Consider the following 86,148-nt stretch of genomic DNA (forward strand, 5'->3'; position numbering starts at 1 on the left):
GCCCGGCCGGCACCGGACCCGACCGTCTTCGTGACCGTCGCCGACGACCCCGCCGTCCGGCCGGCCGGGCACGAGTCCTGGTTCGTACTGGTGAACGCGGCACGGCAGGGCCGTTCGCTCACGTCGGTCGACTGGCGGCGGCCCGGACTCGCCCAGGCGTACGCCGACCGGATTCTGGACGTACTCGCCGCGCGGGGGGTGGACGTACGGGACCGCCTGCTCTTCCAGGAGGTCCGTACCCCGGCCGATCTCGCCACCGCCACCGGCACCCCGGGCGGGGCGATCTACGGCACCGCCGGAGGCATGCTGCGTCCGGCGAACCGGGGCCCGGTGCCCGGTCTCTTCCTGGTCGGCGGCTCCACCCATCCCGGCGGCGGGTTGCCGATGGTCACCCTCTCGGCCCAGATCGTCGCGGCCCGGATCGGCGCTGCCTGACCTTTGCCAAGATCAGACCTGACCGTCGCCGGGATCAGAGCAGTGCCCGGCGTACGGCACCGAGGAGTTGGACCAGTCCGAAGCCGGCGAGCAGCACCCAGATCGCGGCGACCACGGTGATGGTCCCCGCTCCCAGGTCGAACTGGATCAACCGGGCCGCCCCCGTCACCAGCAGACCGATGAACGCGACCATGACCCGGCTGGGGCGCTCGCCGACGGTCACCGCTCCGATCTCCCGCATCCCGGCGGAGACCGACCGGGCCCGGACATACTCGTGCAGCCAGGAGAGCGCCCCGGCCGCCACGACGAGCGGCCCGGGGGCGCCGAGCAGCCAGAACGCGATCAGCCAGGCGGCCTCGCCGACCCGGTCGGCGACCGAGTCGTAGACGTACCCGAGTCGGCTGGTCCGGCTGGTGACCACGGCGACCGCGCCGTCGACGCTGTCCGCGACGGCGGCGAGCAGGACGAAACCGGCCGCGATGAACGGCCCGCCCGGCTCCCGGAGCACGGTGATCGGCACCACGACGCAGAAGAGGGTGCCGACGACGGTCACCGCCGTCGGCGGCACCCGCAGTCGACCGAGCAGGTGCCCGATCTGGTACGCGAACCGCAGCCAGCCCTGGACCGCGGGCGCGGCGCGACGCGGGTCGAAGTCACCGTGCAACCGCGCCCAGGCGGTCGCGTACTCGTCCCAATCCAGTCGGGTGCCCGCCACAGGTCAATTGTCGGCGTAACCGTGGGCCGACGCGGCGGGCTTGCTCACACCTCGACGCCGACCTGGAGGTTCTGCCAGATCTCCCGGGTCGCGGTGGAGCGGTTGAAGGTGATGAAGTGGATGCCGGGCGCGCCCTCGGCGAGCAGCCGCTGGCACATCTCGCTGGTCTGCTGGATGCCGAGTTCGCGGACCGCCTCGGGGTCGTCGGCGACCCGAGCGAAACGTGCGGCCAACTCGGGCGGGAAGGGTGCCCCGGAGAGCTGCTCGGAACGCTCGATCGTGGTGATCTTCGTTACCGGCATCACCCCCGGCAGAATGGGGGTGTCACAACCGGCCGCCGCCACCCGGTCCCGCAGCCGCAGATAGTCGTCGGCGTCGAAGAACATCTGGGTGATGGCGAAGTCCGCGCCGGCCCGGCACTTGCGGATGAAGTATTCGGTGTCGGTGGCGATGTCCGGCGACCGGGGATGTTTGTACGGGAACGCGGCCACCCCGACGCTGAAGTCGCCGGACTCCCGCACCAACCGGACCAGTTCCTCGGCGTAGAGCACGCCCTCGGGGTGCTGGACCCACTCGCCGCTCGGATCACCCGGCGGGTCACCCCGGACCACCAACAGGTTCCGTACGCCCACCCCGGCGAGCCGGCCGACGATGTGGCGCAGCTCGGCGACGGAGTGGTTGACCGCGGTCAGGTGCGCCATCGGCAGCAGGGTGGTGTCGGTGGCGATCCGCTCGGTCACCGCGACGGTGGTGTCCCGGGTCGATCCGCCGGCACCGTAGGTGATCGAGACGAAGGAGGGCTGGAGCGACTCCAGCTCGCGGATCGCCTGCCAGAGCAGTCGCTCGCCCTCGGCCGTCTTCGCCGGCCCGAACTCGAACGAGAACGATGGCCGGGGTCCACGGACGAGGTCCCCAATCGCCGGTTGCGGATTGGGGAGAACAGAGGGGAGTCCGAGCGCCACCCTACGACCTTACCGGCCGGGTGAGCCGAATATCCGCACCTTCCCATTCACCGGCCGGTCGCACCGCCCCCGCCCCGGGCGCACCGCCTCTGTCCCCCGGTCCGCGCGCTGCTCACCTCCGGCCGAGAGCGGCCGGGACCGGTCGGCGGGTCCGTGCCCCGGCGGCGGGAAGGACGGGCCCCGGCGGCGGGCAGGACGGGCCCCGGCGGCGGACTTTCCACGGAGCGGATAGCGTCAAGGCGTGACCGATGCCGCCCCCGTCCCGCCCATGGACCGCGCCAGCCTCCGGCTCCGGACCGACCAGGCGTTGGCCAACTTCCTCGCCGGGCAGCGTGCCTGGCTCGCCGCCGCCGACGCCGCCCTGCTCCCGGTGGCGGAGGCCCTGGAGGCGTTCGTGCTGCGTGGCGGCAAGCGGTTGCGCCCCGCCTTCGCGTACTGGGGTTACCGGGGGGCCGGAGGGGTGGACTCCGATCCGATCGTGGCGGCGCTCGCCGCACTGGAGTTCGTCCAGGCGAGTGCGCTCATCCACGACGACCTGATGGACCGCTCCGACACCCGCCGGGGCGAACCGGCAGTGCACCGCCGGTTCGCCGCCCACCACCGTGGGGCGGGCTGGCCGGGCAACGCGGACGGGTTCGGCGACTCGGCCGCCATTCTCCTCGGCGACCTCTGCCTGGTCTGGTCCGACCAACTGCTGCACGGGGCCGGGCTCGACCCGTACCAGGTGCAGCGGGCCCGGCCGGTCTTCGACGAGATGCGTACGGAGGTGACCATCGGGCAGTATCTGGACGTGCTCGCCCAGGCGTCCGGGGACACCTCGATCGAGCGGGCCGGCAAGATCGCGCGCTACAAGTCGGCGAAGTACACCGTCGAACGCCCGCTGCTGCTCGGCGCCGCCCTCGCCGACGCTCCCGCGCCGCTGCTGGCCTCGTACTCCGGGTACGGGCTGCCGCTGGGCGAGGCATTCCAGTTGCGCGACGACGTGCTCGGGGTGTTCGGCGACCCCCGCCAGACCGGCAAGCCGGCCGGTGACGACCTGCGCGAGGGGAAACGCACCTTCCTGGTGGCGGCAGCGCTGGAGACCACCGACGCGACCGGCCGGGCGCTGCTGAGCAAGCGGCTCGGTGACCCCGGACTCGACCCGGACGGAATCGACCAGCTCCGTGAGGTGATCGCCGGCAGCGGGGCGTTGGCCCGGACCGAGGAGCGGATCACCACGTTGACGGACACCGCGCTGGCGTCCCTGGATCGGGCCGAGATGACGGCCGAGGCCCGTGACATGCTGGTCGAGCTCGCCATCGCGGCCACCCGCCGCTCCATCTGACCTTCCCACCCGCCCCGACCTGCCCCGGCCACCGCCCGAGCGGAGCCACCGCCCGAGCTGAGCCACCACGGCCGGGATCTGATCTCCCCGGCCGACACCCCCTCGGCGGTGACAACGGCGGCGTACCGGCCGGACATCCCCAGCCCACCCCGACGTCACCCGCTCGATAGAACAGCGTCAACGTCCCATGCGATCTTCGAGGCGTGCCTGGCCCGGATCGACCGGTTTCACCACACCCCACCCGGCTACGGCTGACCGGCCTCGCCGGAACCACGCTGATGGCTCTCGGCGGGTACGGCTCCGGCGCCCTGCCCGGGGTCGCGTCGGGTCACCGGGGGGATCCCGCACCCTGGCCCTACTGGCTGGGCCTGGCGGCCTGGTTCGCCGGCCTGGTCGTGCTGGCCGTCGCGTGGTGGCGACTGGGCGCGTCCGCGTCCCGACCGGATCCGCGCCCCGTCCCGTTGCGGTGGCTGCTGGTGACCGGCGCGCTCTGGGCCGTACCGCTGCTGTTCGCGCCGCCCGTGGGCAGCCGGGATGTGTACGCGTACGCGTGTCAGGGAGCACTCTGGCTGGACGGGGTCGACCCGTACGCGATCGGGGTGGCGGACGGCGGCTGCCCGTGGACGGCTGCGGTGCCGTCGCTGTGGTGGGACACCACCACCCCGTACGGGCCGCTGGCGATCGTGCTCGCCGGCGGCGTGGTGGCGCTGGCCCGGCTGGTGGCCACGACCACGGCGGAACAGTTGCTCGCCGCGACGTTCCTGTTCCGGGCGCTCGCGCTGCTCGGCGCGGTGCTGCTGGCCTGTTACCTGCCCCGGTTGGCGCGGGCCTGCGGAGCCTCCCCCGCGACGGCGACCTGGCTGGCCCTGCTCTCGCCGTTGGCGGCGGTGCACGTGGTGGGCGGGGCGCACAACGACGCGGTGATGGTGGGGCTGGTCGTGGCGGCGTTGGCGGTGGCTTGTGGTTCGGGTCCGGGGTGGGCCTGGGGCTCGGTGCCCCGCTCCGCCCGGTCGGGGTTGCCGCTGACGGGACGGGCCGCCGAGGCTCATGTGGGCTGTCGCCCGCACGCCCGGGGGCGTGGCGCCGCGTGGGCGAGGTTGCTCGTGGCCGGAATGGTGGTGGGGTTGGCGGTGGCGGTCAAGGCGACGGCGGTGGTGGCGGTGCCGTTCGTCGCCCTGCTCGCCGTCGTCGGGCTGACCGGCGAGCGGCCGATCGGCGACCCTCTGGCCGGCGAGCGGCCGGCCGACTTCGGGAACGGGGTCCCGGGCGGACGGAAGCCGACGAGCGTCATTGCTGCCTGGCGGTCGACGAGCCGCGGAGGCCGGATGCTGGTCGCGTCCGTGGCGTTGGCCGGCGCCGTCACCGCCGGGGCGGCGACCTTCGCCGCCGTGACCGTCGCCGCCGGCCTGGACACCGGCTGGCTCGACGCGCTGCCGGCGACCGGCCGGATGGTGCAGTGGACCTCGTTGCCGACGGGGTTGGGGATGGCCGCCGGCTACCTGTTACGGGCACTCGGCTGGCCCGAGGCGTTCGACCCGGCGGTGGCGACGGCCCGGACGCTGGGCGTCGCCGTGCTGGTCGCGGCGTCGGTGGCGCTGGTGGTCCGGGCCTGGCGGGCGGGCGGCGGGCCACCGGTGGGCGCCCGCCGGGCGATGGTGACATCGTGCGGCCTGACGTTCGGCGCGGTGACCCTGCTCTCCCCCGTCTTCTACCCCTGGTACGCGCTGGCCACGGTGGGTGTGCTCGCCGCGACGCTCGACGGACGGTGGCGGCGCCCACTGGCCGGGGCGGTGCTGGCGATGAGTTTCCTGGTGTTGCCGGACGGGCTGGGGCTTGCGAGCCGGACCAAGCTGCCGGGAGCGCTCTGCGACGTTGCGCTGGTGGTGGCGCTGACGGTGCTCGCCGTACGCCACAGGCGGCGGAGTCGACCGGGTCGGAGTCGGCGGGCGGCGGACTCGGCCGCGGCCGGGCCTGATCCGACGCCGACACGGCCTGGACGGATCGGACGGGTCAGCGTTCGCGGCGGCGGGGCCACCGGCCGCCGGTACCGGCGGTCGGGCCTGGCTGCACGCCCCGGCGCCCCAGCCAGACCCAGGTCGAGAGGGTGAGCAGGACCAGGGCGAAGCCAAAGAACAGGTCTTCCACCGGGGCGTAGACCAGCCGCAGTCCGATGATCGCGTCCGGGTCGTACCGAACCACCTGGCGGCCAGTCAGGATGCCGTTGGAGGCCAGTTGGAAGAAGACGATGATGGGATAGGTGGCCCAGAACACCCGTCGGCACACCAACCGGGTACGCAGCACGTACAGGTCGACCAGTACGGCACCGGCCACCCCGAGCAGCGCGGCCACGGTGTAGCTCACCGGGACGGCCGGCTCACTGCTCGTCCCCGGCCGGCCACTGTCGTACCGCCCGTACCGCCTCGAACCCGAGCACGGCACAGAGCGGTACGACAAGGAAGAAGAACACCTCGTCCAGGGGCAGGCCCCCCGGGAGCAGTACGCCGGTGATCTGCTCCGGGTCGAAGGTCCAGTGTCCGGCGGCGATGGCGGCGAGGTCCCAGAGGACGAAGAGCGCCGCCACCGGGGCGATGGTGAGCAGCAGCCGGCGCCAGCGGCGGAGCACGTTCACCCGGAGGATCGGCTCCAGCCAGAGCGCCCCGGCCAGGCAACCGGCGAGTACCGCGAGATAGGTGAGATGCCCCATGGCCGGCGCGTTCGGCTAGAAGCCCAGCGCCTGCGCCCGGCGCTTGACCTCACGGGCCAGGTCACCGCCGAGCGCCTTGGCCGGCGTACCGGGGAGGGTGTCGTCGACCTCGTAGAGCCAGCGCATCGCCTCCTCGTCGTCGTAGCCGGCGTCCTTGAGCAGGTTCAACACGCCCGGCAGGTGCTTGCGTACGGTGTCGTTCGCCACGAGATCGACGGGGATCCGCCGGATCCCGTCCCGGCGTACCGCGAGCAGCTCGCGGTCGCGGATCATCTGGTGCACCTTGCTGATCGTCACGTCGAGCCGCAGGGCGACGTCCGGCAGGGTCAGCCAGCCGGTTTCGTCGGCCGGGCCGGCGAGTGGGGATTCGGTCACCCGATCACAGTGCCACGACCTCCCCGCACTTTCGCCAGCACCCCCGGGGAGGTAGCTTCCGGGCCACACAGGGTACTTTCCAGGCGGTACGTGGCCAATCAGGCACACTGGGTGATCTTATCCCGTGGGTACGATTTCCTCACAGCGCTGCCTGTGGCATCCTGTTCTGCCGTCACCCTCTGGAGACATAGACTGCCTGCCGATGGACATTCAGGTCGCCGACACGTTACTGGGCTCGCTCATCGACGGGCGTTACCGCATACGCGGCCGCGTCGCCCGTGGCGGAATGGCGACCGTGTACACCGCCACGGACGAACGCCTTGAGCGAACCGTCGCCCTCAAGATCATCCACCCGAACCAGGCGCAGGGCGCCCAGGACCGGATGGCCGGATTCCTGGCCCGGTTCACCGACGAGGCGAAGACGATCGCCCGGCTCACCCACCCGAACGTGGTCGCCGTCTACGACCAGGGCACCCACGGCGGACTGCCGTACCTGGTGATGGAGTACGTGCGGGGTCGCACCCTGCGCGAGATCCTGGCCGAACGGCGCCGGCTCAACCCCGGTGAGGCGCTGGCGATCCTGGAGCAGATGCTGGCGGCGATCGCCGCCGCACACCGGGCCGGCCTGGTCCACCGGGACGTGAAACCGGAGAACGTGCTGGTCGCCGAGGCGCCCAGTGGCGGTTCCGGCAACCTGGTCGACAGCGTGGTGAAGGTGGCCGACTTCGGCCTGGCCCGCGCGGTCGAGGCGAGCGCCGACGACGACTCCGGCAGCCAGTTGATGGCGACCGTGGCGTACGTGGCGCCGGAGTTGGTCACCGACGGCCGCGCCGACCCGCGTACCGACGTCTACTCGGCCGGGATCGTGCTGTTCGAGATGCTCACCGGACGGGTCCCGTACGACGGCGACCGCCCGGTCGACGTCGCCTGGCAGCACGTGGACCGTGACGTACCGGCCCCCTCGACGCTGGTCCCGGGCCTGCCACCGGTCCTCGACGACCTGGTGATCCGAGCGACCCGACGCGATCCGGGCGCCCGCCCCACCGACGCGGGCGCGTTGCAGGCCGACGTGCAGGTGGTCCGGGACGACCTCGGCAACGCCAACGCCAACACGGCGCTGCTGCGGCAGGTGGCCCAGCCGACCATGGTGGTCGCCTCGGTCCGACCGACCGACCGACCGTCGTGGGCTCGGCTGCCCGACCAACCGGAGCCCCGCGCCGCCGGCGCCCGCCCGCACCGTCGTCGGGCGGCACCGCCCCCGTCTGGCCCGCTCGGCCGGTTCCAGGCCCTCCGCGACCAGGTGATGGCCGATCCACGCGGCCGGCGCGCGTTTGCCGCCGCCGTGGTGGTGCTCGGGCTGGTCGCCGCGATCGGCGGCTGGTGGTTCGGGGTCGGCCGCTACACCGACGCCCCCCAACTCGTCAGCATGCCTCGGGCGGAGGCGGAGGCGATCGCCGCGCAGAACGGCTTCACCCTGGCCTTCGGCACGCCCCGCTATGACGAGAAGGCCGCCAAGGACCAGGTCGTCGGGCAGGAACCGGCCGCCGCCACCCGGATGGTGAAGGGCGGCACGATCACCCTGATCCTCTCCTTGGGTCCGGAGCGTTACGAGGTTCCGGACGTGGTCGGCAAGACGTTCGACCTGGCCAAGGCGGATCTGGAGCGGGTCAATCTCCAGGTGGACAAGGGGCCGGACCGGTACGACGAGAGCCTGCCCGCCGGCACCGTGGTGGCGGCCGATCCCAAGGTCGGCACCCAGGTCAAGCCCGGCGACAAGATCACGCTGCTGGTCAGCAAGGGCCGGGCCCCGCTCTCCGTACCCAACCTGGTCGGCAAGAACATCAACGATGCCCGAAGCGAGCTGCAACGGCTCGGTCTCAACGCGGTCGAGCAGTACCAGGATTCGGACAAGCCCAAGGACCAGGTGATCGAGCAGGATCCGGCGAACGACACCGGTGTCGAGAAGGGCGCCGAAATCAAGCTCAAGGTGAGCAAGGGGCCCCCTGCGGTGCTCGTACCGCAGGTCATGGGCCTGCCCTGCGTGGAGGCGCAGCAGCGCCTCCAGGCGGCGCAGCTCGCCCCGGTGGTGCAGCTCAATCCGAACGGGACGGTCGGGTTCCAGAACCCGCCCGAGGGCGCCCAGGTTCCCCCCGGCAGCCAGGTCACCATCGCCTGCTTCTGACCGGACCAGCACAGGTGCTGCCCGGACCGACGGTCCGGGCAGCCAGATCGAAGCAGTGGGTGAGTCGATGAGTACGCGCAACAGCCGACCGGTCGGCTCACACACGCCCACCTCGGGCGGGATGGCCAAGGCGGCTCTGCCCTATCTGGATGCGGCGGAGTCCGAGGTCGCCCAGATCTACGTCTCCAACTCCCGGGGCTGGGCCCTGCCACCCGGGGACCCGGCCCAGGACGCCGCCTTCCGCGAGGGCTGCGAGCAGCGCGGCGTGCCGATCTACATCCACGCGTCGCTGCTGGTCAACCTCGGTTCACCAACCCCGGCGACGGTGGAGAAGTCGGCCGCGACGCTGGCCCACGCGCTGAACCGAGGGGCGGCCATCGGCGCCGCAGGGGTGGTCTTCCACGCCGGCAGCGCGGTCGATGCCGACTACGCCGAGACCGCGATGGCCCAGGTACGCACCGCGCTGCTACCGCTGTTGGACAGCGCCGCCGCCAGTGGCGGGCCGAAGCTGCTGGTGGAGCCGACCGCCGGCGGTGGGCGCTCGCTCGCCTCGCGGGTCGAGCAGTTGGGCCCGTACCTGGAGAACGTCGACCGGCACCCGTGGTTGGGAGTCTGCTTCGACACCTGCCACGCCTGGGCCGCCGGACACGACCTGGCCCGGCCCGGCGGGATGACCCAGACCCTGGACGAACTGGTCACCACGATCGGATCGGACCGGCTGTGGCTGGTGCACGCGAACGACTCGCGCGACGCCTGCGGCTCCACCCGGGATCGGCACGAGACCATCGGCAAGGGCAGCATCGGGGAGGCGGCCTTCGCCGAGTTGATGACCCACCCGGCCACCGCCGGAGTGCCCGTGGTCGCCGAGACGCCCACCGAGGGGTACGTCGGTCACGCCCACGACATCGCCGCCCTCAAGCGCTTCCGCCCCTGACGACGACCTAACGCCGGAAGATGTCCACCAGCACGTCGATCGCCCGTTCCACCCCGGCGTCGTCCAGGTCGAGGTGGGTGACCAGCCGCGCGGTCCGTGGACCGAGCACCGAGACGAGCACCCCCTCGGCCCGCGCGGCGGCGGCCAACGCGGGGGCGTCCAGCGGGAACTTGGTCAGGTCCAGCGGCACCAGGTTGGTCCGGACCGGGCCGGCCAGCACCCCGAAGGGCGCCAGCGCCTCGGCCAGCCGGGCCGCCCGTACGTGATCCTCGGCCAGCCGGTCGACGTGCGTGGCGAGCGCGTGCCGGCCGGCGGCGGCGAGGATGCCGGCCTGCCGCATGCCGCCGCCCATCCGCTTGCGGATCAGCCGGGCCCGTTCGATCTTCTCCGCACTGCCCACGACCAGCGAACCGGCCGGGGCACCGAGCCCCTTGGAGAGGCAGACCGACAGGGTGTCGAAGAGCTCCCCGTAGCCGGCCAGCGGCACCCCGTCGGCGACGTGGGCATGCCAGATCCGGGCCCCGTCACAGTGCAGCCCGAGCCCGGAGTCGTCGGCCACCTGTCGCAACTGGCGCAGGGTGCCCAGCGGGATGACCCCGCCACCACCCCGGTTGTGGGTCTGCTCGACCGCGATCGCCCTGGTCGCCACGGCCATGAAGCCGTCCGGTCGAACCATCGCCGCGACCAGGTCGGGGTCGATCTCCGCGCCGACCGCGGGCCAGGTCCGGGTGGAGATGCCACCGTACGCGGCGGCAGCGGCCATCTCGTACGTCACCACGTGCGCGTCGGCGTCGCAGAGCAGTTCACCGGCCGGCGGCACCAGCACCTGCAGGGCGATCTGGTTCGCCATCGTCCCGGTCGGGGCGAAGAGCGCCGCCTCGTGTCCGAAGAGCGCGGCGACCTCCGCCTCAAGCGCGTTGACGTTCGGGTCCTCGCCGTACACGTCGTCGCCGACCTCGGCCTCGGCCATCGCCGTACGCATCGCGGCGGTCGGCCGGGTGACCGTGTCGGAACGCAGGTCGACCGGGCGCGGGTCAGCCACGGAGCATCTCCGCCACCAGGAAGGCCAGCTCCAGCGACTGCTGCGTGTTGAGCCGAGGGTCACAGGCGGTTTCGTACCGATCGGGCAGGTCCACGTCCTCGATCGCCTGGGCGCCGCCGAGGCACTCGGTGACGTCCTCGCCGGTCAACTCGATGTGTATGCCGCCCGGGTGGGTCTCCAGGCCGCGGTGCACCTCGAAGTAGCCGAGCACCTCGTCGACGATCCGGTCGAAGTGCCGGGTCTTGTAGCCGTTGGACGACTCGTGGGTGTTGCCGTGCATCGGGTCGCACTGCCAGACGACCTTGGCGCCGGATGCGGTGACCTTCGCCACGATCGGCGGCAGGGCGTCCCGGACCTTGTGGTTGCCCATGCGGCTGACCAGGGTGAGCCGGCCCGGCACGTTCTCCGGGTTGAGCTTCTCGCAGAGTTCGATCGCCTGGTCCGGCGTGGTGCCCGGACCGATCTTGACGCCGATCGGGTTGGCGATGCGGGAGATGTAGTCGATGTGCGCGCCGTCGATCTGCCGGGTCCGCTCGCCGATCCAGAGGAAGTGACCGGAGAGGCCGTACGCCCGGCCGTCGGAGACCCGGGTCAGTGCCCGGTCGTACTCCAGCGCGAGCGCCTCGTGGGAGCAGTACAGGGTGACCGTGCGCAGCGCCTCATCGTTGGTCATGCCACAGGCCCGCATGAAGGCGAGCGCCCGGTCGATCTCACGGGCAATGGCGTCGTAACGCTCACCGGCCGGCGAGTTGCGCACGAACCCCTTGTTCCAGTCGTGCACCGCGTGCAGGTCGGCGAGGCCACCGGCGAGGTACGCCCGGAGCATGTTCATCGCCGAGGAGGAGTTGGCGTACGCCCGGATCATTCGCTGCGGGTCGGCGACCCGCGCCTCCGGCACCGGCTCCAGGGAGTTGATCATGTCGCCGCGGTACGCCGGGAGGCCGCGCGCGTCCGTCGGCAACGACCGGGGCTTGGTGTACTGCCCGGCCACCCGGGCCACCTTGACCACCGGCAGCGACGCTCCGTACGTCAGCACGACCGCCATCTGGAGCAGCGTGCGCGCGTTGGCGAGCAGGTGACTCTCGGTGTTGTCCGTGAAGGTCTCGGCGCAGTCACCCCCCTGCAACAGGAAGGCCTTACCCTCGGCGACCTGCGCCAACTGGCTCCTCAGGTGATCGACCTCATACGGTGCGACCACCGACGGCACGGTGGAGAGGACCTGGGAGACCTCGTCAACGGCCTTCTGGTCGGGCCAGGGCGGGGTCTGGGCGCGGGGAAGGTCCCGCCACCGGTCCAGCCCAAGGGCCTCGTCCTCGACCGAACCGTCGGTGGGACGGCTGGTCTGCGGGCCCAGGGTGCCCACCGTCGGGTAGCTCAGCTGATGCCACTCATGGCGCATGAGGAAAAGCGTACGGCGACGACCGGGGTCGGCCGCCAGTCAGGGTGACCAACGTCCGAGGTATGGGAGGTGCGACGGTCGCCGTCGCTTCCGACCGGCGGGTATCCTGCCGCCCCGCGCCGCTCACCGCCACGCGACTGCCGGGGGGCCGGCTGCCGGGCTGCCGGACGGACTCGGCACGGTCGCCGGGCTGCCGGACGAACCCGGCACGGTCGCCGGGCTGCCGGACGAACCCGGCACGGTCGCTCCGCCCACCGTCTCGTTGGCGATACACCAGTCGGCCTCGCCCTGCACCAGGGTGAAGAAGATCCGGACGAGTCTCGTCGTACCGCCCACCGCGACCGTGATCGAGGTGCTGACCTCGATCTGCCCAGCGATGGCGCGCACGTCGTCGATCGACGACCGGGAGACCGTGAAGTGGTCGGCGAAGTCGCCGTTACGCCCGGTGGCCGCTCGGTCGAAGGCGGCGCGCATGGGCGTACAGAGTTGGGCACGTCCAGCCTCGACGTCCTTGGAGCCCATCGCGTCGAGGTACGCCCGCACCCGGGCGCGGGCCTTCTCCGGGCCGTCGTCCGGGGCAGTACCGGCGGCGGTGGCGGCGGCGGTGGCGGCCGGGGTACCGGTGGGGGTCAAGCCGCCGACGCCACCCCCGTGACCGCAGGCGGTCAGGCCGAGGGGCAGCAGCACCAGCGGCCCGACCGGACTGGCCAGGCGTCGCCATCGAGGTCCCATCGCGCTCCCCTACCGATTCCAGACATCTTCGCAATCCGCCCATTCGGCGAGCCTGAGCGGCGATGCACCAGGTTCCAGGGGGACTACCGGACGGTCCGATACAACGACGAAGGGGCCCGGTGGTGGCGGTGGACACCACCTCCGGCCCCTTGCGCGCCGCGACCGCCGGGACGGCGCGAACACCTGGCGTACGCCGGGGTGGCGGCGCTGTGGCGAATTACTACCCCTATAGGGGTAGTGAAACGTCACAGCCCGACAGGGCTTCGGCCGGCCCGTGGGCGCGGGTCGGCCGAAGCACTGCACTACTACTACCGCTGGTGGTACGTGTTACCGAGGTGTTGCGTCAGCCATCGGCTCAGCCGAGGCCGTTCTTGACCGCCGTGATCAGTTCACCGTTGCTGGTGTCGCCGGAGAGTTCCCAGAAGAAGGAGCCACCCAGTCCCTGGTTGTTCGCGTACGACATCTTGCCGTTGATGGTGCTCGGGGTGTCGTAGCTCCACCAGTTGCTGCCGCACTTGGCGTACGCGGTGCCGGCGACCGTACCGGTGACGGGGCAGGTGTTCTTCAGGACCTTGTAGTCCTCGATGCCCGCCTCGTAGGTGCCCGGCGCCGCCCCGGTGGCCGTACCGCCCGGCGCGGCCTGGGTCACCCCGGTCCAGCCCCGGCCGTAGAAGCCGACACCGAGCAGGAGCTTGTTGGCGGGGATGCCCTTGCTCTTGAGCTTCTGGATCGCGGCGTCGGAGTTGAAGCCCGCCTGCGGGATACCGGTGTACGAGGTCAGCGGCGAGTGCGGGGCGGTCGGGCCCTGCGCGGCGAACGCGCCGAAGTAGTCGTAGGTCATCGGCATCAGCCAGTTGAGGTTGTTGATCGCACCGGCGTAGTCGGTGGCGTCGATCTTGCCACCGTTGCTGCCGTCCGCGGTGATCGCCGCGGTGACCAGGGCGCTGGAGCCGAACCGGGTACGCAACGCGGAGACCACGTTCTTGAAGGCGTTCGGGCCACTGGCGTCACAGGTCAGGCCACAGGCGTTGGGGTACTCCCAGTCGATGTCGATGCCGTCGAAGACGTCGGCCCAGCGCGGGTCCTCGACCAGGTTGTAGCAGGAGTTGGCGAAGGCGGTCGGGTTCTGCGCCGCCTGGGTGAAGCCGCCGGACCAGGTCCAGCCGCCGAACGACCAGATCACCTTGATGTTCGGGTACGCCGCCTTGAGCTTGCGGAGCTGGTTGAAGCTGCCCCGCAGCGGCTGGTCCCAGGTGTCGGCGACGCCGTTCACGCTCTCCGCCGCCGTGTACGCCTTCTCGTAGTCGGCGTAGCTGTCGCCGATGGTGCACTGGCCGTTGGTGGTGTTACCGAAGGCGTACATGATGTGGGTCAGCTTGGCCGCGGACCCGCTGGTGACGATGTTCTTCACGTGGTAGTTGCGGGCGTAGACGCCCCACTGCGCGAAGTAGCCGACCACCTTCTTGCCGCCCGGCGGCGGGTTGGTCGGCGGCGTGGTGGGCGGGGTCGTCGGCGGCCGGGTCGTCGGCGGCGTGGTCGGTGGCGTTGTCGGCGGGGTCGTCGGCGGCCGGGTGGTCGGCGGCGTGGTCGGCGTGGTGCCGCCGCCGCAGGAGGCACCGTTGATGGTGCAGTTCAGCGGTGCCTTGTACGGGCCGGTGCCGTTGTAGCCCCAGGAGAACGAGGCACCGGGCGCGAGGGCGCCGGCCCAGCTCTTCTTGACCGCCACGTAGTGGTTGTTGGTCCGGGTGACGTCGGCGTCCCAGAAGCTGCCGATGGTGGTGCCGGCGGGCAGGTCGAATTCGAGCCGCCAGGTGGCCAGGGACGCGTCGGTGCCGTTGGTGATCGTGACCCGGGTCTCGTGGCCGGTCCCCCAGTCGGAGGCGGCCGCGAAGGTGGTGGTGACGTTGCCGGCGCCGAAGGCCGAGGTCATCGGGACGGCGGCAACCGTCACGGCGACCACGGCGCCAGCCCACAACGCCCGACGGAGGGAAATCTTCATGGCGTCTCCCCAAAACAGTTAGGAAACTTTCCAGATAGCTAATGAAACGCTACTCACGGGTTCACCACTACGTCAAGATGTGCATGTTTCGATTTCTTGTTACCGGCGGACGACCAGGTCAACGGGTAATCTCGGGCCATGACGATCTTCGACATCGAACTGGCCGCGCTCGGCGGCGGCCCGGCCCACCTCGACCAACATCGCGGCAAGGCCGTACTGGTGGTCAACGTGGCCTCGAAGTGCGGAAACACCCCGCAGTACGCCGGCCTCCAGGCCCTCCAGGAGAGCTACGGCGAACGTGGGTTGGTGGTGCTCGGCGTACCGAGCAACCAGTTCGCCGGCCAGGAACCCGGCACGGACGCCGAGATCGCGGAGTTCTGCCAGGTCAACTACGGGGTCACCTTCCCGCTGACGGAGAAGATCGAGGTGAACGGTCCGGGCCGGCACCCGCTCTACGCGGAGCTGGTCGACGCCGCCGACGCGGAGGGCTACACCGGCGACGTCCGCTGGAACTTCGAGAAGTTCCTGGTCGCGCCGGACGGCACGGTCGCCGCCCGGTTCAATCCGAAGGCCGCGCCGGATTCGACCGAACTGACCGCCGCGATCGAGAAGGTCCTGCCCCGCTAACACCGGTTGCCCCGGCGACGTACGGAGATGAGCGACGGTCCGGCCCGCCCGGCTCCGGCAGGCGATTCGGTCATTCCGCTGGTGGGAGAATCGGGCTGGTCGGGCCGGTCCGGCGTGCGACGATCATGACATGAGCGTGGTGGCGGAGACACACGGATCCGGGCTGCCGATGTTGTGCCTTCCGGGTTTCAGCCTGGCCCGCTCGGCGATGGTCGCCGCACTGGAACCAGCCCTCGCGGCCGGCCCCGGGGTGCGCCGGATCTACCTCGACCTGCCCGGCACCGGCCAGTCCCCGGGCGGTCCCCCGAACTCGGACGGCGTGCTCGACTGGATCGGTGAGGTCGTCGACCGGGAGATCGGTTCCGAACCGTTCCTGGTCGCCGGCTGGTCGTACGGCGGCTACCTGGCGGCGGCGCTGGCCCGGCGGCGACCAGAACAGGTCGGCGGCCTGTTGTTGATCTGCCACGGCACCAAGATCCTCCGGGCGGACCGGGACGTGCCCGTCGCCCCGGTGGTGTCCGAGGAGGCCGATTGGCTGGTGGAAGTGCCTCCCGACCTGCGCGCCCATCTCGCCGTGGCGCTCGGGAACCGGACCCGGGAGACGGCCGGGCGGGTGGCGGGCGTACTGGTCGCCTCCGGACCGGGCGACGAGGAATACCTGGAACGGTTGCGCGCCGGCTACCAGCTCGCCGACGAGGACTCCACCCTAGTCTTCAGCGGACCGACCAGTATCGTCACCGGCCGCCAGGACTACATCGCCGGGTACGCCGACCAGTTCCGTGCCCTCGCCCGCTACCCGTCGGCGAGCTACGCGGTACTCGCCGACGCCGGGCACTACCTGCCGTTCGAGCAGCCGGAGGCGTTCCGCGGCCTGATCCTGGACTGGCTCGCCCGCTGCGGGGTCCCGCTCGGCGGCCCGCCGTTCCCTCCCTCCTCGGACTGACGGCCGTTCCCTCCCTCCTCGGGCTGACGGCCGTTCTCTCCCTCCTCGGGCTGACGTCAGCCGCGCGACGTCCAGGCCGGGTGCGGGACGACCCCGACCCGGTCGAGGAAGTCCCGCAGCACCCGGTGCCAACGCGAGGGAACTTCGAGGTGCAGGTCGTGGCCGGCATCCGACAGTTCCACCAGCTCACTGCCGGGCAGCCGGTCCAGCATCCGCCGGGCCTGCTCGACCGGAACCACGCCCTGCCCAGCGCGTACCACCAGGGTCGGGCAGCGGACCGCCCGCCAGTCGGCCCAGAACGGCGCACTCGACGACTCGCGCAGTGACTCGACCATCAACTCCGGCACGAACCGGGGCCACCAGCCGTCCTCCTCCTCGACCAACCCGTCCGCCCAGGCCCGGCCCCGGCGACCGCCGCCGAAGAAGCGCACCGCGTCCGCGTACGACGGGAACGGGACCGGCCACCGGGCCAGCCAGTCGGCGGTTCGGCGCGGAGCCGCCGGGTCCCCACCCGGCCAGGCGTCCACAATCACCAGAGCCTGGACGAGTCTCGGGTAACGCGCCGCGGTGAGCATCGCGGTGTGCCCGCCGAGCGCGTGTCCGACCAGCACCACGGGGGCGGCCCGCAGCGCACCGAGCACGGCGGCGACGTCCGCCACGTACGCGGAGCGGGTCAGTTGCGCGGGGCGGCGCTCGCTGCGTCCGTGGCCCCGCTGGTCGAGCGCGAGCACCCGGTGGGTGCCGCCGAGCGCGGCGGCGCTCGCGTCCCACTCGCCCGAGTGGCCGGCCAGGCCGTGCAGGAAGAGGACCGTCGGTTCCGGACCCGGTCGGTCCAGACAGGCTAGTCGTACGCCGTCCCGACTCAGGTTCTGCCAGTTGCCGGCCACCACCATGGGCACCCCCTCGCCGGTGGGACCCCACCCACCCCGCCGAACCGAATTCTCGGCCGCCTCCGCCCCGACCAGGCAATGTACTCAAGTAACGATTTGATTACTTGCCGTGCTGCACTTGCCTCAAAGTCTCACCAACGGGACTCTTTTGTGCGGACCGCTCCCCCCGGCCCCGCCGCATCCAGGAGGCAGCATGCAGATCCCCCGGCCGTTCGCCCGCACGCTCCGACAGCTTCTGGCACTCAGCTCGGCCACCCTGCTCGCGGTCGGCCTGGGCACGGTCACGGCAGCACCGGCGGGCGCCGCCGGAGTCGGCTACGTCCGGCTCGCGCACCTCTCCCCGGACACCCCGGCGGTCGACGTCTACCTGGGCGCGGCGACCGGATCCGCCGAACCCCGCGTCTTCCCCGCGGTCGGCTACGGGGTGGTTTCGGGTTACCTACCCCTGCCCGTGGGGCGGTACGCGGTCGCCATGCGCCAGGCCGGCGCCCCGGCCAGCGCACAGCCGGTCCTCACCACCGAGGTCGCGGTCACCGCCGGGAACGCGTACACGGTCGCCGGGGTGGGCCGCTACGCCGACCTGGGGCTGCGGGTGCTCGACGACGACCTGAGCGCACCAGCCAGCGGCTGGTCGAAGGTACGGGTGGTGCAGGCGTCCGTACGCGCACCCGTGATCGACATCGCCGCCGCGTCCGGTCCGACCATCGCCAACGGGGTCCAGTTCGCGACCACCACGCCCTACACGCAGGTCCGGCCCGGCTCGTGGAAGCTGAGCCTGAACACCACCGGAGGTTCACCGACCACGGCCGACGTCAGACTCGCCGCAGGTACGGTCTACTCGCTCCTGGTGCTCGACGGGAAGCAGGGCGGACTCACCACCGAACTGCGGGTGGACGCCAAGGGCGGATCGGTGGTCCCCGCCGGTGGTGTGGACGCCGGCGCCGGCGGCGCCCGCGAGGCGGTCGCCGCTGCGGACCCGGGTCACCAGGTCGACGCGATGAACACGACCGGGCCGAGCGATCGGGCGTACCCGTTCATCGCGGCCACCGCGGTCGCTGGGGTGCTGCTGTCGATGCTCGCCGCGGCCGTGGTGCTGCTGGCCCGGCGCCGCGCGCGGCCCACCTGGTGAACACCGCACCGTCCACCCGCGCCGCCACGATCGTGCGGCACCGTGGACGGTGGCGCCCACGGTCCGGGTCACTCGGGGGTCTCCCCCGAGCGGTGCGGCCATCATCCGGGGGTCGCCGGCGGACCACCCGACTGCTCCTGTTCGGGGTGAGTCTGCTGCTCGTCGGCGCGGTCAGCGGCACCGGCGGCGGACCGGACCCGCACGACACCGGACAAGCCAGCCCGGCCGCCAGCGCACTCGCCGGGCCGGACGGTGAGTGGCGTGCCGGCTGCGTCTCCGGCTGCCCGCCGTCGGGCCCCGGCACCACCACCGGCGGCGCGGATCCGCTGCCCGGCCCCGAACCGGCCAACTCGTCCGCCGGCCCACCCACCCGGGTACGGATTCCCCGCATCGGCGTGGACTCGTCCCTGGCCGTACTGGGACTGGACCGGTCCGGGCGGCTGGAAACCCCGGCCGACTACGCCCAGGCCGGCTGGTACGGTGCCGGGCCAGCCCCCGGCGACACCGGACCGGCCGTGATCGCCGGACATGTCGACTCGACCACCGGCCCCGCGGTCTTCTACCGGCTGCACGAGTTGCGTGCCGGCGACCGTGTCGAGGTACGGCGAGGAACGACCTGGGTGCCGTTCCACGTCGTGGCGACCAGCCGGCACGCCAAGGACGACTTTCCCACCGCCGAGGTCTACGACCCCACCCCCGGGCCGGAGCTACGCCTGATCACGTGCACCGGCAGCTTCGACCGCGCCACCCGCAACTACCGCGACAACCTCGTCATCTTCGCCGTCGCGGGGTAAGGAAGGGCCCCCTGTTATCGCTTTTTGTATAGGAAGGGGCCCTTCCTAACCGAAGCGACGTGAAGCGCAAGCGAAGTGGGGTGGGGTGGAATGGGGTACACGCGGGGTGGGAGGGGGGAGGGAGGTAGGTCAGACCGGGCGGCGGCCGGGGAAACCACACTCGACCCGGTGGTACCAGCGCACCTCGTCGTCCCCCTCCAGCCAGCACCAGAGCACCTGCCGGCCCTCCCGCTCACCGGCGAAGTCGAGCAGCACCGGGGCAAAGCCCTTGACCTGGATGTCGTGCTCGTTGAACTCGTCGAGGATGCCGTGCAAGCGGGCTTCCAGGGCCTTGAGCTCCGGCATCCCACCCAACGGACTGAGCCCGCCGCCGCTGAGGTCGGCCCGCAGTTCGGCCAGATCGGCCCGGATCGAGATCAGCTCGTCGATCCGCGGACGCAGGGTGGCGACCAGATATCTGGCCTGGGCGAGGGTGAACACAACGGACAGTATGGGGCACCGGCCGCCGTACCGGGGGAAGCCCGCTCCAGGTTCTCAGTCGCTCTGCGCCGCGATCTCCCGGGCCCGGTCGCGGGCCGCTTCCAAGGCGGCGAGCAGGGCCGCACGTACGCCGTGCTTCTCCAACTCCCGGACCGCCGAGATGGTGGTGCCGGCGGGTGAGGTCACCGCCTCACGCAGCTTCACCGGATGTTCACCGGAGTCGCGCAGCATCGTCGCCGAGCCGATCGCGGTCTGCACGATCAGCTCGTGGGCGACCTGTCGGGGCAGCCCGAGTAGGATGCCGGCGTCGATCATCGCCTCGACCAGCAGGTAGAAGTAGGCCGGTCCGGAGCCGGAGAGCGCGGTGACCGCGTCCTGCTGCGACTCGGGCACCCGGATGGTCGCGCCGAGCGGGGTGAACATCTCCTCGGCCAGGCTCAGGTGCGCGCCGGTCGCGTACGGGCCGGCGGAGATCGCGGTCATCGCCTGGTCGACCAGGGCCGGGGTGTTCGTCATGACCCGGATCATCGGGGTGCCGTCGGGCAGCCGTTTGCCGAAGAAGCTGGTCGGCAACCCGGCGCAGAGCGAGATCACCAGCTTGTCGGCCGGAACCTTCGGGCCGATCTCCTCCAGCAGCGCGGCGGCGTCCTGCGGCTTCACCGAGATGGCGAGCACGTCCGCCTCGGCGACGGCGGTGAGGTTGTCGACCACGCGGACGCCGTACCGGGTGGCCAGTTCCTCGGCCCGGGCCAGGCGACGCGTCGTGGCCAACAGTCTGCTCGCCGGCCAACCCGCCCGGAGGAGCCCGGAGAGCATCAGCTCGCCGATCTTCCCGGTACCGATCACGGCCACGGTGTGCCCACCCGGCGCCATCCGCTCTCCCCCATCTCGTCGCACCGGCCCGTACGGCACCGGCTCGTCACCCTAACCCTGGCCCGGGACGCCCGTACCGGCCGCCGTACCGGTTCGGGGCGGACCCCGCCGGTCTGGGACCAGCTTCCCGGAGTCCACCCCGAACCGGTGACGACACGCGCCGGACTAGCTGCCGAAGAAGACCTCGGCCTCTTCGTAACGCTCCAGTGGCACGGTCTTCAGCTCACGGGTCGCCTCGGCCAGCGGCACCCGCACGATGTCGGTGCCCTGCATGGCGACCATCTTGCCCCAGTCGCCGTCGTTCACGGCGTCGATCGCGTGCAGGCCCAGCCGGGTGGCGAGGACCCGGTCGAACGCGGTCGGCGTGCCGCCGCGCTGGATGTGCCCGAGGACGACCGTACGGGCTTCCTTGCCGGTCTTCGCCTCGATCTCGCCGGCCAGCCACTGGCCGATGCCGCCGAGCCGGACGTGACCGAAGGAGTCGAGTTCCTGGTTGTGCAGCACCATCTGCCCGTCCAGCGGTTGCGCGCCCTCGGCCACCACGACGATCGGGGCGTACTGCTTCTGGAACCGCTTCTCGACGTACGTGGCCACCTGCTCCACGTCGAACTGCCGCTCGGGCAGGAGGATGACGTTGGCGCCGCCGGCCAGGCCGGCGTGCAGCGCGATCCAGCCGGCGTGCCGGCCCATCACCTCGACGACCAGGGTGCGGTGGTGGCTCTCGGCGGTGGTGTGCAGCCGGTCGATCGCCTCCATCGCGATGTTGACCGCGGTGTCGAAGCCGAAGGTGTAGTCGGTGGCGCCGAGGTCGTTGTCGATCGTCTTCGGTACGCCGATGACGTGGACGCCGAGCTCGGTCAGCTTGGTCGCGACGCCGAGGGTGTCCTCGCCGCCGATCGCGACCAGCGCGTCGACACCCTGCTCGGCCAGATTGTCCTTGATCCGCCCAACGCCGTTATCGATCTTGAACGGGTTGGTCCGGGACGAGCCGAGGATGGTCCCGCCCCGAGGCAGGATGCCCCGCACCTCGTCGATGCCGAGCGGCTTGGTCAGCCCTTCGAGCGGACCGCGCCAGCCGTCGCGGAAGCCCACAAATTCATGACCGTAAGTAGCGACACCCTTACGAACGACCGCTCGGATCACCGCGTTCAGACCCGGGCAGTCACCGCCGCCGGTGAGCACGCCGATACGCATGATCTGCTCATCCTCCAGGAGCTGCAGGTTAAGCCCAATTCAGCCCCAGGAACGAAGTCACATCAGACTATCGGCGTCATTGCCGGCCCGGGGCGGGCCGTCAATGCGCACTGTAGTCGCCACAAGGGAGCCAAGCCAGCATGCTCACAGCCGTTGACCCAACCGTCGCCGAATATCAACAAAGGCTTCTCCGAACCTGATGATCAATCTCTGCCCGGGCCCGCGACCGGTCTGACCGGTGCGGATCAACCCCCCATGGCGCGCCAACGGGCCAGGTTGTGCCGGGCATCCACCAGCGCGTCGTGCCGGGCCGACGCCGCGACCGGCAGCGACGGGCGCCCCTGGTCGTCCCAACGCTGCCGCAGGTCCTTGGTGAACCTCGGGATCTCCTGGGGCAGCGCCGGCATCGCTCCCCAGAGCTGCGCCAGCGCCACATGGTCGTACGCCGCGTACCAGGCCCAGAGTTCGATCTGCTCGTCCTGGCGACCTCGCACCGGCTCGACCAGGAACTCGTAGAGATCGTCCCGGATCCGCTCCCGGGAACGCCAGGCCCGGTCGGCCGGGGACGGGAGCTTGTCCAGCACGTTGCGGCGCACCCAGGGCACCGCGCGGGAGTCGTCGAACTGGGTGGAGACGGCGTAGAACTCGCGGCCGTACTCGTCGACGACACCGATCGACACCAGGTCGACGATCCGGCCGTCCTCGATGAACTCGCAGTCGTAGAAATAGCGGTAAACCATTCCCGCCATCCTCGCCCACCGGCCCGGCCGCCCCTGCGCCGGGGGCATGCCCGCCACCAGCGGCGATCATCCGGCTGCCGCGGACCGGGTCGTCCCCGGATCGTGGGAACGCGTCGTGCGGCTCTCGCCGAACGGGTGCTCCGGCTACCACCGGAGGCACCCGCACCGCTCTCACACGACCGCCCGCACCGCTCTCCCGCGACCGGCCGCACCGCTCTCACACGACCGCCCGCACCGCTCTCCCGCGACCCCAACCCGCCACGCCCCCGTACGGCCCCCACCCAGCGGCGGATCTGGTGACCAGAATGCCGGCCGCCAGGACGCAGGACTGTCACAGAAGCGATTCGAGGGGTGTACAGCACGCGACAGGACCGTCATGATCTGATGTGTACCGCTACCGGACAGGTCATCCGGTGTCAGATCATCTGGCTCTCGGGGGCGGGAGCCGTGACCGAGTGCAGACTGTGAGGGGTTGAGCCTTGGAGGTTCGCCTGCCGGAGCCGGGTGACGCGCTCACGGGTGTGCAAATGTTCGCCGGCCTTGAGCCGGAGGTCCGGCAGCGGGTGATCGCCGCCGCGGTGCCGCGTACCTATCGCAAGGGTCAGTTGCTCTTCGTCGAGAACGACCCTGGGGAGTCACTCATCGTGCTGCGGCGCGGCGCGGTGGTCGTCTTCCGTACGGCACCCACCGGCGAGCGCGCCGTGCTGTCGGTGATCCGTCCGCCGGACGTTCTCGGCGAGGTCTCCCTCTTGGACGCCTCGACCCGATCCCTCTCCGCCGAGGCGATCGAGGACTGCACCGCGCTGGCGCTCTCCCGGGGCGCGTTCATGGAACTGGTCCACTCCAATCCGCGCATCCTCGACGCCGTGATGCGGTCGCTGGGCGGCCTGATCCGCCGGCTCACCGAGCAGAACGCCGACCACGTCTTCCTCGACCTGCCCGGCCGGGTGGCGAAGACCCTGGTCCGGCTCGCCGGGGAGAGCCAGGCCCCGATGATCACCATCGAGCTCAACCAGAGTCAGCTCGCGGAGATGGCCGGCGGCTCGCGGCAGAGCGTCAACCAGGCGATCGGTTCCTTCGCCAGCCGGGGCTGGCTGCGGACCGAGGGACGCCGGATCGTGGTGACCGATGTGGGGGCGCTGCGGCGCCGGGCCGGGATGTCAGACCGCTGAGCGCCGGAATGGCAGGCGGCTGAGCCGGGATGGCGCACCGCTGAGCGCCGGAATGGCGGGCCGCCTGGGCACCGGGGGATGCCGGCGGCTGATGCGGCCCTTCGAGGCACTCAAGACGCAGAATGTGGGGCTCCCGGTTCGCCGTCGGCGAACCGGGAGCCCCACATTGCTGTCTGCTCAGGGGTAGACCGGCAGATCAGGGGTTGGTGCTGGTCGGGCCGACCCATTCCTTGTGGTCGCCACCGCCGCCGCTACCGCCGCCCTCCTCGCCCACGATCCCCTCGGCCTGCAGCCGAGCCAGGGTCGCGGCGTCCACATCGACCATCTCACCCGCAGCGTGGTTGACGCCCTCTTCGTCAGTCCACCCCTGTACCAGCTGGACGTACACCATCGACGTATCTCCCTAACATCGCTCGATCACTTGGCTGCCCGACTGTAGCCGGCAGTCGCTTGTGTCAGCCGGCCGAACGAGTGTCTGCTAGCCAACAGCCCGGTTCCCGACACTGGCGTGGACCGGCGATACTCGGCGTTGGCGACCAACAGGCCAGCACCGGCGCAACACGGCCAGCCTGGCGTAACCCGGCCAGCACACCGCAAGCCGGGCAGCGCCAACGACCGGTTCGCCCCCGTGTTCCGGCTGGCACGCTGGCCGGTGACAGCAGCCCGACCATCCCGACTGCGGTAGGAGGACACGATCTCCGCTCCGTGCGCGACGTGTGGCCGGATCGCCGCAGCCGAAGACCGCTTCTGCGGCGGCTGCGGCAACGAACTCGTACCCGCGTGTCCACACTGCGACCGGCCGCTCGCCGCCAACGCGGCGTTCTGCACCTCCTGCGGCAAACCCCGGCCGGGTGGGAGCGTGACTCGACCGGCGACGGCCGCACAGGAGGACCGGCGTCGGGTCAGTGTCCTCTTTGTCGACCTGATCGACTTCACCCCGTACGTCGAGCGGGCCGACCCGGAACTGGTCCGCGGCATGCAGACGAGCTTCTTCTCGGCGGCCCGCCGCGTGGTCGGCCAGTACGGCGGGGTGGTGGAGAAGTACATCGGGGACGCGGTGATGGCGTTGTTCGGGGCGCCGGTGGCGACCGAGACCGACGCGTTGCGGTGTGTCCGAGCTGGACTGGAGTTGCAGCGGGTGCTGGCCCGCTTCGCGCCGGCGGACGCCGGTGGGCTCCGGTTCCGGGTCGGGGTGGCGACCGGTGAGGCACTGGTCGACGTCGCGGCGGCCCGCGACGGTGGTCAGGCGATCGTCGCCGGTGACGTGGTCAACACCTCGTCCCGGATGCAGTCGGTGGCGCCACCGGGTGGTGTGCTGGTCTGCGGCAACACGTACATGCTGACCAAGGACTCGATCCGGTACGAGGAGCAGCCGCCGGTGACGCTGCGCGGGCGCTCCTCGCCGACCGAGGTGTGGCTGGCCCTCGCCCCGGTACGGCGACAGCACCCGGACCGGGAACTCGACTCGACCCCGCTGATCGACCGCGAACACGAACTGGGCCTGTTGGTCAACGCGCTGCACCGGTCGGCACGGGAGCGGGTCCCGCAGGTGGTCACGGTCTTCGGCCGGGCCGGGATCGGCAAGAGCCGGCTGGTCCGGGAGCTGTTCCGGCACGCGGACCGGTTGATCGACGAACCGGTGACCTGGCGGACCGGGCGCTGTCCCCCGTTCGGCGAGAACGTCACGTTCGCCGCGCTGGCCGACATCGTCAAGTCCGAGGCCGGCATCCTCGACACCGATCCGGCGACCGTGGCGGCCCAACGCCTGGAGGCGGCGGTCGGCGAACTGTTGCCGAACGAGGGTGGGAGCGCCCGGCTGGTAGACGCGCTCCGCCCACTCGTGGGGCTCCCGGGGCCGGCGCTGCCGGTGGAGGAGACCGAGTCGGCCTGGCGTCGGATGCTGGTCGCGCTCGCCGCCCGCCGGCCGACGGTGCTGGTCTTCGAGGATCTGCACTGGGCCGACGAGGCGATGCTGCGCTTCGTCGAACTGCTCGGTGCCTCGGCTCGGGACGTACCGCTGCTGCTGCTCTGCACCGCCCGACCGGAGTTGGTGGACCGGGAGCCGAGTTGGGCGGCGAGCATCACCTCGTCGTTGACGATCAACCTGCCTCCGCTGCGCAACACCGGGATCGCCTCCCTCTACGCGCACATGTTCGGCCAGGCCGCGTTCTCCGCGGACATGCTCAGCCCGCTGGTCGAGGTGGCCGACGGCAACCCGCTCTACGCCTACGAGTACGTCCGGATGCTGATCGAGCAGGGGGCGCTGCGCCAGTCCGGGCGGGGGTGGTCGCTGGAGAAGCAGCACGACCTGCCGATGCCGGACAGCGTGCACGCGGTGATCGCGAACCGGGTCGACCTGCTCGACGTGATCGACCGGACCGTGCTGCTGGCGGCGTCGGTGGTCGGAATGCAGTTCTGGCCGGGTGCGGTCGCCTCCGCGCTGGGCCAGCCCGTCGAGTCGGTCGAGCGGGCGTTACGCCGCCTGGAGCAGCGGGACTTCGTCCACGAGCAGGCCGGGTCCATCATGGCTGGCCAGCCGGAGTTCCGGTTCCGACACGTACTGGTCCGGGACGTCTGTTACCAGCGGCTGCCGCGTACCGAGCGGGTGGCCCGGCACGAGCGGACCGCGGACTGGCTCGACGCGTTGTCCCGCAGCCGGGACACCGACCTGGCCGAGGTGCTGGCGCACCACCGCTGGGCCGCGCACGAGATCGCCGGCACGCTCGGGGTGGACACCGAGCGGTACGCCCCGGCCGCCCGGGACGCGCTGCACCGGGCCGCCCGGCGGGCGTACGCCCTGCACGCCCTCGACGCGGCGGCGAACCACGCGGGCCGGGCGCTGCTGCTCGCCGGTCTCGACGACAAGCTCGACCGGTTGCAGTTGGAGTTGCTCAGCACCGAGATCTCGTTCTTCCGGGACGGTCGCGCGTTCCTCTCCGGCGGCGGCACCGAGCAGTTGACCGCGCTCGCCGACCGGCTGTATTCGATCAACGACCAGGGTTCGGCCGCCCGTGCCTGGACCCTGCTCGGGCACGCGGCGTGGCTGCGGGCCGACCGGGCGGCGGCGCTGGACTGCCTCGACCGGGCGGTGGAGTTGTTCGACGCGCTGCCGGACAGCGAGCAGAAGGCGGAGGCGTACGCCGAACTCGGCCGGCTGCACATGCTCAACCTGGAGCGCGACCCGGCGCTCGCCGCCGCCGGGGCAGCGGCCGAGATCGCCGAACGGCTCGGTCTGGTCGAGGCGCAGGTCAACGCCCGGATCACGGTGGCGATGACGCGCTACCAGGCCGGTGACCGGACGGGTCTGGACGAGTTGCACGCCGCCGTGCAGTTCTGCCGTGCGAACAAGTTGCAGGCGCTGCCCCGGGCGATGCAGAACCTGGCCTACGCGATGTTGGAGGAGGGCGACTGGGTCCAGTCCAACGCCCTGCTCACCGCGGCGACCTCGGATGAGGCGGACGGGCAGCCGCTGACCACCGGCTACTCCGGCGAGGCGATGCGGGCGTACTTCAACGGCGAGTTCGGCAAGTTGCTCGCCGCCGCCGACGCCTTCGTCGACACCGAGGACGGCCGGTGGGACATGCAGGTCCGGGGGTTGCGCGCCTGCCTGCGGGTGCTGCGTGGCGAGCCGGTCCCGGGCACCCAGGACGGCGCCCAGGGCATCACCAACCGGTCGGCTCCGCTGGGCGACGACATCGCCGAGGCGCTGGAGACCGCTCGCCGCAGCGGCTTCCACCGGTTGCACTGGACGGTGTTGGGGCCGGCCGCGCTCTGCCGCGCCCTGCAGGGACGCAGTGGGGACGCGGCGGCGCTGATCGACGAACTGGCAGAAGCCTGGTCCACCGTACCGGCGCTGACCAGCGGCGAGTGGATCACGGCAGCCGCGTACGCCGCCGCGTTGACCGGCCGGGACCAGGCGGTCCGGGTTCGGGGCATGCTCGACCGGGTGACCCACCGGACGCCGTGGGCGGAGGCGGCGCTGCGGGTGGTCACCGCCGCGGTCGCCGCCGCCGACAGCGACCATGGGCGCGCTGCCCAGTTGTACGCCGCCGCGGCGGAGATCTACGCGCAGATCCCGGACGTCACCGACCGGATGCTGGCCCTGGCGTTGGCCGGCGGGGAGTTGAGCCGCTCCGGGGACCGGGCCAGCGCCCAGGTCACGCTCGCCGAGGTGCGCGCCTTCGCACTGCGTAACCAGGCCCCCGGGCTGCTTCGGTTGGGTGGAAACCCGGGCGGTGCGGGCTGGTCGCCGGTGCTGGCGTCGTAGCGGTCCGTCGCCCTGCCGGGGAGCCGTCACCGGTGGCCCTCAGGCGGCGATCCGGTCCGGGGGTTCCACCGTCGGGCCGGGCTTGCCGGCGAGTTGCCCGGTCTTCACCTGTTGTGCGTAGACGTCGACGTACTCCCGGCCGGAGAGCTCCATCAGCTCGTACATGATCTCGTCGGTGACGGCGCGTTCGACGAACTGCTCGCCGGCGAGCCCGGCGTAGCGGGAGAAGTCCAGCGGGGCGCCGAACCTGATCCGTACCCGTCTGATCTTCGGCAGGAGGGTGCCCGGCGGCTGGATCTCGTCCGCGTTGAGCATCACCACCGGGATGACCGGGGCACCGCTGACCAGAGCCAGCCGGGCCACCCCGGTCTTGCCCCGGTAGAGCCGACCGTCCGGTGATCGGGTGCCCTCGGGGTAGATGCCGGCGAGCTTGCCCTCGGCGAGGACCTGGAGTTGGGTGTCGAGGGCGGCCTGGGCGGCGCGCCCGCCGCCGCGGTCGACCGGGATCGTGCCGGTGCCGGTGAAGAAGGAGCGGATCAGCCAGCCCTTCAGGCCCCGTCCGGTGAAGTATTCCGCCTTTGCTACGAAGGTCACTTTTCGCTTCACCATCAGCGGCATGAAGATCGAATCTGAGAACGACAGGTGGTTGCTCGCGATGATCGCGGCACCCGTGCCAGGGACGTTCGCCCTCCCCTCGACCTGCGGCCGGAAGATCAGCCTCAGCCAGGGCCCGAGGATGACGTACTTCATCAGCCAGTACAGCACGGGCGTCCTTTCCGGGCGCGTCGCGCGGGTGCGCACCTCGGCTCCACGGGCGGATCTGTCGGGAATGAGCCTACGAACCAAGTACGGCACGCCACAACGCACTCCCGGAACCCGTGTTCGCCGTGTCACGATTCAAGGCACGGCACGCGCGATCGGCGCTGCGGGGGTCTTGATCGGGCGCGCGCACGCGCCGGTGAGGGAGGGTATCCAGTGTCACCGGGTGGTGCCCGCCGAGGGCGGCGGGACAACGGGCTCGACGCGACCGAATACGCCGTCGCTGGCGACGTGGATCCACGGGTGGGAGAACACCTGCTGGACGTCCTCGCCGCCGGCGGCATCGCCGCCTACCTCCAGCCCTCCGCCGACCTCAACCCGGTGACCCGGACCACCACGGTCCCGGCCCGACCGACCGACCGGCTCTACGTCGACCGGACCCACCTCGCCACCGCCCGCGACTACCTGACCCAGCTCGCCGACGAGGGCGTGCCGACCCCGCCACCGGAGCGTCCCGACCCTGACGTGGAGGCCGAGTGGGCGCGGATCGTCGCGGGCTACCACACCGACGTGACCGGTGGCGCCCGGCCGTGGCCGGCGTCCGAGGACGTCTCCACCGACACGGCGACCGATCCGGCCGGTGCGGCGACCGGCACCGCCACCCGTACCGGACAGGAGAGCGCCGGGCCGGCGACCGAGGTACGCCCCTTGCAGTCCGCCACCGAGATCTCCGGCATCTCGCTGGGCGGGCGCTCCGACGAGCCGTCGCTGCTCGACGGCCTGGACACCTTCGGTGCCGATCTGCCGGACGACGCCGAGGACCGTTACGTCCCGCCGCCTCCGCCGCCTCTGCCGCACGTGTCGAAGTACGCCGTGGCCGGCGTACTCGCGGTGGTCGTCGGTTTCCTGCTCTTCGTCTTTCCCGACCTGCTCCCGGTCGACCGCGGCCTGGTCACCCTGATCGGGTTCGCCGGGATCCTGACCGGATTCGTGACCCTGGTCTGGCGGCTTCGCTCCGGTGACGAGGAGGACGACGATCCGGACGACGGTGCCGTGGTCTGACGCGATAACGGACGGATAGTGAGATTGATCGCACACCGCTCCCTTGCGTAACACTCGTGTAACTTGATGTCAGTAGGAATACTGCTGTACGTCACCTCTCCCCCTCACCCCTATCGACTGCCCGATAGCGCATCATTCGCGGTGGTCGCCTCGCCCGGAACGAGGTGCCCGAATGCGACAGAGTCCGCTTGTGGTGGTGGCCAACCGCCTACCGGTTGACGACGGCGTGGCGCTCGACGGCGCCTGCGAGTGGCGTCGTAGCCCCGGTGGCCTGGTCGGCGCCCTACATCCGATCCTGAAGAAGACCCCGGCGGTCTGGGTCGGTTGGGCCGGCGGAAGTGGGCCGGCTCCCGCCGTACCGGACATCGACGGTGTACGGATGCACGCGGTGCCGCTGAGCGACGAGGACATGCGGGACCACTACGAGGGTTTTGCCAACGCCACCCTCTGGCCCCTCTACCACGACGCGGTCGAACAACCCGTCTACCACCGCCGCTGGTGGGAGGCGTACCAACGGGTGAACCAGCGGTTCGCCGAAGCCGCCGCGGAAGCCGCCGAACCGGGTGCCGTGGTCTGGGTGCAGGACTACCACCTGCAACTCGTACCCGGACTGCTCCGGGCGCTCCGCCCCGACCTGCGGATCGGCTTCTTCCTGCACGTGCCCTTCCCACCACCCGAACTGTTCATGCAGCTACCCCGCCGGGCCGAACTGCTGCTCGGCATGCTCGGCGCCGACCTGGTCGGCTTCCAGCGGGCCCAGGCCGCGCACAACTTCGCCCAACTCGCGGCCAAGGTGCTCAAGCTGCCCGCCACCGACCGACGGATCGCGGTGGACGACCGGATGGTTCGCATCGGCGCCTTCCCGGTCTCCATCGACATGGCTGAGATGGAAGCGCTCTCCCGCCGGCCGGAGGTGGTCCAGCGGGCCCGCCGGCTCCGCGCCGACCTCGGCGACCCGCAGCACGTCATCCTGAGCATCGACCGGATGGACTACACCAAGGGCATCGAGCAGCGACTCAAGGCGTACAGCGAACTGATCGCCAACGGTCACATCAAGGTCCGCGACACGGTCATGGTCCAGGTGGCGGTGCCGAGCCGGGAACGGGTCGAGCAGTACCAGGTCCTCCGCGAACGGGTGGAGCGCGAGGTCGGCCGGATCAACGGCGAGTTCGGGCGGGTCGGCGAGCCGGCGATCCACTACCTGACGCAGCCGTTCGACCGTACCGAGTTGGCGGCGCTCTACCGGATCGCGGACATCATGGCGGTGACGCCGTTGCGGGACGGGATGAACCTGGTCGCCAAGGAGTACGTCGCCGCCCGGGTCGACGACGCGGGCGCACTGCTGCTGAGCGAGTTCGCCGGGGCGGCGGCGGAGTTCACCCAGGCGTACCTGGTGAACCCGCACGACCTGGAGGGGTTGAAGCTGACCCTGATGCACGCGCTTCAGGCGACCCCGGCGGACGTGACCGACCGGATGCGTTCGATGCGCGACCATCTGCGGACGTACGACATCCGGGCCTGGGCTCGGGCGTATCTGACGGCGTTGGATCAGACGGGGGCGCTTGCTGATCGTCTGGCGCCTGCTTGATCTCTGGTTCTGGTGGGGGCTTCGGGAGCGGCGCGCCCCGCTCTGGGAAGTCAGGCTTGATCCCGTCGCGGGGCACGCCGCCCCCGAACCCCTGACCCGGTCGGGCTGGGCGGCGTCAGCCACCGAGGGTTTTCATGGCCACAGTGGTGCTCGGAACGGGTGGGTTGCCGCCACTGGTGGGGGGTCAGGGGGTGGGGGCGTCCTTGTCCAGCCAGTCGAGGATGGCGTCGATCGGTTCACGCCAACGGGCGTCGAGCATCAGGTCGTGTCCCATGCCGGGGAAGAGCAGCGGGGCGGCTCCGTACCGGGCGGCGGCCCTGGTGAGCGCGCTCGCGGAGACGATCCGGTCGTCAGGGCTGCCGAGGACCAGCAGCGGCGGGTTGCCGACCGGCGGCTCCGGGTCCCGGTGCGCGAGTAGCTGCCACTGGGCGCGGGCGGTGGCCCGCCCCAGTCGGGCGGTGTAGTCGGCGGCGGTGGCGGCGGGGAGTTCCCGGCTGAACAGTTGGCGCCGGCTCAACCTCAACCGCCCGCCGAAGACCGCGGGCAGGGTGCCGGCGGGGTTGCGGCGCAGCGCACCGCCGAAGGTGCCCCACCCGCCGAGGACCGGCGCGACCAGGACACCCGCGCGGGCCGGGTAGCGGGCGAGCGCCTGCGTCACCACGAGGGCGCCGGCGCCGTGCCCCACCAGCACCGCCTGCCGAGGCAGGCTCGCCGCCACCTGGACCACGTCATGGACGTACGCCCGCAGCGTCGCCTTCGGCGCCGCGCCGCTGCCGCCGTGCCCGCGCAGGCTCACCGCGTGCGCCGCGAACCCGCGCGACGCGCTGTGTTCCAACCAGTGCTCGGCGAACGTCCAGGCACCGTGGCCGAAGCCGGGTACGAAGAGAACCGGTGGCTTACCCTCGTCCGTCTCGGGGGTGGCGCTGCGCACCTCCCGGTGTACCGGTGGGACGGGACTCGCCCAGTCCCGGGTCCGGATGATCCGGGTCCGGCTCATGTCGAGATCTCCAGATCGTCGAGAACGGTTTGCAGTTCACGCAGGTAGTCGTGGTGGCTGATCTCGAACCAGTGCCGGGTGCTCTCCTTCACCTTCGCCGAGTTCCACCGGCCGCCCGCCCCGGCGTCGACCCGCGCGCTGAACGCGCCGGCCCGGTCCGGTGCGGTCTCCTGGAGCCGCAGGCGCCGGGCGATCGCCACCGTCTGCCAGTGCACCAGGGGGAAGATCCCGGAGTCGGCCTGGAGCAGTCCGGCGACGGCGAGCGTGGGATGGCGGCGGGGGAAGGCGTTCAGGTAGAGCGAGGGGCGGCCGGCGGGGTCGCCGCCGAGCAGCGCGGGGTCGAGGAACTCGAACTTCGGTAGGTAGCCGGTGGCGAGTACGACCAGGTCGGGGTCGATCGTCTGGCCGTCGGCGAGTTCCACGGTGTTGCCCCGGAAGCGGGCCACGTCCGGCACCGGGCTGATCCCGCCGTGACCGACGTAGTAGACGAGTTGGCTGTTCGCGATCGGGTGCGTCTCGTAGATCTTGTGATCGGGTGCGCGGAGGCCGAAGCGGGTCAGGTCGCCGACGGTCAGCCGCAGCGTCCGGGCGGCGAACCACTGGCGCAGGCCCAGCGGTAGCCGGGTCAGACCGGCGTTGACCTGGTCGGTCGGGCGGCCGAGCAGGTACTTGGGGACGTACCAGTAGCCGCGCCGGGTGGAGTGCCATGCCTTGCTGGCCTGCTGGGCGGCCTCGACCGCGATGTCGCAACCGGTGTTGCCGGCCCCGATCACCAGCACCCGCTTGCCCCGTAACTGGGTGGTGTCCTTGTACGCGGAGGCGTGTATGACCTGGCCCCGGAACTCGTCCAGCCCTTCGTACGCGGGGATCTTCGGCGACCAGTTGTGCCCGTTGGCGATCACCACGGCGGCGTACCGCTGGATCCGCTCGGCGCCGTAGCCACCGGTGCTGCGGGTGGTCACGTCCCAACGGTTGCCGTCGGCCGGTTCGACCCGGATCACCTCGGTGCCGAACCAGACGTACTGCAGCAGGTCGAAGTGGGCGGCGTACCGCTCCAGGTAGCCCAGGAGCTGGCTGTGGTGCGGGTAGTCCGGCCAGGAGTCCGGCATCGGGAAGTCGGGGAACTCGGTGGACGGCTTGGACGAGATCAGGTGGGTGCTGGCGTACACCGGGCTGCGGTCGTGTCGCCAGTTCCAGGCGCCGCCGACGCTGGTCTCGCGTTCGTAGCAGTCGACGCCGAAACCGTGCTCCCGGAGGTTCTTGATGGCGGCCAGGCCGCTGGCCCCGGCGCCGATCACGCAGACGGTGCCGCCCCGGTCGTAGACGGGGCGCCCGTCCGGACGCAGGGTGGCGCTGGTTTCGGAGCTGTCAAGGCCGATGGAGGTGGACACCGGGGAATCTCCTTTTGTCCGGCACGAATGCCGAGTGCTGCCGAATCCTCTCGACTTCCGTCACCCTTTGTCCAGCCCACCGCCCAACGTTTGGTCATTCCTCCGGCGATCACCGATCGACGGTCACCGGGACGTGGGCCGGCAGCAGCAGCTCCGCGAGGATCGGGAAATGGTCGCTGGCGCGGCGGGTCTGTGGCGTGTCCAGCACGTCGTAGCCGGTGACCTCGATCCTCGGGTCGACGAAGAGGGCGTCGATCCGGTCCCGGGGTGCGGTGCAGGGGTAGGTGCACCGGTTGGCCCGGTCGACGGCAACCGCCGCGTCGGTGAGCCCGTCGGCGATGGTGCGCCAGGCCGCCCCGCCGGAGTTCTCGTTGAGGTCGGCACCGAGCACCACCGGCGGGCCCAGCCCGGTGAGGTCCCGTTTGAGCAGGGCCGCCTGGCCGGGGCGTTCGGTCGGGTCGGTGCCGAGGTGGGTGCCGACGACCACGAACGGGGCGGTGGTGTCGGAGCCGACGGCACACTCGGCGAAGACCGCGCCGCGCATGTGCCGCCCCGGGGTGAGCGGGAACTGACGGTGCCAGGTCCGGTTCACCCGTACCCGCAGGCTGGTCAGGACCAGGTTGCCCAGGGACGGCAGTCCACCGCCGCCGAGTACCAGCCCCAGCGAGTCGGCCAGCGCCCCGCACTTGTGCCGCCAGCGGAACCGACGCGGCCCCTCCTGCACGATCACCACGTCCGGTTCGGCCGCCCGTACGGCCGCGGCCAGCGCGGCGACGTCGTCGCGCTGGCCGTGCACGTTGTACGACAACACCCGCAGTCGTACGCCCGCGACACCGGTCTCCGGAAGTTCTGCCTGCGTCACGGCGGACACTCTCCTTCGTCAGGGTCGGCCGGGCGGTTCCACGGTCCCGGTCCGGGACCCGCGCTAGCGGCGTCGGGCCAGGTCGGCGGCGCCGATCATGCCTGCGGTGTTACCCATCTCGGCTGGCCGGATCTCGGCGACCGGGAGCCGGCCGCGCTGCGCCAGCGCTTCGGTGAAGGTCCGCCGGGTCGGGCCCATCAGCAGGTCACCGGCCTCGACCACGCCGCCGCCGACGACCAGCACTTGCGGGTCGAGGATCTGCACCAGGTCGGCGAGTCCGAGGCCGAGCCAGTGGCCGATCTGGGCGAACGCCTCACCGGAGATCGGGTCGCCGTCCTGGGCCGCGCTGGTCACCATCGGCCCGGTGATCGCGTCGACCTCGCCACCGGCCAGTTCGAGCAGCCGGGTGGCGCGGACCGGGGCCTGGCGGGCGCCCGCGCGGGCGAACCGGACCAGGGCGTTGCCGCTGGCGTACTGCTCGATGCAGCCGAGCCGACCGCAGCCGCAGAGGTGACCCTCTGGTACGGAGAGGAAGTGGCCCAGTTCGGCGGCGATGCCGTGTGCGCCCCGGAGCAGTTCGCCGCCGAGGATGATGCCGCCGCCGACACCGGTGCCGATGGTGAGCATGACCATGGACTCGTCCGCGTGCCGGCCGGCGCCGTGCCGGAACTCGGCCCAGGCCGCGACGTTGCCGTCGTTCTCGACGATCACCGGCAGGTTGACCGCGGAACTGACGTAGTCGCGGATGGGTTCGTCGCGCCAGGCGATGTTCGGTGCGAAGAGCACGACCGAACGGTCGGCGTTGATCCAGCCGGCGGCGCCGATGCCCACCGCCTCGATCTCGCGACCGGCGGCGAGTTCCGAGACGACCTCGACGATGACGTCGCGGGTCTTGGCCACGTCGTCGGCGGGGGTGTCCCGCCGGGTCCGGGCCAGTACCTCGCCGTCGGCGTCGACCACGCCCGCGGCCACCTTGGTACCACCGACGTCGACTCCGATGGTCAGCGTCACCGCCGCCGCTCCCCTCTGTGCTCTGCTCCGCCGGTACCACACCGGCCGATCATGTTCCGTTCCCGCCGGTGGGCCCGACGCGGGTCAGGCCCCGTCGCCCTCGGCGGGCACCGGCTCGCCCGGAACCCGGGCGGCGGGCACCACCCTGGGTGTACCACCGGAACCGGCGGCCGGAACCGCTCCGCTGGAGCCGGTCGGCGCCGGCCGGGTGGCGGCGCCGATGGGCTCGGCCGGGTCGTCGGGCGGGTCGGCCCGGTCGGAAGGGGGGTCGGAGGCCGCGCGGGTCGCGGCCGCCCAGACGTCCCGCTCCGGGGCCGGCCACGAATCATGCCTGGTACGGGTGGCCTCGCGCCACACCGCGTCGTCAGCCGGGTCGGCCGGGGTGCCGAACGCGTCGGTGGTGGTGCCGAACGCGTCGGGGTCGGCACCGTGCGTGTCGGCGCCGGTGGGAGATGTGGCCGGTTCCGGCGTGCCGTGGTCGTTGGCGGTGGAGAGGGCCCGCAGCAGGCTGGCCAGGCCGGCCGCGAAGTCGCCGGCACCGGTGGCGAGCCGTTCGGCGAACTCTGGGCTCGGGTCGCGCAGCGCGGCGATCGTCCGGCAGATCGGGCAGGCGCGGCATTCGGCCGAACCGGTGGCGAATCCGCTGCCGGTGGTGCCGTCGTCGGCGTGACCAAGCACACTGGTGACCAGGTCACCCAGGGGGCCGAACCCGCCGAGCCGGCCGGACGCGCCCAGTCGGGCCGCGGCCAGCGCGGTGACGACCAGACGTTCGGCCTCCGTACGCGCGGACCCCGGATCGGTCGCCGTCATGCCCGCCTCCTTTCGCCCCGACGCCGCTTGCCGCGGGTGGCTCAGTCCGTCGCCCCGAGGGACTCGACCCGCCGCTTGAGCTGCTTCAACGCCGTATCCATGATCATTTTCTCGGCCTTGCGCCGGAACATCCCCAGCATGCCGACCTTCAACTCCACCTCAAGGGTGTACGTAACCGTGGACGTACCGTCGCCGTTGTCGCCGATGTCGTACGACCCGTTCTGCGCCTGCTGCATCCGGGACGCGGCAGCCAGGTGCCACTCGATCCGCGAGATGTCCTCGGCGTACTCGTAGACGAGGGTGTACTCGTCCGCCAGCACCCCGGCATCGATCACGAACCGGACCTGGCTGGCGTAACCGTCCTCGTACTCCTCCAGCACCTCCACGCTACGCACCGCGTCGGTCCACTCGGGGTAACGCGCGAAGTCGCAGATCACCCCGGCCACCCGGTCCACGGGTGCGGAGATCACGATCGACTGGATGGAGGAGTCCGCCATGTGGGGCAGGCTACCCGGTTCACCAGCCGAGCCGGCCGTCCGGCTCAACCCCGGCACGTACCTGTCCCATCGGCCTGCCCCGGTTCCCGACCCGGACGGGCGGGTAGGTTTCCGGTATCCGGCCCCGCCCCACGTCCCACCCCCTGGGGGCCGAGCACAACCCGATCGTGGGTACGAACACGAAGGAGTGCAGGTGCGAGAGTTCTCCGTCCCACCCGTCGTCAGCATCGGCGACACGGCCAACCTGACCGACCCGGTCTGGGACAACGCCGAGGTGGCCCCGGACGCGGTGCAGTTCTCCCGGCGTACCCGGGGTAGCGGCGACACCCCGGCGACGGGCGGCCGGGACGGCTGGACGGACGTGACCTGCCTCCAGTTCCGCGACGAGGTGGTGGCACTCGCCCGGGGCCTGGTCGCGGCCGGTGTCGAGGCCGGCGACCGGGTGGCGCTGATGAGCAAGACCCGGTACGAGTGGACGCTGCTGGACTATGCCATCTGGGCGGCCGGCGCGGTGACCGTGCCGATCTACGAGACCTCCAGCGCGGACCAGGTGGCCTGGATCCTGGCCGACTCGGGCGCGGTGGCCTGCGTGGTGGAGACCACCGCGCACGCGCTGCTGCTGAGCGGGGTGCGGGAGCAGTTGCCCGCCCTCGGGCAGGTCTGGCAGATCGAGACCGGTGACCTGGACGAACTGGTCACCGACGGGGCCCGGACCAACCCGGCCGAGGTGGAGAGCCGGCGGCGCGCCACGAAGGCCGACGACCTGGCCACGATCATCTACACCAGTGGCACCACCGGGCGCCCGAAGGGTTGCCTGCTCACCCACCGCAACCTGTACGCCGACATCGCCAACGCGGTGCCGGTCCTGCCGCACCTGTTCAACGAGGGCGCCTCCACCCTGCTCTTCCTGCCGCTGGCGCACTCCTTCGCCCGGACGATCCAGATCGGGATGATCTACGCACGGGCCACCCTGGCCCACAGCTCCGACCCGAAGAACCTGGTCAACGAGCTACAGGTATTCCGCCCGACCTTCGTGCTCTCCGTGCCCCGGGTCTTCGAGAAGGTCTACAACGGGGCCGCACAGAAGGCCGCCTCCGAGGGCAAGGGGGCGATCTTCGCGCGGGCCGAGCGGGTGGCGGTCGCGTACAGCGAGGCGCTGGACTCCCGCGGCGGGCCGGGACTGGCGCTGCGGATGCAGCACCGGCTCTTCGACCGGCTGGTCTACCGCAAGCTCCGGGCCGCCCTCGGCGGCCGGTGCCGCGACGCGATCTCCGGTGGCGCCCCGCTCGGCACCCGCCTCGGCCACTTCTTCCGGGGCGTCGGGGTCACCATCCTGGAGGGGTACGGGCTGACCGAGACCTCGCCGACGGTGGCGGTCAACACGATCAACGCGATGCGGATCGGCACGGTCGGCCGGCCGCTGCCCGGCGTCTCCGTCCGGATCGCCGACGACGGCGAGATCCTGATCAAGGGTGACCTGGTCTTCCAGGGCTACTGGCAGAACCAGGAGGCCAGCGCGGAGGCGCTGGACGACGACGACTGGTTCCACAGCGGGGATCTGGGCACGCTGGACGGCGACGGCTTCCTCAGCATCACCGGCCGAAAAAAGGAGATCATCGTGACCGCGGGCGGCAAGAACGTCGCCCCGGCCGTACTTGAGGACCGGGTCCGGGCACACCCGCTGATCAGCCAGTGCATCGTGGTCGGCGACCGGCGCCCGTTCGTCGGCGCCCTGGTCAGCATCGACGAGGACTTCTGGCCGAAGTGGCTCACCGCACACGGTCACCCGACCGAGACCCCGGTCGCCGATCTACGCGAGGACCCGACGCTGCGGTCCGACGTACAGTCCGCGATCGATGACGCGAACAAGGCCGTCTCGTCGGCCGAGGCGATCAAGAAGTTCCGGATCCTGCCCCGCGACCTCACCGAGGCGACCGGTGAACTGACCCCGTCACTGAAGGTCAAGCGAGCGGTCGTACACCAGACATACGGCGCAGAAATCGCCGCTATCTACGGAGACTGACTACGATCCGTCAGGTGCCCGCCTCGACATCCGCCCTCCCCCGCCCGCATCCCCTCGCGGCGGCGGCACGCGTCGTCATGCTCGCGCTGGTCGCGATCCTCACCCTGATCACCACCGGTGACCTCGACCAGCTCATCTGGATCGCCCTGCTCGCGGTCGCCGGCATCCCGGCGGTTCTCGCCCCGCACCACCGGGTCCTCGCCCCGCTCGGCCGGTTCGCCGAGGTGGTGATCGTCGGTTTCGCGGCGAGCCAGGTGGCGGACGAGGCGTCGCTCGGCGGGATGGGGGCGGCGGCGATCCTGCCGTACCTCTCGGTGCCGCTGACCGTCGCCGCGTTGCAGCGCCGCTCACGGGAGGGTGTCGCACTGCTCGCGGTCACCACCGCGAGCCTGGCCGTCGGCGGCTTCCTCAGCGGCAACAGCGCCGACGAGCCGTTCGGACACCTCGGCCAGCTCGGTTACCTGGCGGTCTCCGTCCAGTGGCTGGTGCTCGCCGCGCTCGGCCTGTACGCGGCCGGCACCCTGCAACGGATCTGGCAGGCCCGGGGTGAGAGCCGACCGCAGCCGTACGCCGAGGCGACCCGGCTGCTCACCCAGCTCCGGAGCGTGGCGCGCCAGCTCCCCGGGGCGACCCTGGATCCGGGCAGCATCTCCGAACACCTGCTGGAGGAGTTGCGGGTGCTGGTCCGCGCCGACCGGGCCGCGGTCCTCTCGGTCAGCGGCGGCGGCCGGCTGGTGGTGCTCGCCCAGGTGGGCGTGGACCGGGTCGACTGGGAGACCACCCTCGACGCCGACTCGGCCATCGCCGACGCCTGGGCCAGCCAGCAGCCCCAGACCGCCCCACGCTCCCAGGCCCGCTCACACTCCGGCGGGGACGTCTCCGCACTGGTGGTGCCACTGGTCGCGGGGGTGCGTACGGTCGGCCTGGTCACCCTGGAGGCGGACGCGGCGAACGCGTACCCGGCGCCCGTGGTGGCCCGGGTGACCGCGCTGACCCGACCGGCCGCGCTCCGGCTGGAAGCCGCGCTCCTCTTCGACGAGGTGCGCTCGCTCGCCACCAACGAGGAACGCCAGCGGCTGGCCCGGGAGATCCACGACGGGGTGGCCCAGGAACTCGTGATGGTCGGCTACGGCATCGACAACGCGATGGCCACCCTGCCCGAGGACGCCGTCGAGACCGCCGGCGAACTCCGTACGCTCCGCGGTGAGGTCACCCGAGTCATCACCGAACTGCGACTGAGCCTGTTCGAACTCCGCAGCGAGGTCGACCGGCACGGCGGACTGGCCGCCGCGATGGCCGAGTACGCCCGGACCGTGGGCGCCTCCGGTGGACTCCGGGTGCATTTGTCCCTCGACGAGTCGACCGCCCGACTTCCCGCCGCGACCGAGGCCGAGTTGTTACGCATCGCCCAAGAAGCAATCACCAATGCGCGCAAACACGCCGGGGCGTCCAATTTGTGGGTAACCTGCGCCGTGGACCCGCCGTACGCGCAAATAGAAGTGTCGGATGATGGTCAGGGCATCGCTGACCAGCGTCCGGATGGGCGGTATGGTCTTGCGATCATGGCCGAGAGAGCGGAACGTATCCGGGGCCGACTGGAGATCCGTCCGCGACATCCCAGTGGCACAACGGTGGCGGTGGTGGTCGGAACCACCCCCCGACGCGATAACGTGCGCGATAGCGTCACCGCATCAGAAGGGGAGTAACCCGAGCATGACCACGAGCCCCACACCGGCCGGCCGCACCAAGGTCCTTCTTGTTGACGATCACGACCTGATCCGCAAGGGCCTGCGCCACGCGTTCGAGCGGGACCGGCAGTTCGAGGTCGTCGGCGAGGCCGCGACGGCGGCTGAAGGGGTCCGCCAGGCGGGTGCCCTGCAGCCCGACGTCGTGATCATGGACCTCCGCCTCCCCGACGGCAGCGGCCTGGAGGCCACCCGCGCCCTGCGCAAGTCGAGCGCCACGATGGGCATCGTCGTCCTCACCATGTACGCCGGTGACGACCAGCTCTTCGGCGCGCTGGAGGCGGGTGCGAGCGCCTTCGTACCGAAGACCGCCCCCGCCGACGAGGTCGTCGCCGCCGCCCGGCACGCCGCCTCGTCGCCGAGCGCGTTCACCGCCGCCGACCTGGCCGAGGCGATGAAGCGCCGGCTGGCCCCCTCCGGCCCGCAGCTCTCCCCCCGCGAGGGCCAGGTGCTGCGGCTGCTCGCCGACGGGATGAGCGTGGCCGGCATCGCCAAGCAGCTCTTCGTGAGCGAGTCGACGGCCAAGACGCACATCTCCAAGCTCTACGAGAAGCTCGGCGCGGCCAACCGCGCGCAGGCGCTGATGACCGCACTGCGGCTCGGTCTGCTCGAGGCCCCGGACGCACCCAAGTTCTGATCCCGTCCGGTCCGGACCAGCACGCGAGCATGGCTCACGACTGGACCGGACCGGCGGGAACCGAGCAGGTCAGGAGCCGTCGACCGGCACCCGGGCCGGGATCACCCGCCCGCCGAGCCGACGGAACGCCAGGTACGCCTCGCAACCGAGGCAGAGCCCGAAGGCCGCGTTGAGGAACGCCGCGGCCAACGCCAACGCGGTCGCCACCACACCCACGCCGCTCCCCCCGGACAGATATCCGGCGGACGCGACCAGGGTGAAGACCAACCCGACGAGCTGCGCGAACCGCACCGGCGCAACCGGTTCCAGCTCCGTAGGTGGCCGCAGCCGGCCGGCGACGAAGGCCCGGAAGAGCAGCCCGTACGGGCCACGGCGCGGAGACGCGGCGGTGACGCCGAAGACCACCGCCTGGGCCAACGCGAGCCAACCGGAACCGGTGAACAGCACGACGATCAGAACCACGGTGGTGACGGCCGCGGCGAACCGAGGCCCTCGGGGATCGAGCAACATCATCAACCTCTGTCGGGAGGGGCGGCACACACGGCCGCCGGCGAACCGGGACGAACGGGGTCCGGGTTCAACGACAGAGGCTGGTGCAGAGGCGACCGTGGTCGACGATCCGGCGCCGGGTAAAGAGACGGGCCGCCACCGGGCGACCCTCCCGGGCCGGGGTGCTCATCGCTCGGTACCGGTGAGCAACGGGGCCAGCGCGGCGATGACCTGGGCCTTCGCCGGCACCCCGGCGGCCCGCTGCACGATCCGGCCCTCGGCGTCGACGACCAGCGTGGTCGGCGTACGCCAGATGTTCAGCGCCCGGACCGCGGCGAGCTGACTCTCCGCGTCGACCTCGACGTGCTCCACACCGTCGAGCAGCCCGGCGACCTCACCCAGCACCCGACGGGTGGCCCGGCAGGGCTGACAGAACGCCGACGAGAACTGCACCAGGGTGACCGGCGTACCGAGCCGCACCCCGAGGCCGGTGAGCAGACCGGGTTCGACCAGCTCCTCCGGCGTACCCGTCAGGTCCGGTTGTCGGTCCGACGCCCGCGACCCGGCGGCCCGGCCCGGGTCGGCGGTCTCGACGCGGTGGATCGTGCCGAACCCGGAACCCGGGTGGGCGACCGGTGCGGACCGGGCGAGCACCGGGCGCAGCCGACCGTCCCGGCGACGCCGCCACAGCCCGAAGGCGGTGGCGGCGACCAGTACGGCCACGACCACCAGCGGTCCGGTCAACGCGGAGTCCTGCACGCTCCCCACACTGCCACGGCTCGTCGCCGATGGCCACGGCGTCCCGTCACGGGTGGCCAACGTCCCACTCCCGCCGGGTCGCGGTGGCCACGCCGACCCCGTGTCCATGTCGGATCCCACAGCGTGCGATGGTGTCTGCCGTCGATGGTCCCCGCTGTCGATGGTCCCCACCGTCGATATGGTTCCCGCCGTCGATGGACTCCGTCGACGATCTCCGCCGGCATCGGTGCGGAGGATGATCCAGCACGGTCTGGATAGCCGGGCAGGCGACGGGCAGAATAACCGGGGAACATCCGCGGGGGCAGTATTTCGTGCGTTCTCAGCATAGGGGCAGGTAGGCATGCAAAGGCCGGACTGGGCACCGCAGAGCATCGACATCGAACGACCCAGCGTGGCCCGGATGTACGACTATTACCTGGGCGGATCGCACAACTTCGCGGCAGACCGGCGGGCGGCCCAGGCGATGATCGCCTCCGTTCCCGAGGCGCCGCTGATGGCCCAGGCCAACCGGGCCTTCCTCCGCCGGGCGGTGCACTACCTGATCGACGCCGGCATCCGGCAGTTCCTCGACATCGGATCGGGCATCCCGACCGTGGGCAACGTGCACGAGATCGCCCAGCAGGCCGCTCCCGACACCCGGGTGGTCTACGTCGACGTCGACCCGGTCGCGGTGGCGCACAGCCGGGAGATCCTCAGCGGCAACGAGCAGGCGACAGCGCTCTGGGGGGACCTTCGCCAGCCGGACGAGATCCTCTCCCACCCCGACGTACGCAAGCTGCTGGACTTCGACGAACCGGTGGCCGTCATGGTGGTCGCGGTGCTGCACTTCATCCCCGACGCGGACGACCCACCCGGGATCCTGGCGACCGTCCGGCGCAACCTCGCCCCCGGCAGTTACCTGGTGCTCTCGCAGGCCAGCGACGACGGCCGTACGGACGACGAACGCGAGGAAGCGGAACGGGTCTACCGACGTACGGACAACCCGCTCACGGTACGAGGCCGCCGCGAACTCACCCGACTCTTCGACGGTTTCGACCTGGTCGACCCCGGCGTGGTCTGGGTGCCACAGTGGCGACCCGACGCGTTCGACAGTCTCGACGACGCCGAACGGGCGGTCTTCATGGGCGGCGTGGGACGGCACGGTGGGTGACCAGTCCGCCGACCGGGCGGTGCTGACCGCCTCCCGGCCCGGCCTCGCCGCCTTCGCCCGCGCCTGGGCAAAGGCGGTCACCGGCACCAGTTACCTGCCCATGACCCAGACCCAGCTCGAACAACTCCTGCAACAGCTCACCGGCGAACTCGCGGACGCACTCCAGTCGGAACCGTTCGACCTGCGTACCGGCCACCGGGTCGGTGCCGCGCTGGTCGCCGCGCACGTGGCGTCGGCGGAGGGACTGGGCCGCACGATCGAGGTCATCCAACTGCGCCTGCTGCGCGACCTGGGCCTCTGTCAGGACGACGCCCAGGACCGGATGGCGCGGCTGCTCGCCACCGTCGCCACCGGATACAGCCGGGCGATGCACGACCGTACCCTCGACGAGCAGGAGTCGATCCGGCGTGCCGGCATGGTCGCCCGTGAACAGGCGGAACGGGCGCTACGCGAGAGCGAGGCCCGGTTCCGGCACCAGGCCACCCACGACCCGCTGACCGGCCTGCCCAACCGTGCCCTGTTCACCGAACGACTCGGCGCCGCCGTACGCCGGCCCGGCGGTGACGAGCGGCGGATCGGTCTCTGCTTCATCGACCTCGACCGGTTCAAGGTGGTCAACGACACCCTCGGGCATCCGGTCGGCGACCAACTGCTGGTGTCGGTCGCCGACCGGTTGCGCCGCGAGGTGGGCGAACACCTCGTCGCCCGGCTCGGCGGCGACGAGTTCGTCATCCTGATCGAGGAGACGAGCTGCACCGACGACGCGATCAAGGTCGCCGACGCGGCGCTGGCCGCGATCGGCGAACCTTCGATCGTCGAAGGACACGAGTTGACCGTGTCGGCGAGCGTCGGCGTGGTCGAACGACCGGTCGCCGACACCAGCCCGGACGACATGATGCGGGCCGCCGACGTCACCCTGCACTGGGCGAAGAGCTCCGGCCGGGGACGCTGGGCGCTCTTCGACGCCGAACGCAACGAACTCGAACTGACCCGGCACGCCCTCTCCGCGGCTATGCCGGGGGCGCTGGACCGGGGCGAGTTCTATCTGGACTACCAGCCGTTGGTCTCGTTGACCTGCGGCGGCGTCCTGGGCGTGGAGGCACTGGTTCGGTGGCGCCACCCGGAGCTGGGCGTACTCCGCCCGGACAGCTTCATCGGGCTGGCCGAGGAGACCGGCCTGATCGTCCGCCTCGGTGACTGGGTGCTCAACGAGGCCTGCCGCGAGGCCCGCCGCTGGCTGACCCTGAGCCCGAACGCGCCGTTCGTCAGCGTCAACCTGGCGGTCCGCCAGGTACACGGCGCCGGGCTCGCGGACGAGATCCGGGCGCTGCTCGACGAGACGGGCCTGCCGCCGCACCGGCTACAACTGGAGATCACCGAAAGCGCCCTGATGACCACCACGGGCGAACCGGTGCAGGCGCTGCGCGCCCTCGCCGAACTCGGGGTCCGCATCGCCATCGACGACTTCGGCACCGGCTACTCCAATCTCGCCTACCTGCGGTCGTTGCCGGTCTGCGAGCTGAAGGTGGCCGGCTCCTTCGTGGCCGGGTTGCAGGCCGCCGGGAACGACCCGGCGAGCCACACCGACGAACGGATCCTCGCCACCCTGGTCTCCCTGGCGCACGCCCTCAACCTGACCGTCACCGCGGAGGGGGTGGAGACCGCCGGGCAGGCCGAACGGTTGCGGGCGCTGGGCTGCGACGCCGCGCAGGGCTGGCACTTCGGCCGCCCCGAACCGGCCGGCCGGATCCACGACCGCCTCGGCTCACCCGGGGTGCACCAGGCCAGCTAGCCCGGCGGGTGCCCGGACCGGGGTCGGCGCGGGGGCGCGACAGTCCGAGTTGCTCCGGGCACCCCGGTCCGGCCGCTCAAAAGCCGGCCGGTCGGAGCAGCCCCGCCAGCCGATCCGCCTGAAGTTCCCAGCGCCACTCCCGCTCCACCCAGGCCCGGCCCGCGGTGCCCATCCGCCGCGCCCGGGCCGGATCGTCGAGCAGGGTCGCGATCCGGTCCGCGAGCTGGCCGAGGTCCCGGCCGTCGACGAGGTAGCCGGTCTCGCCGTCGCGTACCGCGTCCGGCGCACCGCCCGAGTTCCCCACGACAACGGGCAGGCCGGTGGCGGAGGCTTCGAGGAAGACCATGCCGAGCCCCTCCACGTCGAGCCCCCGGTTGCGGGTCCGGCACGGCATCGCGAAGACGTCACCGGCCGCGTAGTGCACCGGCAGTTCCGCCCACTCCACCGCCCCGGTGAAAACCACGTCCGCCGACAGGTCGTGCTCGCGTACCAGCTTCTCCAGCGTCGGGCGGTACGGTCCGCCGCCAACGATCAGCAGTGCCGCGTCCGGCACCCGACGCCGGATCGACGGCAGTGCCCGGATCAACGCGTCCTGTCCCTTGCGCGGCACCAGGCGGGAGACGCAGACGACCACCGGCCGGTCGGTCAGGCCGTGCCGGGCCCGTACGCCGGACGCGTCGATCCCCGGGTGGTGCAGGTCGACGTCGACCCCGGGCGCCAGCCGCCGCAGCTCGGTGACGTCACCCAGCACCCGGTCGAGCCGGACTCGGGTGTACTCGCCGAGGTACGTCGTCACGTCCTGTCCCCGGCCGATCCGGCGGAGCAGGGTACGGGCACCAGGAAGCGCCGCCCAGCCGATCTCGTGCCCGTGGGTGAGGGCGATCGAGCGACCGATGCCGGCACGACGACGCAGGCCGGTGGCGAGCAGACCGAGCGGGGCGGCGGCCCCGAACCAGAGCGTGTCGCAGTCGTACTCGCGGACCAGGTGGGCCGCCCGCCGGGCGATCCCGGGAGTCGGCAGCAGCATGCCGGTCGGCTCGCGGACCACCTCGAACGGTTGCTCGGCGTCGAACTTCTCCGCCCCGGGCGAGGTCGAGGCGTAGACCACGATCGCGCCGGTCGGCTGCCGTACGGCCAGGTTGTGCACGAACGACTGGATGCCGCCGGCCCGGGGCGGGAAGTCGTTCGTGATCACCAGGGTGCGGTTCACCGCCCCTCCCCCCGACCGTACGCACGCGCGGCGGCCATCCGCTCGACGGTGGACGGGTGGGAGGCGGAGTAGAGGTACTCCCAGCGGGGCGGATCGGGGTCGGCCAGGTTCACCGTGGCGAGACGGCGTTGCATCGCCTCGAAGGTGGTCGGGTCCTCGGTCAGGGCGAGCGCGTGCGCGTCGGCCCGCGCCTCCACGCGCCGGGACAGGAACGCCTGGGCCGGGGTGCTGACCAGGCCGGCGACCGCGACGACGGCGAACACCAACGCGAAGGCGCGGGGCTGCCCGATCGACTCCACCCCGGCGGCCCGCAGCAGCCCGCCCCACGAACCGAGCAGGTAGAGCACAGTCACCGCGGCAGCCGCGCCGAGCGCGCCGGTGAGGGTGCCGGCGAGCACGTCACGGTCCTTCGCGTGCCCCAGTTCGTGCGCCACCACGCTGGTGACCTCGGCCGGGGACGCCTCGCGCAGCAGCGTGTCATAGACGACGATGCGCCGGGTCGGGCCGAACCCGGAGACGTACGCGTTCACCGCCCGGGTGCGGCGGGAGGCGTCGGCGACGAGGACGTCCCGTACCGGCACCCGGTCCCGGTCGGCCAACGCCATCAGCTCCGTACGCAGTGGCCCCGGTTCCATCGGGGTGAACCGGTTGAAGACCGGCTCGACCAGCACCGGCAGGACGAACGACAGGAGCACCACGAGTACGGCGGCACCGGCGGCGCCGAACGCCCACCACCAGCGCGGGGCGAACCGGGTCACGGTGTAGAAGCCGAGCAGTGCGACGGCGCCGATCACGGCGCTGACCACGTACGACTTGAGCAGGTCGACCGTCCAACCGCCCCAGCTCTGGGTGGAGAGGCCGTAGCGGTCGACGACGGCGTGCCGCCAGGCCGTGAACGGAAGCGTGACCAGGTCGGCGACGAGCACCACGGCCAGCCCGCCGAGCACCGCCTGGGCGATCCAGTGGTCACCGAAGGGGCGGCTGACCAGGCCGATCAAGCGGCTGCCGAGCGGGGTCAGGCCGAGTAGCAGCGCGGCCAGCAGGCCGATGGCGAGTGCGCCGTACGAGCCGGGGCGCAAGGCGGCGTGGAACGCGCGGCTGCGACCCACCTCGGCCGGTGCCAGCTCGCGCAGCGCGGCCAACTGGTCGGCCCGGGGCGCCGGCGGGCGGCTCCACGGCACCAGCAGGGCGACGCTGGCGATGAGCAGCACCACCAGCCCGACGAGCGTCACGACCGCCCACCCTCGAGGCGTCATCCGTGTCGCTCCTCCCGTTGCCCGTGTGCGCCGGCCCATCTTAGGCGTCCGCGCGCCGGTGGGGTCCCGGACCGCTCGGACCACTCGGCCAGCCCGACCACTCAACCAGCCCCGACCACTCGGACCACTCGGACCACTCGGCCAGCCCGACCACTCAACCAGCCCGACCACTCGGCCAGTCCGGACCAGGACCGGTCGGGTGTGGGGGCGGAACCGGTCACGCCGAAGGCGGTCAGGCGACCCGGGGGCGTCGGGTGCGGCGGGGTCGGGCCAGCGGCCGTGGCGCGGCCGGACCGGACGACAGCACCGTCACCTCGAAGCCGGCCCGGCTGAACACCTCGATCGCCCGGTGCTCGTCCGCGGTCAGTCCCGCCTCGGCCTCCGGCCGGTCGATCAGCGCGCTGACCAGGCACCCGTCGCAGGCAGGACCCCGGACGGTGCAACTGTCGCAGTCGATGAGCATCGCTCCTCCTCGGCGGTACGACCGGAGTCGTGTCGCACTCCAGCCACCCTCAGTTACATCGACGCTAAGTGAGGGGTATGACAAACCAGCCGAGCGTTAAGAAGGGGCCCTTGTTCGACCAAAAGCGATAACAAGGGGCCCTTCCTTACCCCGCTAGGAGCGGGAGAGGCGACGTAGGAGGGAGTCGGCGCCGAGGGGGTAGGCGCCGTGTCGGCGGACACCGTCGGCGACCTCGCGGTCGGAGGAGACCACGACCACCGGGCGGCCGACCGGTTCGGCCCGGACCAGCCGGCGGATCAGCTCGTCAGCCGTCTCTCCCTTGCGGGAGAAGAGGACCCGTACGCCGCGTGGTGCGGGTGGCAGCCCGTGCATCCGCTCGGCGCCGTCGAAGACGACGGTGACCTCGGCACCGGTCTGCGCGGCCAGCCCGCCGAGGCCGGTGATGAGCCGTTTGCGCTGCTGCTCCAGCGACATCTCACCGAAGCCCCGCTTGGTCACGTTGTAGCCGTCCGCGACCAGGTGCACCCGGGGCATGGCGAGCAGTTCGTCGAGCCGGGCCGGGTCGTCGGTGTCGAGCGCGCGGGCGGAGGTCGCCGCCGCCGGGCGCTCGGCGAAGGCATCCGCCACGTAGTCGGCCGGCATCCGTTCGGCCGGGTCGAGTGCCAGTTCCCGGCGCAGGCCGACGGCGGCTTGACCGATCGTCTCCAGCAGCAGCCAGAGCCGGGCGTCGTCGACCGAACGGGCTTCCTTTGCGGTCTGTCGGGTGGCGCCGGCGACCGCCTCGGCCTCGGCGAGCCGGGCCCGGATCCGACGCAGTTCGGCGTCGTGGTCGGCGTTGAGCCGGGCCGTGCGCCCCTTCTCGGTGGCGAGCATCTCGGTGGCCTTGCGCTCGCGGGCCTGCGTCTCGCGCAGTGACCGGGCCAGCACCCGGGCTTCCTCGCGCAACTGGCCGAGTTCCTCGCGCACCCGGGCCACCTCGTCGCGGAGCTTGTCCGCCTCGACCCGGGCGACGGCGCGGTCGTGTTCGGCGCGGCTGGCCCGCTGCTCGGCCTCCCGTACCAGTTCGGCGACGAGCGCGCTGTCCGCCTCGGCGCGGACCGCGACTCCGGCGGTTTCGACCAGGTCCCGCCAGCCGCGCGGGCGGACCAGGTACGCGAGGGCGGCGACCTCGACCGGGTCGGCCGCGGCCGGTGCGGTTCCGGCGATCACGGCAGCACCCAGGTCGCCGGCGTCGGCCAGCACCCGCTTGGTGATCCGTTGCCGGAACAGCGGGTCGCTGGCGAGTTGGGCGGCGATCATCGGTGCGCCGAGCCGGGCCCGCCGGTTGGGTGCGAACTTCGCCACCCGGCGCAGCGGTACCGGCAGTTCCTCGGTGGGCAGGCCGGGCAGGGCCACGGCGGTCAACGCCACGATCCGCTGGCGGACCGGCTCGGGCAGTACGGGCTCCGGTTCGAGATCCAGGTTCTCGCCCCCGCCACCGTCCCCGTCGACGGCCGGCACGGCCGGCTCCCCCGGTTCGGGGAGGCGGTCGTCGGTCGGTTCGGTAAGGGGCATGGAGCAAGTCTCCCACCGCCGGTGGTCCGGGCGCCCGATGACTCAGATGATCTCTTCTGGCGGATCGGGTGTGACTCACGGTACTGGTGGTGTCCCTGTGTCGCACCCACGCCCTAACCTGCCCGAATGGCACAACCCGATTCCCCGGTGCGGCCCGCCCGGCCGCCGCTGCCCCGCAGCGGTTCCGACCCGGTGCGGCCCGGTTACCTCCAGGGCACCCTGGACGGGCTGTTCACCGGCGACCAGGTCCCGGACGACCTGCCCCTGTTCCGGACGACGTTCGTGGTGGTGGACCTGGAGACCACCGGTGGCGCCCCGGACGGTGGCGGCATCACCGAGATCGGCGCGGTGAAGGTGTGCGGTGGCGAGGAGTTGGGCACCCTCGCCACGCTGGTCAACCCGGATCAGCCGATCCCGCCGTTCATCACCGTGCTGACCGGCATCACCCAGGCGATGCTGCTGCCGGCGCCACGGATCGCCGAGGTGCTGCCGAGTTTCCTGGAGTTCATCCGGGGCGCGGTGCTGGTCGCCCACAACGCGCCGTACGACGTCGGTTTCCTCAAGGCCGCCTGCGCCCAGCTCGGCCAGCCCTGGCCGAACCCACGGGTGTTGGACACCGCCGCGCTGGCCCGTCGGGTGCTCACCCGGGACGAGGTGCCCAACCGCAAGCTCGGCACCCTGGCCGCGTATTTCCGCACTTCCCGCCAGCCGAGTCACCGGGCGCTGGACGACGCCCAGGCCACCGTCGACGTGCTGCACGGGTTGATCGCCCGGCTGGCGGGGCACGGGGTGCGGACCATCGGCGAGGCGATCGAGTTCGCCCGCGCGGTCACCCCGACCCAGCGGCGTAAGCGTTACCTCGCCGACGGGCTGCCCAAGGCGCCCGGGGTGTACATCTTCCGGGCCGCCGACGACCGGCCGCTCTATGTCGGCACCTCCGGTGACATCGCCACCCGGGTGCGCAGCTACTTCACGGCGGCGGAGAAGCGGGCCCGGATGTCGGAGATGTTGGCCGCCGCCGAGCGGGTCGAGGCGATCGAGTGCGCGCACGCTCTGGAGGCCGAGGTCCGCGAGCTGCGGTTGATCGCGGCACACGCGCCGCCGTACAACCGGCGGTCGAAGTTTCCGGAGCGGAAGGTGTGGCTCAAGCTGACCTCGGAGCCGTACCCCCGGTTGTCGGTCGTTCGGCAGCTCGCCCCGGACGACGACGCCTATCTGGGGCCGTTCACCTCCAGGCGGGGCGCCGAGTTGGCGGCGGCCGGCATCCACGACGCGGTGCCGCTGCGCCAGTGCACTCACAAGCTCTCCACGAGGACGGTCACGCCGGCCTGCGCCCTGGCCGAGCTGGGCAGGTGCGCGGCGCCGTGCGAGCACCGGATCTCCCCGGCGGAGTACGAGCGGACGGCGACCATCCCGTTGCGGGTGGCGACGATGGAGGATCCGCAGGTGGTGGTTGACGCCCTGCTGGCCCGGATCGAGGTTCTCGCGGCCGAGCACCGTTACGAGGAGGCGGCGACGGTGCGTGGGCGGCTCACCGCAGTGCTCCGGGCCACCCTGCGGATGCAACGGCTGGCCGGGTTGACCCGGATCGCCGAGCTGGCGGCGGCCCGCCGGACCGAGACCGGGGGTTGGGAGCTGGTGGTGGTCCGGCACGGGCGGCTGGCCGGTGCGGCCACGGCGGCACCGGGGGTGCATCCCCGACCGGTGCTCGACCTGGTCCGGGCGACGGCCGAGACGGTCCTGCCAGGACACGGTCCGGTGCCGAGTGCCTCGGCCGAGGAGAGCGAGCGGATACTGGCCTGGTTGGAGCGACCGGAGACCCGGCTGGTCGAGGTCTCCGCCGGTTGGGCCTCGCCGGTACGCGGTGCGGCCCGGTTCCGGGACCTGCTCGCCAAGGCGGAGTCGGCATCCTCGGCCCAAGTCTCGACCGAACGCCTATGAGCAACTGACCGATCGGACTACGTCAACCCAACTAGGCTGTTAAGGAAGTGCAGTCCTGCCCGTTTCGACGGGCTGCTCCCGTACGACCGGACGAGGTTGTGCGGCAGCTTGGTGAGGAGGTGTCTCCGCGTGGACGTCGACGCCGGACGCGGCGCCGCTCTCGGAGGCGCCCCGACGACCCGACCGGGCGAGTTGCCGCTGACCAGACGGCTGCGGTCACTGCTCTCCTGGTCCCCCGCCGAGGACGACCCGGTGACGGAGTTGGCCCGCAGCCACCGGGGCATCCATCCGAGCGCCGACACCGCCGTGCTGCGCCGGGGTTACACCATCGCGGAGAACATGCACCGGGGGCAGTTCCGCAAGAGCGGCGAGCCGTACATCACGCATCCGCTGGCGGTGGCGCAGATCTGCGCGGATCTGGGCATGGACACCACCACTCTGGTCGCGGCGCTGCTGCATGACACGGTGGAGGACACCCGCTACACGCTCCAGGCGCTGACCGACGACTTCGGACCCGAGGTGGCGCACCTGGTCGACGGGGTGACCAAGTTCGACAAGGCGTTCTACGGCAAGGCCGCCGAGGCGGAGACGATCCGCAAGATGATCATCGCGGCTGGCAAGGACGTCCGGGTGCTGATCATCAAGCTCGCCGACCGGCTGCACAACATGCGTACGCTCGGGGTCCGCTCCCCCTCCTCCCGGGCCCGGATCGCCCGCGCCACACTGGAGGTGCTGGTCCCGCTCTGCGACCGGCTCGGCATCCAGACGCTCAAGCGCGAACTCGACGACGTGGTGCTGATGCACCTCGAACCGGAGCAGTACGCCCGGATCGAGGAACACGTGACGAACCGTCCACGATGGTCGAGCTACCTACAGGAGGTCGTCGGCCGGGCGAAGGTGGTGCTGCGCCGCGACCGGGTCGTCGGCGTGGTCGAGTCCCGGCCCCGGCACTACTACTCGATCTGGAAGGACACCGTCGCCGGGGAGCACTCCGTCCCCTTCGACCTGCCCCGGATCGCGATCGTGGTGGACGGCCCGGACACCGACTGTTACGCCGCCCTGGGGGCGATCCATGGGGAGTGGCGCCCCGTCGCCGGCCGGTTCAAGGACTTCATCGCCTCACCCAAGAACAACCTCTACCGCTCCCTGCACACGACAGTGATCGGCCCGGAGGAACGTACGGTCGAGGTGCTGATCCGGACCAAGGCGATGCACCAGTCCGCCGAGTACGGCATCGCCGCCGAGTTCCGGTTCCCGCAGTCGGGTGGCGGCGGCTCCACCATCGACCAGTTGGACTGGCTGCGCCGGGTGCTGGACTGGGAGCAGGAGACCGCGGACTCGGCGCAGTTCCTCCAGTCGTTGCGCGGGGACCTCGCCGAGAGCCAGATCCAGGTCTTCGCCGAGGGTCGTCAGATCGTGCTCCCCGCCGGTTCCACCCCGGTCGACCTGGCGTACGAGCTGAGTATCCACAAGGGTGACCACTGCCTCGCCGCGAAGATCAACGGCCGGCTGGTGCCGCTCGCGTCCCCGCTCGACGAGGGCGACGTGGTCGAGATTTTCACCGAGGCGGACGGACATGACGAGGTCGACGTGGCGACCGAGCCCGCGTCCGGTCCACGCCGGGAGTGGTTGGAGTTCGTCAAGTCCCCGCACGCCCAGATGCAGATCAACCGGTTCTTCGCCGAACACCAGGAACCGGGCATCTCGATCGCGGACAAGGTTCGGCTCGGCCGGGCGACGATCGGACTGACCCTGCGCAAGCACGACCGTGGCCTCGCCAACGACCTGCCGTTGCGACGGCTCTCCGAGGAGCTGGGCTACCCCGACCTGGAAACCATGCTGGTCGCGGTGGTCGACCGGACGATCGAGCCCGACACGGTGGTCAACCGGCTGATCGCCCTGGTCGACCAGCCCGAATAGGTCATCGTGCCCCAGCGGACGCGGAACATCCCGGCGCCCTCTAGCCTGGTGGCGTGATCAGCCGTCGATCTACCCGGGCCCTTTTCTACCGCGCGTTCTACCGGCTGCCCCATCCGGTACGCCGCAAGCTGGTTCGGCTGGCCGTACCGAAGTACATCGTGGGCGCGGTGACGTTGACGTACGACACGGAGGCACCGGCACCGGGTCGCCTGCTGCTGCTGCGCCAACCGCCGGGCAGGGCCTGGAGCCTTCCCGCCGGGCTCCTCCAGCGCGGCGAGGAGCCGATCGTCGGCGCGGCCCGTGAGCTGTACGAGGAGTCCGGCATCCGGCTGCCTCCGGAGCAGCTCACCCCGGCCACGCCGAACGCGGTGGTCCACCTCAAGGGCTGGGTCGACTGTGTCTTCGAGGCACGGGTGCCGGCCAGCAGCACACCGCTGGTGGTCGACGGTGGCGAGGTCTACGAGGCTGCCTGGCATCCGCTCGACGACCTGCCTCGGCTGACCACCTCCACCGCACGTCTGCTCGGCCGCTACGGCATCGGCCCGTTGGCCGCACCAGATGCCGCCGGCACCGGCACCACCCCGGACACCCCCGCCCCCGGATCCGGCGCGAGTACGGCGTGAGCGGCGTACCGGGCGGGATCTGCGCCATCATCCTCGCGGCCGGCGAGGGCACACGGCTGCGCCCGCTCACCGAGCGGGTGCCGAAGGCGCTCTGTCCGGTCGGCAACGTACCGCTGCTGGAACGGGCCCTGGACCGGGTCGCCGGGCTGGGCTTCACCGGCCCCAACCGGGTCGCGGTCAACGCCTGCTACCTCGGCGAGCAGGTGGTCCGGCAGGTCGGCGACCGGGCGTACCTCTCGGTCGAGCCCGGTTCACCGCTCGGCACCGCCGGTGGGGTGGCGAACCTGCGGGACTGGATCGACGGGCGGGGCGTGCTCGTCGGCAACGCGGACGCCTATCTCGCCGACCCGCAGGCACCGCCCGGTCCGGACATCGCCGCGCTGCTCGCCGGCTGGGACGGCCGGACGGTACGCCTGCTCGGGCAGCCGATCACCGACCCCGACGAACCGTACGGCTTCGACGGTCACCGGTTCGCCGGATTCTCGTTGCTGCCCTGGAGCTGTGTGCGGGATCTGCCGGTGGAGCCGGCCGAGCTGGTCCGGGCGGTGTGGCGGCCGGCCGAGGCGGCTGGTGAGCTGACCGTGGTGCCGTTCTCCGGCACGTACCTGGACACCGGCACCCCCGCCGACTACCTTGCCGCGAACCTGCACGCCGCCGGTGGCGGGAACCTGGTCGACCCGACCGCCGCCGTTTCGGGGCGGTGTACGCGCGCGGTGGTCGGTGCCGGCGCCGAGGTCCACGGGACCGTACGCGACTGCGTGGTCTGGCCGGGTGCGGTGGTGGCGGCCGGAGAACGGCTGACGGGTGCGATCCGGGTCGGCCACGAGCTGACCGTGACCGTCGGTGACCCTCTAGCATGAGCGGCAGGCCCACGAAAGGAGCCCTACGGTGATCACCGCAATCGTCCTCATCGACTGCGCGACCGACTCGATTCCGGAGGTCGCCGAGGCGCTCGCCGCCCAGCCCGGAGTCAGTGAGGTCTACTCGGTCGCCGGCAACGTGGACCTGATCGCGGTGGTCCGGGTGCGCGAGTTCGACGAGATCGCCGAGGTGATCGCGGGCCGGATCTCGAAGGTGCCGGGTGTGATGAACACCGAGTCGCACATCGCCTTCCGGGCCTACTCCCAGCATGACCTGGAGGAGGCGTTCGCGATCGGCCTGGCCGACGCGGACTGACCCGACCGTCACCCTGGTACGCGGCGGACGGCACGCAAGCACGCTGTACGACGTGCCGCCCGCCAGCCTGACGGCTGGCGGGCGACGTGGTCCGCTCCGGTCGGTTCAGCTCTTGGTCAGCTGATGCCGGGGTTGGGCGAGAGCGTGCTCCCCGGACCAGGTTGGCTGCCGGTGCCGCTCGGGCTCGGCGATCCCGAGGAACGTCCCGGGCTAGGTGCGCTCGGGTTCGGGGTCGGTCCGACCGACGGGTTCGCCGGCACCGGAACGCCCAGCTTCCGGGCCAGTTGTAGCAGTTCGTCGAAGTGCATCTGCAGCTTCGGCAGGGCGGCCTGGGCCACCTTCTTCACGGCCGGGTCCGAGCCCTGGGCCAGCTCGGTCTGGGTCGCCTGGATGTTCTTCAGGTGCGCGGTCAGCTCCGCCGAGATCCACTGGGTGTCGAACGCGGCACCGCTGGTTCCCTGCAACTGAGTGATCACCGCCTGCTGGTCCTGAGTTGGCGAGTCCGGCAGGGTCACCCCGGCGGCTGAAGCGGTGCTCTGCACCTGCTTATCCAACTGGGCGTGGTCCATGACGAATTGTGCCCCCAGGTCCTGTACCTGTTTGTTCGTACCATTCTGGCGGGCCAGGTTCCCGCTGGCGATCTCCGCCAGGTTGGCCTGGTGGAGCGCCTGTAGGTACTGCGAATCCTGCTGGGACGGCGCGGTTGCGGCATGTGCGGCGGTAGCGGGCGCGAGACCCACGAGCGCCAGGCCGAGCATCGCCAGACCGGCGCCGATCCCCAAGCGTTTGACAGCCAACATGTGCTTCCCCCCTCGCATCGTTGGACAGCAGGGGCTTACCCCGTTGCGGAGCACACACGCGGCCAATTCCGCCATTCCCCGGCGCAGCCCGGTTGATCATGAAGTTGGCGCGGTCGACGGGCACGGAAAGCGCCGCAACTTCGTGATCGGGAGACTCGGACGGTCTGGGCCGAACAGGGGGAAAGGGGCGGAAACGGGCGTGGCGCCCACCGGAGATCCCGGTGGGCGCCACGTTCGAGGCGGTGGGGCGACGGCTAGTGGTTGCCGCCCCGGCTGCTGATCTCCTCGCGGTCTGCCCGCGGATCGACCGGCGGGTGACCGGGCGACACCGGGGCGTCGACCGGCTTCTCGATCGGATAGAAGAAGCCCTTGACCGCCGGGCCGAGTGCACCCAGCCGGTTCATCTTCTTCGGCACCACCCAGCCGACGTACGGGAGTTCGCCGTGACCGTGCTCGTCGGTGTCGGCCAGCGGCTGGTGCACCTCAATGAAGCGACCGTCCGGCAGCCGCCGGATGATGCCGGTCTCCACACCGTGCACCAGCACTTCACGGTCGTGCTGCTGGAGACCCAGGCAGAGCCGGTAGGTGACGTAGTACGCGAGCGGCGGAACGATGATCAGCCCGATCCGGCCGGCCCAGGTCATCGCGTTCAGGCTGATGAAGAACTTGTCCGCGATGACGTCGTTCGCCCCCGAGAGGGTCAGCACCAGGTAGAACGAGACCGCCATGGCGCCGAGGGCGGTACGGCTGGGGTTGTCCCGGGGCCGTTCGAGCAGGTTGTGGATCTTGTTGTCCTTGTTCAACCGCGCTTCGATGAACGGGTAGAAGATCGGCAACATGGTGAGGATGCCCGGCAGGACCACCGTCGGCCAGAACAGCGGCGGGATGACGTACCCGTTGCCGATCGGGATGTTGATCTGCCACGAGGGCATCAACCGGGTCGACCCGTCGAGGAACATGACGTACCAGTCGGGCTGGCTGGCCGAGGAGACCACCCACGCCTCGTACGGGCCGAAGAGCCAGATCGGGTTGATCTGGAACAGACCGCCGAGCAGCGCGATCACGCCGAAGACGATCATGAAGAAGCCACCCTGCTTCAACGCGTAGCGAGGGAACATCCGCTCCCCGACCACGTTCTCGTTGGTCCGGCCGGGGCCGGGCCACTGGGTGTGCTTCTGCTTGAAGACCAGGCCCAGGTGGGCACTGATCAGCGCCAGCAGCAGACCGGGGATCAGCAGCACGTGCGCGATGTAGAACCGGCTGACGATGATCTCGCCGGGGAACTCGCCACCGAAGATCGACGAGGTGAGCCAGGACCCGATCACCGGGATGGAGAGCATGATCGCCGAGGCGATCCGCAGGCCGGTGCCGGAGAGGCCGTCGTCCGGAATGGAGTAGCCGCTGAACCCGGCGAGGAAGCCGATCCAGAAGAGCAGCGTACCGATGATCCAGTTCAGCTCGCGCGGCTTGCGGAACGCGCCGGTGAAGAAGATCCGCATCATGTGCACCACGATGGACGCCATGAACATCAGGGCGGCCCAGTGGTGCATCTGCCGCATGATCAGACCGCCACGGACATCGAACGAGATGTCCAGGGTCGACTTGTACGCGGCCGACATGTGCGCCCCCCGCAACGGCGCGTAGCTGCCGTTGTAGGTGACCTCCGTCATCGCGGGCTCGAAGAAGAAGGTCAGGAAGACACCGGTCAGCAGGAGCACGATGAACGAGAAGAGCGCGATCTCGCCCAGCAGGAACGACCAGTGGTCCGGGAAGACCTTGTTCAGCAGCGCCCGCAACGGGGTGGCTACTTGCAGCCGGTCATCGACCTCGCCGGCCGCCTTGCCCGGCACCGCTGCTACGTCGAATTTCCGGCGCTTCATGGCCGCTCCCAGAAGTCGGGCCCGACGGTCTCGGTGAAGTCGGACTTCGCCACGAAGAAGCCATCCGCGTCTACCTCGATCGGCAGCTGAGGCAGGCGACGGCTGGCGGGCCCGAAGACTGGCCGGGCGTTGTTGGTGATGAGGAACTGCGACTGGTGACACGGGCAGAGCAGCCGGTTGGTCTGCTGCTCGTACAGGCTCGCCGGGCAGCCGGCGTGCGTGCAGATCTTCGAGAAGGCGATGTAGTTGCCCCACATGAAGTCGCCGTGTCCCGCGCCCTCGTTGGCGGTCCGGGCGGTGCGGGCATCGTCGTCGCGCAGGTGGATCAGGAGTGTCGGGGAGTCGGCGTGCTTGTTGCTGACCCCGTCCTCGATGCCCGGGAAGACGGTGAGCTGGCCGCCGGCGCTGATGTCCTCGGGACGCAACGGCGTGCCGTCCTCCCGGGTTAGCCGGATCAGCTTGCCGTCCTGCGGGGCCCAGCCAGTGGTGAACATCTGGTTGTTCTTGTGCGGCTGCTTGATCAGACCACCGACCAGCGGCGCCGCCGCCACCACTCCGACCGGCGCGAGGCCGACCAGGGCGGCGAAGCCGAGCAACGGCCGACGCTTGAAGCCGAGTTCCTCGGCCATGTAGACGATCGTGCTACCGGCGATCTTCCGGTCGGTCTCACTGGACCCACCGTCGTGCCGGCCCTGGATCGACACCTCCTTCGGCAACAGCTTCTTGCCCCAGGCGAGGATGCCGAAGCCGATGCCGAGCAGGGCCAGACCCAGAGTCAGACCGAGCAGCGGGGTGAAGAGCTTGTCGTCACCGCTGCCCGGCTCGTACCGCCACGGCCAGGCGATGTAGATCACCAGGAACGCGAGCGAGGCCAGGCCGGTGAGGAGGAAGAACAGCGAGATCGTACGGGTGAGCCGACGCTCCGCCTTGGTGCCCAGGACCGGGAACGGCGGCTCGTAGTGGACGATCTCGATGCCGTCCCGCCGCGCCCCCTCGCGCATGATCTCGAAGTGCGACAACCGGGGGTCGGTCAGATCGAGCTCCTCCTGCTCGGCCCCGTGTGTCGACGTACGCTCGCTCACGACTTCCCCGCAATCCACAAACTGGTGAAGACCAGAGCCACGATGCCTACCAGGAAGATGGCCAGACCCTCGGTGGACGGACCGAACCGACCGAGGTTGAAGAAGCCGCCCGGGTCCTGCTCGTGCTTCAGCGTCTCCTGAACGAACGCGATGATGTCGGCCTTCTGGTCCGGGCGGATCTGGTTGTCCCCGAAGACCGGCATGTTCTGCGGGCCGGTCAGCATCGCGGCGTAGATCTGCCGGTCGGTGGCCGGCTTGAGGTTCGGCGCGAACTTGCCCGAGGAGAGCGCGCCACCGCCGCCGCCGAAGCCGTGGCAGGCGGCGCAGTTGATCCGGTACAGCTCGCCGCCCTCGGCGACGTTGCCGCCGGCCCGCAGGTCGTGCTCCGGGATCTGCGGCCCGCCGCCGAGCTCCTGGACGTACGCGCCGAGCTGGGCGGTCTGGGTCTCGTCGAAGACCGGGGGCTTCCGCTCGGCCTGGGCCTCCTGGCGTCCCAGCGGCATCCGGCCGGAACTCACCTGGAACTCGACCGAGGCGGAACCGACGCCGATCAGGCTCGGCCCCCGCCCCTCGATGCCCTGGGCGTTGCGGCCGTGGCAGGAGACGCAGCTAACGTCGAAGAGCGCCTTGCCCTCCTGCGCCGCAGCGGACAACTGCGGGGTGTCCTGCGCCTGCAGGCCCGGCGCGAACACGGTGTAGGCACCGCCGGCCAGGATCAGGGCGGCTACCAGGCGCACCGTTGCGCCGAGCCGCCGACGGCCACGGCTGCGCGGCGCGGACCGGCTGGCGCGCAATCGCGCGAAGATGCCGCGTTGGCGATCGCCCCGGCTGGCCCGCGTCCCGGGGCCACCGGACCGCGCGCTGGGGGTGTCAGAAGTCATGGCCTGTGTCCTTAACGGTTTCTCGACCTTTTCTCAGGGACGGGGCGGCGGCGCGCAAGGTGACGGCGCCATGATCACTGAAGCCAGTAGATCATGCCGTACAGCGCGATCCACACGACGTCGACGAAGTGCCAGTAGTACGACACAACGATCGCCGAGGTGGCCTGAGCCGGAGTGAACCGGCCCATGGTGGTACGCATCATGAAGATGATGAACGCGATCAGACCGCCGGTGACGTGTAGGCCGTGGAAGCCGGTGGTCAGATAGAACATCGACCCGTAGCCATCCTCGTTGATCTTGACGCCCTCGTGCACCAGGTTGCGGTACTCGTTGAGCTGACCAAGCACGAAGATCAGGCCCATCACGAAGGTGAGCGTGAACCAGCGCCGCAGCGCGTGCACGTCACCCCGCTCCGCGGCGAAGACGCCAAGCTGGCAGGTGACCGAGGACAACACCAGGATCACCGTGAACGTCGTCGCGTACGGAACCTTGAGCACCTCGGTGTGCTTCTCCCACTGTTCCGGCGCAGCCGCGCGGATGGAGAAGTACATCGCGAAGAGCGCCGCGAAGAACATCAGTTCGCTGGAGAGCCACACGATCGTCCCGACGCTGACCATGTTTGGACGCGTCAGAGAGTGGATCCGGCTCTTGTCAATGGCTGGGGCCGCTGTCACGCGGTCATTATTGCCCCCGATCAGCACCCGCGATCCTCGGGGTGGCAAAACCGGCACGAGATCCGGGGTAGCTAACCTTGCCGGGTTCGACTGGCCTAGCCTGAAAAACGTGCTGCGCGTCGATCCGATCCACACTCTCACCTCGACCTTGACACCGACCCTGGCGTCAGGCGAGGCCACCAATCCGCCTCCGTTCACCGTTTCCACGATCTTCACCCAGACGAGGTTGGACGGCTGGATCGCCGTTGGCCTGGTCCTCGCCGCCGGGCTCTACCTGTACGGCGTCCACCGGTTACGGGTTCGGGGCGACCACTGGCCGGTCTCCCGGACAGTGCTTTTCATCGGCCCCGGACTGGGATCGGTCGCGGCGGTCACGGTGAGCGGACTGCACGCGTACGACACCACGTTGCTCTCCGTACACATGATCCAGCACATGGTGCTCTCGATGATCGCGCCGATCTTCCTGGCGCTCGGCGCGCCGATCACCCTGGCGCTGCGTACGCTCACCGGCGCGCCACGCCGCCGCCTACTGGCGGTGCTGCACAGCCGGGTGGCCCGGGTCTTCTCGTTCCCGCTCTTCGCCTTCGGCCTGTTCGTGGTCAACCCGTTCGTGCTCTATTTCACGGGGCTCTACCGGATCACCCTGGAGCATCCGTTCGCGCACGAACTCATCCACGCCCACTTCATCCTGACCGGCTGCCTGTTCTTCTGGCCGCTGGTCGGGCACGACCCGCTGCCCAACCGGTGGCCGTACCCGGCACGGGCGCTACTGATGCTGCTATCGGTGCCGTTCCACACCGTGCTGGGGCTCACCGTGATGCAGAGTTCCACCCTCTTCGGTGGCGACTGGTATCCGTCGCTGGCGCTCGGCTGGGCCGACCCGTGGGCCGACCAGAAGGTCGCCGGCGGTGTGCTCTGGGCCGGCGGCGAGTTCGTCAGCGTGACGATGATCGCGGTTCTGGTGCTCCAGTGGGTCCGCCAGTCCGAGAGGGAAGCCCGCCGGATCGACCGTGAACTCGACCGTCAGGAAGCCCGCGAACGGGCCGCCGCGGCGGCCTCCGGCGGCACCGCCACCTGAGCTACCGCGACCTCGGTTCGGGGCCGCCGGGGCGCGGCCCACCCATGTGGAGCGCGCCGCGCCGGTCCCGCCATCCGGGCATGACCGGCCCCGGGTCACGGGGGGAGCCGGCCCGCCGCGCCGGGACCGGTACGATCAGCGGGCAGCTACGACGTGGGAGCCCTGGGACCGATGACCGAACGCCTTTACACCGTCCTGCTCTACAGCGACGACCCGCAGGTTCGGGACCGGATGCGCCTCGCCGTGGGCACCCGTCCGGCCAGCGACCTCAAGGTCGAGTTCACCGACGCCTCGACCTACGAGGAGTGCGTGCGGCTGGTGGACGACTACGAGATCGACCTGATGCTGCTCGACGGTGAGGCCTCCCCGGCTGGCGGCATCGGCATCGCCCGCCAGATCAAGGACGACCGCGAGGACGCGCCGCCGACCTGTGTGGTGATCGCCCGTGCGGCGGACCGCTGGCTGGCGGCGTACGCCCAGGTCGACGCGACCCTGGTGCACCCGCTCGACCCGGTGACCACCGGCCGGACCGTCGCCGACCTGCTGCGCGTACGCGCGAGCGCCGCGGCCTGACGCCCGACCGGCCGCGCTCCGTGGCCCGGCTCGGCCTGACGCACCGTGGACACCCTGGCACAGCCCGTATCCCAACCCCCGCTCGGGAGGCCCATCATGGGCGAACGGACCTGGTCAAACCTCCTCGCCGCGTTGCTCCGCGCCGAGGAACTGTCCACCGGCGACACGGCCTGGGCCATGGGCGAGATCATGTCCGGCTCGGCGACCACGGCCCAGATCGCCGGCTTCGCGATGGCGCTGCGGGCCAAGGGTGAAACCTCTGGCGAGCTGGCCGGGCTGGTCGAGGCGATGCTCGGCCGGGCGGTCCCGGTCGAACTGCCGGACGAGGTACGCGCCAGCGCGGTCGACGTGGTCGGCACCGGCGGGGACCGGGCGCACACGGTGAACATCTCCACCATGACCGCGATGGTGGTCGCCGGCGCCGGGGTACGTGTGATCAAACACGGCAACCGGGCCGCCTCCTCCTCGTGTGGCGCCGCCGACCTGCTGGAGTTCCTCGGCATCCCGCTCGACCTCGGCCCGGCCGGGGTGGCGCACTGTGTCACGGAGGCCGGCATCGGCTTCTGTTTCGCGTCCCGGTTCCATCCCGGCATGAGACACGCCGCGGTTCCGCGCCGGGAGCTCGGCGTGCCGACCGCGTTCAACTTCCTCGGTCCGCTGACCAATCCGGGCCGTCCTCGGGCCGCCGCTGTCGGCTGCTTCGACCCTCGGATGGCACCGGTCATGGCCGGCGTGTTCGCCGCCCGTGGTGATTCGGTGCTGGTGATGCGGGGTGATGACGGGCTGGACGAGTTCAGCACCGCCGCGCCGACCCGGGTCTGGATCGCCAACCGGGGCCGGGTGACCGAGTCGGTGCTCGACGCGGTCGACCTCGGGCTGCCCCGTTCCGCCCCGGGCGACCTGCGCGGCGGGGACGCGACCTTCAACGCCGACGCGGCCCGACGGCTGCTCGCCGGTGAGACCGGGCCGGTCCGGGACGCGGTGCTGGTCAATTCCGCGGCGGCGTTGGCTGCCCAGTGGGGCCTGGACGGCGACCTGACGAAGACGATGGGCGAGGGCCTCCGGGTCGCGGCGGAGTCGATCGACTCCGGCGCCGCCGCACGGACACTCGACCGCTGGATCGAGGTCGCCACCGCAGCCAAGGCTGCCGAGGAGAGCTGAGCTCGGCCCGCCGGCACTCTCCGGGCACCAACCTCGGCTGAAAACGCGGCTACCAGCCGCTGAGGCCAGTTCCCGCCCGCCACCTGCGGATTCTCCGCGCGCCGGAAACACCGGAGCCGGTCAGGACGGCATGGGCTCCTGACCGTACACGCCGGAAAAGCCGTCGACCGGGGTCCGGGCGGTGGCTGACCTTCAGTCAGACCATCGCTGCGGATCCCCGGTCGACGGCGATACGGCGAGGTGCATACGGGCCGGGGTCGGCCCGCCGGCTCAGTGCTCGGCGGTGCGCCGGGTGCCGGTGTAGTACTCGAAGAGCAGACCGCAGGCGGAGAAGATCACCGTGACCATGCCCACCAGGATCAGCCACCACAGCCAGAACACCAGGCCGAGGCCGGTGATGCTGGCCGCGACGGCGAGGCCGAACGGCCAGTAGCTGCCGGGGCTGAAGAAGCCGATTTCCCCCGCGCCCTCGGCGATCTCCGCGTCCGGCCGGTCCTCCGGACGGAGTTCGATCCGCCGGGAGACGAACCAGAAGAACCCGCCGAGCATCACCAGCAGCAGGGTGGACAGTGCCAGCGCGGTGCTGCCGATCCAGTCGACGTGGCCCATCTGGCCATCGGTCCAACCCGCGTAGACGAAGGTGGCGATGAACAGAAAGACCGCGATGATGCCGAAGAGGCGCCACTCAGACTTCATGCCCGTCCTCAGCTTCCCACGCCGGCGGCGCTGGTCTTGTTGAAGTTGTTCTCGTCACGCCGGGTCTTGAACGGCTCGGTCTTCGTGGCGAGCGGGTTCTCGCCGATCGCGATGAGCGCGTCCTGGGTCGACTGGCCGGCCTTCTTCGCGGCGAGGAACTGGTCGTACTCGGCCGGCGAGACCACCCGCAGCTCGAAGTTCATCATCGAGTGGTAGGTGCCGCAGAGTTCGGCGCAACGACCCACGTACGCGCCCTCGCTGGTCAACCGGGTGACCTCGAAGACGTTGCGTACGTTGCCCGGGAAAACGTCCCGCTTGAACAGCAGCTCTGGCACCCAGAACGAGTGGATGACGTCCTTGCTGGTCTCCTCGAACCGGATGGTCCGGTCGGTCGGCAGGACCAGCACCGGAATCACCTCGGTGGTGCCGAGCGTGGAGGCGACGGTGTTCGCGTCCGGGCCGACACCGTCGCGGTAGTTGAACTGCCAGTTCCACTTGAAGGCGACGACCTCGACGGTCACATCCGGATTCTTCGACGTCCGGTCGACGTCGGTCTGAATGATCGCGGTGTAGTAGAAGAGAACTGCCACGATCAGCACCGGCGCGATGGTGTAAAGGAACTCCATCGGCATGTTGAACCGGGTCTGCACCGGCAGCGAGTCACCGCGCTTGCGGTAACGGATGATGCACCAGAAGATGAGGCCCCAGACGAAGACGCCGACCGCGAGCGCGGCGATCGCCGACGCGATCCAGAGGTCGTACATCCGGTGCGACTGCGGCGTGATCCCGCCCTGCGGCCAACCGAAGCCGTGAACCGCCTTGCCGACGTCACAACCCGTGAGCAGGGTCAGCAGCGCCGCGCCACCGACACCGAGCCCGGCGAGCCGGACGGCATTACGCCGTTGGCTGCGCCTTCCGGCCGTGGGCCGTACATCTGAACCCCTTGTGACCACCTGGTCCTGCCTCCCTAGCGCGCCGCTGGTGTCTCTTTTCCCAACCAACAGCAAAGGCGTCACCGACGGTCGCAGATTACTCGACCATTGCGGGTCCGACAGCTCTGGGGTCAGACTGTCCCCCAATGGGGATCTTGCTCGATCGCCCGCAGGTTACCGTTGCGCTGTGAATGCCGCGCCATCACCGGAGAGCGCCACGCCGGTCTACTTCGACACCGCCACCGCCGCACCACTGCATCCGGTGGCCCGTCAGGCCCTGCTCGCCGCACTCACCGACGGCTGGGCCGACCCGGCCAAGCTTTACACACAGGCCCGCCGGGCACGCCAGCTACTCGACGCGGCGCGGGCCGCGACCGCCGAGATCCTGGGGGTACGCCCGGACGAGCTCTCCTTCACCGCCAGCGGTACGACCGCGGCGCACGCCGCCGTACTCGGCGGGTTGGCCGGACGTCGCCGCGCCGGGGCCACGCTGGTGCACTCGGCGATCGAGCACTCCGCTGTGCTGCACGCGGCGCAGCAGCACGTGTCCGCTGGCGGCGAGGCGGTCTCCGTACCGGTGGACACCCTCGGACGGATCGACCCGGCGGCCTGGTCGGCGGCGGTGACCGCACCCGGGGTGGCGCTCGCCGCACTGATCACCGCCAGTCACGAGGTCGGCACGATCCAGCCGGTGGCGGCGGCGGCCGAGGTCTGCGCCGCAGCCGGGGTGCCGCTCTACGTGGACGCCGCCCAGTCGGTCGGCCGGGTGCCGGTGCCGGCGGGCTGGTCGGTGCTGTCGGCGAGCGCGCACAAGTGGGGCGGACCGCCGGGGGTGGGGATCCTGGTGGTCCGCAAGGGCACCCGCTGGCTGTCGCCGTATCCGGCGGACGAGCGGGAGGCGGGGCGTACCCCGGGGGTGGCGAACCTGCCGGCGATCGTGGCCGCCGCCGCCGCGCTGCGGGCGGCGAACGCCGACGCCGCCACCGAGGCGGCCCGGCTCGCGCCGCTGGTGGACCGGATCCGGGCGACGGTCGCCACGACCGTGCCGGACGTCGAGGTGGTGGGCGACCCGGACGACCGGCTGCCGCACCTGGTCACCTTCTCCTGCCTGTACGTCGACGGCGAGGCGCTGCTGCACGCGCTGGACCGGCGGGGGTTCGCGGTCTCCTCCGGTTCCTCCTGCACCTCGTCGACGCTGGAGCCGTCGCACGTGCTCGCGGCGATGGGAGTGTTGTCACACGGCAACGTACGGATCTCGTTGCACCGCGAGAGCAGCGCCGCCGAGGTGGACCGTTTCCTGGCCGAGTTGCCGACGGTCGTCGCCGACCTGCGCGCCGAGGCCGGGGTGGTCGGGCTGTGACCGGGCCGACCGATCCCGTCGAGGTGCTCGACTGCCGGGGCCAGCGTTGCCCGCTGCCGGTGATCGCGGCGGCCCGTCACATGCCCGAACTGCCGGTCGGCGCGGTGCTCCGGGTGCTCGCCGACGACCCGGCCGCCGCGCTCGACTTTCCGGCGTGGTGCCGGATGCGCGGCCAGGAGTTCGTGGCGGCGACGACACTCGACGGCTCCCCCGCCTACGACCTACGCCGCCTCCAGTGACCCTCGTTGCGCGGCGGCGGCACGGGTTGGTCGGTCACGTACGCGGCTGAGGGCTGGTCGATCCAGGTCAGACGCAACTGCCGGCCGGTACGGGCCAGGATCCGGACCGCGTTCTGCGCGTTGGCGAACCTCCCGGTGAAGCTTCTGTCGTCGGCGCCGAGCCAGGCGTGGTCCTCGAACGCGAGGCCCCAGGCGTAGATCCGACCGTCGACGCGGTCGCCGTACTCCTCGTAGATGGCGAAGCGCCGGGGCGCGTGATCGGCAGCCAGGTCGGTCATGAGCTGGTGGAACTCCTCGGGGGTACCGAGGGGTTGGTCGTCCTGCGGCGGGGCGGGCAGCCGGGGCTTGGTGTCATCCATCGCAACCTCCTACACGTGACTCGTTGCTATACGTATAGTCGAGTCCCTTGCGTAATGGAAGGGTCACCGGGATGATGCTTCGTATCGATCCCGATGAAGGTGAGGCTGCCCGTGGTCGCTCGTACCGACCCTTCCGCGCTGCGCTGGCTGATCGGCGCCGAACTGAGCCGCTACCGGCGCGACGTACCGATGTCGCTGAGCGAGTTGGCCGCCGCGACCGGCATCGGCAAGCCGAAGCTCGGGCACATGGAGAGCGGTCGCTACCAGCAGTTCCCGGATGACATCGCGACCGTGCTGCGGACCTGTGGCGCCGACGGGCCGGCGATCGAACGGCTCACCTCGCTCGCCACCCGCTCCGACGCCAAGACCTGGTGGGCGCCGTGGGCGAACGTGATGCCGGGCTGGTTCAAGACCTACGTCGGTCTCGAAGGACTGGCCGAGGGTGCGTTCGTCTTCGAGTCCATGGTGATCCCCGGGCTGTTGCAGACCGAGGAGTACGCCCAGGCGCTCACCATCGGCACCGGCTTCGTCCGCCCCGACCACGCCGAGCGGTTCGTCTCGTTCCGCCAGACCCGCGCCCGCCGGTTGACCGAGGACGAGCCACTGACCCTGCACGCGGTGATCGGCGAGGCGGCGCTGCGGCTGCGGGTCAACGGCGACCAGACCCGCCGCGACCAGCTCGCCCACCTGGTCACCATGTCCGAGCTGCCGAACGTCACGGTCCAGGTGATCCGCCCCGAGGACGGTCCGCACCCGGCGACGCCGATCGGCAAGTTCGTGGTGCTGGAGTTCGGCAAGGTCCGGCCGATCGCCTACACCGAACTGCTCGACGGGGCGATGTACGTGCAGGACCCGGACAGCGTCCGGACTTATAGCATGGTGGCAGAGAACCTGCGCCAGGTCGCCCTCTCCCCCGCCGATTCACGGGCGATGATCCGGGAGCTGGCCGGTCTGGCCTAGCCACCCCGGAGGCCCCTCGTGTCCACCCCCGACCTGAGCCACGCCCACTGGGTCAAGAGCAGCCGCAGCGCCAACAACGGTGACTGTGTCGAGTGCGCGATCCTGCCCACCCCGATCGGATCGGTCGCCGTACGCGACAGCAAGGACCCGTCCGGCCCCGTACTCCTCTTCGACCGCTCCGCCTGGACCACTTTCCTCACCCAGACGGGATCACGCCCAGCCGCGCGATGAGTTCTCGGGTCTGACCGGTCCCCGCACCTGACCCGCCTCCTTCCTGCCGGGCGAAGGTCATCACCCGGCAGGAAGGGACCGGTCAGTTCAGGTACGGCTGGACGTCCTCGGCGGCCTGGTCCCCGTACGACTCCGCCAGGCGCTTCACGAAGAGGTCGCGGCGCACCTCGTACTCCTGGGTTCCGACGGTTTCCAGCACCAGGGTGGCGAGCAGCGACCCGACCTGGGCGGCCCGCTCCAGGCCGAGCCCCCAGGAGAGCGCGGCGAAGAAACCGGCCCGGAAGCCGTCGCCGACACCGGTCGGGTCGGATGCCTCGATCTCGCGGGCGATCGGCACCCGGAACGTGGCGAAGTCCCGGCCGGCGATCTCCACGCCGTCCTTGCCCAGCGTGGTGACCCGGATCTTGACCCGCTCCAGCAGCTGGGCGTCGGTGAGCCCGGCCTTGCTCTGCAGCAACGACTTCTCGTAGTCGTTGGTCATCAGGTAGTCCGCGCCGTCGATCAGGGAGATCACGTCGGCGCCCTCCATCCGGGCGAGCTGCTGGGACGGGTCGGCGGCGAAGGCGTAGCCCCGCTCCCGGCACTCGGCCGAGTGGCGGATCATCGCCTCGGGGTCGTTCGCGCTGACCAGGACCAGGTCGAGGCCACCGATCCGGTCGGCAACCGGGGCCAGCTCGATGTTGCGAGCCTCGCTCATCGCTCCCGCGTAGAACGAGGCGATCTGGCACATGTCGAGGTCGGTGGTGCAGACGAAACGCGCGGTGTGCGCGATCTCGCTGACGTGCACCGAGTCGCAGTCGACACCGTGCCGCTCCAGCCAGGACCGGTAGTCGGCGAAGTCGGCGCCGACCGCCCCGAGCAGGACCGGCTTCAGCCCGAGCTGGGCCATGCCGAACGAGATGTTGGCCGCTACGCCGCCGCGCCGGAGTACAAGATCGTCGACGAGGAAGGAGAGTGACACCTTGTGCAACTGGTCGGCGATGAACTGGTCGGCGAATCGACCAGGGAAGTGCATCAGGTGATCAGTGGCGATCGAGCCGGTAACGGCGATCTTCATATCGGCGCCCTCGCGTCGGTGTGGGTTGTACAGCCGAGTCAGCCTACCGGCCCCGTCATCCCGCCGCCCCCGGTCAGTCACTTAACAGCCCTGCTGGGGTAAGGAAGGGCCCCTTCTTATCGTTTTCTGTATAGGAAGGGGCCCTTCCTAACCGCCCTGACCCCAACCCCGGGTGCACGAAAGCGGGGCCTTCCCGGACAGGAAGGCCCCGCTGATCGTTCGTACGTGCGTGGCGGTCTCGCGACCGCGGTCGGGCTAGTGGAACGAGTCGCCGCAGGCGCAGGAGTTCTGCGCGTTCGGGTTGTCGATGGTGAAGCCCTGGGCGTCGATCCGGTCGGCGAAGTCGATCTTCGCACCGGCCAGGTACGGGGCGCTCATCCGGTCGACGACAACCTCGACACCGTCGAAGTCGTTGACGACGTCACCGTCGAGCGAGCGCTCGTCGAAGAAGAGCTGGTACCGCAGGCCGGAGCAGCCACCGGGCTGTACGGCGACCCGCAGCCGCAGGTCGTCGCGGCCTTCCTGCTCGATCAGGGCCTTGACCTTCTGCGCCGCGATGTCGGTGAGGACGATGGTGCTTGGGGCCTTTGCCTCGGTCGACTCAGTCGACTCGGTCTGCACTGGCGTGGTCACGTGAAAGTCTCCCCTGCGACGGTGTCTTGGGTCCGTACTGGCCAACGCTAGCCTTCTGACCGGCCATTCCCAATGTGGTTCGGATCTAATTGTAGGTCGATGAGGTGCGGGTCACCCGGTTGCCGGCACTGGCGCCGACCCGAGACTCGTCTCCAGCACCGCCCGGCGTGTGGGCCGGGCCTCTTCCTGCCGCTGCCGCCCGGCGTCGGTGAGCGTGACGAAGACGCCACGCCGGTCCTGCTCGCAGAGGGCCCGGCAGACCAGCCCGCCCCGTTCCAGCCGGGCCACCGCCCGACTCAACGCACTCTGACTCAGATGTACCAGTTCGGCCAACTCCTGCATGCGGAGTTTGGCCGCCGCGCTCGTGGCGAGCCGGTCGATCACCTCAAACTCGCTCATACCAAGCCCGTGTCGGTCCTGTAGCTCGCGTTCGAGTGCGCACGAAACCGCCGCATACCGGTTGGCGAGTTGGAGCCATTCGGTGACTAGCAGGTCGTCCTCGGACACGGCGGCATCGTACCACATGCTCAAGCAACATGTGCGCAAGCACTTATTGTTTGTGCATTAGATGCGCGTGCAAGTAAGTTACTCCGCATGGCACTCTCCACCACGCCCGATAGCGGGCCACCATCCCGGCTGTCCCCGCCGGACACGACCAGCGGCGGACCACGGATGACTCCCCGCCTCTACGGCACGCTGCTCGTACTCTGTGGCGCGCTCTTTCTCGACGGCCTCGACGTCTCGATGGTCGGCGTGGCACTGCCCTCGATCCAGGCCGACCTCGGCCTCTCCAACTCCGCCCTGCAATGGATCGTCAGCGGCTACGTACTCGGCTACGGCGGCCTGCTGCTGCTCGGTGGCCGCGCCGCCGACCTGCTCGGCCGGCGCCGGGTCTTCCTCTGGGCGATCGGCGTCTTCGCCGTCGCATCCCTGCTCGGCGGCCTGGTCGACGACCCGAACCTGCTGATCGGCACCCGGTTCATCAAGGGCGTCGCCGCCGCTTTCACCGCACCGGCCGGCCTGTCGATCATCACCACCACGTTCCACGAGGGGCCGGCCCGCAACCGCGCGCTGAGCTTCTACACCGCCTGTGGGGCCAGCGGCTTCTCGATGGGACTGATCCTCGGCGGACTGCTGACCGAGGCCGGCTGGCGCTGGACCTTCCTGCTGCCCGCCCCGATCGCCCTGCTGATCCTGATCACCGGCATCAAGCTCATCCCGCGTCACCGCACCGAGCGCCCGTCCGGCGCCGGCTACGACCTCGGCGGCGCGGCCACCTCCACCGCGGCGTTACTGCTGCTGGTGTACGCCGTCGTCCAGGCGCCGAACGTCGGCTGGGCCTCCGGCCGTACGCTCGGCTCCTTCGCCCTGGTCGCGGCGCTGATCGCCGCCTTCGTGGCGATCGAACGACGGGTCGCCCACCCGCTGGTACGCCTCGGCATCCTGCGCAACCGGACACTTGTCCGGGCCAACCTCGGCGCGCTCGCGGTGACCGGCTCCTACATCGGCTTCCAGTTCATCGGCACGCTCTACGTGCAGGTGGTGCTCGGCTGGTCGCCGCTGGAAATGGCGCTCGCCTTCCTGCCTGCCGGGCTGATCGTCGCCTTCGGCGGCCCCCGGACCGGCGCACTGGTCAACCGGTTCGGCACCGCCCCGGTGGTGGCTGGCGGGTTCGTCGCCTTCCTCGCCGCGTACCTGCTCTTCCTCCGCATCGGCGGGGAGGCCCGCTACTTCAGCGTGATCCTGCCCACCATGCTGCTGCTCGGTGCCGGCTTCGCCCTGGCCTTCCCGACGCTGAACATCCAGGCCACCTCCGGGGTGGCTGACGAGGAACAGGGGCTCGCCTCCGGGCTGGTCCAGACCGCGTTCCAGATCGGCGGGGCGATCGCCCTGGCCGGGGTCACCGCGATCCTGGCCAGCGACGCGCCCCTGCCCGGGCAGGTGCCAGACTCGTTCTACCCGGCGATCGGGCTGGTCAGCGGGATCGCCGTGTTCGGGCTGGTGATCGCGGCGATCGGCCTCCTGGGCCGACGGAGCCGACACCGGGACACCGTCACCACCGACGAAGCAGCCTCGGACTACCGCCAGGTGGAACTGCAGCGCATCGGCCGCCGCGCCGCCTAACCACCCCGCCGCGTTCCCGCCGCCACCGCGCCACCGGCGGCAGGCAGGCCGCGCCACCGGCGGCCGGCGTTCGGCGGGCCGCGCCGGTTAGGAAGGGCCCCTTGTTATACAAAAAGCGATAACAAGGGGCCCTTCCTTACTTCTCAGCGGCTCCATTGGCGGGCCAGGCGGGCGGAGACCTCCCGCAGGCCCTCGGCGGGACGGGTCATGGCCCGCTCGACCCCGCCGTGTTCCTCGCCACCGAAGTGGTCGACCAGGCTGTACGCCTCGGTCACCCCGGCCGCCGCCGCCTCCCGCCGTCCCGTGCTGACCCGGCCGGCGAGCACCACGCAGGGCACGCCCCGGTCCCGGGCCGCTCCGGCGATGCCGGCGACCACCTTGCCGCGCAGCGACTGGTGGTCGAACGAGCCCTCGCCGGTGATCACGAGATCCGCCTCGTCCAGCGCGGTCTCCAGGTCGATCATGTCGCTGACCAGCTTGATTCCTGACTCGCACCGGCCGCCCAGGGCGAGGATCGCCGCGCCGAGACCGCCGGCCGCACCAGCACCGGGCAGCGCGGCCAACTCCGGTGGGCAGGTCGACAGTTCCCGCTCCAGCACCACCGCGAAGCGCTCCAGCGCGGAGTCGAGCAGCAGTACGTCCTCCCGGCTGGCGCCCTTCTGCGGGCCGTACACGTTCGAGGCGCCGTGCAGGCCGGTCAACGGGTTGTCGACGTCGGTCGCGGCGACCAGTTCCACCTCCCGGAGCCGGGGTGCGCCGCCCAGCGACGCGGCGGCGGTGAGCACCGCTCCCCCGTACGGCAGGGCGTGGCCGGTCTCGTCGAGCGGGGCGGCGCCGAGTGCGGCGAGCAGACCGGCGCCGGCGTCGTTGGTTGCCGAGCCGCCGAGCCCGATCACCACCCGGCGGGCTCCCGCCTCGACCGCAGCCGCGACCAGCAGGCCCAGGCCGTACGAGGTGGTGGCCTTCGGGTCGCGCTCGTCGGGGGTGAGCAGGTGCAGGCCGCACGCCTGGGCGCTCTCCACGTACGCGGTGGGTCCACCACCGGCACCATCAAGATCAGTGATAAGGATCTCTCCCTCGACCGGGCGGCCGAGCGGATCGACGGTCGGCACCGGCAGCCGGCGCCCGGCCACCGCGCTGGCGAGCACCTCGACGAAGCCCGGACCGCCGTCGGCCAGCGGCCGGGCGACCATCTGGTCCCCTGGCGCGGTGTCGTGCCACCCCGCGATCACCGCGGCGACCACCTCGGGGGCGGAGAGGGTACCGGCGAATTTGTCTGGACAGATCAGAACCCGCATCACGGCAGTGTGGCAGCCCACATCGGCCGGCGCTGCGGGCGGCCCGCGCTGTGGGAGCATGGAGGACGTGACTTCGACCTGGGTAGAGCCGTCAAACACCGCTGCCGCCCTGCTCCTGCTGGGTCGCGGAACCGACCCGGACAGCGAGCGTGGGGTGGACTGTCCAGGGGAGCTTCCCCCGCCGAGTGACCCCAACCTGGTGGCCCGTGCCACCGCGGCCAAGGCCAAACTCGGCCAGCGGGTTTTCGTGCTCGGCCACCACTACCAGCGCGACGAGGTGATCCAGTTCGCCGATGTGACCGGCGACTCGTTCAAGCTGGCCCGCGAGGCCGCCGCCCGGCCGGACGCGGAGTACATCCTCTTCTGCGGCGTGCACTTCATGGCCGAGAGCGCCGACATCCTCACCAGCGACAGGCAGCGGGTCATCCTGCCGGACCTGGCCGCGGGCTGCTCGATGGCGGACATGGCCGCGCTGCCGCAGGTCGAGATGGCCTGGGAGCTGCTGGAGGAGTTGGGCGTCGCCGGTTCGACGGTGCCGGTGACGTACATGAACTCGTCGGCGGACATCAAGGGCTTCGTCGGGCGCAACGGCGGTGTGGTCTGCACCTCCTCCAACGCCGAACGGGCGCTGCGCTGGGCGTTCGAGCGGGGCCAGCGGGTGCTCTTCCTGCCCGACCAGCACCTGGGCCGCAACACGGCGGTGCTGGAGATGGGGCTGGAGACGGGCGACTGTGTGCTCTACGACCCGCACAAGCCCGGTGGCGGGCTGACCGCGCAGCAGTTGCGCGAGGCCAAGATGATCCTGTGGCGGGGGCACTGCTCCGTACACGGCCGGTTCACGCTGGAGAGCGTGAACGAGGTCCGGATGCGGGTGCCCGGGGTGAACGTGCTGGTCCACCCGGAGTGCCGCTACGAGGTGGTGACGGCGGCCGACTACGTCGGATCGACCGAGTACATCATCAAGATGATCGAGGCGGCGCCGGCGGGCTCGGCCTGGGCGGTCGGCACGGAGCTGAATCTCGTACGCCGGCTCGCCAACGCACACCCGGACAAACAGATCATGTTCCTGGACCGGGCCGTCTGCTACTGCTCGACGATGAACCGGATCGACCTGCCGCACCTGGTCTGGGCCCTCGAAGAACTGGTGGCGGGGCGGGTCGTCAACCAGATCACGGTGGATCCGGACACCGCTCACCACGCTCGGGTGGCACTGGACCAGATGCTCGCACTGCCATGACCTGAGCCAATCACTGAAAGTAACGGTTGCTGTACCGATAAGCGCGGACGTCCCGATTTCATGCCATCTAAGTCGGGGTGACCAACGCCATTTCGGTCACGGAGCGCTATGCTGCCCAGGCGACACAGAGCCAGTCGTACGTAGTGCGGCTGCGCCCCCGGCGGGCTACGGCCGTGACTGACGCTCAGCCGCCCCGCACCCCTTAACCCGGCAGCACCTATCCGCTGGAGGTTGCGTTGACCGACGACGTTCTGGTCGTACACGGAGGTACCCCGCTCTCGGGGAAGATCCGGGTCCGCGGCGCCAAGAATCTGGTCTCGAAGGCGATGGTCGCCGCCCTGCTCGGCGACACTCCGAGCCGCCTGTACGACGTGCCGCGTATCCGCGACGTCGAAATCGTCCGCGGACTGCTGGAACTTCACGGTGTGAAGGTCAGCGACGGCGACGAGGACGGCGAGCTGGTCTTCGACCCGGCGAACGTGGAGAGCGCCACCACCGACGAGATCAACGTGCACGCCGGTTCGAGCCGCATCCCGATCCTGTTCTGCGGGCCGCTGCTGCACCGACTCGGCCACGCGTTCATCCCCGACCTCGGTGGTTGCCACATCGGCCCGCGGCCGATCGACTTCCACATCCAGGCCCTGCGGCAGTTCGGCGCCATCGTCGACAAGGCGCCGGAGGGCATGCACCTGACCGCACCGAGCGGTCTGCACGGCACCAAGTTCGAGCTGCCGTACCCGAGCGTCGGGGCGACCGAGCAGGTGCTGCTCACCGCCGTGATGGCCGAGGGCGTCACCGAGCTGCGCAACGCGGCGGTGGAGCCGGAGATCGTCGACCTGATCGCGATCCTGCAGAAGATGGGCGCGATCATCAAGGTCCACACGGACCGGGTGATCGAGATCCAGGGCGTACCCCGGTTGACCGGCTACACCCACCGCCCCATCCCGGACCGGATCGAGGCGGCGAGCTGGGCCGCGGCGGCGCTCGCCACCGGCGGTGACGTCGAGGTGCTCGGTGCCGAGCAGGTCGACATGATGACCTTCCTGAACGTGTTCCGCTCGGTGGGCGGCGCGTACGAGGTCACCGACGCCCGTCCGCCGAAGCTGGGCTCGCCCGGCCAGGAGGGCGGCATCCGGTTCTGGCACCCGGGCGGGGAGCTCCAGGCGGTCGCGCTGGAGACCGACGTACACCCGGGGTTCATGACCGACTGGCAGCAGCCGCTGGTGGTCGCGCTGACCCAGGCCCGGGGCCTGTCGATCGTCCACGAGACGGTGTACGAGCAGCGGCTCGGCTACACCGAGGCTCTGAACAAGATGGGCGCCACCATCCAGGTCTACCGCGACTGCCTGGGCGGCACCCCGTGCCGGTTCGGCCGACGCAACTTCAAGCACTCGGCGGTCATCGCGGGGCCGAGCAAGCTGCACGCCGCCGATCTGGTCATCCCCGACCTGCGGGCCGGGTTCAGCCACCTGATCGCCGCGCTCGCCGCCGAGGGCACCTCCCGGGTGTACGGCGTCGACCTGATCAACCGTGGGTACGAGGACTTCGAGGCGAAGCTCTCCGACCTCGGCGCCCACGTCGAGCGTCCGTAACCCGTCTGGCACATCGGCGGTGCCGGAGGGCGGTTTCGCACCGTTCTCCGCACCGCCGCACGGGCCCGCACCGACGCCTCCCGCACCGTGATGTGTGGGAGGCGTCAGCCGCCCGCTACCCTTCATCCGTGCCGTCGTTGTTTCGCCGTAAGTCCACCGACCTTGTCGAGGAGAACGTCACCCAGGTGACGACCGACGAGGCGACCGAAGCCGCCCGCTCCCGGGGCTACACACCCAGCAAGAAGGAGCTCGGCAAGGAGACGCCGAAGCGTCCCAGTGCCGGGCGTCGACCGGGTGCCGTGGAGACGAGGCCACCGGCGAACAAGCAGGAGGCGCGGGAGCGTCGCCGGGTCGCGCGGGCCGAGGCGGCGGCCGAGTTCCGCCGTGAGGGCGGTCCTCGGGACCGGGGTCCGGAGAAGCTGCTGGCCCGCAACGTGGTCGACTCCCGTCGCACGGTCGGCACCTGGTTCTTCGGTGGCGCCCTGATCGTGGTGCTCGGCTCGTCGGCTGTGATGCCGCCGGCCGTACAGCTGATCTCGAACCTGCTCTGGGGCGCCCTCGCCCTCGGCGTGGTGATCGACTCGATCCTGATCTCGCGCAAGATCAAGAACCTGGTCCAGCGGCGGTTCCCCAAGACCGAGGTACGGATGGGTTCGCTCTACCTCTACGCGATCATGCGCGGGATCACCTTCCGCCGGATGCGGGCACCGGCCCCCCAGGTCAAGATCGGCGAGAAGATCTAGACCCGTCCCGTCCCGGGGCGCCACCCTCCCGGGCGGTCCGCGCCGCCGCACCGCTCACGGTGGTCGTCGGCATCGTCGTGGTGATGCTGCTCGACTCCTCCCAGCGCGCCGCCGAGTCGCCTGCCCGTCTCTGCCCCCGCCGTGGCATCACGCCCGCAGCGCCGTTAGGAAGGGGCCCTTCCTCTACCGAATCCGATAACAAGGGGCCCTTCCTTACCCGGCTGTGTCGGTGCGACGACCGGGGGCGCCGGGGCCTGGTAGAGGCGGCTGACCACGTCCTCGATGTCCGGCTCGACGATCGCGAGGTCGCGGAGCGTGGCGAGCCCGGCCAGCCGCGCCACCACCGCACCGGCGGTCGCCGACTCCAGTTCGAAGACGAGCCGGCGACCGTCCGCCTCGACCCGCAACACCGGCGCACCCGGCAGCACCGGCGCCTCCGCCAACGGCTCGTCGAAGTCGACCACGACCAGGCGCCGGGAACCGTACCGGGCGTGCAACGCCTCGATGTCGCCGTCGTGCACCACCTGACCGTGATCGATCACCACCAGCCGTCGACAGAGGCGCTCGATGTCGGCCAGGTCGTGCGTGGTGAGCAGCAGGGTCGTGTCACCGGCCCGGCCCAACTCGCCCAGGAACTCCCGGACCGCCTGCTTGCTCACCAGGTCCAGCCCGATGGTCGGCTCGTCCAGGAAGAGCACCTCCGGCCCGTGCAGCAGGGCGGCGGTCAGCTCGCCGCGCATCCGCTGGCCCAGCGAGAGCTGGCGTACCGGGATGTCGAGGAAACCGTCGAGGTCGAGCAGGTCCCGGCAGCGGCGCAGCCGGGCCGCGTGGTCGGCGGCCGGCACCCGGTAGATGTGCCGCAGCAGGTCGAACGAGTCGCGCAGCGGCAGGTCCCACCAGAGCTGCGAACGCTGGCCGAAGACCACGCCGATACGCAACGCCAGCCGGGTGCGCTGGGCCACCGGGACGAGCCCGCAGACGCGTACCTCCCCTGCGGAGGGCATCAGCACACCGGTGAGCATCTTCAGCGTGGTGGACTTGCCCGCGCCGTTCGGGCCGATGTAACCGATCATCTCGCCCCGCGCCACGGTCAGATCCACCCCGTCGACGGCGGGGATGATCTTCTTCGTCCGACGCAGCCGGCCGCTCTTGACCCGTACCGTGAACTCCTTGCGCAGCCCGCGCACTTCGATGACGTCGCTCATGACCCCGTACTCCGGTAGTGTCTGATGCCGGTCCGCCAGACGGCGGCGGCGCCCAACGCCGCCAGGACCGCGACGCCCGGCGCGGCCCACCCGGCCCAGGCCGGCAGGCCGAGCGGGTCGGCCCGGCCGAGCAGGGCCAGCGCCGGGTAGTAGGCCACGAAGGCGAACCCCAGGCCGTACGCGAAAATTGCCCGGAACCATCCACCGTAGACGGTCACCGGGTACGCGGTGAAGTCCCGACCACCGTAGGTGAACGCGTTCCCGATCTCGCCCGAGTCGATCCACCAGAACGCCAGGGTCGCCGAGGCCACGAAGATCGAGCCGAAGAAGACCGCTCCGGCCAGCGGGGCGACGACGACCAGCAGCACCCGCCCCGGGGTCCAGTCGATTCCGGCGGAGCTTGCCGCGACGGTCAGCACGGCGAGCCCGAACAGGGCACGGGACACCTTGCGCAGCGGCAGGTCCATCAGCAACAACTGCGGCAACGCGCCGAGCGGGCGGACCAGGACCGCGTCCATCAACCCGGTCCGGACGTACTGGCGGACCCGCTCGATGTTGCCGACGGCCAGGTCGGCGGTGGCGAAGGAGCAGGCGGAGAGGCTGACCATGACCATCGCCTCCCGTACGTCGAAACCTCCCAGGGTCCGGGTCACCTGGAACAGCACCAGGACCGTGAGCACGTCGAAGACGGTGGCGCCGACGTTGCTGACCAGGTCGACGACGAACGAGGTGCGGTACGACGCCTGGGACCGCGCCTGTCCGCGCAGCAGTGCCAGGTAGCCCGCCGCCGGTCCGGCCGTTCGTGCCCGGTCAGCCACCTTGCACGACCAGTCGCCGTTCCGCCCGCCGCTGCACGACGACGCAGGCGAACAGGGCCGCCCCGACCCAGCAGAGTTGCAGGCCGACGAGCCCGGCCTGCACCGGCGCTTCGTCCCGCTCGACCAGCACGTCCAGCGGTGTCTGCATCATGCTCGGGAAGGGGGTGGCCAGCCAGATCGTCGTGAAGGCCCAGTCCGGCAGGAAGCGCAGCGGGAAGTAGAGGCCGGCCAGGATGCCGGAGCAGAGGGTCCAGAGCAGCATCGGTCCGCGTACGTCCGCGAGCCAGTAGACGGAGGCGTTGACCAGGTAGCGGCCAGCGAACGAGAGAACCACCGCCAGCACCATGGAGAGCAGGAAGAGCGGTACGGTCGGCCAGCGGGTCGGCAGGTAGACGTCGAAGAAGATCGGGCCGGTGAGCACTGGCGGGACGAAACGGGTGAGCACCGCGTGCGCCGCCCGGCCCAGGTCGGTGGCGAGGTAGCTGACCACCGGGGAGACCGGCCGAAGCAGGTCGCTGGCGACATCGCCAGTCCGGATCCGATCAGCCAGGTCGCTCCAGCCCCAGAGTCCCACGACGGCGAGGAGTCCCTGTCCGACCCAGACGAAGGTGGCCAGTTGTCTGCTGTCGTAACCGCCCGCCCGGCCTCCCGCGCCGGTGGCGACGGCGAGGAAGACGTAGCAGTGCAGGAACCCGAAGACGATATTGGTGAAGGCGCCGGCGAACGTCGCCTGGCGGTACGTCGAATAACAACGGTACCCTGATCCGGTTATGGCAGTAAATGTCCGGAACCAGAGGATGATGTTTCTACCGATCAGCGGTGGCACAGTGGCGGTGAGCGGACCCACGCCGTTACCCTCCTTCCGCAACCAAGCTGCCGCGAGCCGGGGAACAATATCCGGAATCCCCGGCTGCCCAGTGAGAATTTTCCGACGAGGTGACACCGCCGTGAGCGAGCGACGCGAGCCGTTCAAACGGCCGCGCCGCACGCCCCACCTCTGCGGGGTTGCATCGTGACTGATCGCTACCGCGACCGCTGGGGCGAGCCGCCCGAGCCCTCCTGGATGGTCGAGCCGACCACGGAGTGGCAGCCCGCTTTCCCTGGCCAACGCTATCCCGGCGACCCGGGGCCGAAGCGCCCGCCACACCGCCCTTCGGGGCGCGCGTCGGTCATCTCCGGACGGGCCGAGGTCCCGTCCCCCGACGACCAGTCGTCACACCCCCACGAGCCGTACTCCAGCCACCCGCGGGGCCAGCAGGGGGGACACGGTCCGACGTCCCCCTCTGGCCGCAGTCCTGGTCCCGAACAGGGTCCATCCCAGCGGTACGGACGCGAACAGGGGTGGGAACGGGAGCAAGGACGCGACCGCGAACAAGGGTGGGAACGCGAACAGCGCTGGGACGCCTCCCCGGGCCACGGCCGCCCGTCCGGCTACGGGCCGCCCGCCGGATACGACCAGCCGCCCGGCCACAGGCAACCCGCTGGCTACGGTCAGCCGCCGGAGCGGGGCCAGCGCCGGCCCTTGGAGGGCGAGCCGCCCCGCGCCGACCGCGCGCACTCTCGCGGCGAAGACCAGCCGCCCCGGATGGACGACCAGCGCACGCGGATGGACGACCAGCCGCCCCGGATAGATGGCCGACGTTCCGGCGTGGAAGGTCGACACCCCGGCGTGGAAGGTCGACGTCCGCCGGTGGAGGAGCGGCGCCCGTCAACGGAGGAGCGGCGGCCTGGTGCCGACGGCTGGGGCACGCCACCCGCGCCCGACCGGGCCGAACACTGGGGCGGGCCACTCCCCCCGGTCCGCCCGGTAGGCCGACCACACCAGACGGACCCGCACCAGCCGCCAAGCCCGGCACACCCGGTCAGTTCGGCACACCCGTCGGGTTCCGCCCATCCGGTCAGCCCGGCACACCCGGTCAGCCCCGCCTACCCACCGAACTCCGCGTACCCGGTCAGCCCGGCGCACCCGATCAGCCCCGCACACCCGATCAGCCCGGCACACCCGGTCAGCCCAGCGCATCCAGGCGGCCCTGCGTACCCGGGCGGCCCTGCGTACCCGGGCGGCCCTGCGTACCCGGGCGACCCCGGGCGCGGCGGACCGCTCGGGCCGGGGCACGGCGAATCGGGTCACGGTGAGTACCGACCAGTCAACGGTCCAGACCAGCGACAGCGACCGGACCAGGGCCGGCCCACCGGTGGGCGCGGGCCGGACCGGGACCCTCGGGAGCAGACCCCGTACCGCGCGGGCCCCGGTGCGCCCCGTGGCGGGCCTGGACCGTACGACCGCGCGGGCGGCCAGCGGCCGGACCCCTCTCCCGAGGAGACCCAGGCGCTGCCGGGCCGCCGGCCGACCCCGCCCGTTCCTCGGTTCCCATCCTCCGACGTGCCTGCCGGCCGCCCCCACCCCACGGATCCCGACTGGTCCGCCGAGCCCCGCCCGCCGGTCGCCCCCCGTGGTGCGGCCCGCCCGGGTTGGCACGACGGTCCGGTCGACCGCCCTGATCGGGGCGACGCAGGTCATCCGTCCACTACCGAGTCGCCACGCCTCCAGATGCCCCTCGCGGGCCGCCAACGCGATGTCGCGCCGCCGGTCGATCGCCGGACGGGGAACGGGCCGGCGCCGGAGGACACCTGGTCCCCCGACCGAGGTCCGGCCGTACGCCGGGAACCTCCCCCGCCGCGCGACGGCAACCGGGCGCCAGACGGCGCCCCCCGGCCGCCCATGGCCGCTCCGGGTGGCGCCGCCGGTCGTCCGGATGGTCCGGCCGGGCCCGACCGCGCCGCCGGTCCGGGGCGGGACGGTCAACTACCACCCGGTTCCGGCTGGCCGATGGCCGAGGTTCCGCCGCCCTACCGAGGCCCGGACCGGTCGGACGTGCCCGTCTCCGGTCCGCCGGTGGCGAGCGAGACGCTGCTGAGCGGTGCCGACCTGTTCACCCCGCCCCGGGAGCGGCGCAAGCAGCCGTCCGAAGCCGCCGAGACGTCGGTGCCCGCCCAGCGCACCGGCGACCGGAACATCGAGCCTGCGCAGGTCCAGGAGACCCGCCCCGCCGGGCTGGCGCCGAAGACCGACCCGGAACCGACCTCACGACCGGCACAGACCGAACGACCAGCGCAGACCGAACGACCAGCGCAGACCGAACGACCGGCACAGACCGACCAGCCCCGTCCCCCGGTCGCCGTGCCCCCGGCGGCCGGGCTGCGCCTGGAGTTCCTACCCGCGCCGACGCCGACCCAACCGCCGGCACCGGTCGAGCCGGAGGGCGCCGAGCCGGAAGTGGTGGAGCCAGCGCCTCCGAGCGCACGGCCCGTCCCCGCCCCGCGCCCCGGTCCCACCCTGGGCTCCGAGCCGGACGCCCCCGCCGGGCAACCGGCGCGCTCCACCGAGCCGCCCGCTGCCTCGGCGGCCCGGGCCACACCGGACGTACCGGCACCGGCCTGGCCGCCCGCAGCCCCGCCACTGGTTGCTGCCGCCCCGGCCGCGCCGACAGCAGTGACCCGGGCCGAGCCGGCAACAGTGACCCGGGCCGAGCCGACGCCCACCGAGCCGGTCGCGCCCGCCCGGCCCGAGCCGGCGTCGGCGGCCGGCACGACGGTAGAGCCGTCGAGCGACCCACCCGAACCGGAGGCCGCGTCGAGCAGCCCGGGGACCGCGTCGAGCGGGGCCACCTCGACCGGTACGGACACCTCCGCACAAGCCACCGTCACCACCACCGCACCGGTCGGCGGCGGCCGGGCAGTCCCCGACGATGACGCCACGATCGATCCATTCCAGAGCATCGGCACCGGCCCCGAGACGGGCGGCGTGGTGGCCGCCTCGGCGGAGAGTCCGCTGCCCGGGCGGGCCAGCACCGACGGCGACCTGCCGGCGGCACCGGTCTCCGGTCCACCCGCCCCGCGCCCTCCCGCCGACGCCCCCGCGTCGGGCCCGACGTCGGCCGCACCGGGCAAGCCAGCACCGGGCGAGCCAGCACCAGGCGAGCCAGCACCAGGCGAGCCAGCACCAGGCGAGCCAGCACCAGGCGAGCCAGCACCAGGCGAGCCAGCACCCGCATCGGCACCCGCGCCGAGCAGCGGATCGAACCCGAGCAACGCCAACGCTCACCTGGACGTGCCCGGGACCCACCCAGACTCCGTGGACGCGCTGCTGGACGAGGGTCCGCTGCCGGAAGATCCGGTGCCCGTGTCGGGTCCACCGCTGGCCACCACCGCACCCGGCTCACCGGTCGCCGAGGCCAGCCCGGACACGGTGCTGCCGCCGCCGGAGGGGCCGGCGGCGGGCGCCGCCACCGCCCTGCGGGCGCCGACCATGCTGACTCCGATCATCACGACCGACGAACCGGCGGTGGACGGGACGAGCCCGGCGGACGACACGGGCGAGGCGGACGAGGCCCCGGTCGCCGACCCGGAGCAGGTGCTCTCGTCGTACGGCTGGCGGTTCCACCACGAGACCCTGCGGGAGCTGGTCGAGGATCCGGACGAGTTGCGGGCGATCCGCGACCGGTTGACCGAGAAACTCGAACCGGCGCAGGACGACCCGACCCGGGCCAGGCTGCTCAGCCTGCGCGCGGTCGTCTCCCGGATCCTCGGAGACCTGGGCAAGGCGCTCGCCGACGGCAAGCTCGCCCTGGGGCACGCCGAGGCCACCGGCCAACTGCGGCGGATCGCCATCGCCCAGGCGCGGTTGGCGCACGTACTGCAGTGGCGGGGTGACTTCGCCGAGGCGGACCGGCTCTTCGAGGAGGCGAACTCCTCCGAGCTGCCCGACCGGCTGCGGGCGACCATGCATGAGCACGCCGGCCGTTCCTGCTACGACCAGGGCCGCTACATCGAGGCGTGCAACCACTTCGAGAAGGCGCTCGAACTGCGCAAGGTCGAGGACCCGGACCTGATCGCCCGGACCGAACTCGCGCTCGACGCGGTGTTCAACAAGGTGGCCCAGCAGGGCTGGGGCCCGTATCCCCGGGACCGCGACGAGATCCTCCAGGTGCACCAGCCACCGGTGCCGACGTTCAGCGAGAAGATGCAGCGTTGGGGCTACGCCCTGCCCGACGGGGAACTCGCGGTGGCGCCGAGCTACGCCGACGCCCAGCCGTTCCACGACGGGGTGGCCTGGGTGCGCCGGCCCGAGACCCGTACCTGGGAACTGATCGACGAGTCCGGCGAGCCGCTGATCGAGGCGACCGCCGGTTACCTCGGCGTCGGTTCCTTCGCCGACGGCCTGGCCTGGGTGTCCCGGGACGGAACCGGCGGTTGGATCGCGATCGACAAGACGAACCAGGTGGTGATCGGGCAGGGCTGCGACGACGTACGGCCGTTCCGCCGGGGCATCGCGGCGGTTCGTCGCGGCGGCTGGGGGGCCGTCGACAAGACCGGTCGGGTGGTGCTGCCGACCCGGTACGGTGCCTTCGCCACCGCCCTGACCGACGGCCGTTACGTCGAGGGTTTCACCGACGAGGGGCTCGCCATCGTCGACTCGAACGGTCGTAAGGGCGTGGTCGACCGGACCGGACGGGTGATCGTGTCGCCGACGTACCCGGCAATGGTGATCCATCCGGTGGCCTTCCTGATCGCCACCCCGGACGGCCAGTGGGGTGCCCTCGACCGGCGCGGCGAACTCCTGATCGACCCGGTCCACGCCAGCCGTGCGGACGTGATGGACGAGATCGACCGTCTGCTGGCGGATACGAAGCCCGTGCTCTGAGCGCGCCCGACGGGAAATTCCGGCACCCCCAGTCGATCATTCGTTCGAGATCGGCACCAGTTAAGGTTTGAGCATGGACTTCCGACACCTCGGCCGTTCCGGTCTCCGGGTCAGCGAGATCTCGTACGGCAACTGGATCACCCACGGCTCCCAGATCGAGGAGGATGCCGCTCTCGCCTGTGTCCACGCCGCGCTGGAGCAGGGCATCACCACGTTCGACACCGCCGACGTCTACGCCGGCACCCGCGCGGAGGCCGTACTCGGTCGCGCCCTTCAGGACCAGCGCCGGGAAGGGCTGGAGATCCTGACCAAGGTCTACTGGCCGACCGGTCCCGGACCGAACGACCGGGGCCTGTCCCGCAAGCACATCATGGAGTCGATCAACGGCTCGCTGCGCCGGTTGCAGACCGACTACGTCGACCTCTACCAGGCCCACCGGTACGACTACACCACCCCGCTCGAGGAGACGATGGAGGCCTTCGCCGACGTCGTACGCTCGGGTAAGGCCCTCTACATCGGGGTCTCGGAGTGGCGGGCCGAGCAGATCCGCGAGGCGTACGAGTTGGCCCGCCAGCTCAAGATCCAACTGGTCTCCAACCAGCCGCAGTACTCGATGCTCTGGCGGGTGATCGAGGCCGAGGTGGTGCCGGCGAGCGAGGAACTCGGCCTCGGCCAGATCGTCTTCTCCCCGATCGCCCAGGGCGTCCTCTCCGGCAAGTACCTGCCCGGCCAGCCGCCGCCGGCCGGTTCCCGGGCCACCGACGAGAAGTCGGGGGCGAACATGATCGCCCGGTTCATGACCGACGACGTGCTCACCACCGTGCAGCAGCTCAAGCCCCTCGCCGCGCAGGCCGGGCTGAGCATGGCGCAGCTCGCCATCGCCTGGGTGCTCCAGAACCCGAACGTCTCGTCGGCGATCGTCGGGGCGAGCCGACCGGAACAGGTCGCGGACAACGTCAAGGCGGCCGGGGTCAAGCTCGACGCCGACCTGCTCAAGGCGATCGACGAGGTGGTCGCGCCGATCACCGAACGCGACCCGGCCAAGACCCAGAGCCCGGCCCGCCCGTAACAGAATCGGTCCGTACCGGATCAGCCCGCGTCGACAACGGTCCGGCAGCCGACCCGCAGGGGTCGGCTGCCGGACCGTTGTCGACGCGGGGGGGGGGGCCCGCCGGGAAAGCCCGGCCCCAACCCGATCCGGTCG

The 86,148-nt window shown here is 71.1% G+C and carries 78 protein-coding genes and 1 pseudogene (1 of these 79 running past the window's edge); 36 read left to right on the forward strand and 43 right to left on the reverse strand.

All coding sequences use genetic code 11. The features are described 5' to 3' along the window. A protein-coding gene (locus ACIBF5_RS01645; RefSeq protein ID WP_396806985.1) for a phytoene desaturase family protein crosses the window boundary here: on the forward strand, positions 1-435 show its final stretch. Its footprint begins 1,116 nt before the window's first position; 435 of the gene's 1,551 nt are visible here — the last part of the coding sequence; its start codon lies off the left edge, out of view; its stop codon occupies positions 433-435. A 34-nt stretch (positions 436-469) separates the two neighbouring features. Here the strand turns inward: ACIBF5_RS01645 and ACIBF5_RS01650 are convergent, their stop codons facing one another. Both ACIBF5_RS01650 and metF read right to left on the reverse strand, forming a co-directional pair. Beyond that, positions 470-1,150 carry a CDP-alcohol phosphatidyltransferase family protein gene (locus ACIBF5_RS01650; protein WP_396806987.1) on the reverse strand — a complete coding sequence of 227 codons (681 nt, stop codon included), beginning with the start codon at positions 1,148-1,150 and terminating at the stop codon, positions 470-472. A 44-nt stretch (positions 1,151-1,194) separates the two neighbouring features. Next, complete coding sequence (metF, locus tag ACIBF5_RS01655; protein WP_396806989.1) at positions 1,195-2,112, reverse strand: methylenetetrahydrofolate reductase [NAD(P)H]; 918 nt, start codon at positions 2,110-2,112, stop codon at positions 1,195-1,197. Between the two features lie 241 nt (positions 2,113-2,353). Between metF and ACIBF5_RS01660 the strand changes: the two genes are divergently transcribed. Then, positions 2,354-3,436, forward strand: a complete 1,083-nt coding sequence (locus ACIBF5_RS01660) for a polyprenyl synthetase family protein (protein ID WP_396806991.1) — start codon at positions 2,354-2,356, stop codon at positions 3,434-3,436. Positions 3,437-3,639: 203 nt separating this feature from the next. Then, a complete protein-coding gene (gene mptB / locus ACIBF5_RS01665) occupies positions 3,640-5,544 on the forward strand; it encodes a polyprenol phosphomannose-dependent alpha 1,6 mannosyltransferase MptB (protein ID WP_396806993.1) in 1,905 nt (634 codons plus the stop codon). Here mptB and ACIBF5_RS01670 read toward each other — a convergent pair. The 3 genes from ACIBF5_RS01670 to ACIBF5_RS01680 are packed head-to-tail and all read right to left on the reverse strand — an operon-like array spanning position 5,447 to position 6,515. Further along, positions 5,447-5,797, reverse strand: coding sequence for a lycopene cyclase domain-containing protein (locus ACIBF5_RS01670; protein ID WP_396806995.1), 351 nt, complete (start codon positions 5,795-5,797; stop codon positions 5,447-5,449). The two genes, mptB and ACIBF5_RS01670, sit on opposite strands and share 98 nt — an antisense overlap. Positions 5,798-5,810: 13 nt before the next feature. Further along, on the reverse strand, positions 5,811-6,140 hold the full coding sequence (locus ACIBF5_RS01675; RefSeq protein WP_396806997.1) for a lycopene cyclase domain-containing protein: 330 nt from the start codon (positions 6,138-6,140) through the stop codon (positions 5,811-5,813). Between the two features lie 15 nt (positions 6,141-6,155). Further along, complete coding sequence (locus ACIBF5_RS01680; RefSeq protein WP_396806999.1) at positions 6,156-6,515, reverse strand: Rv2175c family DNA-binding protein; 360 nt, start codon at positions 6,513-6,515, stop codon at positions 6,156-6,158. A 202-nt stretch (positions 6,516-6,717) separates the two neighbouring features. Here ACIBF5_RS01680 and pknB point away from each other — a divergent pair, with 202 nt between their 5' ends. Together pknB and ACIBF5_RS01690 are read left to right on the forward strand one after the other, a co-directional pair. After that, a complete protein-coding gene (pknB, locus tag ACIBF5_RS01685) occupies positions 6,718-8,697 on the forward strand; it encodes a Stk1 family PASTA domain-containing Ser/Thr kinase (RefSeq protein WP_396807001.1) in 1,980 nt (659 codons plus the stop codon). A 67-nt stretch (positions 8,698-8,764) separates the two neighbouring features. Further along, complete coding sequence (locus ACIBF5_RS01690) at positions 8,765-9,631, forward strand: deoxyribonuclease IV (RefSeq protein ID WP_396807003.1); 867 nt, start codon at positions 8,765-8,767, stop codon at positions 9,629-9,631. 7 nt (positions 9,632-9,638) lie between these two features. On the opposite strand, the gene ACIBF5_RS01695 is transcribed toward ACIBF5_RS01690, so the two are convergent. The 4 genes from ACIBF5_RS01695 to ACIBF5_RS01710 all read right to left on the reverse strand — a co-directional run bounded on the left by ACIBF5_RS01695 (position 9,639) and on the right by ACIBF5_RS01710 (position 14,803). Beyond that, on the reverse strand, positions 9,639-10,673 hold the full coding sequence (locus tag ACIBF5_RS01695; protein WP_396807005.1) for a threonine aldolase family protein: 1,035 nt from the start codon (positions 10,671-10,673) through the stop codon (positions 9,639-9,641). Continuing rightward, positions 10,666-12,072 carry a class II 3-deoxy-7-phosphoheptulonate synthase gene (locus ACIBF5_RS01700; protein ID WP_396807007.1) on the reverse strand — a complete coding sequence of 469 codons (1,407 nt, stop codon included), beginning with the start codon at positions 12,070-12,072 and terminating at the stop codon, positions 10,666-10,668. The genes ACIBF5_RS01695 and ACIBF5_RS01700 overlap by 8 nt, the downstream gene beginning before the upstream one ends. Before the next feature lie 123 nt (positions 12,073-12,195). Then, complete coding sequence (locus ACIBF5_RS01705) at positions 12,196-12,804, reverse strand: hypothetical protein (RefSeq protein ID WP_396807009.1); 609 nt, start codon at positions 12,802-12,804, stop codon at positions 12,196-12,198. Between the two features lie 355 nt (positions 12,805-13,159). Then, positions 13,160-14,803 (reverse strand): glycosyl hydrolase family 18 protein, encoded by a 1,644-nt coding sequence (locus tag ACIBF5_RS01710; RefSeq protein ID WP_396807011.1) that lies wholly within the window; start codon positions 14,801-14,803, stop codon positions 13,160-13,162. Positions 14,804-14,941: 138 nt separating this feature from the next. On the opposite strand from ACIBF5_RS01710, the gene ACIBF5_RS01715 reads away from it, so the two are divergent. Together ACIBF5_RS01715 and ACIBF5_RS01720 are read left to right on the forward strand one after the other, a co-directional pair. Beyond that, complete coding sequence (locus tag ACIBF5_RS01715; protein ID WP_396807013.1) at positions 14,942-15,430, forward strand: glutathione peroxidase; 489 nt, start codon at positions 14,942-14,944, stop codon at positions 15,428-15,430. A 130-nt stretch (positions 15,431-15,560) separates the two neighbouring features. Next, positions 15,561-16,373 carry an alpha/beta fold hydrolase gene (locus ACIBF5_RS01720; protein WP_396807015.1) on the forward strand — a complete coding sequence of 271 codons (813 nt, stop codon included), beginning with the start codon at positions 15,561-15,563 and terminating at the stop codon, positions 16,371-16,373. A 56-nt stretch (positions 16,374-16,429) separates the two neighbouring features. On the opposite strand, the gene ACIBF5_RS01725 is transcribed toward ACIBF5_RS01720, so the two are convergent. Then, complete coding sequence (locus ACIBF5_RS01725) at positions 16,430-17,266, reverse strand: alpha/beta fold hydrolase (RefSeq protein WP_396807369.1); 837 nt, start codon at positions 17,264-17,266, stop codon at positions 16,430-16,432. A 190-nt stretch (positions 17,267-17,456) separates the two neighbouring features. Here ACIBF5_RS01725 and ACIBF5_RS01730 point away from each other — a divergent pair, with 190 nt between their 5' ends. Together ACIBF5_RS01730 and ACIBF5_RS01735 are read left to right on the forward strand one after the other, a co-directional pair. Beyond that, a complete protein-coding gene (locus ACIBF5_RS01730) occupies positions 17,457-18,392 on the forward strand; it encodes a DUF4397 domain-containing protein (RefSeq protein WP_396807017.1) in 936 nt (311 codons plus the stop codon). 146 nt (positions 18,393-18,538) lie between these two features. Then, positions 18,539-19,186, forward strand: a complete 648-nt coding sequence (locus ACIBF5_RS01735) for a class F sortase (protein WP_396807019.1) — start codon at positions 18,539-18,541, stop codon at positions 19,184-19,186. Positions 19,187-19,315: 129 nt separating this feature from the next. Here the strand turns inward: ACIBF5_RS01735 and ACIBF5_RS01740 are convergent, their stop codons facing one another. From ACIBF5_RS01740 to ACIBF5_RS01755, 4 genes are all read right to left on the reverse strand, one after another. Further along, a complete protein-coding gene (locus ACIBF5_RS01740; protein WP_121155872.1) occupies positions 19,316-19,666 on the reverse strand; it encodes a DUF2203 domain-containing protein in 351 nt (116 codons plus the stop codon). 54 nt (positions 19,667-19,720) lie between these two features. Continuing rightward, on the reverse strand, positions 19,721-20,539 hold the full coding sequence (gene proC, locus ACIBF5_RS01745) for a pyrroline-5-carboxylate reductase (RefSeq protein WP_396807022.1): 819 nt from the start codon (positions 20,537-20,539) through the stop codon (positions 19,721-19,723). A 165-nt stretch (positions 20,540-20,704) separates the two neighbouring features. Beyond that, positions 20,705-21,733, reverse strand: coding sequence for a 6-phosphofructokinase (locus tag ACIBF5_RS01750; RefSeq protein ID WP_396807024.1), 1,029 nt, complete (start codon positions 21,731-21,733; stop codon positions 20,705-20,707). A gap of 245 nt (positions 21,734-21,978) precedes the next feature. After that, positions 21,979-22,473: a polyadenylate-specific 3'-exoribonuclease AS gene (locus tag ACIBF5_RS01755; RefSeq protein ID WP_396807027.1), complete on the reverse strand. Its 495-nt coding sequence runs from the start codon at positions 22,471-22,473 to the stop codon at positions 21,979-21,981. Between the two features lie 479 nt (positions 22,474-22,952). Between ACIBF5_RS01755 and ACIBF5_RS01760 the strand changes: the two genes are divergently transcribed. Then, positions 22,953-23,645: a Crp/Fnr family transcriptional regulator gene (locus ACIBF5_RS01760; RefSeq protein WP_121155877.1), complete on the forward strand. Its 693-nt coding sequence runs from the start codon at positions 22,953-22,955 to the stop codon at positions 23,643-23,645. Between the two features lie 196 nt (positions 23,646-23,841). On the opposite strand, the gene ACIBF5_RS01765 is transcribed toward ACIBF5_RS01760, so the two are convergent. Then, positions 23,842-24,036: a hypothetical protein gene (locus ACIBF5_RS01765; protein ID WP_396807029.1), complete on the reverse strand. Its 195-nt coding sequence runs from the start codon at positions 24,034-24,036 to the stop codon at positions 23,842-23,844. A gap of 303 nt (positions 24,037-24,339) precedes the next feature. Between ACIBF5_RS01765 and ACIBF5_RS01770 the strand changes: the two genes are divergently transcribed. After that, positions 24,340-27,912 carry an ATP-binding protein gene (locus ACIBF5_RS01770; protein ID WP_396807371.1) on the forward strand — a complete coding sequence of 1,191 codons (3,573 nt, stop codon included), beginning with the start codon at positions 24,340-24,342 and terminating at the stop codon, positions 27,910-27,912. 39 nt (positions 27,913-27,951) lie between these two features. Here ACIBF5_RS01770 and ACIBF5_RS01775 read toward each other — a convergent pair whose 3' ends face one another. After that, complete coding sequence (locus ACIBF5_RS01775) at positions 27,952-28,677, reverse strand: lysophospholipid acyltransferase family protein (protein ID WP_396807031.1); 726 nt, start codon at positions 28,675-28,677, stop codon at positions 27,952-27,954. Positions 28,678-28,887: 210 nt separating this feature from the next. Between ACIBF5_RS01775 and ACIBF5_RS01780 the strand changes: the two genes are divergently transcribed. Together ACIBF5_RS01780 and ACIBF5_RS01785 are read left to right on the forward strand one after the other, a co-directional pair. Next, positions 28,888-29,733, forward strand: a complete 846-nt coding sequence (locus ACIBF5_RS01780; RefSeq protein ID WP_396807033.1) for a DUF308 domain-containing protein — start codon at positions 28,888-28,890, stop codon at positions 29,731-29,733. Positions 29,734-29,905: 172 nt separating this feature from the next. After that, positions 29,906-31,321 (forward strand): trehalose-6-phosphate synthase, encoded by a 1,416-nt coding sequence (locus tag ACIBF5_RS01785; protein ID WP_396807035.1) that lies wholly within the window; start codon positions 29,906-29,908, stop codon positions 31,319-31,321. 184 nt (positions 31,322-31,505) lie between these two features. On the opposite strand, the gene ACIBF5_RS01790 is transcribed toward ACIBF5_RS01785, so the two are convergent. From ACIBF5_RS01790 to ACIBF5_RS01815, 6 genes are all read right to left on the reverse strand, one after another. Continuing rightward, positions 31,506-32,318 (reverse strand): alpha/beta hydrolase, encoded by an 813-nt coding sequence (locus ACIBF5_RS01790; protein WP_396807037.1) that lies wholly within the window; start codon positions 32,316-32,318, stop codon positions 31,506-31,508. After that, a complete protein-coding gene (locus ACIBF5_RS01795) occupies positions 32,315-33,709 on the reverse strand; it encodes a flavin-containing monooxygenase (protein WP_396807039.1) in 1,395 nt (464 codons plus the stop codon). The genes ACIBF5_RS01790 and ACIBF5_RS01795 overlap by 4 nt, the downstream gene beginning before the upstream one ends. A gap of 109 nt (positions 33,710-33,818) precedes the next feature. Next, positions 33,819-34,571, reverse strand: coding sequence for an endonuclease/exonuclease/phosphatase family protein (locus ACIBF5_RS01800; protein WP_396807041.1), 753 nt, complete (start codon positions 34,569-34,571; stop codon positions 33,819-33,821). 63 nt (positions 34,572-34,634) lie between these two features. Further along, positions 34,635-35,582 carry an ROK family glucokinase gene (locus ACIBF5_RS01805; protein WP_396807043.1) on the reverse strand — a complete coding sequence of 316 codons (948 nt, stop codon included), beginning with the start codon at positions 35,580-35,582 and terminating at the stop codon, positions 34,635-34,637. Positions 35,583-35,666: 84 nt separating this feature from the next. Next, on the reverse strand, positions 35,667-36,392 hold the full coding sequence (locus ACIBF5_RS01810) for a hypothetical protein (RefSeq protein WP_396807045.1): 726 nt from the start codon (positions 36,390-36,392) through the stop codon (positions 35,667-35,669). A gap of 41 nt (positions 36,393-36,433) precedes the next feature. Then, positions 36,434-36,889 carry an SRPBCC family protein gene (locus tag ACIBF5_RS01815; protein WP_396807047.1) on the reverse strand — a complete coding sequence of 152 codons (456 nt, stop codon included), beginning with the start codon at positions 36,887-36,889 and terminating at the stop codon, positions 36,434-36,436. A gap of 193 nt (positions 36,890-37,082) precedes the next feature. On the opposite strand from ACIBF5_RS01815, the gene ACIBF5_RS01820 reads away from it, so the two are divergent. The 3 genes from ACIBF5_RS01820 to ACIBF5_RS01830 are packed head-to-tail and all read left to right on the forward strand — an operon-like array spanning position 37,083 to position 41,294. Continuing rightward, entirely contained in the window at positions 37,083-38,912 is a 1,830-nt protein-coding gene (locus ACIBF5_RS01820; RefSeq protein WP_396807049.1) for an AMP-dependent synthetase/ligase, read from the forward strand. A gap of 14 nt (positions 38,913-38,926) precedes the next feature. After that, a complete protein-coding gene (locus tag ACIBF5_RS01825; RefSeq protein ID WP_396807051.1) occupies positions 38,927-40,618 on the forward strand; it encodes a GAF domain-containing sensor histidine kinase in 1,692 nt (563 codons plus the stop codon). Positions 40,619-40,625: 7 nt separating this feature from the next. Next, positions 40,626-41,294 carry a response regulator transcription factor gene (locus ACIBF5_RS01830; protein ID WP_121155899.1) on the forward strand — a complete coding sequence of 223 codons (669 nt, stop codon included), beginning with the start codon at positions 40,626-40,628 and terminating at the stop codon, positions 41,292-41,294. A gap of 69 nt (positions 41,295-41,363) precedes the next feature. On the opposite strand, the gene ACIBF5_RS01835 is transcribed toward ACIBF5_RS01830, so the two are convergent. Further along, the gene (locus ACIBF5_RS01835; RefSeq protein ID WP_396807054.1) at positions 41,364-41,804 is read right to left on the reverse strand and encodes a DUF4395 domain-containing protein; all 441 of its coding nucleotides are present in this window, start codon (positions 41,802-41,804) and stop codon (positions 41,364-41,366) included. A gap of 165 nt (positions 41,805-41,969) precedes the next feature. Next, positions 41,970-42,542, reverse strand: coding sequence for a TlpA family protein disulfide reductase (locus ACIBF5_RS01840; protein ID WP_396807056.1), 573 nt, complete (start codon positions 42,540-42,542; stop codon positions 41,970-41,972). A 340-nt stretch (positions 42,543-42,882) separates the two neighbouring features. Here ACIBF5_RS01840 and ACIBF5_RS01845 point away from each other — a divergent pair, with 340 nt between their 5' ends. Together ACIBF5_RS01845 and ACIBF5_RS01850 are read left to right on the forward strand one after the other, a co-directional pair. After that, positions 42,883-43,692 (forward strand): SAM-dependent methyltransferase, encoded by an 810-nt coding sequence (locus tag ACIBF5_RS01845; RefSeq protein WP_396807058.1) that lies wholly within the window; start codon positions 42,883-42,885, stop codon positions 43,690-43,692. A 100-nt stretch (positions 43,693-43,792) separates the two neighbouring features. Then, the gene (locus tag ACIBF5_RS01850) at positions 43,793-45,484 is read left to right on the forward strand and encodes a putative bifunctional diguanylate cyclase/phosphodiesterase (RefSeq protein WP_396807373.1); all 1,692 of its coding nucleotides are present in this window, start codon (positions 43,793-43,795) and stop codon (positions 45,482-45,484) included. Positions 45,485-45,560: 76 nt separating this feature from the next. Here the strand turns inward: ACIBF5_RS01850 and ACIBF5_RS01855 are convergent, their stop codons facing one another. The 4 genes from ACIBF5_RS01855 to ACIBF5_RS01870 all read right to left on the reverse strand — a co-directional run bounded on the left by ACIBF5_RS01855 (position 45,561) and on the right by ACIBF5_RS01870 (position 49,967). Further along, positions 45,561-46,694, reverse strand: coding sequence for a glycosyltransferase family 4 protein (locus tag ACIBF5_RS01855; RefSeq protein WP_396807060.1), 1,134 nt, complete (start codon positions 46,692-46,694; stop codon positions 45,561-45,563). Next, the gene (locus ACIBF5_RS01860) at positions 46,691-47,950 is read right to left on the reverse strand and encodes a M48 family metalloprotease (RefSeq protein WP_396807062.1); all 1,260 of its coding nucleotides are present in this window, start codon (positions 47,948-47,950) and stop codon (positions 46,691-46,693) included. The genes ACIBF5_RS01855 and ACIBF5_RS01860 overlap by 4 nt, the downstream gene beginning before the upstream one ends. Before the next feature lie 232 nt (positions 47,951-48,182). Beyond that, on the reverse strand, positions 48,183-48,413 hold the full coding sequence (locus ACIBF5_RS01865) for a hypothetical protein (protein ID WP_396807064.1): 231 nt from the start codon (positions 48,411-48,413) through the stop codon (positions 48,183-48,185). Between the two features lie 153 nt (positions 48,414-48,566). Continuing rightward, positions 48,567-49,967, reverse strand: a complete 1,401-nt coding sequence (locus tag ACIBF5_RS01870) for an NYN domain-containing protein (protein WP_396807066.1) — start codon at positions 49,965-49,967, stop codon at positions 48,567-48,569. Between the two features lie 126 nt (positions 49,968-50,093). On the opposite strand from ACIBF5_RS01870, the gene ACIBF5_RS01875 reads away from it, so the two are divergent. The 5 genes and pseudogenes from ACIBF5_RS01875 (at position 50,094) to ACIBF5_RS01895 (ending at position 55,627) form a co-directional block, all read left to right on the forward strand. Further along, the gene (locus ACIBF5_RS01875) at positions 50,094-51,908 is read left to right on the forward strand and encodes a DEDD exonuclease domain-containing protein (RefSeq protein WP_396807068.1); all 1,815 of its coding nucleotides are present in this window, start codon (positions 50,094-50,096) and stop codon (positions 51,906-51,908) included. Positions 51,909-52,037: 129 nt separating this feature from the next. Beyond that, positions 52,038-53,828, forward strand: coding sequence for a RelA/SpoT family protein (locus tag ACIBF5_RS01880; RefSeq protein ID WP_396807070.1), 1,791 nt, complete (start codon positions 52,038-52,040; stop codon positions 53,826-53,828). A 53-nt stretch (positions 53,829-53,881) separates the two neighbouring features. Further along, positions 53,882-54,416 (forward strand): annotated as a pseudogene (locus ACIBF5_RS01885) (NUDIX hydrolase); the annotation flags it as partial. A 31-nt stretch (positions 54,417-54,447) separates the two neighbouring features. After that, on the forward strand, positions 54,448-55,311 hold the full coding sequence (locus ACIBF5_RS01890) for an NDP-sugar synthase (RefSeq protein WP_396807072.1): 864 nt from the start codon (positions 54,448-54,450) through the stop codon (positions 55,309-55,311). 28 nt (positions 55,312-55,339) lie between these two features. Next, positions 55,340-55,627 (forward strand): Lrp/AsnC family transcriptional regulator, encoded by a 288-nt coding sequence (locus ACIBF5_RS01895; RefSeq protein ID WP_121155933.1) that lies wholly within the window; start codon positions 55,340-55,342, stop codon positions 55,625-55,627. A gap of 116 nt (positions 55,628-55,743) precedes the next feature. On the opposite strand, the gene ACIBF5_RS01900 is transcribed toward ACIBF5_RS01895, so the two are convergent. The 5 genes from ACIBF5_RS01900 to ACIBF5_RS01920 form a co-directional block, all read right to left on the reverse strand. Beyond that, positions 55,744-56,427, reverse strand: coding sequence for a DUF4142 domain-containing protein (locus tag ACIBF5_RS01900; protein WP_396807074.1), 684 nt, complete (start codon positions 56,425-56,427; stop codon positions 55,744-55,746). Positions 56,428-56,681: 254 nt separating this feature from the next. After that, positions 56,682-58,307: a cytochrome bc complex cytochrome b subunit gene (locus tag ACIBF5_RS01905; protein ID WP_396807076.1), complete on the reverse strand. Its 1,626-nt coding sequence runs from the start codon at positions 58,305-58,307 to the stop codon at positions 56,682-56,684. After that, positions 58,304-59,389 (reverse strand): ubiquinol-cytochrome c reductase iron-sulfur subunit, encoded by a 1,086-nt coding sequence (locus ACIBF5_RS01910; RefSeq protein WP_396807078.1) that lies wholly within the window; start codon positions 59,387-59,389, stop codon positions 58,304-58,306. Before ACIBF5_RS01910 ends, ACIBF5_RS01905 begins: the two co-directional genes overlap by 4 nt. Beyond that, entirely contained in the window at positions 59,386-60,270 is an 885-nt protein-coding gene (locus ACIBF5_RS01915) for a cytochrome c (RefSeq protein WP_396807080.1), read from the reverse strand. The genes ACIBF5_RS01910 and ACIBF5_RS01915 overlap by 4 nt, the downstream gene beginning before the upstream one ends. Before the next feature lie 74 nt (positions 60,271-60,344). Further along, positions 60,345-60,944: a heme-copper oxidase subunit III gene (locus ACIBF5_RS01920; protein WP_396807082.1), complete on the reverse strand. Its 600-nt coding sequence runs from the start codon at positions 60,942-60,944 to the stop codon at positions 60,345-60,347. Between the two features lie 109 nt (positions 60,945-61,053). Between ACIBF5_RS01920 and ACIBF5_RS01925 the strand changes: the two genes are divergently transcribed. The 3 genes from ACIBF5_RS01925 to trpD all read left to right on the forward strand — a co-directional run bounded on the left by ACIBF5_RS01925 (position 61,054) and on the right by trpD (position 63,756). Then, positions 61,054-62,022, forward strand: a complete 969-nt coding sequence (locus ACIBF5_RS01925; protein WP_396807084.1) for a cytochrome c oxidase assembly protein — start codon at positions 61,054-61,056, stop codon at positions 62,020-62,022. A 171-nt stretch (positions 62,023-62,193) separates the two neighbouring features. Then, positions 62,194-62,595: a hypothetical protein gene (locus ACIBF5_RS01930; RefSeq protein ID WP_396807086.1), complete on the forward strand. Its 402-nt coding sequence runs from the start codon at positions 62,194-62,196 to the stop codon at positions 62,593-62,595. Positions 62,596-62,691: 96 nt separating this feature from the next. After that, the gene (gene trpD / locus ACIBF5_RS01935; RefSeq protein ID WP_396807088.1) at positions 62,692-63,756 is read left to right on the forward strand and encodes an anthranilate phosphoribosyltransferase; all 1,065 of its coding nucleotides are present in this window, start codon (positions 62,692-62,694) and stop codon (positions 63,754-63,756) included. A 270-nt stretch (positions 63,757-64,026) separates the two neighbouring features. Here the strand turns inward: trpD and ACIBF5_RS01940 are convergent, their stop codons facing one another. Next, positions 64,027-64,452: a cytochrome c oxidase subunit 4 gene (locus tag ACIBF5_RS01940; RefSeq protein WP_396807089.1), complete on the reverse strand. Its 426-nt coding sequence runs from the start codon at positions 64,450-64,452 to the stop codon at positions 64,027-64,029. A gap of 8 nt (positions 64,453-64,460) precedes the next feature. After that, complete coding sequence (gene coxB / locus ACIBF5_RS01945; protein ID WP_396807090.1) at positions 64,461-65,405, reverse strand: cytochrome c oxidase subunit II; 945 nt, start codon at positions 65,403-65,405, stop codon at positions 64,461-64,463. Positions 65,406-65,571: 166 nt separating this feature from the next. Between coxB and ACIBF5_RS01950 the strand changes: the two genes are divergently transcribed. Both ACIBF5_RS01950 and ACIBF5_RS01955 read left to right on the forward strand, forming a co-directional pair. Then, entirely contained in the window at positions 65,572-66,744 is a 1,173-nt protein-coding gene (locus tag ACIBF5_RS01950) for a cysteine desulfurase family protein (RefSeq protein ID WP_396807091.1), read from the forward strand. Further along, positions 66,741-66,983, forward strand: a complete 243-nt coding sequence (locus tag ACIBF5_RS01955) for a sulfurtransferase TusA family protein (RefSeq protein ID WP_396807093.1) — start codon at positions 66,741-66,743, stop codon at positions 66,981-66,983. The genes ACIBF5_RS01950 and ACIBF5_RS01955 overlap by 4 nt, the downstream gene beginning before the upstream one ends. Here the strand turns inward: ACIBF5_RS01955 and ACIBF5_RS01960 are convergent. Then, a complete protein-coding gene (locus ACIBF5_RS01960; RefSeq protein ID WP_396807095.1) occupies positions 66,959-67,342 on the reverse strand; it encodes a hypothetical protein in 384 nt (127 codons plus the stop codon). The two genes, ACIBF5_RS01955 and ACIBF5_RS01960, sit on opposite strands and share 25 nt — an antisense overlap. 111 nt (positions 67,343-67,453) lie before the next feature. On the opposite strand from ACIBF5_RS01960, the gene ACIBF5_RS01965 reads away from it, so the two are divergent. Beyond that, on the forward strand, positions 67,454-68,302 hold the full coding sequence (locus tag ACIBF5_RS01965) for a helix-turn-helix domain-containing protein (RefSeq protein WP_396807097.1): 849 nt from the start codon (positions 67,454-67,456) through the stop codon (positions 68,300-68,302). Between the two features lie 18 nt (positions 68,303-68,320). Continuing rightward, the gene (locus tag ACIBF5_RS01970) at positions 68,321-68,533 is read left to right on the forward strand and encodes a DUF397 domain-containing protein (protein ID WP_396807099.1); all 213 of its coding nucleotides are present in this window, start codon (positions 68,321-68,323) and stop codon (positions 68,531-68,533) included. Positions 68,534-68,615: 82 nt separating this feature from the next. Here the strand turns inward: ACIBF5_RS01970 and ACIBF5_RS01975 are convergent, their stop codons facing one another. The 3 genes from ACIBF5_RS01975 to ACIBF5_RS01985 form a co-directional block, all read right to left on the reverse strand. Then, on the reverse strand, positions 68,616-69,590 hold the full coding sequence (locus ACIBF5_RS01975; RefSeq protein ID WP_396807101.1) for a carbohydrate kinase family protein: 975 nt from the start codon (positions 69,588-69,590) through the stop codon (positions 68,616-68,618). A gap of 255 nt (positions 69,591-69,845) precedes the next feature. Further along, on the reverse strand, positions 69,846-70,223 hold the full coding sequence (gene erpA, locus ACIBF5_RS01980; RefSeq protein WP_121155962.1) for an iron-sulfur cluster insertion protein ErpA: 378 nt from the start codon (positions 70,221-70,223) through the stop codon (positions 69,846-69,848). Between the two features lie 111 nt (positions 70,224-70,334). After that, entirely contained in the window at positions 70,335-70,730 is a 396-nt protein-coding gene (locus ACIBF5_RS01985) for a MarR family winged helix-turn-helix transcriptional regulator (protein ID WP_396807103.1), read from the reverse strand. 87 nt (positions 70,731-70,817) lie between these two features. Between ACIBF5_RS01985 and ACIBF5_RS01990 the strand changes: the two genes are divergently transcribed. After that, entirely contained in the window at positions 70,818-72,347 is a 1,530-nt protein-coding gene (locus ACIBF5_RS01990) for an MFS transporter (protein ID WP_396807105.1), read from the forward strand. 143 nt (positions 72,348-72,490) lie between these two features. Here ACIBF5_RS01990 and ACIBF5_RS01995 read toward each other — a convergent pair whose 3' ends face one another. Continuing rightward, a complete protein-coding gene (locus tag ACIBF5_RS01995) occupies positions 72,491-73,645 on the reverse strand; it encodes a glycerate kinase (protein WP_396807107.1) in 1,155 nt (384 codons plus the stop codon). A gap of 67 nt (positions 73,646-73,712) precedes the next feature. On the opposite strand from ACIBF5_RS01995, the gene nadA reads away from it, so the two are divergent. The 3 genes from nadA to ACIBF5_RS02010 all read left to right on the forward strand — a co-directional run bounded on the left by nadA (position 73,713) and on the right by ACIBF5_RS02010 (position 77,217). After that, positions 73,713-74,882: a quinolinate synthase NadA gene (nadA, locus tag ACIBF5_RS02000; protein WP_396807109.1), complete on the forward strand. Its 1,170-nt coding sequence runs from the start codon at positions 73,713-73,715 to the stop codon at positions 74,880-74,882. A 236-nt stretch (positions 74,883-75,118) separates the two neighbouring features. Beyond that, positions 75,119-76,474, forward strand: coding sequence for a UDP-N-acetylglucosamine 1-carboxyvinyltransferase (murA, locus tag ACIBF5_RS02005; RefSeq protein ID WP_396807111.1), 1,356 nt, complete (start codon positions 75,119-75,121; stop codon positions 76,472-76,474). A 128-nt stretch (positions 76,475-76,602) separates the two neighbouring features. Further along, positions 76,603-77,217, forward strand: a complete 615-nt coding sequence (locus ACIBF5_RS02010) for a DUF3043 domain-containing protein (RefSeq protein ID WP_396807113.1) — start codon at positions 76,603-76,605, stop codon at positions 77,215-77,217. Between the two features lie 164 nt (positions 77,218-77,381). Here ACIBF5_RS02010 and ACIBF5_RS02015 read toward each other — a convergent pair whose 3' ends face one another. Genes ACIBF5_RS02015 through ACIBF5_RS02025 form a run of 3 tightly spaced genes read right to left on the reverse strand, consistent with a single transcriptional unit; the run spans position 77,382 to position 80,087 of the window. Then, positions 77,382-78,422, reverse strand: a complete 1,041-nt coding sequence (locus ACIBF5_RS02015) for an ATP-binding cassette domain-containing protein (protein ID WP_396807115.1) — start codon at positions 78,420-78,422, stop codon at positions 77,382-77,384. Continuing rightward, the gene (locus ACIBF5_RS02020) at positions 78,419-79,240 is read right to left on the reverse strand and encodes an ABC transporter permease (protein WP_396807117.1); all 822 of its coding nucleotides are present in this window, start codon (positions 79,238-79,240) and stop codon (positions 78,419-78,421) included. Before ACIBF5_RS02020 ends, ACIBF5_RS02015 begins: the two co-directional genes overlap by 4 nt. Further along, positions 79,233-80,087 carry an ABC transporter permease gene (locus tag ACIBF5_RS02025; RefSeq protein ID WP_396807119.1) on the reverse strand — a complete coding sequence of 285 codons (855 nt, stop codon included), beginning with the start codon at positions 80,085-80,087 and terminating at the stop codon, positions 79,233-79,235. The genes ACIBF5_RS02020 and ACIBF5_RS02025 overlap by 8 nt, the downstream gene beginning before the upstream one ends. A gap of 1,983 nt (positions 80,088-82,070) precedes the next feature. On the opposite strand from ACIBF5_RS02025, the gene ACIBF5_RS02030 reads away from it, so the two are divergent. Together ACIBF5_RS02030 and ACIBF5_RS02035 are read left to right on the forward strand one after the other, a co-directional pair. Beyond that, positions 82,071-84,944, forward strand: a complete 2,874-nt coding sequence (locus tag ACIBF5_RS02030) for a WG repeat-containing protein (RefSeq protein ID WP_396807121.1) — start codon at positions 82,071-82,073, stop codon at positions 84,942-84,944. A 73-nt stretch (positions 84,945-85,017) separates the two neighbouring features. After that, positions 85,018-86,013: an aldo/keto reductase family protein gene (locus tag ACIBF5_RS02035; protein ID WP_396807123.1), complete on the forward strand. Its 996-nt coding sequence runs from the start codon at positions 85,018-85,020 to the stop codon at positions 86,011-86,013. The last annotated feature ends 135 nt before the right edge of the window (positions 86,014-86,148 follow it).

It is taken from the genome of Micromonospora sp. NPDC050417, assembly GCF_044458865.1.
In the GTDB taxonomy this organism is placed as follows: Bacteria; Actinomycetota; Actinomycetes; order Mycobacteriales; family Micromonosporaceae; genus Micromonospora_G.

Excerpts from the sequence above, each read along its gene's own strand:
- ACIBF5_RS01990 (WP_396807105.1), top strand. The coding sequence starts at position 70,818 with ATGGCACTCTCCACCACGCCCGATAGCGGGCCACCATCCCGGCTGTCC.
- ACIBF5_RS01730 (WP_396807017.1), top strand. The coding sequence starts at position 17,457 with ATGCAGATCCCCCGGCCGTTCGCCCGCACGCTCCGACAGCTTCTGGCA.
- ACIBF5_RS01830 (WP_121155899.1), top strand. The coding sequence starts at position 40,626 with ATGACCACGAGCCCCACACCGGCCGGCCGCACCAAGGTCCTTCTTGTT.
- ACIBF5_RS01850 (WP_396807373.1), top strand. The coding sequence starts at position 43,793 with ATGACCCAGACCCAGCTCGAACAACTCCTGCAACAGCTCACCGGCGAA.
- ACIBF5_RS02035 (WP_396807123.1), top strand. The coding sequence starts at position 85,018 with ATGGACTTCCGACACCTCGGCCGTTCCGGTCTCCGGGTCAGCGAGATC.
- ACIBF5_RS01940 (WP_396807089.1), bottom strand. The coding sequence starts at position 64,452 with ATGAAGTCTGAGTGGCGCCTCTTCGGCATCATCGCGGTCTTTCTGTTC.
- ACIBF5_RS01915 (WP_396807080.1), bottom strand. The coding sequence starts at position 60,270 with ATGACTTCTGACACCCCCAGCGCGCGGTCCGGTGGCCCCGGGACGCGG.
- ACIBF5_RS01930 (WP_396807086.1), top strand. The coding sequence starts at position 62,194 with ATGACCGAACGCCTTTACACCGTCCTGCTCTACAGCGACGACCCGCAG.
- ACIBF5_RS01975 (WP_396807101.1), bottom strand. The coding sequence starts at position 69,590 with ATGAAGATCGCCGTTACCGGCTCGATCGCCACTGATCACCTGATGCAC.
- ACIBF5_RS01715 (WP_396807013.1), top strand. The coding sequence starts at position 14,942 with ATGACGATCTTCGACATCGAACTGGCCGCGCTCGGCGGCGGCCCGGCC.
- ACIBF5_RS01870 (WP_396807066.1), bottom strand. The coding sequence starts at position 49,967 with ATGCCCCTTACCGAACCGACCGACGACCGCCTCCCCGAACCGGGGGAG.
- ACIBF5_RS01675 (WP_396806997.1), bottom strand. The coding sequence starts at position 6,140 with ATGGGGCATCTCACCTATCTCGCGGTACTCGCCGGTTGCCTGGCCGGG.
- ACIBF5_RS01900 (WP_396807074.1), bottom strand. The coding sequence starts at position 56,427 with ATGTTGGCTGTCAAACGCTTGGGGATCGGCGCCGGTCTGGCGATGCTC.
- ACIBF5_RS01700 (WP_396807007.1), bottom strand. The coding sequence starts at position 12,072 with ATGCGCCATGAGTGGCATCAGCTGAGCTACCCGACGGTGGGCACCCTG.
- trpD (WP_396807088.1), top strand. The coding sequence starts at position 62,692 with ATGGGCGAACGGACCTGGTCAAACCTCCTCGCCGCGTTGCTCCGCGCC.
- ACIBF5_RS02030 (WP_396807121.1), top strand. The coding sequence starts at position 82,071 with ATGGCCGAGGTTCCGCCGCCCTACCGAGGCCCGGACCGGTCGGACGTG.
- ACIBF5_RS01750 (WP_396807024.1), bottom strand. The coding sequence starts at position 21,733 with ATGCGTATCGGCGTGCTCACCGGCGGCGGTGACTGCCCGGGTCTGAAC.
- ACIBF5_RS01845 (WP_396807058.1), top strand. The coding sequence starts at position 42,883 with ATGCAAAGGCCGGACTGGGCACCGCAGAGCATCGACATCGAACGACCC.
- ACIBF5_RS01815 (WP_396807047.1), bottom strand. The coding sequence starts at position 36,889 with ATGGCGGACTCCTCCATCCAGTCGATCGTGATCTCCGCACCCGTGGAC.
- ACIBF5_RS01810 (WP_396807045.1), bottom strand. The coding sequence starts at position 36,392 with ATGACGGCGACCGATCCGGGGTCCGCGCGTACGGAGGCCGAACGTCTG.
- ACIBF5_RS01790 (WP_396807037.1), bottom strand. The coding sequence starts at position 32,318 with ATGAGCCGGACCCGGATCATCCGGACCCGGGACTGGGCGAGTCCCGTC.
- ACIBF5_RS01860 (WP_396807062.1), bottom strand. The coding sequence starts at position 47,950 with ATGACGCCTCGAGGGTGGGCGGTCGTGACGCTCGTCGGGCTGGTGGTG.
- ACIBF5_RS02015 (WP_396807115.1), bottom strand. The coding sequence starts at position 78,422 with ATGAGCGACGTCATCGAAGTGCGCGGGCTGCGCAAGGAGTTCACGGTA.
- ACIBF5_RS01875 (WP_396807068.1), top strand. The coding sequence starts at position 50,094 with ATGGCACAACCCGATTCCCCGGTGCGGCCCGCCCGGCCGCCGCTGCCC.
- ACIBF5_RS01755 (WP_396807027.1), bottom strand. The coding sequence starts at position 22,473 with ATGGTTTACCGCTATTTCTACGACTGCGAGTTCATCGAGGACGGCCGG.
- ACIBF5_RS01995 (WP_396807107.1), bottom strand. The coding sequence starts at position 73,645 with ATGCGGGTTCTGATCTGTCCAGACAAATTCGCCGGTACCCTCTCCGCC.
- ACIBF5_RS01720 (WP_396807015.1), top strand. The coding sequence starts at position 15,561 with ATGAGCGTGGTGGCGGAGACACACGGATCCGGGCTGCCGATGTTGTGC.
- ACIBF5_RS01765 (WP_396807029.1), bottom strand. The coding sequence starts at position 24,036 with ATGGTGTACGTCCAGCTGGTACAGGGGTGGACTGACGAAGAGGGCGTC.
- ACIBF5_RS01710 (WP_396807011.1), bottom strand. The coding sequence starts at position 14,803 with ATGAAGATTTCCCTCCGTCGGGCGTTGTGGGCTGGCGCCGTGGTCGCC.
- proC (WP_396807022.1), bottom strand. The coding sequence starts at position 20,539 with ATGGCGCCGGGTGGGCACACCGTGGCCGTGATCGGTACCGGGAAGATC.
- ACIBF5_RS01705 (WP_396807009.1), bottom strand. The coding sequence starts at position 12,804 with ATGGGACCTCGATGGCGACGCCTGGCCAGTCCGGTCGGGCCGCTGGTG.
- ACIBF5_RS01960 (WP_396807095.1), bottom strand. The coding sequence starts at position 67,342 with ATGGATGACACCAAGCCCCGGCTGCCCGCCCCGCCGCAGGACGACCAA.
- ACIBF5_RS01865 (WP_396807064.1), bottom strand. The coding sequence starts at position 48,413 with ATGCTCATCGACTGCGACAGTTGCACCGTCCGGGGTCCTGCCTGCGAC.
- ACIBF5_RS01725 (WP_396807369.1), bottom strand. The coding sequence starts at position 17,266 with ATGGTGGTGGCCGGCAACTGGCAGAACCTGAGTCGGGACGGCGTACGA.
- ACIBF5_RS01690 (WP_396807003.1), top strand. The coding sequence starts at position 8,765 with ATGAGTACGCGCAACAGCCGACCGGTCGGCTCACACACGCCCACCTCG.
- pknB (WP_396807001.1), top strand. The coding sequence starts at position 6,718 with ATGGACATTCAGGTCGCCGACACGTTACTGGGCTCGCTCATCGACGGG.
- ACIBF5_RS01785 (WP_396807035.1), top strand. The coding sequence starts at position 29,906 with ATGCGACAGAGTCCGCTTGTGGTGGTGGCCAACCGCCTACCGGTTGAC.
- ACIBF5_RS01835 (WP_396807054.1), bottom strand. The coding sequence starts at position 41,804 with ATGTTGCTCGATCCCCGAGGGCCTCGGTTCGCCGCGGCCGTCACCACC.
- ACIBF5_RS01905 (WP_396807076.1), bottom strand. The coding sequence starts at position 58,307 with ATGAAGCGCCGGAAATTCGACGTAGCAGCGGTGCCGGGCAAGGCGGCC.